This window comes from Stappia sp. ICDLI1TA098, from assembly GCF_054880955.1.
This window is the reverse complement of record NZ_JBTZBT010000003.1, coordinates 445,758-553,036: the sequence shown is the minus strand read 5'-3', so window position 1 is coordinate 553,036 and position 107,279 is coordinate 445,758. Positions and strand designations below refer to the sequence as shown.

Annotated in this window: 98 protein-coding genes (1 of these 98 only partly in view); 49 read left to right on the top strand and 49 right to left on the bottom strand. The window is 67.5% G+C overall.

Features of this window, described 5'->3' with window-relative positions; translation table 11 throughout:
• The first annotated feature begins 394 nt into the window (after positions 1–394).
• Complete coding sequence (locus ACSLUQ_RS17570; RefSeq protein ID WP_417771217.1) at positions 395–841, top strand: DUF2852 domain-containing protein; 447 nt, start codon at positions 395–397, stop codon at positions 839–841.
• 103 nt (positions 842–944) lie between these two features.
• On the opposite strand, the gene secB is transcribed toward ACSLUQ_RS17570, so the two are convergent.
• Complete coding sequence (gene secB / locus ACSLUQ_RS17565) at positions 945–1,430, bottom strand: protein-export chaperone SecB (RefSeq protein ID WP_417771218.1); 486 nt, start codon at positions 1,428–1,430, stop codon at positions 945–947.
• A 191-nt stretch (positions 1,431–1,621) separates the two neighbouring features.
• On the opposite strand from secB, the gene ACSLUQ_RS17560 reads away from it, so the two are divergent.
• Together ACSLUQ_RS17560 and ACSLUQ_RS17555 are read left to right on the top strand one after the other, a co-directional pair.
• Positions 1,622–2,998, top strand: coding sequence for an ActS/PrrB/RegB family redox-sensitive histidine kinase (locus tag ACSLUQ_RS17560; protein ID WP_417771219.1), 1,377 nt, complete (start codon positions 1,622–1,624; stop codon positions 2,996–2,998).
• A gap of 93 nt (positions 2,999–3,091) precedes the next feature.
• Positions 3,092–3,646, top strand: coding sequence for an ActR/PrrA/RegA family redox response regulator transcription factor (locus tag ACSLUQ_RS17555; protein WP_461809259.1), 555 nt, complete (start codon positions 3,092–3,094; stop codon positions 3,644–3,646).
• Between the two features lie 10 nt (positions 3,647–3,656).
• On the opposite strand, the gene ACSLUQ_RS17550 is transcribed toward ACSLUQ_RS17555, so the two are convergent.
• The 3 genes from ACSLUQ_RS17550 to trpS all read right to left on the bottom strand — a co-directional run bounded on the left by ACSLUQ_RS17550 (position 3,657) and on the right by trpS (position 6,384).
• Positions 3,657–4,586, bottom strand: coding sequence for a glycosyltransferase family 2 protein (locus ACSLUQ_RS17550; RefSeq protein WP_461809258.1), 930 nt, complete (start codon positions 4,584–4,586; stop codon positions 3,657–3,659).
• Positions 4,587–4,671: 85 nt separating this feature from the next.
• Complete coding sequence (locus ACSLUQ_RS17545; RefSeq protein WP_461809257.1) at positions 4,672–5,166, bottom strand: MmcB family DNA repair protein; 495 nt, start codon at positions 5,164–5,166, stop codon at positions 4,672–4,674.
• A 141-nt stretch (positions 5,167–5,307) separates the two neighbouring features.
• Positions 5,308–6,384 carry a tryptophan--tRNA ligase gene (gene trpS, locus ACSLUQ_RS17540; protein ID WP_417771223.1) on the bottom strand — a complete coding sequence of 359 codons (1,077 nt, stop codon included), beginning with the start codon at positions 6,382–6,384 and terminating at the stop codon, positions 5,308–5,310.
• 310 nt (positions 6,385–6,694) lie between these two features.
• On the opposite strand from trpS, the gene hemA reads away from it, so the two are divergent.
• The gene (hemA, locus tag ACSLUQ_RS17535) at positions 6,695–7,915 is read left to right on the top strand and encodes a 5-aminolevulinate synthase (protein WP_417771224.1); all 1,221 of its coding nucleotides are present in this window, start codon (positions 6,695–6,697) and stop codon (positions 7,913–7,915) included.
• 89 nt (positions 7,916–8,004) lie between these two features.
• On the opposite strand, the gene ACSLUQ_RS17530 is transcribed toward hemA, so the two are convergent.
• From ACSLUQ_RS17530 to ACSLUQ_RS17500, 7 genes are all read right to left on the bottom strand, one after another.
• Positions 8,005–8,424 (bottom strand): Rap1a/Tai family immunity protein, encoded by a 420-nt coding sequence (locus ACSLUQ_RS17530; RefSeq protein ID WP_417771225.1) that lies wholly within the window; start codon positions 8,422–8,424, stop codon positions 8,005–8,007.
• An 83-nt stretch (positions 8,425–8,507) separates the two neighbouring features.
• Positions 8,508–8,789 carry a DUF2160 domain-containing protein gene (locus tag ACSLUQ_RS17525; protein WP_417771226.1) on the bottom strand — a complete coding sequence of 94 codons (282 nt, stop codon included), beginning with the start codon at positions 8,787–8,789 and terminating at the stop codon, positions 8,508–8,510.
• Positions 8,790–8,817: 28 nt separating this feature from the next.
• Positions 8,818–9,618, bottom strand: a complete 801-nt coding sequence (locus tag ACSLUQ_RS17520) for a carbohydrate ABC transporter permease (RefSeq protein WP_417771227.1) — start codon at positions 9,616–9,618, stop codon at positions 8,818–8,820.
• Positions 9,619–9,631: 13 nt separating this feature from the next.
• The gene (locus ACSLUQ_RS17515; protein ID WP_461809256.1) at positions 9,632–10,495 is read right to left on the bottom strand and encodes a carbohydrate ABC transporter permease; all 864 of its coding nucleotides are present in this window, start codon (positions 10,493–10,495) and stop codon (positions 9,632–9,634) included.
• Positions 10,496–10,509: 14 nt separating this feature from the next.
• A complete protein-coding gene (locus tag ACSLUQ_RS17510; RefSeq protein WP_461809255.1) occupies positions 10,510–11,592 on the bottom strand; it encodes an ABC transporter ATP-binding protein in 1,083 nt (360 codons plus the stop codon).
• Complete coding sequence (locus tag ACSLUQ_RS17505; RefSeq protein ID WP_417771230.1) at positions 11,570–12,670, bottom strand: ABC transporter ATP-binding protein; 1,101 nt, start codon at positions 12,668–12,670, stop codon at positions 11,570–11,572. Before ACSLUQ_RS17505 ends, ACSLUQ_RS17510 begins: the two co-directional genes overlap by 23 nt.
• A 134-nt stretch (positions 12,671–12,804) precedes the next feature.
• Entirely contained in the window at positions 12,805–14,541 is a 1,737-nt protein-coding gene (locus tag ACSLUQ_RS17500) for an ABC transporter substrate-binding protein (RefSeq protein ID WP_417771231.1), read from the bottom strand.
• Positions 14,542–14,743: 202 nt separating this feature from the next.
• Here ACSLUQ_RS17500 and ACSLUQ_RS17495 point away from each other — a divergent pair, with 202 nt between their 5' ends.
• Complete coding sequence (locus ACSLUQ_RS17495; RefSeq protein ID WP_417771232.1) at positions 14,744–15,562, top strand: DeoR/GlpR family DNA-binding transcription regulator; 819 nt, start codon at positions 14,744–14,746, stop codon at positions 15,560–15,562.
• Positions 15,559–17,085, top strand: coding sequence for a glycerol-3-phosphate dehydrogenase (glpD, locus tag ACSLUQ_RS17490; RefSeq protein ID WP_461809254.1), 1,527 nt, complete (start codon positions 15,559–15,561; stop codon positions 17,083–17,085). The genes ACSLUQ_RS17495 and glpD overlap by 4 nt, the downstream gene beginning before the upstream one ends.
• 95 nt (positions 17,086–17,180) lie before the next feature.
• Here the strand turns inward: glpD and ACSLUQ_RS17485 are convergent, their stop codons facing one another.
• The 10 genes from ACSLUQ_RS17485 to ACSLUQ_RS17440 form a co-directional block, all read right to left on the bottom strand.
• Positions 17,181–19,304 carry a methyl-accepting chemotaxis protein gene (locus tag ACSLUQ_RS17485; RefSeq protein ID WP_461809253.1) on the bottom strand — a complete coding sequence of 708 codons (2,124 nt, stop codon included), beginning with the start codon at positions 19,302–19,304 and terminating at the stop codon, positions 17,181–17,183.
• Between the two features lie 203 nt (positions 19,305–19,507).
• Entirely contained in the window at positions 19,508–20,485 is a 978-nt protein-coding gene (locus ACSLUQ_RS17480; protein WP_417771235.1) for an ABC transporter substrate-binding protein, read from the bottom strand.
• Between the two features lie 34 nt (positions 20,486–20,519).
• Complete coding sequence (locus ACSLUQ_RS17475) at positions 20,520–21,656, bottom strand: ABC transporter permease (protein ID WP_417771236.1); 1,137 nt, start codon at positions 21,654–21,656, stop codon at positions 20,520–20,522.
• On the bottom strand, positions 21,653–22,522 hold the full coding sequence (locus tag ACSLUQ_RS17470; protein WP_417771698.1) for an ABC transporter permease: 870 nt from the start codon (positions 22,520–22,522) through the stop codon (positions 21,653–21,655). The genes ACSLUQ_RS17475 and ACSLUQ_RS17470 overlap by 4 nt, the downstream gene beginning before the upstream one ends.
• Before the next feature lie 87 nt (positions 22,523–22,609).
• The gene (locus tag ACSLUQ_RS17465) at positions 22,610–23,401 is read right to left on the bottom strand and encodes an ABC transporter ATP-binding protein (RefSeq protein ID WP_417771699.1); all 792 of its coding nucleotides are present in this window, start codon (positions 23,399–23,401) and stop codon (positions 22,610–22,612) included.
• A gap of 138 nt (positions 23,402–23,539) precedes the next feature.
• Positions 23,540–23,866, bottom strand: a complete 327-nt coding sequence (locus ACSLUQ_RS17460; RefSeq protein WP_461809252.1) for a hypothetical protein — start codon at positions 23,864–23,866, stop codon at positions 23,540–23,542.
• A gap of 8 nt (positions 23,867–23,874) precedes the next feature.
• Positions 23,875–25,332: a dihydropyrimidinase gene (hydA, locus tag ACSLUQ_RS17455; RefSeq protein WP_417771238.1), complete on the bottom strand. Its 1,458-nt coding sequence runs from the start codon at positions 25,330–25,332 to the stop codon at positions 23,875–23,877.
• A gap of 157 nt (positions 25,333–25,489) precedes the next feature.
• Positions 25,490–26,749, bottom strand: a complete 1,260-nt coding sequence (locus ACSLUQ_RS17450) for a Zn-dependent hydrolase (protein WP_461809251.1) — start codon at positions 26,747–26,749, stop codon at positions 25,490–25,492.
• A gap of 11 nt (positions 26,750–26,760) precedes the next feature.
• Positions 26,761–27,048, bottom strand: a complete 288-nt coding sequence (locus ACSLUQ_RS17445; protein ID WP_417771240.1) for a cupin domain-containing protein — start codon at positions 27,046–27,048, stop codon at positions 26,761–26,763.
• Positions 27,049–27,052: 4 nt separating this feature from the next.
• Positions 27,053–28,549: a CoA-acylating methylmalonate-semialdehyde dehydrogenase gene (locus ACSLUQ_RS17440; RefSeq protein ID WP_461809250.1), complete on the bottom strand. Its 1,497-nt coding sequence runs from the start codon at positions 28,547–28,549 to the stop codon at positions 27,053–27,055.
• A gap of 663 nt (positions 28,550–29,212) precedes the next feature.
• On the opposite strand from ACSLUQ_RS17440, the gene ACSLUQ_RS17435 reads away from it, so the two are divergent.
• The 3 genes from ACSLUQ_RS17435 (at position 29,213) to ACSLUQ_RS17425 (ending at position 31,462) form a co-directional block, all read left to right on the top strand.
• Positions 29,213–29,881, top strand: a complete 669-nt coding sequence (locus ACSLUQ_RS17435; protein ID WP_417771242.1) for a TetR/AcrR family transcriptional regulator — start codon at positions 29,213–29,215, stop codon at positions 29,879–29,881.
• 2 nt (positions 29,882–29,883) lie between these two features.
• Complete coding sequence (rutR, locus tag ACSLUQ_RS17430; protein WP_461809249.1) at positions 29,884–30,546, top strand: HTH-type transcriptional regulator RutR; 663 nt, start codon at positions 29,884–29,886, stop codon at positions 30,544–30,546.
• Positions 30,547–30,646: 100 nt separating this feature from the next.
• Positions 30,647–31,462 carry a lytic murein transglycosylase gene (locus tag ACSLUQ_RS17425; protein ID WP_461809248.1) on the top strand — a complete coding sequence of 272 codons (816 nt, stop codon included), beginning with the start codon at positions 30,647–30,649 and terminating at the stop codon, positions 31,460–31,462.
• Here the strand turns inward: ACSLUQ_RS17425 and ACSLUQ_RS17420 are convergent.
• The 3 genes from ACSLUQ_RS17420 to ACSLUQ_RS17410 form a co-directional block, all read right to left on the bottom strand.
• Positions 31,456–32,430: a DMT family transporter gene (locus ACSLUQ_RS17420; RefSeq protein ID WP_461809247.1), complete on the bottom strand. Its 975-nt coding sequence runs from the start codon at positions 32,428–32,430 to the stop codon at positions 31,456–31,458. The genes ACSLUQ_RS17425 and ACSLUQ_RS17420 overlap by 7 nt on opposite strands.
• Positions 32,427–33,737, bottom strand: a complete 1,311-nt coding sequence (gene preA / locus ACSLUQ_RS17415; protein ID WP_461809246.1) for an NAD-dependent dihydropyrimidine dehydrogenase subunit PreA — start codon at positions 33,735–33,737, stop codon at positions 32,427–32,429. The genes ACSLUQ_RS17420 and preA overlap by 4 nt, the downstream gene beginning before the upstream one ends.
• Positions 33,738–33,836: 99 nt before the next feature.
• On the bottom strand, positions 33,837–35,189 hold the full coding sequence (locus ACSLUQ_RS17410; RefSeq protein WP_417771247.1) for an NAD(P)-dependent oxidoreductase: 1,353 nt from the start codon (positions 35,187–35,189) through the stop codon (positions 33,837–33,839).
• Positions 35,190–35,545: 356 nt separating this feature from the next.
• Here ACSLUQ_RS17410 and maiA point away from each other — a divergent pair, with 356 nt between their 5' ends.
• The 3 genes from maiA (at position 35,546) to ACSLUQ_RS17395 (ending at position 38,254) form a co-directional block, all read left to right on the top strand.
• The gene (gene maiA, locus ACSLUQ_RS17405) at positions 35,546–36,190 is read left to right on the top strand and encodes a maleylacetoacetate isomerase (protein ID WP_417771248.1); all 645 of its coding nucleotides are present in this window, start codon (positions 35,546–35,548) and stop codon (positions 36,188–36,190) included.
• Positions 36,191–36,242: 52 nt separating this feature from the next.
• Entirely contained in the window at positions 36,243–37,835 is a 1,593-nt protein-coding gene (locus ACSLUQ_RS17400) for a fused MFS/spermidine synthase (protein WP_461809245.1), read from the top strand.
• Positions 37,836–37,933: 98 nt separating this feature from the next.
• Positions 37,934–38,254 carry a heavy metal-binding domain-containing protein gene (locus tag ACSLUQ_RS17395; RefSeq protein ID WP_461809244.1) on the top strand — a complete coding sequence of 107 codons (321 nt, stop codon included), beginning with the start codon at positions 37,934–37,936 and terminating at the stop codon, positions 38,252–38,254.
• Between the two features lie 77 nt (positions 38,255–38,331).
• On the opposite strand, the gene cysK is transcribed toward ACSLUQ_RS17395, so the two are convergent.
• The 4 genes from cysK to ACSLUQ_RS17375 form a co-directional block, all read right to left on the bottom strand.
• On the bottom strand, positions 38,332–39,294 hold the full coding sequence (gene cysK, locus ACSLUQ_RS17390; RefSeq protein ID WP_417771251.1) for a cysteine synthase A: 963 nt from the start codon (positions 39,292–39,294) through the stop codon (positions 38,332–38,334).
• 239 nt (positions 39,295–39,533) lie between these two features.
• On the bottom strand, positions 39,534–39,983 hold the full coding sequence (gene dut / locus ACSLUQ_RS17385; protein ID WP_417771252.1) for a dUTP diphosphatase: 450 nt from the start codon (positions 39,981–39,983) through the stop codon (positions 39,534–39,536).
• A 73-nt stretch (positions 39,984–40,056) separates the two neighbouring features.
• A complete protein-coding gene (coaBC, locus tag ACSLUQ_RS17380; protein WP_461809243.1) occupies positions 40,057–41,271 on the bottom strand; it encodes a bifunctional phosphopantothenoylcysteine decarboxylase/phosphopantothenate--cysteine ligase CoaBC in 1,215 nt (404 codons plus the stop codon).
• Positions 41,272–41,345: 74 nt separating this feature from the next.
• The gene (locus ACSLUQ_RS17375) at positions 41,346–42,581 is read right to left on the bottom strand and encodes a penicillin-binding protein activator (RefSeq protein ID WP_417771254.1); all 1,236 of its coding nucleotides are present in this window, start codon (positions 42,579–42,581) and stop codon (positions 41,346–41,348) included.
• Positions 42,582–42,795: 214 nt separating this feature from the next.
• On the opposite strand from ACSLUQ_RS17375, the gene rsmI reads away from it, so the two are divergent.
• The 8 genes from rsmI to olsB all read left to right on the top strand — a co-directional run bounded on the left by rsmI (position 42,796) and on the right by olsB (position 52,004).
• Positions 42,796–43,788, top strand: a complete 993-nt coding sequence (gene rsmI / locus ACSLUQ_RS17370) for a 16S rRNA (cytidine(1402)-2'-O)-methyltransferase (RefSeq protein ID WP_417771255.1) — start codon at positions 42,796–42,798, stop codon at positions 43,786–43,788.
• Positions 43,785–43,958, top strand: a complete 174-nt coding sequence (locus ACSLUQ_RS17365; RefSeq protein ID WP_417771256.1) for a hypothetical protein — start codon at positions 43,785–43,787, stop codon at positions 43,956–43,958. Before rsmI ends, ACSLUQ_RS17365 begins: the two co-directional genes overlap by 4 nt.
• A 9-nt stretch (positions 43,959–43,967) precedes the next feature.
• Positions 43,968–44,372 carry a YraN family protein gene (locus tag ACSLUQ_RS17360; protein WP_461809242.1) on the top strand — a complete coding sequence of 135 codons (405 nt, stop codon included), beginning with the start codon at positions 43,968–43,970 and terminating at the stop codon, positions 44,370–44,372.
• A 132-nt stretch (positions 44,373–44,504) separates the two neighbouring features.
• A complete protein-coding gene (gshB, locus tag ACSLUQ_RS17355; RefSeq protein ID WP_417771700.1) occupies positions 44,505–45,461 on the top strand; it encodes a glutathione synthase in 957 nt (318 codons plus the stop codon).
• A gap of 122 nt (positions 45,462–45,583) precedes the next feature.
• On the top strand, positions 45,584–47,110 hold the full coding sequence (locus ACSLUQ_RS17350; protein ID WP_461809241.1) for a YifB family Mg chelatase-like AAA ATPase: 1,527 nt from the start codon (positions 45,584–45,586) through the stop codon (positions 47,108–47,110).
• Positions 47,111–47,176: 66 nt separating this feature from the next.
• Complete coding sequence (locus ACSLUQ_RS17345) at positions 47,177–48,196, top strand: LLM class flavin-dependent oxidoreductase (protein WP_461809240.1); 1,020 nt, start codon at positions 47,177–47,179, stop codon at positions 48,194–48,196.
• A 203-nt stretch (positions 48,197–48,399) separates the two neighbouring features.
• Complete coding sequence (locus tag ACSLUQ_RS17340) at positions 48,400–50,772, top strand: ATP-binding protein (protein ID WP_461809239.1); 2,373 nt, start codon at positions 48,400–48,402, stop codon at positions 50,770–50,772.
• Between the two features lie 266 nt (positions 50,773–51,038).
• Positions 51,039–52,004 carry a l-ornithine N(alpha)-acyltransferase gene (gene olsB, locus ACSLUQ_RS17335; protein ID WP_417771261.1) on the top strand — a complete coding sequence of 322 codons (966 nt, stop codon included), beginning with the start codon at positions 51,039–51,041 and terminating at the stop codon, positions 52,002–52,004.
• Positions 52,005–52,091: 87 nt separating this feature from the next.
• Here the strand turns inward: olsB and ACSLUQ_RS17330 are convergent, their stop codons facing one another.
• Positions 52,092–52,403 (bottom strand): DUF1330 domain-containing protein, encoded by a 312-nt coding sequence (locus tag ACSLUQ_RS17330; protein ID WP_461809238.1) that lies wholly within the window; start codon positions 52,401–52,403, stop codon positions 52,092–52,094.
• A 204-nt stretch (positions 52,404–52,607) separates the two neighbouring features.
• Here ACSLUQ_RS17330 and ACSLUQ_RS17325 point away from each other — a divergent pair, with 204 nt between their 5' ends.
• Positions 52,608–54,818 (top strand): transglycosylase domain-containing protein, encoded by a 2,211-nt coding sequence (locus ACSLUQ_RS17325; RefSeq protein WP_461809237.1) that lies wholly within the window; start codon positions 52,608–52,610, stop codon positions 54,816–54,818.
• 6 nt (positions 54,819–54,824) lie between these two features.
• On the opposite strand, the gene ACSLUQ_RS17320 is transcribed toward ACSLUQ_RS17325, so the two are convergent.
• The 4 genes from ACSLUQ_RS17320 to hrcA form a co-directional block, all read right to left on the bottom strand.
• Positions 54,825–56,012 carry a multidrug effflux MFS transporter gene (locus ACSLUQ_RS17320; RefSeq protein ID WP_417771264.1) on the bottom strand — a complete coding sequence of 396 codons (1,188 nt, stop codon included), beginning with the start codon at positions 56,010–56,012 and terminating at the stop codon, positions 54,825–54,827.
• A 78-nt stretch (positions 56,013–56,090) separates the two neighbouring features.
• Positions 56,091–56,831, bottom strand: a complete 741-nt coding sequence (locus ACSLUQ_RS17315; protein WP_461809236.1) for a M48 family metallopeptidase — start codon at positions 56,829–56,831, stop codon at positions 56,091–56,093.
• Between the two features lie 8 nt (positions 56,832–56,839).
• The gene (moeB, locus tag ACSLUQ_RS17310) at positions 56,840–57,679 is read right to left on the bottom strand and encodes a molybdopterin-synthase adenylyltransferase MoeB (protein WP_417771266.1); all 840 of its coding nucleotides are present in this window, start codon (positions 57,677–57,679) and stop codon (positions 56,840–56,842) included.
• A gap of 49 nt (positions 57,680–57,728) precedes the next feature.
• On the bottom strand, positions 57,729–58,796 hold the full coding sequence (hrcA, locus tag ACSLUQ_RS17305; protein ID WP_417771267.1) for a heat-inducible transcriptional repressor HrcA: 1,068 nt from the start codon (positions 58,794–58,796) through the stop codon (positions 57,729–57,731).
• 326 nt (positions 58,797–59,122) lie between these two features.
• On the opposite strand from hrcA, the gene rph reads away from it, so the two are divergent.
• The 4 genes from rph (at position 59,123) to phaZ (ending at position 63,595) form a co-directional block, all read left to right on the top strand.
• A complete protein-coding gene (gene rph / locus ACSLUQ_RS17300) occupies positions 59,123–59,836 on the top strand; it encodes a ribonuclease PH (RefSeq protein ID WP_417771268.1) in 714 nt (237 codons plus the stop codon).
• Positions 59,837–59,846: 10 nt separating this feature from the next.
• Complete coding sequence (gene rdgB, locus ACSLUQ_RS17295; RefSeq protein ID WP_417771269.1) at positions 59,847–60,500, top strand: RdgB/HAM1 family non-canonical purine NTP pyrophosphatase; 654 nt, start codon at positions 59,847–59,849, stop codon at positions 60,498–60,500.
• Positions 60,497–61,732, top strand: a complete 1,236-nt coding sequence (gene hemW, locus ACSLUQ_RS17290; RefSeq protein WP_461809235.1) for a radical SAM family heme chaperone HemW — start codon at positions 60,497–60,499, stop codon at positions 61,730–61,732. Before rdgB ends, hemW begins: the two co-directional genes overlap by 4 nt.
• Positions 61,733–61,981: 249 nt before the next feature.
• Positions 61,982–63,595, top strand: a complete 1,614-nt coding sequence (gene phaZ, locus ACSLUQ_RS17285) for a polyhydroxyalkanoate depolymerase (RefSeq protein WP_461809234.1) — start codon at positions 61,982–61,984, stop codon at positions 63,593–63,595.
• Between the two features lie 160 nt (positions 63,596–63,755).
• Here the strand turns inward: phaZ and ACSLUQ_RS17280 are convergent, their stop codons facing one another.
• On the bottom strand, positions 63,756–65,489 hold the full coding sequence (locus tag ACSLUQ_RS17280) for a sulfatase-like hydrolase/transferase (protein ID WP_461809266.1): 1,734 nt from the start codon (positions 65,487–65,489) through the stop codon (positions 63,756–63,758).
• A gap of 225 nt (positions 65,490–65,714) precedes the next feature.
• On the opposite strand from ACSLUQ_RS17280, the gene ACSLUQ_RS17275 reads away from it, so the two are divergent.
• From ACSLUQ_RS17275 to ACSLUQ_RS17265, 3 genes are read left to right on the top strand one after another with little or no spacing between them, the layout of a single operon-like run.
• A complete protein-coding gene (locus tag ACSLUQ_RS17275) occupies positions 65,715–66,761 on the top strand; it encodes a TRAP transporter substrate-binding protein (protein ID WP_461809233.1) in 1,047 nt (348 codons plus the stop codon).
• Positions 66,762–66,815: 54 nt separating this feature from the next.
• Positions 66,816–67,358, top strand: a complete 543-nt coding sequence (locus ACSLUQ_RS17270; RefSeq protein WP_461809232.1) for a TRAP transporter small permease — start codon at positions 66,816–66,818, stop codon at positions 67,356–67,358.
• Entirely contained in the window at positions 67,355–68,677 is a 1,323-nt protein-coding gene (locus ACSLUQ_RS17265; RefSeq protein WP_461809231.1) for a TRAP transporter large permease, read from the top strand. The genes ACSLUQ_RS17270 and ACSLUQ_RS17265 overlap by 4 nt, the downstream gene beginning before the upstream one ends.
• Here ACSLUQ_RS17265 and ACSLUQ_RS17260 read toward each other — a convergent pair.
• From ACSLUQ_RS17260 to ACSLUQ_RS17250, 3 genes are read right to left on the bottom strand one after another with little or no spacing between them, the layout of a single operon-like run.
• Complete coding sequence (locus ACSLUQ_RS17260; protein ID WP_461809230.1) at positions 68,671–69,636, bottom strand: lysophospholipid acyltransferase family protein; 966 nt, start codon at positions 69,634–69,636, stop codon at positions 68,671–68,673. The genes ACSLUQ_RS17265 and ACSLUQ_RS17260 overlap by 7 nt on opposite strands.
• Positions 69,633–71,063, bottom strand: coding sequence for a cytochrome P450 (locus ACSLUQ_RS17255; protein ID WP_461809229.1), 1,431 nt, complete (start codon positions 71,061–71,063; stop codon positions 69,633–69,635). The genes ACSLUQ_RS17260 and ACSLUQ_RS17255 overlap by 4 nt, the downstream gene beginning before the upstream one ends.
• 51 nt (positions 71,064–71,114) lie before the next feature.
• Positions 71,115–72,419 carry an amidohydrolase family protein gene (locus ACSLUQ_RS17250; protein ID WP_461809228.1) on the bottom strand — a complete coding sequence of 435 codons (1,305 nt, stop codon included), beginning with the start codon at positions 72,417–72,419 and terminating at the stop codon, positions 71,115–71,117.
• A 197-nt stretch (positions 72,420–72,616) separates the two neighbouring features.
• Here ACSLUQ_RS17250 and ACSLUQ_RS17245 point away from each other — a divergent pair, with 197 nt between their 5' ends.
• The gene (locus tag ACSLUQ_RS17245; protein WP_461809227.1) at positions 72,617–73,156 is read left to right on the top strand and encodes an MAPEG family protein; all 540 of its coding nucleotides are present in this window, start codon (positions 72,617–72,619) and stop codon (positions 73,154–73,156) included.
• On the opposite strand, the gene pobA is transcribed toward ACSLUQ_RS17245, so the two are convergent.
• Complete coding sequence (pobA, locus tag ACSLUQ_RS17240) at positions 73,150–74,370, bottom strand: 4-hydroxybenzoate 3-monooxygenase (protein ID WP_461809226.1); 1,221 nt, start codon at positions 74,368–74,370, stop codon at positions 73,150–73,152. The two genes, ACSLUQ_RS17245 and pobA, sit on opposite strands and share 7 nt — an antisense overlap.
• 131 nt (positions 74,371–74,501) lie before the next feature.
• Here pobA and ACSLUQ_RS17235 point away from each other — a divergent pair, with 131 nt between their 5' ends.
• The gene (locus ACSLUQ_RS17235; protein WP_461809225.1) at positions 74,502–75,416 is read left to right on the top strand and encodes a helix-turn-helix domain-containing protein; all 915 of its coding nucleotides are present in this window, start codon (positions 74,502–74,504) and stop codon (positions 75,414–75,416) included.
• A gap of 71 nt (positions 75,417–75,487) precedes the next feature.
• Positions 75,488–76,687 (top strand): APC family permease, encoded by a 1,200-nt coding sequence (locus tag ACSLUQ_RS17230; protein ID WP_461809224.1) that lies wholly within the window; start codon positions 75,488–75,490, stop codon positions 76,685–76,687.
• Positions 76,688–76,701: 14 nt separating this feature from the next.
• On the opposite strand, the gene pap is transcribed toward ACSLUQ_RS17230, so the two are convergent.
• Positions 76,702–78,171 (bottom strand): polyphosphate:AMP phosphotransferase, encoded by a 1,470-nt coding sequence (gene pap / locus ACSLUQ_RS17225; RefSeq protein WP_461809223.1) that lies wholly within the window; start codon positions 78,169–78,171, stop codon positions 76,702–76,704.
• A gap of 237 nt (positions 78,172–78,408) precedes the next feature.
• On the opposite strand from pap, the gene ACSLUQ_RS17220 reads away from it, so the two are divergent.
• A complete protein-coding gene (locus ACSLUQ_RS17220) occupies positions 78,409–80,559 on the top strand; it encodes a VTT domain-containing protein (RefSeq protein WP_461809222.1) in 2,151 nt (716 codons plus the stop codon).
• Here ACSLUQ_RS17220 and ACSLUQ_RS17215 read toward each other — a convergent pair.
• On the bottom strand, positions 80,490–80,840 hold the full coding sequence (locus ACSLUQ_RS17215) for an ArsR/SmtB family transcription factor (protein WP_417771283.1): 351 nt from the start codon (positions 80,838–80,840) through the stop codon (positions 80,490–80,492). The genes ACSLUQ_RS17220 and ACSLUQ_RS17215 overlap by 70 nt on opposite strands.
• A gap of 102 nt (positions 80,841–80,942) precedes the next feature.
• Here ACSLUQ_RS17215 and ACSLUQ_RS17210 point away from each other — a divergent pair, with 102 nt between their 5' ends.
• The 6 genes from ACSLUQ_RS17210 (at position 80,943) to ACSLUQ_RS17185 (ending at position 86,219) form a co-directional block, all read left to right on the top strand.
• Complete coding sequence (locus tag ACSLUQ_RS17210) at positions 80,943–81,374, top strand: YeeE/YedE family protein (RefSeq protein ID WP_417771284.1); 432 nt, start codon at positions 80,943–80,945, stop codon at positions 81,372–81,374.
• 4 nt (positions 81,375–81,378) lie between these two features.
• Positions 81,379–81,834, top strand: coding sequence for a DUF6691 family protein (locus ACSLUQ_RS17205; protein WP_461809221.1), 456 nt, complete (start codon positions 81,379–81,381; stop codon positions 81,832–81,834).
• A gap of 79 nt (positions 81,835–81,913) precedes the next feature.
• Complete coding sequence (locus tag ACSLUQ_RS17200) at positions 81,914–82,810, top strand: MBL fold metallo-hydrolase (RefSeq protein ID WP_417771286.1); 897 nt, start codon at positions 81,914–81,916, stop codon at positions 82,808–82,810.
• Between the two features lie 10 nt (positions 82,811–82,820).
• Positions 82,821–83,249, top strand: coding sequence for a protein tyrosine phosphatase family protein (locus ACSLUQ_RS17195; RefSeq protein ID WP_417771287.1), 429 nt, complete (start codon positions 82,821–82,823; stop codon positions 83,247–83,249).
• Positions 83,250–83,364: 115 nt separating this feature from the next.
• Positions 83,365–85,149 (top strand): SulP family inorganic anion transporter, encoded by a 1,785-nt coding sequence (locus tag ACSLUQ_RS17190; RefSeq protein ID WP_461809220.1) that lies wholly within the window; start codon positions 83,365–83,367, stop codon positions 85,147–85,149.
• An 11-nt stretch (positions 85,150–85,160) separates the two neighbouring features.
• On the top strand, positions 85,161–86,219 hold the full coding sequence (locus tag ACSLUQ_RS17185; protein WP_461809219.1) for a hypothetical protein: 1,059 nt from the start codon (positions 85,161–85,163) through the stop codon (positions 86,217–86,219).
• Here the strand turns inward: ACSLUQ_RS17185 and ACSLUQ_RS17180 are convergent.
• The gene (locus ACSLUQ_RS17180; RefSeq protein WP_461809218.1) at positions 86,216–88,273 is read right to left on the bottom strand and encodes an EAL domain-containing protein; all 2,058 of its coding nucleotides are present in this window, start codon (positions 88,271–88,273) and stop codon (positions 86,216–86,218) included. The genes ACSLUQ_RS17185 and ACSLUQ_RS17180 overlap by 4 nt on opposite strands.
• 199 nt (positions 88,274–88,472) lie before the next feature.
• Here ACSLUQ_RS17180 and ACSLUQ_RS17175 point away from each other — a divergent pair, with 199 nt between their 5' ends.
• Positions 88,473–88,805: a septal ring lytic transglycosylase RlpA family protein gene (locus ACSLUQ_RS17175; protein WP_461809265.1), complete on the top strand. Its 333-nt coding sequence runs from the start codon at positions 88,473–88,475 to the stop codon at positions 88,803–88,805.
• A gap of 251 nt (positions 88,806–89,056) precedes the next feature.
• On the opposite strand, the gene ACSLUQ_RS17170 is transcribed toward ACSLUQ_RS17175, so the two are convergent.
• Complete coding sequence (locus ACSLUQ_RS17170) at positions 89,057–89,956, bottom strand: LysR substrate-binding domain-containing protein (protein WP_461809217.1); 900 nt, start codon at positions 89,954–89,956, stop codon at positions 89,057–89,059.
• Between the two features lie 157 nt (positions 89,957–90,113).
• Between ACSLUQ_RS17170 and ACSLUQ_RS17165 the strand changes: the two genes are divergently transcribed.
• The 3 genes from ACSLUQ_RS17165 (at position 90,114) to ACSLUQ_RS17155 (ending at position 93,944) form a co-directional block, all read left to right on the top strand.
• Complete coding sequence (locus ACSLUQ_RS17165) at positions 90,114–91,334, top strand: acyl-CoA dehydrogenase (protein WP_417771292.1); 1,221 nt, start codon at positions 90,114–90,116, stop codon at positions 91,332–91,334.
• A 104-nt stretch (positions 91,335–91,438) separates the two neighbouring features.
• Positions 91,439–92,635, top strand: coding sequence for an NAD(P)/FAD-dependent oxidoreductase (locus ACSLUQ_RS17160; protein ID WP_461809216.1), 1,197 nt, complete (start codon positions 91,439–91,441; stop codon positions 92,633–92,635).
• Positions 92,636–92,753: 118 nt separating this feature from the next.
• The gene (locus ACSLUQ_RS17155; protein WP_461809215.1) at positions 92,754–93,944 is read left to right on the top strand and encodes a pyridoxal-phosphate-dependent aminotransferase family protein; all 1,191 of its coding nucleotides are present in this window, start codon (positions 92,754–92,756) and stop codon (positions 93,942–93,944) included.
• Positions 93,945–94,046: 102 nt separating this feature from the next.
• On the opposite strand, the gene pyrF is transcribed toward ACSLUQ_RS17155, so the two are convergent.
• The gene (gene pyrF / locus ACSLUQ_RS17150; RefSeq protein ID WP_417771295.1) at positions 94,047–94,811 is read right to left on the bottom strand and encodes an orotidine-5'-phosphate decarboxylase; all 765 of its coding nucleotides are present in this window, start codon (positions 94,809–94,811) and stop codon (positions 94,047–94,049) included.
• A 216-nt stretch (positions 94,812–95,027) separates the two neighbouring features.
• Between pyrF and hisB the strand changes: the two genes are divergently transcribed.
• From hisB to coaA, 7 genes are all read left to right on the top strand, one after another.
• Positions 95,028–95,621 (top strand): imidazoleglycerol-phosphate dehydratase HisB, encoded by a 594-nt coding sequence (gene hisB / locus ACSLUQ_RS17145; protein WP_461809214.1) that lies wholly within the window; start codon positions 95,028–95,030, stop codon positions 95,619–95,621.
• A gap of 111 nt (positions 95,622–95,732) precedes the next feature.
• On the top strand, positions 95,733–96,254 hold the full coding sequence (locus ACSLUQ_RS17140) for a DUF2628 domain-containing protein (RefSeq protein ID WP_417771297.1): 522 nt from the start codon (positions 95,733–95,735) through the stop codon (positions 96,252–96,254).
• 49 nt (positions 96,255–96,303) lie between these two features.
• Positions 96,304–96,957: an imidazole glycerol phosphate synthase subunit HisH gene (gene hisH / locus ACSLUQ_RS17135; protein ID WP_461809213.1), complete on the top strand. Its 654-nt coding sequence runs from the start codon at positions 96,304–96,306 to the stop codon at positions 96,955–96,957.
• Between the two features lie 35 nt (positions 96,958–96,992).
• Positions 96,993–97,724, top strand: a complete 732-nt coding sequence (gene hisA / locus ACSLUQ_RS17130) for a 1-(5-phosphoribosyl)-5-[(5-phosphoribosylamino)methylideneamino]imidazole-4-carboxamide isomerase (RefSeq protein ID WP_417771299.1) — start codon at positions 96,993–96,995, stop codon at positions 97,722–97,724.
• 120 nt (positions 97,725–97,844) lie between these two features.
• Positions 97,845–98,621: an imidazole glycerol phosphate synthase subunit HisF gene (gene hisF / locus ACSLUQ_RS17125; protein WP_417771300.1), complete on the top strand. Its 777-nt coding sequence runs from the start codon at positions 97,845–97,847 to the stop codon at positions 98,619–98,621.
• A gap of 28 nt (positions 98,622–98,649) precedes the next feature.
• Entirely contained in the window at positions 98,650–98,979 is a 330-nt protein-coding gene (locus ACSLUQ_RS17120; protein WP_417771301.1) for a phosphoribosyl-ATP diphosphatase, read from the top strand.
• A gap of 119 nt (positions 98,980–99,098) precedes the next feature.
• Positions 99,099–100,064, top strand: coding sequence for a type I pantothenate kinase (gene coaA, locus ACSLUQ_RS17115; RefSeq protein WP_417771302.1), 966 nt, complete (start codon positions 99,099–99,101; stop codon positions 100,062–100,064).
• Positions 100,065–100,117: 53 nt separating this feature from the next.
• Here the strand turns inward: coaA and ACSLUQ_RS17110 are convergent, their stop codons facing one another.
• The 6 genes from ACSLUQ_RS17110 to ACSLUQ_RS17085 all read right to left on the bottom strand — a co-directional run.
• Positions 100,118–101,425, bottom strand: coding sequence for a bifunctional folylpolyglutamate synthase/dihydrofolate synthase (locus tag ACSLUQ_RS17110; protein WP_461809212.1), 1,308 nt, complete (start codon positions 101,423–101,425; stop codon positions 100,118–100,120).
• 190 nt (positions 101,426–101,615) lie between these two features.
• Entirely contained in the window at positions 101,616–102,560 is a 945-nt protein-coding gene (gene accD / locus ACSLUQ_RS17105) for an acetyl-CoA carboxylase, carboxyltransferase subunit beta (RefSeq protein ID WP_417771304.1), read from the bottom strand.
• A gap of 67 nt (positions 102,561–102,627) precedes the next feature.
• Positions 102,628–103,473: a tryptophan synthase subunit alpha gene (gene trpA, locus ACSLUQ_RS17100; protein ID WP_417771305.1), complete on the bottom strand. Its 846-nt coding sequence runs from the start codon at positions 103,471–103,473 to the stop codon at positions 102,628–102,630.
• A gap of 206 nt (positions 103,474–103,679) precedes the next feature.
• Complete coding sequence (locus ACSLUQ_RS17095) at positions 103,680–104,843, bottom strand: iron-containing alcohol dehydrogenase (RefSeq protein ID WP_461809211.1); 1,164 nt, start codon at positions 104,841–104,843, stop codon at positions 103,680–103,682.
• A gap of 88 nt (positions 104,844–104,931) precedes the next feature.
• Positions 104,932–106,320, bottom strand: a complete 1,389-nt coding sequence (locus ACSLUQ_RS17090) for an aldehyde dehydrogenase family protein (RefSeq protein ID WP_417771307.1) — start codon at positions 106,318–106,320, stop codon at positions 104,932–104,934.
• Between the two features lie 89 nt (positions 106,321–106,409).
• Positions 106,410–107,279: the 3' portion of a glutamine synthetase family protein gene (locus tag ACSLUQ_RS17085; protein ID WP_461809210.1), read on the bottom strand. The gene runs 498 nt beyond the window's last position; the window shows 870 of its 1,368 coding nt (coding positions 499–1,368); its start codon lies off the right edge, out of view; it ends in the stop codon at positions 106,410–106,412.

Below are 107,279 nucleotides of genomic sequence, written 5' to 3'. Positions count from 1 at the left end.
GCGCAAAACCAAAATCCCTCCAACAAAACAAGCCCGATAGCCCCACCCCCAAAATCACTCAAACACAAACCCCAAAACGTCATCCAAGCGTCAAAGCCAAAACCTAAAGTCTCAACCCCACTTCAAGACAAACAACAAAAACCCTGCCCGGACACCCTCCTCAAACGCGCGCGCTCCTTTCACGTCCTCCCTTCAAGCTCTGGCGAGCGCCATGCCCACGATCCTTGCCCGCCGGAGGCTGACCGGCGTGTCCATCCACTCCATCCGCGAGGGACCGTCCGCGTGCTCGGCCACACGTGCCTGCGCACGCCCCCCCCCCCGGCCGCGGGTCTTCTTGAAACCTCCGCGCCACGCGACCACATGTTTCTCGTACCCAACACCTGCGAGGAACACGATGAGCTACACCTCCACCATGAATTCGCAGAGCGAGGCCGGCCAACGCCGCTCCTGTGCGATCCGCCCCGGATGGTCACCGCTTACGATCGGCCTGATGGTTCTCGGCTTCATCTTCGCCTGGCCGATCGGCCTTGCCATGCTCGCCTATATTCTATGGGGCGACCGCCTGCGCGGGGCATTCGACGACGCACGCCACCAGTTCCGAACCTCCCCGGTCGGGCGAGGCATGTCCTCGGGCCTGCGTGGCGACACCGGCAACTCCGCCTTCGACGCCTATCGCGACCGCGAGCTGCGCCGTCTCGAGGAAGAGCGGGCCCGCATCGAGACGATGCGCGCGGAGTTCGATGACTTCCTGCGCGAGCTGCGCCGCAAGAAGGACCACGAGGAGTTCGACCGGTTCATGGCAGATCGCGGCCACGCACCGGCCCCGCGCACCGGCGACTGAGGCGCCCGGAAAGCACCTCGCGCCGCAAGGCCGCACACATGAAAAAAGCCGCGGACAGGGTCCGCGGCTTTTTCGTTTCACAATGCAAAAGGCTGCCCTGCCCTCAGTTCGGGCGCGCGTCCCCGCCACCCTGCTCCATGTTCTGGCGATAGAGCTGGGCGAAATCGATCGGGTCGAGCATGAGCGGCGGGAAGCCGCCGTTGCGCGAGGCCTCGGCCAGAATGTTGCGCGCGAAGGGGAACAGCATGCGCGGGCACTCGATCAGCACGAAAGGATGCAGGTGCTCTTCCGGCACGCCGGCGATGCGGAAGATGCCGGCATAGACGAGTTCGATGGCGAAGACCGTCATCTCGGGCGTCTTGGCGCTCGCGGTCAGGGTCAGCACGACCTCGAACTGGTTCTCGCCCATCGGCTGGGCGCCGACGTTGACGTTGATGTCGAGCTTCGGCTGCTCCTTGGGCTGCAGCGATGCAGGAGCATTCGGGTTCTCGAACGACAGGTCCTTGATGTACTGGGCAATGATGCTCATGCCCGGCGCGCCGCCGGCCTGGTTCACCTGGCCATCGGCCGCGTCATTGGTATCGCTCATGCTGGAGTATCCTGTCCTGACCTTCGTCCAATCCCGCCGGTACGGCGACGCGCCGCGCCCGACTTTGTCCGGCTGGCTAGCATGGGCACGGCGGAAAGCACAAGGTTTGATTGACGCGCCGGGACCATGGCTACACATAGTCGGGAACGGGCGAACGGGATGCCCGACGCTGAGACGGATGCGGCAGGGGCATGACGAATACGGAAATCGTGGAACTGGGATCACCGCACCGGCGGCTGAAACTCGACACTCTCGTCCGGCTGCGCTGGATGGCGGTCGCCGGTCAGACGGCGACGCTTCTTCTCGTGCGCTTCGGACTGGACTACCCGCTGCCCTTCGCCGCCTGCATAGGCCTCGTGGCGGCCTCGGCCTGGGTCAACATCCTGCTGAAGATCCGCTCGCCGCAGTCGCAACGCCTCTCCCAGCGCTCCGCGACACTACAGCTCGCCTACGATCTGGCGCAGATGGGTGGGCTTCTTTATCTCACCGGCGGTCTCGGCAATCCCTTTGCCTTCCTGTTGCTCGCCCCCGTGATGGTGTCGGCGACCGGACTATCGGCGCGCAAGACGCTCTACCTCGGTCTCCTCGCGGCGGTCATCGCCACCCTGGTCGCCTATGACCACCTGCCGCTGCCCTGGCCGGAGGGGCGAACCTTCAGCCTGCCCAGCATCTATGCGCTCGGCGTCTGGATCTCGCTGGTCTGCTCGCTCGCTTTCATGGGCGTCTATGCCTACCGTGTCGCGGAGGAGGCCCGGCAGCTCTCCGACGCCCTTGCCGCCAGCGAGCTGGTGCTGGCCCGCGAACAGCACCTGCATGCGCTCGACGGCCTGGCGGCGGCGGCGGCTCATGAACTCGGCACGCCGATGGCGACCGTCTATCTCACCTCCAAGGAGCTGGCGCGCGACCTCGCCGACATTGCCCCCGAACAAGCCGACGCGCTGCCGGAAGGGCTGCGCGAGGACGTCGAGCTCATTCTCTCCCAGGCGCAACGTTGCCGCGAGATCCTGTCGAAGCTCTCGTCGCTTTCCGACGACCGGGACCAGCATTTCCACGGCGAGCCGCTTTCGCACCTGATCGAGCAGGTCGTCGAGCCCTGCCGTGCCTTCGGGATAGAGATCCTCGTCGACATCCGCGGCGACGGAGCCGAGCCGATCGGCATCCGCAATCCGGCGATCCACTACGGACTGGGCAATATTCTCGAAAATGCCATCGACTTCGCCGCGAGCGAGGTGAAGATCGCCGCACGCTGGACGCCCGCCAGCGTCACAATCGAGGTCTCCGACGACGGACGTGGCTTCGCCCCGGACGTGATCACGCGGCTGGGAGAGCCCTATGTCACGAAACGCGGCTACCGGGAGACGCGCGAAGGCCGCCCCGGCCAGGGCGAACGCGGCGGCGGGCTCGGTCTCGGCTTCTTCATCGCCAAGACGCTTCTGGAGCGCACCGGAGCGGACCTGCGCCTGCGAAACCGCACCCCGCCGGCGCGCGGTGCTGTGGTCCGCGTCAGCTGGCCTCGCGGCGGCGACGAGCGCAATGTGACCTGGAGGGCGGAAGACGCTTCCGCCTGACAGGACGGACTGCCGCACCCGGGCGAAGACATTTGCCCCGGGGAAAAACCCCCATATAAGGGGGTGAAACAATCAAGGGACGTGGAAACGGGCATGGACGAACGCCTGGAATGCGACACAGCAATGCAGAAGAGCCTGCTTATCGTCGATGACGACAGGCCGTTCCAGCAGCGCCTCGCGCGCGCCATGGAGAAGCGTGGCTTTGAAACGACAACCGCCGACAGTGTCCGCGAGGCGCTCGAGAAGGTTCGCATCAAGGCGCCGGACTTCGCCGTTGTCGACATGCGCCTGGAAGACGGCAGCGGCCTCGACGTGGTTGAGGCAATCCGTGCCCGTCGGCCGGAGGCGCGGGTTGTGATCCTGACCGGCTACGGCAACATCGCGACGGCGGTGACGGCGGTGAAACTCGGCGCGGTCGACTACCTCGCCAAGCCGGCGGACGCCGACGACGTGCTGGCGGCGCTGACCAGTTCGAGCGAAGAGCGGGCCGCACCGCCGGAGAACCCGATGTCGGCCGACCGCGTGCGGTGGGAACACATCCAGCGGATCTACGAATTGTGCGACCGAAATGTTTCGGAGACCGCCCGGCGGCTCAACATGCACCGCCGCACGCTGCAGCGCATTCTGGCGAAGCGCGCGCCGCGCTGAACGGGCGCGCTCATTCCCCCCTGGCGGCGTGTCCGTAGAAGCGCAGCTTGATCCCGCACAGACCGATGACGACGCCGACGGCCGACGCAAGGTCGACGCCGGCGCGTCGCGCCCGCCACCCCGCCAGCGGCGACCAGAACAGATGGTTGATCGCATAGCCGAGCTTGGCGCAAAGCTTGCCGACGCAGACGAGACCGGCCTGGGCGAAGCTCGCATGCGTCTTGCGCGCCCAGGTCCCGAAATAGACCCCGTCGCGCAATCCCCGACGCAACATGAAGCGCAAGGTCAAGCGGTCGGCGGGCACCACGTCGCGGACGCGCGCGCCGGCGGCACTCCCATAGCGCGCGCCCTGACTGCACAGCCGGGTGATGAGCTCATAGTCCTCGCCACCCGTCGCGGCGTAATCCGGCTGGAACCAGTCGGCTTCGTCCTCGGGCAGGCACGAAAGGCGCAGCAGCAGATTTGCTGTCGTCGGCGACTCGCAGTCCTCGACGAAGAACCCTCCGCTCACGATCCAGCCGGGCGGAGGCGCCAGGTAAACCGGCGCAATGGGGCCGATCTGGATATCCGCTCCGGTCCTGTCGGCCGCCTCGAGATGCGCCTCGAGCCAGTCGTCGTCGGCGCGCTCGTCATCGTCGAGACATGCCACGAACTCCGCGCCGCTTTCCAGGGCAAGACGCAGAGAGCGGTTACGCACCGCCGTCAGGCCCGGTTCGCTCACCCGGTCGTAGACGAGATCGAAGACATCGGAGAATTCCGCCGCCACCCGCCGCGCCGACACGCGACCATTGTCGACGACGATGACGCGCAGGCCCGTGCCGACGCTCTGGCGCGCGAGGGAATGCAGCGCCTGGCGCAACGGCTCGTGCCGGTCGCATGTGCAAATGGCAACGCAAACCCGATCTCCCGCACGGGCTGACCCAACGTCTGCCGACGACACGTCCATGCGCCTCCCTGGCTGCGATGCTGCTGGCGGTTTAGTCGCAAAGGACCGGCGGGATTGCAACGGGAAAGGCGCGAACGCCTCAGCCCATTCCGCCGACGGACGCACGAAGGTCGGGATCGAGCGCGTCGTGCAGGCGATTGGCCGCGGCCTGGGCGAAGCGAAGCAGCACCGCCTTGCGCGTCGCCGCCGACAGCCTGTGCTCGGGAGCAGGACGCAGGATCTCCGCGAAGTAGCCGTCGGACAGGATCAACCCCGCGTCCTGCGGAAACACCTCCGCCGGGACGCCGGCATGGCTTGCGAAGAACAGCCGGTCGCAATGGGCGCGGTAATCGGGCCATTTGGCGTCGGCACGGAAATCGGCGAGAGAGGACTTCACCTCCACGATCCAGACATCCCCCTTCGGCCCGACGGCAGCAAGATCGGCGCGCCGCCCAGAGGCAAGCGTCAGTTCGCCGACACAGGCAAAGCCCGCCGCCCGCAGCATCCGCGCCGCACCGCGCCAGACCCGCGTGGCGGCTTCAGACTGGCGTCCATCGCAGAGCGGATCGTCGAGCAGGATGCGATTGGTGGTCATGCCGTCTGGTTCCGTTCGCGGATATGTTCCATCTTTGTTCCACCGAAGACTAGCCTCCCGCCCCCGGAATTGGCAAGGGCCGCGCCGGAAAACCGGCGCGGCCCTGATGGTCGCTCACTGTCGTGGATGGCGATCCGCCGATCAGCGGCCCTCGAGGAAGCCCATGATCCGGCGGGCATCGCGCAGCACCGGTCCGGCGATCTCCGATGCCCGGCCGGCACCCTCGCGCAGAACGGCATCGATATGGCCCGGATCGTCAAGCAGGCGGTTCATCTCTCCGGTCATCGGCGCGAGTTTCTCGACGGCGAGATCGGCAAGGGCCGGCTTGAAGATGGAGAACGGCTGACCGCCGAACTCGGCGAGCACCTCTTCCCTGGTGCGGCCGGAGAGCGCGGCATAGATGCCGACGAGATTGGCCGCCTCGGGGCGCTCGGAAAGGCCTTCCATCTCACCCGAAAGCGGCTCGGGATCGGTCTTCGCCTTGCGGATCTTCTTGGCGATGTCGTCGGCGGAATCGCGCAGGTTGATGCGCGACAGGTCCGAGGGATCGGACTTGGACATCTTCTTGGTGCCGTCGCGCAAGCTCATGATGCGCGTGGCCGGACCGGCGATCATCGGCTCCGTCATCGGGAAGAAAAGCTCATCCGGCAGTTCAGGGCTCGGCGTCGGGTTGGGAATGCCCAGCCCCATCTCCTTGATGCGATCGGCGAAGTCGTTGTTGAACTTCTGCGCGATGTCGCGGGTCAGCTCCAGATGCTGCTTCTGGTCGTCGCCGACCGGCACATGCGTTGCCCGGTAGGCGAGGATGTCGGCCGCCATGAGGGTCGGATAGGCGAAGAGCCCGACCGAAGCGTTTTCCCGGTTCTTGCCGGCCTTCTCCTTGAACTGCGTCATGCGGTTGAGCCAGCCGATGCGCGCAATGCAATTGAAGATCCAGGCAAGCTCCGCGTGTTCGCGAACCTGGCTCTGGTTGAAGATGATCGCCTTCTGCGGATCGATGCCCGCGGCGAGATAGGCGGCAGTCACTTCCCGGGTGGTCTGGGCAAGCACGTTCGGGTCGTGCTTGATCGTGATCGCATGCAGGTCGACGACGCAGTAGATCGTCGGCATCTCGTCCTGCAGCGGCACGAAGCGCGAGATCGCGCCGAGATAATTGCCGAGATGAAGATTGCCGGTGGGCTGAACGCCCGAGAATACGCGCGGCTGGAACTGGCTCAACGTTCCATCTCCCGATTTGACCAAGGGTTGGAGAAAGAGACCCTGCCGGTCCCTTCCCGCGGACTTATGGACAAGGGGAAGTTCCAACGCAAGGAAGATCACGGAAGAAGCCGGTGCAGGGCGAGGTTCGCAACAGGCTTTCATGCCGGCGCGCTGCGTCGAAATGACCCCTCAGGCATATTCCCAATTCACTTACTGTTTTGCATTGGTCTATAACTTGGAATGACACTAATTTGCGGATATGCGAAATTTCATCGCTGGCGCCCGCCTGGCGGCGACAGCATGACGAACTGACATGCCGGAGGCCGGAATGGATTACGAGAGCTTCTTTCGAAGCAAGATCGACGGTTTGCACAAGGAAGGCCGCTACCGGGTTTTCGCAGATCTCGAACGTAAGGCGGGCCAGTTCCCCCGCGCCACGCGCCACACGCCGGACGGAGAACAGGACGTCGCGGTCTGGTGTTCCAACGACTATCTCGGCATGGGCCAGCATCCGGTCGTGACCGGTGCCATGCACGAGGCGCTCGAGCGCTGTGGTGCCGGGGCCGGTGGAACGCGCAACATCTCGGGCACCAACCACTACCACGTGCTGCTTGAGCAGGAACTCGCCGATCTCCACGGCAAGTCCTCCGCCCTGCTGTTCACGTCCGGCTATGTTTCCAACTGGGCGGCGCTCGGCACACTTGCCGCGCACCTTCCGGGCTGCGTCGTGCTGTCCGACGCGCTGAACCACGCCTCCATGATCGAGGGCATTCGCTACTCGCGTGCCGAAAAGCGGATCTGGAAGCACAATGACATCGCCGATCTGGAGCGCCAGCTCGCCGAGATCGAGCCGGGTCGTCCGAAGCTCGTGGCCTTCGAGTCCGTCTATTCGATGGACGGCGACATCGCGCCGATCAAGGAGATCTGCGACATCGCCGACAAATACGGCGCGATGACCTATCTCGACGAGGTGCACGCGGTCGGCCTCTACGGTCCGCGCGGCGGCGGCGTCGCCGAGCGCGAGGGCCTGATGGACCGCCTGACGGTGATCGAGGGCACGCTCGGCAAGTCCTTCGGCGTCATGGGTGGCTATATCGCCGCCTCGGACGCGCTTTGCGACTTTGTGCGTTCCTATGCGTCCGGCTTCATCTTCACCACGTCGCTACCGCCGGCGCTGGCCGCCGGCGCCCAGGCCTCGATCGCGTATCTCAAGTCGACTGAGGGCGCACGGCTGCGCCTGCGTCACGCCAACCGGGTCGCCGCGGTCCGCAAGCGGCTCGATGCCGCTGGCATTCCGCACCTCGATAACCCGAGCCACATCGTCCCGGTGATGGTCAAGGATCCGGTGAAGTGCAAGATGATCTCCGACATCCTGCTCGACAGCTACGGGATCTACATCCAGCCGATCAACTATCCGACCGTGCCCAAGGGGCAGGAGCGCCTGCGCATCACGCCGTCGCCGCTGCATTCGGACGGGGACATCGAGCACCTGGTGCGCTCGATCGAGTCGCTGTGGAAGCAGTGCGCGCTCGCGCGGGCCGTCGCCTGACGACAGCCCCAAACAGGCTTCAGACCGCAATCAGACGCGCCGGATCCGAGAGGGTCCGGCGCGTTTTGCTTTTGTGCGAGCAAACGGGATCAGCGGGCCATGGCCGGCATGTTGGAGCAGGCCGGCCAGGTGGCGCGGAAGGCGTCATAGACAAGCAGCGGGCCGCTGGTCCTCCGGCCCTCCGGGTGTTTCTTCAGATGATCAAGCAGCGCCTGCCGCAGTCCGTTGGCGTCCACGCCAGGCGGAATGCAGTTGGCACGGCCGAGCAGGAAAGCGTCGAGCGCACCCTGCAGGTAGCCAAGGCAGAAGGTGACGGCGACAGGATTTCCTTGCGGCTCGGCCGTGCAGAGCGTCTCGATCTGTCCACCCGACTGCCACCCTTCCGAGGCCCCTGCCGAACCGCCGGCGAGCGCCAGCGCGACGGCGAACACGACCAGGCCGCTCCGGCGCGCCGTCTTGCCGCCCGCACCTGAGAGGCCATGGTCGAACGATCTTCTGGGTGACGTCATCTCTTGCGCCCGCGCGTTGAACCTTTACCGGATCCTTCCGCGAGTCGCCCGTGCGAACAAGCCTCGCCCGGATCAGCCGGCGCTCAGACCCAGCGGAAGACGCAGATTGCGTAGACGATCGCGAGTGCGAGCGGGATCCACAGCACCGGCCCGACAAGGCCGAGCCAGCCGAGAAAGATGAAGGCGCTGCCCAGCAGCGAGATGAAAAGCCGGTCGCCGCGTGTCGTGTCGAGACCCAGGGCGCCATGACGCGGACCACCGCCCGGCGACACATATTCCCACACGGACATGACCGCGAAGCAGCCGGCGATAAAGACGAAGAAGGCGGCTGTCGGTCCGGTCCAGGCCATCCAGCTCAATCCCATGACGGTCTCTCCCCTTGGTTTGCGCGTGTCACACGCGCCCGAGCGCGAAGCCCTTGGCGATGTAATTGCGTACGAAGTAGATGACGAAGGCGCCGGGAATGATGGTGAGCGTGCCCGCCGCCGCGAGCAGGCCCAGCTCGTAGCCGGACGTGCTCGCCGTGCGGGTCATCACCGCGGCGATGGGCTTGGCGTCGACGGAGGTCAGCGTCTTCGCCAGCAGCAGCTCCACCCACGAAAACATGAAGCAGAAGAAGGCGGCGACACCGATGCCGGCGGCGATCGTCGGCACGAAGATCTTCAGGAAGAACGACCAGAAGGAATGACCGTCCACATAGGCGGTCTCGTCGAGTTCCTTCGGCACGCCCGACATGAAGCCTTCCAGGATCCACACCGCCAGCGGAATGTTGAACAGCGTATGAGCCAGCGCCACGGCAATCGGCGTATCGAACAGCCCAACCGCCGAATAGAGCTGGAAGAAGGGCAGGGCAAAGACCGCCGGCGGCGCCATGCGGTTGGTCAGCAGCCAGAAGAACAGGTGCTTGTCGCCGAGGAACCGGTAGCGCGAGAAGGCATAGGCGGCCGGCAGGGCCACCAGCACCGAGATCACCGTGTTGAGCAGCACATAGGTCAGCGAGTTGACATACCCCATGTACCAGGTCGGATCGGTGAAGATCTTGACGTAGTTCTCGGTCGTGAACTCCCTCGGGAACAGCGTGAAGGATCCCAGGATCTCATTGGTCGTCTTGAACGACATGTTGACCAGCCAATAGATCGGCAGCAACAGAAAGGCGATGTAGAGAACGGGAACGAAACGGCTGATACGGGTCATGGCGGACCTTTCGTCACGACTGCTCGTTGCGCATCATCAAGGTGTAGAACACCCAGCTCAGCAACAAGATGATGAGGAAGTAGATCAGCGACATGGCGGCCGCCGGCCCGAGATCGAACTGCCCCAGCGCGATCTTGACCAGATCGATGGACAGCAATGTCGTCGAATTGCCCGGCCCGCCGCCGGTCAGCACCGAAAGCTCGGTGTAGATCATGAAGCTGTCCATGAAGCGCAACAGCACGGCGATGGTCAGCACCCGCTTCATCTTCGGAAGCTGGATGTAGCGGAAGATCGCCAGCGACCCGGCGCCATCGATGCGCGCCGCCTGGTAATAGGCGTCGGGAATGGACACAAGCCCGGCATAGGCGAGCAGCACGACGAGCGACGTCCAGTGCCAGACATCCATCAGGATCAGCGTGAACCACGCATCTCCCGGCTGGCGGGTAAAGTTGTAGTCGAAACCGAGCGCGTTGAGACCACGCCCGAGCAGGCCGATGTCGGGCAGGGCAAAGATATTCCACATCGCCCCGACGACGTTCCAGGGGATCAGCAGCGGCAGCGCCATCAGCACCAGGCAGACCGGAACCCACGGCCCCTTGCGCGGCATCGTCAGCGCGATGGCGATGCCGAGCGGGATCTCGATCACCAGGATCGTTCCGGTAAAGACGAGCTGGCGAAACAGCGCGTCGTGGAAACGCTCCGAACGCAGCACCTGTTCGAACCAGGTGACGCCCGCCCAGAAGAAGACGTTGTCACCGAAGGTTTCCTGCACCGAGTAGTTCACCACCGTCATCAGCGGGATGACGGCGTTGAAGGCGACGAGAGCCACCACCGGCAGGACGAAGAGCCAGGCGCGATTGTCGTGTGTCTTGTTCATCCGATCCTCCCGCCTCAGGCGACGATCCAGCCGTCGCGGTAGACGGCCGTGTGTGCGGGGTCGAGGGAGAGCCAGGCGGCCTCCCCGGGAATGTCGACGCCCTCGGCGACAAGCAGCTTGATCGCGTTGCCGGAGGCATCGGCCTCGACGATGCGGAAGCGCCCCGCGTCGGCCACCTTGACGACCCGGGCGGGAAGCCGTCCCTCGCCCGCACCGTCCGCGAAGCTGACGAATTCCGGGCGAACGCCGACCTCGATGCGGCCGGCGCCGGGTGCGGGCGCGGCGGAAGCGCTTGTCGCCACCGGCGTACCGGCGATGCTGACGCGACCGCCCTCGTCAAGCGCGCAAGGCAGAACATTCATGCCGGGCGACCCGATGAAATGGCCTACGAACGTGTGCCTCGGTCGTTCGAACAGCTCCACGGGCGTGCCGATCTGCACCACCTCGCCCTGGTTCATCACCACCACCTTGTCGGCGAAGGTCAGTGCCTCGGTCTGGTCGTGGGTGACATAGATCATCGTGGTGCGCACCCGCTGGTGCAGCTCCTTCAGCTTTGAGCGCAATTGCCACTTCAGGTGCGGGTCGATGACTGTCAGCGGTTCGTCGAACATGATCGCGTTGACATCGTCGCGCACCAGCCCGCGACCGAGCGAAATCTTCTGCTTGCCGTCCGCGGTCAGGCCGGCCGCGCGCTGCTTGAGCATGTGCGTCAGGTCGATCATCTCGGCGATCTCGCGCACCCGGGCGTCGACGCGGGCCTCATTGACGCTGCGGTTGCGCAGCGGGAAGGCGAGATTGTCGTAGACGGTCATCGTGTCGTAGACGACCGGGAACTGAAACACCTGGGCGATGTGGCGTCGGTCGGGCGGCAGATCCGTCACATCCTCGCCGTCGAAGAGAACGCGGCCGCCGGTTGGCCTCAGCAGGCCGGAAATGATCGACAGAAGCGTGGTCTTGCCGCAGCCGGAGGGGCCAAGCAACGCATAGGCGCCGCCGTCCTCCCATTCCAGGTCGAGCCGCTTCAGGGCCCAGTCGGCGTCGTCGACCGGATCGGGCCGGTAGGCGTGCCGCAGCTCATCGAGCAGGATTCTGGCCATTCTGCCCTCCCTTGGCCGGAATGCGTCGACCGTCGGGCGCGAACACCATCGCCTGCGACATGTCGGCATAAAGACGCTGCGCCGTGCCCACCTCGAACGGATGGATGCCGTGAGACTGGGAAACCCAGGTCTCCCCGTGCAACGTGAAATGGATGATGCTTTCCGACCCCGAGAGCTCCGTGACGAGCACCCGCCCATCGACCGGTACCGGCATCTCGCCTTGCGGAACAGGCGAGACATGGTGCGGGCGGATGCCGAGCGTATAGGCGCCGTCGGCGAGAGAGCCCATGCCAGGCGGGGCCTCGACCGCCTCCCCCGCGGGCAGGGTGAACCGGTTGCCCGTCTTGCGGGCGGCGACCACGTTGATCGGCGGATCGGCGAAGACCTGGGCGCTCGTCAGGTCAACGGGGTTGCGATAGACCGTGCCCGTGGGGCCGAACTGAGTGACCTGCCCTTCGAAAAGGCAGGCGGTGTTGCCACCAAAAAGCAACGCCTCGACCGGCTCGGTGGTCGCGTAGACGACGATGCAGTCGCGGTCGGCGAAAAGGCGGGGAAGCTCGTCGCGCAACTCCTCGCGCAGCTTGAAGTCGAGATTGGCGAGCGGTTCGTCGAGCAGGACGAGGTCGGCGTCCTTGACCAGCGCGCGCGCCATCGCGGTGCGTTGCTGCTGTCCGCCCGAAAGCTCCGCCGGCCGGCGCTCGAGCATGGCGTCGAGCTTCAGGAGTTCCGCCATCCGGCCGACGCGGTTGCGGATTTCCGCCTCCTCCATCCGCGCAACGCGGAGCGGCGAGGCGATGTTCTCGTAGATCGTCATGTTGGGGTAGTTGATGAACTGCTGGTAGACCATCGACACGTTGCGATGGCGCACGGAGACGCCGGTGACGTCGTGCCCGCCGAAGCGCACCTGGCCGGACGTCGGGCGCTCCAGCCCCGCCATCAGCTTCATCAGGGTCGTCTTGCCGGCCAGCGTCGTGCCGAGAAGAATGTTGAAGCTGCCAGGCTCGAAGACGAGATCCGTCGGGTGGATGAGCGTCTCGGCACCGGCGCGCAAGGCCACCTGCCTCAATTCAAGGGACATGGGTCGCTGCCCTGTTGGTCGTGCGTAGGGGATCGGAAACATCGCCGGCCGGTCTCGGGACCGCGCCCGTGCAAGCCGGCGACCGGGACGGTCGGGGAACGCACACGTCCCCCGACCGCCATCACCCGGGCTGATCAGTTCTCGGCCCAGCGCTGGACGAGATCGTCGTAGTTGACCGTCTCGCCCTTCGGCTTCTCGTTGTCGAGCTTGGCCTTGGCGCCGCCCTTGCCAAGCCACTCGGACGGATCCTTCGGCTCGTTGAGGCGCGGACCGCAGCCGCCGTAGGTGTTGTTGGCCTCGTCGGCGCGCTGCATGCGACCCATGATCGTGTCCATCTCGCCGGCGAGACGGTCCATGGCTTCCTGCGGCGTGAAGGTGCCCGAGTTCACGTCGCCGATCTGCTGCCACCAGAGCTGCGCGAGCTTGGGATAGTCCGGCACGTTGATGCCGGTCGGCGACCAGCGCACCCGGTCGGGCGAGCGGTAGAACTCGACCACGCCGCCGAGTTTTGGTGCGCGCTCGGAGAAGCTCTCGTGGCGCACGGTGCTGTCGCGGATGAAGGTGAGACCGACATGGCTCTTCTTCACGTCGACCGTCTTGGAGGTCACGAACTGGGCGTAGAGCCAGGCGGCCTTGGCGCGATCCGTCGGCGTCGACTTCAGGATCGTCCAGGAGCCCACGTCCTGATAGCCGACCTTCTGGCCTTCTTCCCAGTAGGGGCCGTGCGGGCTGGGCGCCGCACGCCACAGCGGCATGCCGTTGTCGTCGACGGTGTTGTTGCCCTCCGACTTCGGCTTGACCATGTCCGCCAGGAACGCGGTGTACCAGAAGATCTGCTGGGCGACGTTGCCCTGGCTGAGCGCCGGCAGCGACTGGTAGAAGTCGTAGTCGGCCGCCCCGGGAGGCGCGTATTTGCGCAGCCACTCGTCCCACTTGCGAATGGCGTAGACCGCCGCCGGGCCGTTGGTCGCGCCACCACGGGCCACCGAGGCGCCCGACGGGTTGCACGAGCCCTCGTCCATGCGGATGCCCCATTCGTCGATGGGCCGCCCGTTCGGCTCGCCCTTCGAGCCGGTGCCGGCCATGGAAAGCCACGCATCGGTCATGCGCCAGCCAAGATCGGGCGCGCGCTTGCCATAGTCCATATGGCCATAGACGCGCACGCCGTCGACTTCCTTGACGTCCTCGGTGAAGAACTCGGCGATGTCCTCATAGGCGGACCAATTCACCGGCACGCCAAGTTCGTAGCCGTATTTCTCCTTGAACTTCGCCTTCAGGTCCGCGCGATCGAACCAGTCCTTGCGGAACCAGTAGAGATTGGCGAACTGCTGGTCGGGCATCTGGTAGAGATCGCCGTCGGGCCCGGTGGTGAAGGAAATGCCCATGAAGTCGTCGAGATCGAGCGTCGGCGACGTCACGTCCTTGGCCTCACCGGCCATCCAGTCGGTCAGGTTCACCGCCTGCTGCAGGCGCGAGTGCGTGCCGATCAGATCGGAGTCATTGACATAGGCGTCGTAGAGATTGCGGTTTGTCTGCATCTGCGTCTGCACCGCCTGGACGACCTCGCCCTCGCCCAGGATCTGGTGATTCACCTTGATGCCGGTAATCTCCTCGAACGCCTTGGTCAGCGTCTTCGATTCATACTCGTGGGTCGGAATCCCCTCCGACAGAACGTTGATCTCCATCCCCTTGAAGGGCTCCGCCGCCTTGATGAACCACTCCATCTCGGCGAGCTGTCCCTCCTTGGACAGCGAGGACGGCTGGAATTCGCTGTCGATCCACTTTTTCGCTTCTTCCGTTCCGGCAAATGCCGAAGGGGAAGCTGCTATAAGCGCAACAGCCGCTACGGCCGCTCGAATATCTCTGCGCATGAAATCTCCTCCCTGAAGTAAGCTTTCAAGCAAACTTGCGGATAAACTATCAAACGAAAAAAAATGAACGTCAACCCGAAAATCGCCTTGCCATTCGTTGCGCGAAAAGTGCAAAATCCAGTGAAAACGCCCTTCATGCTGCACATGCGAGCAGCGCGAAGACATGAAAAGATAAAATCGAAAAAAAACGAAAGGCCGTCAGATGGACCCGGTGTCCCCTCGGCAGGCTGATATCCTTGACCGTGCACGCAGGTCTGGTCGCGTCGACGTCGAGGCTCTGGCCATCGACTTCGACGTCACCCCACAGACGATCCGCAAGGATCTGAACGAACTTTGCGAGCGCGGCCTGCTGCAGCGCGTGCACGGCGGCGCCGTTTTGCCGTCAGGTATTGCAAATTATGCTTATGACGCCCGACGCCAGCTCGCCGCCGAGGGCAAACGGCAGATCGGGCTGAGGGCCGCGGCGCTCATTCCCGACAATGCCTCGATCATGCTCAACATCGGCACCACCACCGAGCAGGTGGCCCGCGCCCTGCGCCAGCACGACGGCATCATGGCGATCACCAACAACATCAATGTCGCCAACATCCTGCGAACCGCGCCGGATGTCGAGGTGATCATCGCGGGCGGCCAGGTGCGCGCCTCCGACGGCGGCATCGTCGGCGAGGCCACCGTCGACTTCATCCGCCAGTTCAAGGTCGACTACGCCGTGATCGGCGCCTCGGCGATCGATGCCGACGGCACGATCTTCGACTACGACTTCCGCGAGGTTCGCGTCTCCCGCGAGATCCTGTCGCACGCGCGCCAGGTGCTTCTCGTGGCCGACGCCATGAAATTCGAGCGCAGCGCGCCCGTACGCATCGGTCACCTTGCCGAGATCGACACCTTCATCACAGACCGGGCACCGCCGGCCTCCGTTCTGGAGATCTGCCGGGACAGCGGCGTCCGGGTTGAAATAGCGGAGGCCGGCGGGGAGGAGGCCGGCCATCCTGACGAGACGACGGGAGACATCGCGCTATGACCGCGCAGAAAGAAAACGCGCCGTTCGACATCCTCATCATCGGTGGCGGCATCAACGGCTGCGGCATCGCCCGCGACGCCGTCGGCCGGGGCTATTCGGTCTGCCTTGCCGAGATGAACGACCTCGCCAGCGGCACGTCCTCCTGGTCGACCAAGCTCATCCACGGCGGCCTGAGGTATCTCGAATACTACGAGTTCCGGCTGGTGCGCGAGGCGCTCGGCGAACGCGAGCTGCTGTGGTCGATCGCACCGCACATCATCCATCCGCTGCGCTTCGTCCTGCCGCACCAAAAGGGGCTTCGCCCACGCTGGATGCTGCGCCTTGGACTGTTCCTCTACGACCATCTCGGCGGGCGCAAGCTCCTGCCGGCGACGAAGACGCTGGATCTGCGCGACGATGCGGCCGGCAAGCCTCTGAAGCCCGGCTTCTCCACCGCCTTCGAATATTCCGACTGCTGGGTGAACGATGCCCGCCTCGTGGCGCTCAACGCGCGCGATGCGGCCGATCGGGGCGCCGAGATCAATACCCGTACCAAGGTTGTCTCAGCCGAGCGGACCGGCGATCTCTGGCGCGTCCGGCTTCAGGACACGGTCAGCGGCGACATCCGCGAGGTCTCCGCGCGGCTTCTCGTCAACGCCGCCGGCCCCTGGGTCGACCGGGTTCTGCATGGCGCCATGCAGCGCAGCGATGCCAATCACGTCCGCCTCGTGCAGGGCAGCCACATCGTTGTGCGCAAGCTCTTCGACCACGACCGCGCCTATATCTTCCAGAACGGGGACGGTCGGATCGTCTTCGCCATTCCCTACGAGGGCGAACACACGCTGATCGGCACGACCGACCGCGACTTCACGGGAGATCCCGCCGATGTCTCCGCCAGCGAGGAGGAGATCGCCTATCTGATCTCGGCGGCGGGCGAGTATTTCAAGCAGCCGATTACCCGCGACGATGTGGTCTGGACCTACTCCGGCGTGCGCCCGCTCTTCGACGACGGCGCCTCCAAGGCACAGGAGGCAACGCGCGACTACGTCCTGAAGCTCGAGCGGGGCACGGGTGCTGAGCCGGCGCTCGTCAACATATTCGGCGGCAAGATCACCACCTACCGGCGGCTGGCACTGTCAGTCATGGACCTTGTCGAGAAGGCAATCGGGGCCAAGGGCAAAAGCTGGACTGCGACGCCGCCGCTGCCCGGCGGCGATTTCGCCGCGACCGGCTTCGAGGACCTCGTCACCGGACTTGCGGCCGACTGGCCGGATCTCGACCGGGCGCTGCTGCGTCGCCTGGCCCGCGCCTACGGCACGAAGACGCGGGTTCTGCTTGCCGGAGTCAAGACGCCGCAGGATCTCGGCCTCGACTTCGGCGCAGGCTTGAGCGAGCGCGAGGTCGCCTACATGATGGACCACGAATGGGCGCGTACGGCCGAGGACGTGCTGTGGCGGCGCTCAAAGCTCGGGCTTGCCGTTGACGAGGCCGGGGCCGCACAGCTTGGACGTTTCATCGCCGAACGTCTGGAAAAGGTAGCCTGAGGCACACTTCACCTCGATGTGCGAACGCGAAAAGGGGCACGTTCGAAGGAACGTGCCCCTTGTTCGTTCGTCCCCACATTGCGTGGACTACGATCTCAACTTGCCTGGCGAATGTCGCTCAGGAAGCTCTCCACGCTCTTTCGCAGGCGCTCTTCCTCGCTTTGCAGCGCCTCGGCGTCGGAGCGAATCCGCACCGCGACGTTGCCGGTAAGCTGGGCGGCTCGGGAAACGCCGGCGATGTTTCGTGACACATCCTGCGTTCCTGTCGTTGCCTCTTGCACATTCATGGCGATCTCGTTGGTCGCAGCCCCCTGCTGCTCGACGCTGGCGGCGATGTCGCCGGAGATCTTGTTGATCTCCTCGATGGTATGCGAGATTTCGCGAATTGCCTCCACCGCACCGTCGGTTTCACCCTGGACCTGCTGGATCTGGGCGACAATCTCCTCCGTGGCCTTGGAGGTTTGCGTCGCAAGCTCCTTCACTTCCGCCGCCACGACAGCGAAGCCCTTGCCCGCCTCACCGGCGCGCGCCGCCTCGATTGTGGCATTCAACGCCAGGAGATTGGTCTGCTCCGCAATATCGTTGATCAGCTTGACGACCTGGCCGATCCGGCTTGCAGCACTCGAAAGGCCCTCGATCCTGGCATTCGTCTGCTGGGCCTGTGTCACAGCGCTTTCCGCGATATCGGCCGAAGACCGCACCTGACGGGAGATTTCAGACACCGACGCCGAAAGCTCCTCGGCGGCGGCCGCGACCGTGCCCACGTTTGAGGATGCCTCCTCCGACGCCGCGGCCACGGCCGTGCTCTGATGGCTGGTGTCTTCCGCCGCGCCCGTCAATTCCCCCGCAGCCGCGTTGAGATTGACGACCGAATGGGAGACCGACTGAAGAAGCTGAGCCACGGAGGCATCGAAGTCGGCGGTCAATCTGGCCACCGTTTCCGCTCGCGCAATGCGACGGTGCTGCTCCTTTTCCTGCTCGGCCGAAAGCTCCTCGGCACGCGCGGCCTGATCACGGAAGACCTCCAAAGCCTTTCCGATACGCCCGATCTCGTCGGCGCGGCGGGCCGTGTCGATCTCCACCGAGTAGTGTCCGTCGATAAGCGACTGGATGTGACCAAGGGTCAGCTCCACAGGACGACGAATAACACGCTGACCGACGATGTAGAGCGCCGCGGCCACGGTAACCAGCAAGACAAGACCAACGCCAACGATCCAGGCCACGATCGTGTTGGAGGCGACCAGGAGGCTCGACAAGGGAACGGTCACGAGCACCGACCAGGTTTGGCCGGTCTCGCCGATCTTGACCGGAATGATCATCCTCTGCACGCCTTCGCCAAGCGCCTCGGACCAGCCGGCATAGTCGATCGCTCTCCCCTCGCGCACAGCTTTCTGACCGCTATCGAGTCCGGTTTCACGGGCCGCATCGAAGGCATCCGCGAAGGGCTTGCCGATCAGGTCGGTATCGGGATGGGCCACCCAGGTTCCCTGCTGGGATACGAGAGAAACCTGCCCCGTTCCAAGTGGGCGGATGGTGGCAAGCTGCTCGGAAAATCCGGTGGCGAACACATCGATACCGGCCACGCCCAGGACCTTGCCATCATTCATGATGGGCGCGGACATGGAGACACCAATCGCCATCGCATCGCCAACCGGCCAGGTGTAGGGCTCGGTGGCGAACACCTTGCCGGTCCGGTAGGTGCGCGAGAACCACTCCTTGTCTGCGGCGTCGCTCACCTTGCCCGAGGAGTCGGTGACCTCTCCCGTCGGCCTCTCGCCAAAGCTTCCGTCGGGATTGCGAAACACATAGGGACGCCATTGGCCCGTGGCGTCATGCATGTTGTCGGCGCTGGCAAACTCCGCATTGCGTCCGTCCAAGTCATCGGTGACGACAACACCCCAGGCTCCCGAAAGGTTCTTTTCGCCCTTCATCGTCTCGCGAATGATGGCGGTCCATGCGTTCCGGTCCACGTCTCCGGACGCCTTGAGCGCGCTCATGCTCGCGGCCATGCCCTTCGTGATCGTCAGACCGGCCTCGAGTTGCCGGCGGATCGACTGGGCCTCGCGCTCGCCAACTGCCCGCGCTTCGCCGACCGCAATATCACGTGCGATCCGGGCTGACTGCCAGGCGATAACCGAGATGCCGCAAAAGAGAGTCACGATCAGAACAATACTGCTCGTGATTACAAGTTTCACCGTGATAGATGCGTTCTTCAGCATGGGCACCACCAACTTTACATGCACACGCAACCGACTGCTTGCGCGCCTTGTAAAAATTGATAGGGCAAAACCTATAACGCTGGGTAAATAAAGAATATTATGAATATTTCCCCAGCGTCTCAGGTTGTCATTAAATTATTACTCAACTATCGAGATGCAAAATACGAGAGCCGGCAGGTGTGCCGCCGGCTCTCGCGCTCACGTCACATCTTGTCAGTGACCACCGTCGTCGTTGCGCCTTCCGGCTGCCGGGTGATCACCGGGTCGGAGCCGCCGCTCAACAGCGTCTCGACGGTGCGGGTGTAGTCGGCCATGTCGAGCGTGCCGTCGCTGCCCTCGGTCAGCTTGTTGATCTCGCGAACCATGCGCTTCTGGTGCTTCTCGGTCTGGGCGCCGGTGGCGTCGTTCTCCAGAACGATGTCGGCCGCCTCGTCCGGGTTCTCGCGGGCATACTCCCAGCCCTTCATCGACGCGCGCACGAAGCGGGCCATCTTGTCGACGAAGGCCGGGTCGGACAGATTCTCCTCGAGGACATACAGGCCGTCCTCAAGCGTCGCCACGCCCTGGTCTTCATACTTGAAGACGATCAGCTCGCTCTCCGGAATGCCGGCATCGATCACCTGCCAGTACTCGTTGTAGGTCATGGTGGAGATGCAGTCGGCCTGCTTCTGCAGCAGCGGGTCGACGTTGAAGCCCTGCTTGAGCACCGTCACGCCCTTCTCGCCACCCTCGGTCGGGATGCCAAGCTTGCTCATCCAGGCGAGGAACGGATACTCGTTGCCGAAGAACCAGACGCCGAGCGTGCGGCCGGGGAAGTCGTCCGGCGACTTGACGCCCGTCTCCTTCAGGCAGGTCAGCATCATGCCCGACTTCTTGAACGGCTGGGCAATGTTGACGATCGGCACGCCGCGCTCGCGACTTGCCAGCGCCGAGGGCATCCAATCGACGATGACGTCGGCGCCGCCGCCGACAATCACCTGCGGCGGAGCGATGTCCGGGCCGCCCGGCTTGATGGTGACGTCAAGGTTCTCCTCGTCATAGAAGCCCTTGTCCTTGGCCACATAGTAGCCGGCGAACTGCCCTTGCGTGACCCATTTGAGCTGCAGTGTCACCTCGTCGGCGGCATGCGCCTGGGAGAGACCGAAGGCGAATGCCGCGGCCGCAAGCAATGTCTTTCTCATATCAAGCTCCCTCTGGTTTCGGCCCCGTCGCCCGTTATCCCCGGACTGACGGATGCCAGAACGTGACGACCCTCTCGAGAAGGGCCACCAAGCCGTAGAACAGCGATCCTGCGACCGCGGCGACCGCGATCGAAGCCCACACCATATCGACATTCATCCGCCCCACCTCGGTGGAGATGCGAAAGCCCATGCCGACGGTGGGCGTGCCGAAGAACTCGGCGACGATCGCGCCGATCAGCGCCAGCGTCGAGTTGATTTTCAAGGCATTGAAGACGAAGGGCATGGCCATCGGCAACCGCATCTTGACGAGCGACTGGACGTGGTTTGCCGCATAGGTGTGCATGAGATCGTGCTGAATGCGGTCGGCCGCGGCCAGCCCGGTCACCGTGTTCACCAGCATCGGGAAAAAGGTCATGATGACGACGACGGCCGCCTTCGACGGCCAGTCGAAACCGAACCACATGACCATGATCGGCGCGACACCGATGATCGGCAGCGCGGAAACGAGGTTGCCGACAGGCAGCAGCCCGCGCCGCAGGAAGGGAACGCGGTCAACGACAAGCGCCACGAGGAAGCCGGATCCGCAGCCCAGCACATAGCCGACGATGACGCCCTTGAGAAAAGTCTGGCGGAAATCGGCCCACAGGATCGACGGCGAGGCGACCGCCCTCGCCCAGATGTCCGACGGCGGCGGCAGCAGCACCTTCGGCACCGCGAAGCCGGTGACCAGAAGTTGCCAGAGGACCAGCAGCCAGACGCCGAAGGACAGCGGGATCAGCAGCGCCACGATCCGGCGCAGCGCCGCCGAGCGCGGTGAAAGGCCGGCCATTTCCTCAACCGAGACCCAGGCTGTTGCCCAGGCAGCGATGGTGAGGGCCCAGAACCCCACACCGGCCTCGCCCGGATGCTGGCCGATCAGGCTGACCAGCGTCGCGGCGAGGAAACCGGATGCGGCGACCAGAACCACCCAGGCGGAACGGCCGAAAAGCTCGCCGAAACGGTAGATGCCAAGCACGACAATGGCGGTGACGCCGGCAAGGGCGACGAACGGCGCCTCCAGGAACCCGTGCGAGCCATTGTCGGTGACAATCAACGGCAGCATCGTCGCGATCACCGCCAGCAACAGACCGAGAAGCGACAGGAAACGGGCGACGGGGCTCATCCGGGTCATGACGCCATCCCCATGCGCTTGAGCACGATGCGCTCGGCGAGTCCGATCAGCGCCACCAACCCCGCGGCCAGCGCGGCGGCAAGGATCAGCGCCGACCATATCTGCACCGTCTGGCCATAGTAGGACCCGGCGAGAAGCCGCGCGCCGAGGCCGGCAACGGCGCCGGTCGGCAACTCGCCGACGATGGCCCCGACAAGGCTGGCGGCGACGCCGACCTTCATCGAGGTGAAGAGATAGGGCATCGCCGAGGGCAGGCGCAGCTTCCACAGCGTCTGCGCCGCCGAGGCATAATAGGTCTTCATCAAATCGAGCTGGATGGTCTCGGGCGAGCGCAGGCCCTTCACCATTCCCACGGTCACCGGGAAGAAGGAAAGATAGGTGGAGATGAATGCCTTGGGCAGCAGGCCCGAGATGCCGACCGCGTTCAGGACGACGATGATCATCGGTGCGATGGCGAGGATGGGGATTGTCTGGGACGAGATCACCCAGGGCATCAGGCTCTTGTCGAGCACCCGGCTGTGCACCACGCCGATCGCGAGCACGATGCCGAGCGTCGTGCCGAACAGGAAGCCGAGCAGGGTCGAGGAGAGCGTGATCGAACTGTGGTAGATAAGGCTGCGCTTGGAGGTGACGTTCTTCTCGACCGTCGTGTTCCAGATCTCGACCGCCACCTGGTGCGGAGCCGGCAGGACGGGACGCTCCTGCGCCAGCGTATCGGCGACAAGCCGGGCCAGCGGTACGTCTTCCAGTCCGCCGCGCTTGTAGGTGTCGCGCTGGAATGGCGTGTTGAGCAGCACGGCGGAGAGATACCATACGGCGATGATCGCGACGACGATGACCAGCACCGGCCCGGCCGTGCCCGACATCAGCCGCGCAAAGGGCGAACGGCTCGGCGCATGCAACGTTGCCGCGGTCATGTCGCCGTTCCCGTTTCGCGACGGGTCGTCTCGGCCTCAGTCCTCATAGCTGTGTCCCGCCCGCAGGCCTTCGCGAACGCGATGGGCGACCTCGAGGAATTCCGGCGTCTCGCGAATGTCGAGCGTGCGCTGGCGCGGCAGCGGACTGTCGATCACATCGTAGACCCGCCCCGGACGCGGGCAGAGCACGACGATCTTGGTCGACAGGAACACGGCCTCCGGGATCGAGTGTGTGACGAAGACCACGGTCTTGTTCGTCTTTGCCCAGAGTTTGAGCAATTGCTCGTTGAGGTGATCGCGCACGATCTCGTCAAGCGCGCCGAAGGGCTCGTCCATCAGCAGCAGGTCGGGGTCGAAGGAAAGCGCGCGGGCGATGGAGGCGCGCTGCTGCATGCCGCCCGAAAGCTGCCAGGGATACTTGCGCTCGAAGCCGGAAAGATTGACCAGCTCCATGTTGCGCCGGATGCGCTCTTCCCGCTCGGCTTTCGGAAAGCCCATGATCTCCAGCGGCAGGGCGATGTTGTCGGCAATCGTGCGCCAGGGATAGAGGGCGGCGGCCTGGAAGACATAGCCGTAGGCGCGGGCGAGCCGCGCCTCGTGCGGGGTCATGCCGTTGACCGAGATCGTCCCGCCGGTCGGCTGCTCCAGATCGGCGATCACCCGCAAAAGCGTGGTCTTGCCGCATCCCGACGGACCGATGAAGGAGACGAAGTCCCCCGGCGCAACCTCCAGGTCGATGTCGGACAGCGCGTGAACCGGCCCGTCCCCGGTCTCGAAGGTCAGCGACAGATTGTCGATGTCGATGACGGGCGCGATTGCCTGTTCCATGTGTGCGGCCCCCGTTTGAGAGGTTGTCATGTCGATACGGAACTCCTCACGGCACCCCTCAACGGGAGGCTCTCAAGCCTGCACGGTGACGACACACTGGTGTTTCGCGCAGATGCATCTGCTCGCGCGCCGCCGATTTCACTCTAGCAAGATCCGACTAGCAAGATCCGAGCCAGCGTCCGGCCAGCCCGCAATCCTTGTCATGCATTCCTTGTGGGCGACGACACGGTCGAAAAATCCGACCCTGTCGCCCGACAGCAGGCTGTGACCGCGGGCTGGCACCGTCACCCAGTCCTCGTGCGGCACATGCGACTTGCGGGTCTTGTTCGGCTTCGCCAGGCACGCCGCGCGGCGTAGAAAGACCTTTGTGCCTGAGAGCAGCCAGTCGTGAACTTCGCTGGACGCGAAGACCGCTTGCGCCAACGGCTCAGGATACTGCGGCGCTTTCTCCGAATAGCCTGGCATATCCCGCCTCACACGCCGCTTTGCGGAATGCCCGTGCGCTCGACCTTGCGCGGCGCGGTGAGTTCCTTCCAGGTCGACAGCGCCTTGTTGACCGCCTGGAACGGCTCGCGGGCGACGAACTGGCCGTGCCCCTGTTGCGTCTTCACGGTTCCGTCCTCGATGGCGAGCTGGCCACGGGTGAGCGTGAACCGCGGCAGGCCCTTTACCTTCTGTCCCTCGAAGACATTGTAGTCGATCGACGACTGCTGGTTCGCCGCGGAGATGGTCTTCTCCTTCGCCGGGTCCCAAACCACGATGTCGGCATCCGCGCCAACGAGGATCGCGCCCTTCCTGGGGTAAAGGTTGAGGATCTTGGCGATGTTGGTCGAGGTGACGGCCACGAACTCGTTCATGGTGAGCCGGCCGGTCGCCACGCCATGGGTCCACAGCATGGGCAGCCGGTCCTCCAGCCCGCCGGTGCCGTTCGGGATCTTGGTGAAATCGCCGATACCGGTGCGCTTCTGCTCCGTGGAGAAGGCGCAATGATCGGTGGCAACGCAGGACAACGACCCTGACTGCAATCCGGCCCAGAGGCTTGCCTGATGCTGCTTGTTGCGGAACGGCGGCGACATCACCCGACGTGCCGCGTGATCCCAGTCCTTGTCGAAATACTCGCTCTCGTCGAGCGTCAGATGCTGGATCAGCGGCTCGCCGTAGACGCGCTTTCCCTGCTGGCGGGCACGGCGGATCGCTTCATGGCTTTCCTCGCAGGAGGTGTGCACGACATAGAGCGGAACGCCGGCCATGTCGGCGATCATGATCGCCCGGTTGGTCGCCTCGCCCTCGACCTGCGGCGGGCGGGAGTAGGCATGGGCCTCGGGGCCGTTGTTTCCTTCCGCGAGAAGACGGGCGGAGAGATCGGCGACCACGTCGCCGTTCTCGGCGTGAACCAGCGGCATCGCACCCAGCTCGGCGCAGCGCTGGAACGAGGCATACATCTCGTCGTCCTGCACCATCAGCGCGCCCTTGTAGGCCATGAAGTGCTTGAAGGTGTTGATGCCCCTCTCGCGGACGACTGTCTCCATCTCGTTGAAGACCTGCTCCCCCCACCAGGTGACCGCCATGTGGAAGGAGTAGTCGCAATTGGCGCGGGTGGACTTGTTGTCCCACATGGTCAGCGCCTCGAGCAGGGACTGGCCCGGCGCCGGCAGGCAGAAGTCGACCACCATCGTCGTGCCGCCGGCAAGGCCGGCCCGCGTGCCGCTCTCGAAGTCGTCGGAGGAATAGGTGCCCATGAAGGGCATTTCCAGATGGACATGCGGGTCGATGCCGCCCGGCATGACGTAGCAGCCGGTCGCGTCCAGCACCTCGTCGCCGGCAAGGTCGGGTCCGATCTCGACGATCACGCTGCCGTCGATCTTCACGTCGGCCTTGTAGGTGAGATCGGCCGTCACGACCGTTCCGCCCTTGATCACCTTCGTTGCCATTGCCGTTCCCCTCTCTGGTCTGTTTGCGGACCTTCAGGCCCTCATGTTCCGGCCCTTGCGCCCTCCTCGGTGGCGCGTCGTCACGCCTCACCCCCTCTTCGGCTCTCCGGGACGGGATGGGCTCAGGCGGCGCCCGGCCCGCCGGGCCCTTGTTGGCTCACTCCACGATCTCCGCCGCCTCCAGCACCGCGTGCAGCAGCACGTCAGCACCGGCCTTGGCCCAGTCCCTAGTGATTTCCTCCGCCTCATTGTGCGACAGGCCGTCGACGCAGGGGCACATGATCATCGCCGTCGGCGCGACCTTGTTGACCCAGCAGGCGTCGTGGCCGGCGCCCGAGATGATGTCCATGTGGCTGTAGCCGAGCCTCTCGGCAGCACCGCGCACGGCCTTGACGCAGGTCTCGTCGAAGGTCACCGGGTCGAAATGGCCTACCGCCTCGATCTCGACGCCAAGACCGAGATCCTCGGCGATCTTCGGCGCCTTCTCCTCGAACTCCGCCTTCATGGCATCAAGCGTCGCCTGGTCGGGAGAGCGGAAATCGATGGTGAAGACCACCTTGCCCGGAATGACGTTGCGCGAGTTCGGATAGACATCGCAATGGCCGATCGCACCCACGGCGCGCGGCTGGTGCTTCATGGCGATCTCGTGGACCAGCTCGGTCATGCGCGCCATGCCGAGGCCGGCGTTCTTGCGCATCGGCATCGGCGTCGAGCCGGTGTGGCTGTCCTTGCCGGTGACCGTCACCTCAAGCCACCACAGCCCCTGGCCATGGGTAACGACGCCGATGTCCCGGCCTTCGGCTTCGAGGATGGGCCCTTGCTCGATGTGCAACTCGAACATCGCGTGGATTGCATCCTTGCGCGCGCCGACGGGCTCGTCGCCGACCCAGCCGATGCGCTTGAGTTCGTCGCCGAAGCGCTTGCCCTCCGCGTCCTTGCGGTCGTAGGCCCACGCCTCCTCATGGGTGCCGGCGAAAACGCCGGAGGCCAGCATGGCGGGGGCGAAACGGGTGCCTTCCTCGTTGGTCCAGTTGGTGACGACGATGGGCCGCCTGGTCCTGATGCCGAGGTCGTTCAGCGTGCGCACCAGCTCCAGCCCGCCGAGAACACCGAGCACGCCGTCATATTTGCCGCCCGTCGGCTGGGTATCGAGATGCGAGCCGACATAGACGGGCTTGGCGTCGGGGTCGGCCCCCTCGCGGGTCATGAACATGTTGCCCATGGTGTCGACGCCCATGGAAAGATCGGCATCCGCGCACCACTTGCGGAAAAGCTCGCGCCCTTCCTTGTCCGCGTCGGTCAGCGTCTGGCGGTTGTTGCCGCCGGCAACGCCGGGTCCGATCTTCGCCATCTCCATGAGGCTGTTCCAAAGCCGCTCGGCATCGATGCGGATGTTCTTGCCCGGTGCTGCTGCCATGACGCGCGCTCCTATTTCAGTTCGGTTTCGATAAAGGACATCGTCGCCGTGCCCTCGTTGACAACATTGTGCTCGACACCCTCGTCGCGGCGGTAGACCGTGCCGGCGGGCATGGTGACCGACCGGCTCGCGCCTCCAGGCTCCTCGAGCAGCATGTTGCATTCGCTCAGTGTCGTGATGACATAGTCCATGGCATGACGGTGCCATCCGGTCTCCGCGCCCGGTGCGAAGTCAAAGCGGGTAACGCGGACTTTCGCATCGTCGATCAGCGTCGTGGCCTGCACCTGCGGTCGACTCATGACCTCACTCCATGTTCGGGAAAGTGTAGACGGCACCGTCCTTTATGCCTGCCGGCCAGCGCGTCGTCACGGTCTTCAGGCGCGTGTTGAAGCGCACTCCCTCCTCGCCGTAGATCGAATGGTCGCCGAACAGCGAGCGCTTCCAGCCGCCGAACGAGAAATAGGCGACAGGCACCGGGATCGGCACGTTGATGCCGACCATACCCACCTCGATGCGGTCGGCGAAGGCGCGCGCGGCATCGCCGTCGCGGGTGAAGATCGCGGTGCCGTTGCCGTATTCGTGCTCGTTGATAAGATCGAGCGCTTCCTCATAGTCCTTGGCGCGCACCACCGAGAGCACGGGGCCGAAGATCTCTTCCTTGTAGATCGTCATGTCCTTCGCCACGCGGTCGAACAAGGTTCCACCGACGAAATAGCCGTTCTCGTAGCCCTGCAGGGAGAAGCCGCGCCCGTCGACGAGAAGCTCGGCGCCCTCCTTCTCGCCCTGGTCGATATAGGACAGCACCTTGCGCATGTGTGCCTCGGTGACGACGGGACCCATCTCGGCGTCCTTGTCGGTCGCGGGACCGATCTTCAGCGCCTGCACGCGGGGAACCAGCTTCTCGACCAGCGCGTCAGCGGTCTTCTCGCCGATGGGAACGGCAACCGAGATCGCCATGCAGCGCTCGCCGGCAGAGCCGTAGCCCGCGCCCATCAGCGCGTCCGCCGCCTGGTCCATGTCGGCGTCCGGCATCACGATCATGTGGTTCTTGGCACCACCCAGCGCCTGCACCCGCTTTCCGTTCGCCGTGCCGGTCGTATAGACATATTCGGCGATCGGCGTGGAGCCGACGAAGGAGACGGCCTTGACGTCGCGGTGGGTCAGCAGCACATCGACGGCTTCCTTGTCGCCGTGAACGACATTGAGAACACCTTCGGGAAAGCCAGCCTCTCGGAACAGGTCATAGACTGCCATGACAGCGGAGGGATCGCGCTCCGACGGCTTCAGGACGAACGTGTTCCCGCAGGCGACCGAGATCGGATACATCCACAAGGGCACCATCGCCGGGAAGTTAAACGGCGTGATGCCGGCGACGACACCAAGCGGCTGGCGGTCGGAATAGCTGTCGATGGCCGGCCCGACATTGCGGGCAAACTCGCCCTTCAGCAGATGCGGAATGCCGCAGGCGAATTCCACCACCTCGATGCCGCGCGCGATCTCGCCAAGCGCGTCGTCATGGGTCTTGCCGTGCTCCGCCGAGATTGCCCTGGCGATGTCGTCGGCATGGGCGGTGAGCAATTCCTTGAAGCGGAACATGCAGCGCGCGCGCTTCAGCGGCGGCGTGTCGCGCCAGGCCGGAAAGGCCGCGCTGGCGGCGGCGATCGCCTCCGCGACCTCATCGGCGGTGGAAAGCGGCAGCGTCGCCGTGCGCTCACCGGTCGCCGGGTTGAACACCCCTTGCGTACGGATCGAGCGGGAGACGACGCGCCGGCCGCCGATGGCGTTTTCGATGGTTGTCATGAATTCAGGTCCAGGCTTGCCGGCCCGCACCGGTCACCGGCGGTCCCGCGGGCCCCGCCGCGTGCGCCGGCGGCGAACCGCGATGTCTTCTTGATTGGAGTGCGTGCCGCGAACGGCGGCCCGAAGGCGTCGGACTTGCTGCTGGCGGATGCCGGCTGCGACATGAACCCTCCCTCGGACAGGCCTGCCACGCGGCAGGCGTCCCGTTGTCACGGGGCGACGGATCGACAGGACAGCTCCACGCCGGGGCAGGTTGCCCCCCGGGCCAGCCATGCGTCAGCAATCCCGCGCGAAGTCGACCTTCGCAGCGAAGCCTGACACGACCGTACGGACAATGCCGAAAGGTCGCTCCGTTCCCCTTCATCGCCGCGCGCGACAAGCAATTCCGCCTGCAGGCGCGGCCCAGCCCTCGCAAGATGCTTTGCGAAGACGGTGATCTGGAAGATGCGGCCCCGATCTTTTGTGCCAGTCTACTCTGGCCGCCGGTGGTCCGCAGCGTCTTGACCATTGCGCCAGGGTGAAAAACCTGACCAAATGGTCAAATCGAGCGTAGAAAGGCCTGACCATCCGGTCAAGATCAATTTTTCAGCCTGCCTGCAAATTTGGCGGTCACCGCGTCCTCCGGACCGGCAGGGCAGGCGCAAGGCGACGGCGCGAGGCGCGATGCAGGACACGCAGCGGACACACAAGAGCGCGATCAGGGAAGAAAACGAGCGCGCCATCCTGAAGGCGGCGGAGGAGGTCTTCGCCGAAAGCGGGTTCCGGGGCGCAACGACGGGCATGATCGCCGACCGCGCCGGCATTCCCAAAGCCAACCTGCACTATTATTTCCCGACGAAGGAGACGCTCTACCGCCGGGTGGTGGAGCGCATCTTCAACATCTGGCTCGAGGCGGCGAACTCCTTCGACGAAAACGACGACCCTGTCGAGGCGCTGACCTCCTACATCGCCAAGAAGATGGACATCTCGCGCGCCCACCCGATGGGCTCCAAGGTCTGGGCCAACGAGATCCTGCACAAGGCACCGGTGATTCAGGACTATCTGGAGACGACCCTGCGCGACTGGACCGCCTCGCGCGTCGCGGTGATCGAGCGCTGGATCGCGCAAGGGCGCCTCGCGCCGGTCGATCCGCGCTATCTTCTCTACATGATCTGGTCGACAACGCAGCATTATGCGGACTTCAATCACCAGATCGACACGCTCAACGGCGGCCAACCGCTCTCCGACGCGCAGTTCGAGGCGGCGAAGCGCACGGTGACCGGCATCATCCTGACCGGCATCGGCGCAACGACGGCGGTCCCGGCACGGTGTCAGGCAGTCAAGGAAAGCTGAGAATGGACGGCCCCCTCATCCCCGAAGACGCGCGGACCGCGCAAGACGAGGCGCCGCGCACCCGCATCCAGGAGCGCAACCGGGCGAAGATCCTCGACGCCGCCCTCGGCACGTTTTCGCGCTTCGGCTATCGCGGCGCCCGAGTCGACCAGATCGCCGAGGATGCCGGCATGTCGAAGTCGAACCTGCTCTATTATTTCGGCTCCAAGTCGGCGATCTACAAGGCGGTGCTGGCCGATCTGCTCGACCGCTGGCTGGCGCCCTTGCGCACCCTCGACCCGGACGGCGATCCGCGCCGCGAGCTGACCTCCTACATCGAGGCGAAGCTCCGCTTTTCCGCCGAATATCCGGAGGCCTCGCGCCTCTTCGCCAATGAGGTGATGCAGGGCGCGCCGATGATCCGCGACGTGCTGGAGGGGCCGCTGAAGGCGCTGGTCGACGAGAAATCCGAGGTTCTGCGCCACTGGGCCGAAAAGGGGCTGATCCGCGACGTCGATCCTCCGCATCTCATCTTCCTGATCTGGGCGACGACCCAGCATTATGCCGATTTCGCCACCCAGATCGCCGCCGTCACCGGAACCGGGATCGATGATGCCGCCTTCCGCCGCTCGGCGCTCGACACGCTGACCGGCCTGATCTTCGAAGGTCTCGCCCCGCGCGCGTGACGCCGCGTCGCGCCGCTTGATCTTGCACCGCTGGCCGGTATCCTCTGCCTCATCGCCAAAGCCGGACGGATCTCCCGCCGGCTCCGAAACGGGAGCGCCCATGCGCAAGGTCCTGATTGCCGCCGGCCTGGTCTGCAGTCTTCTCAGTCTTTCCAGCGGCGTAGCCATGGCCGCACGCTGCGGCAACAATGCCGCCGGCTTTCCCCGCTGGCTCGAGGACTTCAAGCGCGAGGCGGTCGCCGCCGGCATCTCGAAGCGGACCGTCAGCTCCGCGCTCGATGGCATGGCCTACAACAGCAAGGTCATCCGGCTCGACCGCAACCAGAAATCCTTCAAGCTCTCCTTCGAGAAGTTCCTGGCCCGACGCGCCCCGCCCTCGACCATCGCCATCGGCAAGCGCCGGCTGAAGCAGCACTGGAACACGCTCGACCGCGTGGAGCGCAAATACGGCGTGCCGAAGGAGGTGATCGTCTCCATCTGGGGGCTGGAATCCGGCTTCGGCGGCTTCATGGGCAACATTCCGGTGTTCTCGTCGCTGTCGTCGCTCGCCTATGACTGCCGTCGGTCGAAGTTCTTCACCAACGAGCTGATGAGCGCCCTGCAGATCGCCGATCGCGGCTACATGCGCATCCCGGAGATGAAGGGGGCCTGGGCCGGTGAAATCGGCCAGACCCAGTTCCTTGCCTCGAGCTACCTGCGTTTTGCGGTCGACTTCGACGGCGACGGACGGCCGAACCTGATCCGCAGCCCCGCCGATGTCTTCGCCTCGACGGCTAACTTCCTGCGCCAGCACGGCTGGCAGAAGGGCGGCGACTGGTCGCCCGGCAGCCACAACTACGGGGTGCTGAAGGACTGGAACCGGGCGGAGGTCTACCGCAAGACCATCGCCTATTTCGCCAGTCAGTTGCGTCAGTAGCGGCGCAGCGCGGAGGCGCGCTGGAGAACGAGCGTCGCCAGCCCGGTGACCAGGACGCCGACGAGCGTCCAGCCCCCGGGCCAGTCCGCCCCGAAGACCAGCGCGGATTCCAGCAACACGAAGCTCGGCAGGAGATAGGTGTAGGCCATCACCGGCCCGGCCGGCAGCCGCAAGCTGGCGTAGGTCGCGAGAAAGAAGCTTGCCGCGGTCGGGAACACCGCGAGGTAGACGATGCCGAGATAGACCCCGGCAGGCACCATGCTCCACTCGGTTTCGCCAAGCGAGCGCCCTCCGTAGGCAAAGAGCAGCACCGCGCCGGTGACGATGATGCGGAAATTGAAGAGCGTCAGCGGCTCGCCTCGGTTCAGCAGCCGCATCAAGGGGGCGTAGAAGGCGTAGGCGGCGACGCCGACCACGAAGATCGCCTCCCCCTTGCCCAGTTCCAGGTGTCCCAGCCGCGAGAGATCCTCGCCGAAGAGCACGAGGAGCGCGCCGACCGCGCCCAGCGCCAGGCAGAAGAGCTGGCGGCGCGAAACCTTCTGGCGCAGCATGACGAAGCCGGCGAGCGTGGTGAAGGCGGGCAGCAGCGTGAACACCGCGCCGGCATTGAGCGCGCTGGTGGTGCGCAACGCCTCGAACATGGTCACGAAGAAGATATCGAGCGACAGGGCGATGACCAGATAGACCGGGATGCGCCGGATCTGCAGCGGCCGCCATTCGCCGCGCAGCGTCACAAGAACGGCGAAGACGACGGCAGCGAGAGAGAAGCGAAGACCCGTCAGCACCGCCGGATCGAGACTTGCCGTGATTGCGTGACCGACCGGAAACGAGGTCGAGACGAGAAAGGCGAAGCCCAGCATGGCGAGATGGGCAAGGCCGGCCTCGCCGTCCGCGCCGGAGACAGTCCCCGGAGTGGCGGCGCCAGGAGCGCCGCCACCGGCTTGCCGGGGGAAGGCCCCCCGTCTCACTCGGCCGCTTCCATCACCCGGTTGGGGTTGTTCGGGTGGGTCGTCCAGTTGGCATAGTCCGGGTCGATGGCCTTGCCGGTGCGCGGATCCGTTCCATCGACCAGCTGCTCCATGGTGATGCAATCCTCGACCGGGCACACCGAGACGCAAAGATTGCAGCCGACGCATTCCTCATCGATCACCTCGAAGTGCCGCAGGCCGTCCTTCGTCGCGGTGATCGCCTGATGGGATGTGTCCTCGCAGGCGATGTGACAGCGGCCGCACTGGATGCAGGCGTCCTGGTCGATGCGCGCCTTGACCACATAGTTGAGGTTGAGCTGCTGCCAGTCCGAGACATTGGGCACCGCCTTGCCGACGAAATCGTCGATGCAGCCATAGCCCTTCTCGTCCATCCAGTCGGAAAGACCGTCGATCATGTCCTCGACGATGCGGAAGCCATAGGTCATGGCGGCGGTGCAGACCTGCACCGTGCCCGCGCCAAGCGCCATGAATTCGGCAGCATCGCGCCAGTTGGTGACGCCGCCGATGCCGGAGATCGGCATGCCACGGGTCGCGGGATCGCGGGCGATCTCGGCCACCATGTTGAGCGCGATGGGTTTCACCGCCGGGCCGCAGTAGCCCCCGTGGGCACCGCGTCCGTCGATCACCGGCGAAGGCGACATCTGGTCGAGGTCGACCGCGACGATGGAGTTGATGGTGTTGATCAGCGACACGGCGTCCGCCCCGCCGGCATGCGCGGCCCGCGCCGGTCCGCGGATGTCGGTGATGTTGGGCGTCAGCTTGACGATCACCGGCATCCGGGTGTGCTGCTTGCACCAGCGCGCCACCATCTCGATGTATTCGGGCACCTGCCCGACGGCCGATCCCATGCCGCGCTCCGACATGCCGTGCGGGCAGCCGAAGTTGAGCTCGACGCCATCGGCCTCGGTTTCCTCGACGCGTCTGAGGATGTCGATCCAGTTCTGCTCCTCGCACGGCACCATCAGCGACACCACCATCGCCCGGTCGGGCCAGTCGCGCTTGACGCGCTTGATCTCGCGCAGGTTCACCTCGAGCGGACGGTCGGTGATGAGCTCGATATTGTTGAACCCAACGAGGTTGCGGTCGCGCCCGTGGATTGCGCCGTAGCGCGGGCCGTTGACGTTGACCACCGGCGGATCCTCGCCCAGCGTCTTCCAGACGACGCCGCCCCAGCCGGCCTTGAAGGCCCGCACGACGTTGTATTCCTTGTCCGTCGGCGGCGCCGAGGCCAGCCAGAAGGGGTTCGGCGACTTGATGCCGAGGAAATTGCTCCGAAGATCAGCCATTGTCTTGTCTCCCCACGTCTTGTTCGGGGGTGAAAAGGGATGGCGGCAGGCGCTCGTGCCAAGGGACGGGCCCGCCGCGAAAGCGGTCGCGCGGCTCCCTCAGGCGGAGAGGCTCGCATGGATGGCCTGCGCGGCGATCTTGCCGTCCTCGACGGCCGCGACCGTCAGGTCGTCGCCGCCTGCGATGCAGTCGCCACCCGCCCACACGTTCGCAAGCGAGGTGCGGCGGTCTTCGTCGACCATGATGCGCCCGTCCTCGAGCGCCGGTGCGTCGGCGGCGAGCGGATCGGCGACAAAACTCTGGCCGATCGCCTTGAACACCTGGTCAGCTTCCAGCGTGACGGTCTCGCCCGTGCCGGCGAGCCGGCCTGAGGCATCGACGGCGGTACGCTCGAGCGCGATGGCGCGGACATGGCCGCCGGCTCCGATCAGCCGGGCCGGACGCAGCCATTCGCGAATGATGACGCCGTTGGTCAGCGCCACTTCCTGCTCGTAGGGGCTGGCCTTCATGGCCTCGCGGTCGCGGCGATAGGCGATGGTGACCTCCTCCGCGCCGAGCCGCTTCGCCTGCACGGCGATGTCGATGGCGGTCATGCCGCCGCCGATCACCACCACCTTGCGACCGATGGGAAGGCTGGCGAGATCCGCCGTCTGGCGCAGGCCGGCGATGTAGTCGACCGCGTCGAGAACACCCGAAAGCGTCTCGCCCTCGACCTTGAGCGCATTGACGCCGGCAAGACCCATGCCGAGGAACACGGCATCGAAATCCTGCCTCAGCCCGGCAAGCGTCAGATCGCGGCCGAGCGCCTTGCCACAGTCGATGCCGATGCCGCCGATGGCGGCGACGAAGGCAACCTCCCTCTGCGCGAAATCATCGGTCGTCTTGTAGGCGGCGATGCCGTACTCGCTGAGCCCGCCCGGCTTCTCGCGTGCCTCGAACACCGTCACCTCATGACCGTGGCGCGCCAGCGCATGGGCACAGGAGAGCCCCGCCGGTCCCGCGCCGACGACGGCGACACGCCTGCCGGTCGCGGCGGCGCGCTCGAACGGGTGGCGGTCCGGGTCGGAGAGATAGATGTCGGTCGCATGGCGCTGAAGCAGGCCGATCTGCACCGGCCGGTCCTCCGCAAGATTGCGGACACAGGCCTCCTCGCACAGTGTCTCCGTCGGACAGACGCGGGCGCACATGCCACCCAGGATATTCTCCGCGAAGATCGTCTTCGCCGATCCCACCGGATTTCCGGTCGAGATCTGGCGAATGAACTTGGGGATGTCGATCGAGGTCGGACAGGCGATGGTGCAGGGCGCATCGTAGCAGAAATAGCAGCGATCCGCCTCGACACGCGCCTCGTGGACGCCCAGCGGCGGGTGCAGGTCGTCGAAATTGTCGAGATAATCGTCGGCCGTCAGGCGCCCGGAGCGGACGTCAGGGGCCGTGAGTACGTCAGCCATGGCTGCACCTCCACGATGGCCGGCTGACCGCGCGTCGCGCGCGGGCGGGCGGCACATGGTTCTCCTCTGGGGCGCGGGGACGAGGGAAGGATGCTCCGCCGCGCCGACTTCTGCGGCATCCGCGACACGGGCGGATGCCTGCTCTGGCGATTGCAGACGGCGCTTCCTCATTGATCGGGAAATCGTCCGCCTTTCAGCATTGGGCCGAGTTTTGACCAAATAGTCAAATTTTTTGTCGCCCCCTTCACGCAGCGGCAGGAGCAAGAGCACACTTGGCCCGGCCCGCCGGCCCGTGTAGTTCCCACCGGGAGCGCGCGTCGCACGACGCGCAAGATCCCGCGAGCGGAAGGAAAGACATGAGCACTCCCGTCCTCCACGACTACTGGCGTTCCTCGGCGAGCTACCGGGTGCGGATTGCGCTCAACCTGCTTGGCATCGCCTATGACGCCGCGCCCGTGAACCTGCTGACCGGCGCTCATCGCGCCGCCCCGCATCTGGCGCGCAATCCGCAGGGCCTTGTGCCCGCCCTCGACATCGACGGACGGACGATGACCCAGTCGCTGGCGATCATCGAATATCTGCACGAGACCCGCGACGGCAGCAGCCTGCTTCCCGCCGACGCCCTCGGCCGCCAACGGGTGCGGGCGCTGTCCCATGTCATTGCCATGGAGATCCATCCGGTCTGCAACCTGTCCGTTGCCTCCCGCGTCAAGGAGCTGGCCGGAGGCGCCGACGAGGTGCGCGTCGACTGGATGAAGGAACACATCGGCAGCGGGCTCACTGCCCTCGAGACGATGCTCCAGGACGGTGGTTCGGGACGGTTCTGCCACGGCGACACGCCGACGCTGGCCGACCTTTGCCTGGTGCCTCAGGTCTACAACGCGCGCCGCTGGGGCGTCGATCTGACGGCCATGCCGGCAATCGTGGCGATCGACGCCGCCTGCGCCGAGCTGGAGGCTTTCGCCGCCGCCCATCCGGACCGGATCGGCGCTCCGGCCTGATCACGCGCAAAGCCGCTTCCCGGCCCGCTCGGGCCGGGATAGGCTTGCCGCCATGATGCGTAATCCAGACATCGAGGCGGCCGGGCCGCGCGCCTCCGCCCCTCCCGTCGCGACCCCGACGACCGGCCCGCGAATTTCGTTCGCCTTCCTGCTTCTGGCGCAATTCGTCGTCGCGGCGGCAGGGCTCGTCGTCGAGATCGTCGCCGGGCGCATGCTTGCCCCTTATGTCGGCATGTCGCTCTACACCTGGACCGCGGTGATCGCGGTGGTGCTCGCCGGCTTTTCCGCCGGCCACTGGGCCGGGGGGCTCGTCGCCGACAGGCCGGCGCGCTCCGGCTTGCTGTGGCTCTCGGCTTCCGCCGCCTTCGGCGCGATCGCCACGGCCGCGGCGCTGCCGCTTCTCGTTCTGGTCTCGGGCCCGCTGCTCTCGCGGATCGACGATCCGGTCGGCGGCATCGTCGCGCTGAGCGCGGCGCTCTTCTTCCTGCCCTCGTTTGCCGCCGGCATTCCCTCGCCGATCCTCGCCCGCCTCGCCATCGAGGACAGGGCGCGCAGCGGTCGCGCGCTCGGGGCCTTGCACGCGGTCTCCGCCATCGGCGCCATCGCCGGAACGCTCGCCGCCGGCTATCTCTTCATCTCGTGGCTCGGCACCGCGCGAACACTGATCGCGGTCGCCGTCATCTATGCGCTTCTGGCTATTCTCACGCTCGCGGTGGCGCGGCGCGCAGGCCCCGGACCCTCCACGGCCCCCGCGGTGGCGCTGTCGCTCATCGCCCTTGCCATCGCCGCCGTCGCTCCGGCGACCGCGACCCGCGCCTGTGACGTGGAAAGCCGCTATTACTGCATCCGCGCCCTCGACATCTCCGACCAGTTCAACGCGCCGACAAAGGTGATGGTGATCGACCATCTCGGCCATGGCATCAACGTCATCGGCGAGCCGCGCCGTCTCGAGATGCCCTATGCGGCGATCATCGATGCCGTTGCGCGCCGGCGTCTCGGTGACACGCCCACGTCAGCCTATTTCGTCGGCGGTGGAGCGCTGACGCTGCCGCGTGCCTGGACCACCGAGGGTGCGCGCAAGGGGCTCGTCGTCGCCGAGATCGACCCGGAGGTGACCCGCGTGGCCGCGGCAGGCTTCGACGTCGATCCCGCCCGCTTCACCGTGCGCCACGGCGACGCCCGCCGCCTGCTGCGCGCGGAGGGCGGCTTCCAGATCATCGTCGGCGACGCCTTCACCGACATCGCGGTGCCCGCCCATCTGGTGACGCGGGAGTTCTATGCCGAGATCGCCGACCATCTCGGAGCGGACGGCTTCTACGCCATGAACCTCATCGACCACATGGACAGGCTGCAGGCGCTGGCGGCCACCGTGCGCACGCTGCGTGCCGTCTTTCCCGTCGTAGAGGTCTGGGTGGAGGCAGAGGATTTCACCGCCGGCGGGCGCACCACCTTCGTACTGGTCGCCGGCCGCTCGGCGACCGAAACCGGCCGCATGGCGCTGCCGCCAACCGCAGCGGGGACCTCGCCACGGATCATCGGACGGATGCCTGAGGAGAGGATCGACCGTCTGGTCGCGCGCCTCGACCCACCGGTCCTCACCGACGATTACGTGCCCATCGACCGACTGATGGGCCCGGGGAGCTGACGACGCATCGCGCGCCGTCTTGACCGGGCCGACCGGCAACGCCATCTCAACCGGGCCGGATACACGATGCAATCCGGCGCACCGCAAGAGGAGACGACATGCTGGTCACCACAACCAATACGCTTCAGGGCCGCGAGATCGCCGACTACAAGGGCATCGTCACGGGCGAGGCCATCCTCGGCGCCAACATCTTCAAGGATCTCTTCGCCGGCATCCGCGACATCGTCGGCGGCCGCTCCGCCGCCTATGAGGAAGAACTGGGCAAGGCCCGCGAGATCGCGCTGCATGAACTGCAGCAGCGGGCGGCGCATCTTGGCGCCAATGCGGTGATCGGCGTCGATCTCGATTATGAGACGGTTGGCCAGAACGGCTCCATGCTGATGGTCAGCGCCACGGGAACCGCCGTCGTCGTTCGCTAGTCCCGCCTGCGGAAACGACAGCGGCGGGGCCGTTTCCGACCCCGCCGCCGCATGTCCGGCAATGCCGTCCGACCGGCTTACTCCAGTCCGTCGAACAGCGCCGTCGAGAGATAACGCTCGGCGAAGGACGGGATGATCACGACGATGCGCTTGCCCTTCATGTCGGGACGGGCGCCGACCTTGAGCGCGGCCGCGAGCGCCGCGCCGGAGGAAATGCCGACCGGCAGGCCCTCGACCCGCGCCACCTTGCGGGCCATCTCGAAGGACTCGTCATTCCCGATCTTGACCACCTCGTCATAGACCTTGGTGTTGAGAACGCCCGGCACGAAGCCGGCGCCGATGCCCTGGATCTTGTGCGGGCCGGGGTTGCCGCCGGACAGGACAGGGCTGTCCTCGGGCTCGACCGCGACCACATGCAGGTCCGGGTTCTTCTCCTTCAGCACCTCGCTGACGCCGGTGATGGTGCCGCCGGTGCCAATGCCGGACACGAAGACGTCGACATTGCCGCCAGTGTCGTTCCAGATCTCGAGCGCGGTGGTGCGGCGGTGGATCGCCGGATTGGCCGGGTTCTCGAACTGCTGCGGCATCACCGCGCCCTCGATCTCCGCAACCATCTCCGCGGCGCGCGCGATGGCGCCCTTCATGCCCTTCGGCCCCTCGGTCAGTTCAAGCTCGGCGCCGAGCAGCTTCAGCATCTTGCGGCGCTCGATCGACATGGTCTCCGGCATCACCAGAATCAGCCGGTAACCGCGCGCGGCTGCAACAAAAGCAAGCGCGATGCCGGTGTTGCCCGAGGTCGGCTCGACGAGCGTGGTCTTGCCGGGCACGATCTTGCCCTCGGCTTCCAGCGCGTCGATCATCGACACGCCGATACGGTCCTTGACGCTGGAGATCGGATTGAAGAACTCGAGCTTGGCCAGGATCTCGGCCTCGACGCCTGCGTCCTTCGCCAGCCTGTCGAGCCGCACGAGCGGCGTATCGCCGATGGTGTCGGTGATCGAGGCATAGATCCGGCCACGGCCGGGGGTACGATCGCTCATGTCAGGCTCCCTTCCGGCGCGCAGGCGCTGCACGCTCGCACGCGCGCTCCGCGCGTTTCATGTTCGCACAATGTAGGGCGCGCGCGCCGGCCTGACGAGACCTGACAACAGTCCGCTTGCGCAACGCGACGCAATCACGTTCCACAAATCACGGAAAAACCAGAACAGGTTTGCTGAAATACCGGAAACTCGACGGCCCGGCGGCGCAGGCGTTGCGCCGCCGGGCCGTGGCGGAAACCTCAGCGGTGACCGGTGGAGCCGAACCCGCCGGTGCCGCGCGCTGTATCGTCCAGCGCCTCGACCTCGGTCAGTTCGGCCCGCGAAACCGGAGCGACGATCATCTGGGCAATGCGGTCGCCGCGTTCGACGACGAAGGTCTCATGGCCCAGATTGATCAGGATCACCTTGATCTCGCCGCGGTAGTCCGGGTCGATCGTGCCGGGCGTATTGAGCACGGTGACGCCGTTGCGGCTGGCGAGCCCCGAGCGCGGGCGCACCTGCGCCTCCGTGCGCGGCGGCAGGGCGATGGCAATGCCCGTCGGCACCAGCGCGCGCGCGCCGGGCACGATCTTCACCGGTGCGTCGACGGCGGCGAGCAGGTCCATCCCCGCCGCCTCGTCGCTCTGGTAGGAGGGCAGCGGCAGGTCGGCGCCATGGGGCAGGCGACGCACTTGGACAGGCACGGTCATCGGCGGAAAATCCTCGTTGAAGGCGCCGGCACGCGGCGCGGCGAAAGATGTGGAGAGGGCGACGGCTGGAGGCTCAGAGCGTCCGAAGCCTTGCTGCGATTTCCTCGACGAGACGGCGGGCGACCTCGTCCTTGGGCAAGGTCGGCCAGTCGACCACCCCGTCGCGGGAAACGAGACGGACAGTGTTGGCGTCACCGCCCATGACCCCGGTTTCCGGCGAAACATCGTTGGCGACGATCATGTCGGCACGCTTGCGGTCGAGCTTGGCCATGGCGTTCTCGATCACCGTGTCCGTCTCGGCGGCAAAGCCGACGACCAGGCGCGGGCGCAGGGTGGCGTGGTGGCCGATGGTGGCGAGGATGTCCGGATTCTCGGCAAGCGGCAGCGTCGGAACCGCGCCGCTTCCATCCTTCTTGATCTTGCGGCCGCTCTCGCTCTCCACCCGCCAATCGGCAACGGCGGCGGCCATCACGGCGACGTCGGCGGGAAGCGCCGCATCGACCGCCGCCAGCATCTGGCGGGCGGTCTCGACCCGCACCACCGTCACGCCCGGCGGATCTGGCAGGGCGACTGGGCCGGAAACCAGCGTGACGCGCGCCCCCGCACGCGCCATCCAGCCGGCGATGGCATGCCCCTGCTTGCCGGAGGAGCGATTGGCGAGGTAGCGCACCGGATCGATCGGTTCATGGGTCGGGCCGGAGGTGATCAGCACATGGCGGCCGGCCAGCCCCTCGACCGGCGGGGCGAGCAGCGCCTCGAGCGCGGCCGTGATTTCCAGCGGCTCGGCCATGCGGCCGGTTCCCGCCTCGCCCGTTTCCGCCATCTCGCCCGCATTGGGGCCGACAAGGCGCGCGCCGTCGGCGACGAGTTGCATCACGTTGCGCCGGGTCGCCGGGTGGGACCACATGGCGGGGTTCATGGCGGGCGCCAGCAGCAACGGCAGCTTGGAGGCAAGCAGCACGGCACCGGCGAGATCGCCGGCAAGGCCGCTCGCCATCTTCGCCATCATGTCGGCGGTCGCCGGCGCGACCACGATCGCATCCGCCTCGCGGGCAAGGCGGATGTGGCCGACATCATGTTCGGCGTCCCGGTCGAAGAGCTCGGTGAAGACCTTGTCACCGGTCAGCGCGCCCACCGATAGCGGCGTGACAAAGCGGCAGGCGCCCTCGGTCATGATGCAGCGCACCCTCGCGCCGCGCTCGCGCAGCCGGCGGATCAGATCGAGGCTCTTGTAGGCGGCGATGCCGCCACCGATCACGAGCAGGATACGGGTATCGGCAAGGCTCACCGCGCGTTCTCCATTGCTTTCAGGCACGCAGGCTGCCGCCCGAGCACGGGCGACACGGACAGAAGGTGGGCGGCCTAGTTGCCGAAGCTGCGCGGCGCCGGCGAGACGATGCGCGAGCCCTTGCCCGTCACTTCGTAGATCGCGAGGCCCCGCTGGTTGGTTCCGTCGCGCTCGAAGCGGAAGACGCCGTCGATGCCGAGGAAGCCGTCGCGGTTGGTCAACACCCGCTCCGAGAAGCGCGCCTGCCCGGCGGAGCGCACGAGGCCCGCGGCAAGGATCGTGCCGTCATAGGCGAGCGAGGAATTGCGCGGCGGGCGGCTGCCGTAGCGGGCCGCATAGCGCTGAGCGAAGGCATCGAAGCCGGCCGCATCGGGCCCTGGATACCATGCGCCGGCCAGCGGCGCGGCATTGAGCACCTGCTGGTTGTCCCACTGGCCGCTGCCGAGCAGCTTGGTCGTGCCGAGGTTGACGCCGCCGGTCGACAGGCTTTGCGCGACGAAGGGCGCGACATTGCCCGCCGGCACGAAGATCGCGTCGATCTGCGACGCGTTGGCGGCCACCTTGCCGACCTTCTCGGCAAGGTCGGTGGTGTCCGATCCGTTCAGCTTGTAGCGCTCGATGGCGACGATGCGCGCGCCGGCGCGTCCCACTTCCTGGCGAAAAGCGGCCTCGACCACGGCGCCATAGGTGTCGTCCGGCAGGATGGCGGCGAAGGAGCGCCGACCCTCGCGCGCGGCGTGGGAAATGACGCGCGACACGTCGCCACGCGGCAGGAAGCTCAGCAGGTAGACGCCGCGCGAGGCGACCGATTCATCGGAGGAAAAGGCGATGACCGGAACACCCGCAGCACGGGCAACGCTGGCGGCGCCGCCGACAGCCGGTGCGAAGACCGGGCCGAGCAGCATTTCAGCGCCCTCGTTGATCGCCGCCTGGGCCGCGGCGCGCGCGCCCTCGGCGGTGCCGCCGGTGTCCTTGACCAGGATCTGCACGTCCGCGCCCTGGAAATCGGACAGCGCCAGTTCCGCGGTGTTGCGGAAGACGGTGGCGATGGAGGAGGCGCTGCCGCCGCCGGTCATCGGCAGCAGCATGGCGACGCGCACGGAGCCCGCGCCGATCGTCTGGCCGCTTGCCACCGGCTGGCCCGGCGTCGAGGGATAGCCCGGATATTCGCCGAGCGTGGAGCCCGTGCAGCTTGCCAGCGCCAGGCCGGCGCCGAGCACCAGACCCGCGCGCGCGGAACCCGCGAAGCGCGCCGCACCCGTGCCCGAACGGGTCACGCCCGAAAGGGCCCTGCCAATGATACCTAGCACCGCGCCAGTTCTCCTGATTGCGAATTGCCCCCGACCGAAGAACTCCGGCCCTCGGGGATGATTACCAGTCCGCCCCGCCCGCTGCAAATCCTTGCAGTGGCGGCCGGGGTCCCGCGCTTGGCCTTGGGCGTGTTTCCTGTCACAACAGGCGCGTCGCGGCGGCCGCGCCGCCGCCGTGCCCGAGACCCGCCACGAACCAGGACCACCGCCGCCGATGTCCAGACCCGACGTTCCCGATCCGCAGACGAGCCTGCCCGCGGACGATCATCCGCAACACGCTCCCGAAGACGGAAAGCGGACGGCCGAACCGAAGGGGCGGGACGATTTCTTCATCGGCGCCCAGCGCTTCGAGGCGCCGCGCCAGGAGCCGGGCCTCTATATCGTCTCGACCCCGATCGGCAATCTCGGCGATATCACCGTGCGCGGGCTCGAGACACTGGCCGGCGCCGACCTGGTCGCCTGCGAGGACACGCGGGTGACGGCGACGCTGATGCGCCGCTTCGGCCTGAAGACGCCGCTCACCGCCTACCACGAGCACAATGCCGAACGCGCCCGCCCCAAGCTGCTTGGCGTTCTCGCCGCCGGGGGCAAGGTGGCGCTCGTCTCCGACGCCGGTACGCCGCTCGTCTCCGATCCCGGATACCGGCTGGTGAAGGCCGTGCTCGCCGAGGGGCACAAGGTCATTCCGATCCCCGGCGCCAGCGCGCCGCTTGCCGCCCTCGTCGGCGCGGGTCTTCCTTCCGACACGGTCTGCTTTGCCGGCTTTCTTCCGGTGAAGTCGGGGCAAAGGACATCACGGCTCGCCGAGCTGTCGCGGGTGCCGGCGACGCTGGTCTTCTTCGAGAGCCCGCGCCGGGTCGCGGCATCGCTTGCCGACATGGCCGGCGTCTTCGGCAAGACCCGGGAAGCCGTCGTCGCCCGCGAGCTCACCAAGACCTTCGAGACCTTCGAGCGTGGCACGCTGTCGGAGCTTGCCCGACGTTTCGACGGCGAGACGGTGCGCGGCGAGATCGTCGTCGTCGTCGCGCCGCCCGAACCGAGGCCTGAGGCCGACCCGGCCGATGCCGACCGGCTGCTCGCCGAGGCGCTCGCGACGATGAAGCCCGCGGCTGCCGCCAAGCAGGTCTCCCAGCTCACCGGCGTCGAGCGCAAGGACCTCTACGCCCGCGCACTCACGCTGAAGTCCGGCGAGGGGGACGCGTCATGAGCAAGATCCTGATGCTGATGTTCGTGTTGATCGCCGCGATCCAGGTGATCAAGCCGCTCGGCTGGCCAGGCCTGAAGCACAGGCGCGACGCATGGAAGCTTGCCGTCGGCGGTTTTCTCGTCACCTTCATGGCCATCGTGCTCGCGGCCCTGTTCCAGCCGGCGGGCTGAGGTGCACCGATGGCGAAGGACCGCGAGGCCGGGACGAGGGGAGGGGAAAGGCGGCGCAGCCGGCCCGCCGCCTACCGGCTCGGCCTGCACGGCGAAACCCTCGCCGCCTTCTTTCTCCGCCTCAAGGGCTGGCGGATACTCGCAAGGCGCTATCGGGCAGGGTCCGGCGAGATCGACATCGTCGCGCGACGCGGCAAGACCGTCGCCTTCGTCGAGGTGAAGGCGCGGGCGAGCCGCGAGGCCGCGCTCCTGGCGATCACGCCGCAGGGCCGGCGCCGCATCGCTGCCGCGGCGCGAAGCTGGCAGGCCGGCCGGGAGGATCTTGCCGACACCACGCTGCGCTTCGACGCGGTCCTGATCGTGCCCTTCCGCCTGCCCGAGCATGTCGAGAATGCCTTCGAGGGAACAGGCTGAGGGGCAGCCCCGCGCGCCACGCATCTGGACAATTGCCGCCCGCGCCCGCATATCCTCAACCAACCCGGCGGCCATGCGACCGCCTCTCTTTCCGCCTCCGTTCCGGAGAACGCCATGTCCGCTTCAGACAAGATGTCCGCCCGCCCGCTCAAGGTCGCGGTGCAGATGGACCATATTTCCTCCATCAACATTGCCGGCGACAGCGCCTTCGCGCTGATGCTCGAGGCCCAGGCGCGCGGCCACGCGCTGTACCACTACACCCCGGATCGGCTGGCCATGACCGGCAACACGGTCACCGCAGGCCTCGAGCCGGTCGCGGTGCGCGACGAGGTTGGCAATCACTTCACGCTCGGCGAGAAGGTGCTGACGGACATGTCCGAGGTCGATGTGGTGCTGATGCGCCAGGACCCGCCCTTCGACATGGCCTATGTCGCGGCCACCCACATGCTGGAGAAGATTCACCCCGCAACGCTGGTGGTGAACGATCCGGCCTCGGTGCGCAACGCACCCGAGAAGCTCTTCGTCACCGAATTCCCGGACCTGATGCCGGAGACGCTGATCACCCGCGACCGCGAAGCCATCGACGCGTTCCGTGCCAAGCATGGCGACATCGTCATGAAGCCGCTCTTTGGCCATGGCGGCGCGGCTGTGTTCCGCATCACGGCCGACGACCTCAACTACGGCTCGCTCTACGACTTCTTCGCCGCGACCTTCCGCGAGCCCTGGGTGATCCAGCGCTTCCTGCCCAATGTGTCCAAGGGCGACAAGCGTATCCTGCTCGTCGACGGCGAATTCGCCGGCGCGGTCAACCGGGTGCCCCAGGCGGGCGACCTGCGCTCCAACATGGTGCGCGGAGGCGCGGCACGCGAGGCCGACCTGTCCGAACGCGAGCGCGAGATCTGCGCCCGGCTCGGCCCGGCGCTGCGCGAGAAAGGCCTCATCCTCGTCGGTATCGACGTGATCGACGGCTTCCTCACCGAGATCAACGTCACCGCTCCGACGGGCATTCGAGCCGTCGCACGGCTCGGCGGGCCGGACATCGCGGCCAGGGTCTGGGACACGGTCGAGGCCAAGCGCGCCGCGCGCTGAGCGCGGCGGAAGCGCAACACAACCCGTCCACCACCTTCGGTTGCTCGCACGCAACGCTTGCGCTAGGTTGCAATCCTTGCAACCGCAGTCATTTCGCGAAACGGGCGGCCGGAGGGTGGGGGATGGTGTCACGGGTGACGACGGTCGCCTTCCAGGGCATTGAGGCCAAGCCTGTCGACGTGCAGGTGCAGATAGGCCCCGGTCAGGTTGCCTTCACCATCGTCGGACTGCCGGACAAGGCGGTCGGCGAAAGCCGCGAGCGGGTGCGCGCCGCGCTTCTCGCCTCCGGCCTGTCGCTGCCGGCAAAGCGTGTCACTGTCAATCTCGCCCCCGCCGACCTGCCCAAGGAAGGCTCCCATTTCGACCTGCCCATCGCGCTGGCGCTGATGGCGGCGATGGGCGCGCTGCCCGCGGCCGATCTCGAAGGCTATGTCGTCCTCGGCGAACTGGCTCTCGACGGCACGATCTCACCCGTCGCCGGCGTGCTGCCGGCGGCAATCGGGGCCAACGGCCTCGGCAAGGGGCTGATCTGCCCGGCCGCCTGCGGCGCCGAGGCCGCCTGGGCCGACCGCGACATGGCGCTTCTCGCGCCACACTCCCTGATCCAGCTCGCCAACCACTTCAAGGGCACGCAGATTCTCGCCCGCCCGGCCCCGAAGCTCGGCGCTGCGGCCGGCGGCCTGCCGGACCTGTCGGAAGTGCGCGGCCAGGAAAGCGCCAAGCGGGCGCTGGAGATCACCGCCGCCGGCGGCCACAACCTGCTGATGATCGGCCCGCCGGGTGCCGGCAAGTCGATGCTGGCAAGCCGCCTCCCCTCGATCCTGCCGCCGCTGGAGCCGCGCGAGCTGCTCGAGGTGTCGATGATCGCCTCGATCGCCGGCGAGCTCGCCGACGGGCGACTGAGCGAGCGCCGCCCGTTCCGCGCGCCGCATCATTCCGCCTCCATGGCGGCTCTTGTCGGCGGCGGCGTCAAGGCGCGGCCGGGCGAGGTGTCGCTCGCCCACAACGGAATCCTGTTCCTCGACGAGCTGCCCGAGTTCAACCCGCAGGTGCTCGACAGTCTGCGCCAGCCGCTGGAAGCGGGCCAGACGGTGATCGTGCGCGCCAACCACCGCACCAGCTACCCCTCGCGGGTGCAGCTCATTGCCGCCATGAACCCCTGCCGCTGCGGCCATGCGGGCGAGCCGGGGCATACGTGCCGGCGGGGCGAGCGCTGCGCCTCGGAATATCAGGCGAGGCTTTCCGGACCGCTGCTCGACCGCATCGACCTGCGCATCGAGGTGCCGGCCGTCTCCGCCGTCGACCTGATGGGCGGCGGCGCGGTGGAGAGCTCGGCCGACGTGGCGCTCCGGGTCGCCGCCGCGCGGCGCATCCAGTCGCAGCGCTACGCCGCGCTCGGCGCGCCGGCACGCACCAACGCCCAGACCGGAGCCCGCCTCATCGAGGAGGTCGCCCGTCCCGACGCGAGCGGCCTGATGCTGTTGCAGGAAGCGGCGGAGAGCCTGCATCTGTCGGCACGCGGCTATCACCGCGTGCTCAAGGTCGCGCGAACCCTTGCCGATCTCGACGCATCGCCCGACGTCCGGCGCATCCATCTTGCCGAGGCGCTGAGCTATCGCGGGGCCGCGCTCGAGCGTCGCGCCGCCTGAACCCGTCGGGTCCGCCCTTGGCTACCAGGCCTTTGTTTCCTAAATGAGGACCCAACGGAGATCCTCATGCAACATTATTCCCTTCTCGATCTGTCCCCCGTGCCGGAAGGCAAGACGGCGGGCGATGCTCTCGCCAACACCATAGATCTGGCGCGCAAGGCGGAAGTGGCGGGCTACCACCGCTACTGGCTTGCCGAGCATCACAACATGCCTGGCATCGCCAGCGCGGCGACGTCCGTCGTCATCGGCCAGGTGGCGGCGGCGACACGCAGCATGCGCGTCGGCGCGGGCGGCATCATGCTGCCCAACCACTCGCCACTCGTCATCGCCGAACAGTTCGGCACCCTTGCAACGCTGTTTCCCGGGCGAATCGACCTCGGCCTCGGCCGTGCGCCCGGAACCGACATGGCAACGGCCCGGGCCCTGCGCCGACATCTTTCCGGCGAGGACAATTTCCCGCAGGACGTCGTCGACCTGATCGCCTATCTGGATGACCCGTCCGAAGGCGGGCCGGTGCGTGCCATTCCAGGAGAGGGCACCCATGTGCCGGTGTGGATCCTGGGCTCGAGCCTCTATGGCGCCCAGCTTGCCGCCGCCCTTGGCCTGCCCTACGCCTTCGCCTCCCATTTCGCCCCCACGATGCTGGAGGAGGCGCTCGACGTCTATCGCCGGACCTTCCGCCCGTCGGCCGAACTCGCGGCTCCCTATGCGATGGTCGCCGCCGGCGTCTTCGTCGCCGATACGGACGCGGAAGCCCGGTATCTGCGGTCCTCGCAGGTGCTCTCCTTCGCCAGGCTGCGCACCGGACGCCCCGGCAAGCTGCCGTATCCGGTCGACAACGTGGCGGACGAGATCCCGCCGCCAGTGCTTGCCCAGGTGAACCATGCCCTGTCGGTTTCGGCGACAGGCTCGCCAGAGACCGTCCGGCGCGAACTCGGGGCCATCGTCGAGCGCTACCAACCCGACGAACTGATCGTCACCGGAATGATCCACGATCACGGCGCCCGGGTCAGGTCCTTCCAACTCGCCGCCGAGGTGCTGGGCGATCTGGTCGACGGCACCCGGCCGCTGGCTCGCGAAGCATAACTCCTCGCACTCCGATCCAGGCGTCAGCGGCTCCCCGGGGCTGCTGACGCCAACCGGGCCGGCGTCAACGGCCCGATGCGCCACGGCAGGGCCAAAACTCCCGCCCAAGGCCTTTTGCCGCAACGGTTTCTCAATCTCTCCCGCAGAGACTGCCCTGGTCCGCGCGCCTCTTGCGCGAACTTGCCGAGGGACGAGGAGAGCAGGTGGCCGCCCCCGAACGCCATGACCGCACGACGCATCGCGAGGCCGGAAAGGCCGAGCCAGAGCGCTTCCAGGCCGGCTACAGCGAAGCCGAACGGCCGGCCGTCGAGACGCCGGACCGCACCGGTCGTGATCCGGTGCCTGCCACGCCTCGCACGTTTGCCAGCATCCTCGGCAGCCTTGCCCTTTTCGCCGTCTCCTTTGCCGCCTTCATCGGCGGCGCGGCCGGCCTCGTCGCCCTTGTTCCACCGCCGGCCCGCCTTGCGGTCGCCGGCTGCGTGCTCATAATCGCCGGCGTCTCGCTGGCTCTGTCCAACGCCGCGCGCGCGGAAACCTCGGCGCGTGCCCGGGTGCGCGGGCAGATGGCGGAGCGTGAGGCGGAGATCGCATCGCTGTACGCCGAGCGTGAAGCCCTGCAGGACGAGGCCTGGCGCCTGCGCGAAAGCGACGAGCGCCACCGCGACGTGCTCGACAAGCTCGGCGACGTGGTGACCCGATGGCGCGAGGGCGGCGAGACCGTCTATGCCAACGACACGGCGCGGGCGCTGTTTCCCGACGGACGCATCGACGGGTTGCACGGCCGCCGTCAGGGTGAGCCGGCAGACGATCCCGAGGGCGCGCGCGAGGACATCCGGGTCGCCACGGCGCAGGGGCCGCGCTGGTTTGCCCGGCGCGACGTCGCCGTACGCGACGTGACCACGGGCGAGCCACTGATCCAGACCATCCTGCGCGATGTCACCGACCGACGCCGCATCGAGGACGCGCTGGTCGCCGCGCGCAACCAGGCCGAGACGGCGAACGCGTCCAAGAGCCGGTTTCTCGCCACCGTCAGCCACGAGATCCGCACGCCGCTGAACGGCATTCTCGGCATGGCCGGCCTGCTCGCCGACACTCGGCTGACGCCGGAACAGCGCACCTATGCGGATGCGGTGAAAAGCTCGGGCGAAATCCTGCTGCTGCTGATCTCCGAGGTGCTCGACATGTCGCGCATCGAAGCGGGCCGGCTGGAACTGATGCCCGGCCCCGCCGACATCGCCGGCCTTGCGGAAGGCGTCGCCGAGCTGCTGAGCCCGCGCGCGCTCGCCAAGGGCCTTGAGATCGGCTGCTACGTCGATCCGCAGCTTCCACGCCGCATCGTCGTCGACGAGACACGGCTGCGCCAGATCCTCTACAACCTCGCCGGCAACGGCCTGAAGTTCACCGAAACCGGCGGTGTCGAGATCCGCATCGAGCGGCTGGGGGATCCGGGTTCGACGCCGGATGCGGGCGCGCGGCTGGCGATCACCGTGCGTGACACCGGCATCGGCTTCGATCCAGGCGACGCCGAGCGGCTTTTCGAGGAGTTCGAGCAGGTCGACCACGGACCGGCTCGCCGCTTCGACGGCGCTGGCCTCGGCCTTGCCATCTCGCGCCGGCTGGCACGGCTGATGGGCGGCGAGATCACCGCCACCGCGGCACAGGACGCGGGGGCCTGCTTCCGCGTCGTGCTGCCGCTCGTCGCAGCCGAAAGTGGGGGCGAGAACACCGCGAAAGCCTCGCGGCCCGACAGCTTTCTTGCCGGCAAACAGGTTTGCATCATCAGCGAGAGCCGCATCGAGGCGCCGCTCGCCGCCCGCGCTGTCACATGCGCCGGGGCGCAAGCAACACTGGTCTCGCCCTGCCGTCAGGAGGACGAGGAGAGGCTCGACGCCGCCATGCACGAGGCGGATCTCATCTTTCTCGATCTGGCGGCGGTGCGCGATGCGGGAGCATGGCTCGCCGGGGCGCGCGCCACCGGCGTCACCGCGCCGGCCATCGCCATCCTGACGCCAACCGACCGCGCCTGCCTGCCCCGGCTGAAAGCCGCCGGCTTCGGCGCCTACCTCATTCGCCCGATCCGCTCCGCCTCACTGCGCCAGGTCACGACCTCGGTTCTGGAGCACGGCGAGGCGGCGGTGGGTTGGGAAAGCGCCATCGACACCCGCATCACCGATGCGGAGCGACCCGAACCCCAGACACCGAGCCGCCCGCTCAAGGTACTCGTTGCCGACGACAACGATATCAACCGGCTGCTGAGTGAGGCGCTGGTGCGCAAGTTCGGGCATGAGGCGGTGGTCGCAGCCGACGGCGCGGAGGCGCTCGAAGCTGTCGCCGACGGCAGTTTCGACATGTTGCTGATGGACCTGCACATGCCCGGCATCGACGGAGTGACCGCCATTCGCCGCTTCCGCGAGATGGAACGGGAGCACGGCTGGACGCGGGTTCCGGTGATCGCGGTAACCGCCGACGTGACGGCGGAGGCCGAGGACGCGGCCCTGGAAGCGGGTGCCGACACGGTGCTCACCAAGCCGATAGACCCCGACCTGATGCGGCAGAAATTCGCCGCCGTTGCCTGAGCCGATCGGCCGCCGACAACTATTTCCCCTCCCTTGTCATCGCTTCCAATTGTCATGGAAGTGTTGGAAACTTATGTTTTAGGTGACGGCTAAGCACCCGGCCGGCCTCTGGTTCCACGCCGCGCGCGGGACGGGAGCGTCGAAGTCCCGGACAAACGACCGCAGGCCGATGCCGTTATCGGGTGTATCAAGGCCAGCGTCGGGGCGATATAACGAGCCTGGGTGCGTCGGCACCCGACGGGGAAACGAAGAAGGGCGTCGGGATCATGTCGAGACTTGACGAAAGCACGGGACGCGCACGTGGAGGGCTTCTTTCGCCGCGCAACCTCGTCCGCAAGTTTGTGCCTGCGAGCGCTGCCGCGCTGCGCCCTGCCTGGCTGCCCCTCCCCGGAGCGCTGCCGGCCGGCCGCCACACGCCGAGCCTCGGCCGCATCGGGCCGCTGGAGGTGCGCCTCGCCCGTACGCCCAAGGAAGTGCGCAAGGCGCAGGAACTGCGCTACCACGTCTTCTACGAGGAAATGTCGGCCATCGCCGATGCGCAGACGATGGCGACGAAGCGCGACATCGATGCCTATGACGCGATCTGCGACCATCTTCTGGTGCTCGACCACGAGACCCCGCAGCGCAACGCGCTCGGTCGCCGCAAGCCGCGCATCGTCGGCACCTATCGCCTGCTGCGCCAGGATGTGGCGGAGCGCAACGGCGGCTTCTACACGGGCAGCGAATTCGAGATCCAGTCGCTCGTCGACGCGCATCCGCGCCTGCAGTTCCTCGAGCTCGGCCGCTCCTGCGTGCTCAAGCCCTACCGCACCAAGCGCAGCGTCGAGCTGCTGTGGCACGGCATCTGGGCCTATGTTCTGATGCACCGCATCGACGTCATGGTCGGCTGCGCCTCGATCGAGGGAACCGATCCCGACCGCATCGCCTCGCAGCTTTCCTTCCTGCATCACAACGCCCGGGCGCCGGAGAACTGGCGCGTTCCGGCGATCCGCGAGCGCTATATCGACATGAACCGGATGCCGCGCGCCGAGGTGAACGAGCGTCAGGTCCTGCGCGAGCTGCCGCCGCTGATCAAGGGCTATCTGCGGCTCGGCGCCTATATCGGCGACGGCGCGGTCGTCGACCATCAGTTCGGCACGACCGACGTTCTCATCGTCATGCCGGTCGAAGCGCTCAACAGCCGCTACGTGAACCATTACGGTGCCGACGCGGGACGCTACTCCAATCAGTAGGCCCGTTGCGCGCTCCCGATAACAAGAACGCCCGGCCCGCGGATCGCGCGGCCGGGCGTTTTCGTTCGTGCGCGGGCCGAGCCTGCCTCAGGTGTCGCCGGGCTGCGGTCCGTCGTAGCCCTGGATGACGACAAGATCGGAGACCGAGGCCTTTTCGCGCAGGGACTTGGCGTACGCGTAGCCTTCGCTCCGATAGCAGGCCAGCGCCTGATCGTAGCTGTCAAACTCGATCACCACATTGCGGGCACGCGCCGCGCCTTCCATGCACTCGAATTCACCGCCACGCACCAGGAAGCGCGCGCCATAGGCCCGGAAGGGCTCGGCGTTGGCCGCAACATAGTCCTTGTATGCCTCGAGGTCGGTCACGTCGACGCGCCCGATCCAGTATCCCTTCGCCATCTGCGCTTCCCCTGTCGCTGTTCGCCACCGCGGCGACAGCCTCTTTTCCACCAAGGGTTAGCGCGCCGGAGACGGATGTGTAAAGCGCCGGGGACTTCGCCGGGGGATGCTTAACCACCCCTTAAATCGCCTCATTTAGGCTCCAAGGCGGGGAACGAAAGGGGGACACGGGTCCCCCCGCACCAACTTTTGAAGAACGGATCTATGGCTCGAGGATCGTCCAGCGACGGCCGGCGCGAACCGCGCATGGGACCAGGCAACGGCGGCATGCTCGACATGCGGCTGACCCCCGACGACAGGCCGAGCGATCCGGGGCGCGGCAAGCCCGCGCCCAAGCGCAAGCGACCGGCGAAATCCGGCAACGGCAATGGCAAGGGCAAGGGATCCGGCTCCGGATCTGGCGGCAACGACCGTCGGCCGCGTGGCGGCAAGCGCAAGACCGCCCGCAAGACGCGGGCCCGCGGCGGACTGGCGCGCGGGCTTCGCCGGCTGGTCTACTGGGGCTTCGTCCTTTGCCTGTGGGGCGGCATCGGTCTTGCCGGCGTGCTCGTCTACTACGCCGCCTATCTGCCGCCGACCTCCGAATGGAAGGTGCCCAAGCGCCCGCCCAACGTGCGCATCGTCGCCGCCGACGGAACGCTGATGGCCAACCGCGGCGACACCGGCGGCGAGGCGGTCCGCCTCGAACAGCTTCCGCCCTATCTTCCCGAAGCGGTGATCGCCATCGAGGACCGGCGCTTCAAGAGCCACTTCGGCCTCGATCCGCTCGGCCTCGGCCGCGCCGTCATCACCAACCTGACCCGAGGCCGCCTTGTCCAGGGCGGCTCGACGCTGACCCAGCAGCTCGCCAAGAACCTCTTTCTCGAGCCCGACCGCACCCTGCGCCGGAAGGTGCAGGAAGCCGTGCTCGCGCTGTGGCTGGAGGCCGAATACACCAAGGACGAGATCCTCGAGATCTATCTCAACCGTGTCTATCTGGGTGCCGGCGCCTATGGCATCGACGCGGCCTCGCGCCGCTACTTCGGCAAGCCGGCGCGCATGCTGACGCTGGCCGAGGCGGCGACCATCGCCGGGCTCTTGAAGGCGCCCTCGCGCTATGCGCCGACCAGCAATCCCGAGCTTGCAACGGAGCGCGCCAAGCTCGTGCTCGGGGCCATGGTCGAGGAAGGCTTCATCACGCAGGGGCAGGCACTTGCAGCCTTTGCCGAGCCGCTCAAGGTGGTCACCCATCACACGTCCGCCAGTGAGAACTACGTCGCCGACTGGGTGATGGAGCTCCTGCCGAGCTATGTCGGGGCAATCGATCAGGACATCATCGTCGACACCACCGTCGACCTCGGCATGCAGATCGTCGCCGAGGATGCGCTGCGCCGCGCGCTCGACACCGAAGGCGGCAAGCGCGGCGTCTCGCAGGGCGCGGTGGTGACGCTCGACACCGCGGGCGCCGTCAAGGCGCTGGTCGGCGGGCGCGACTACGGCAAGAGCCAGTTCAACCGGGCGGTGAACGCCCATCGCCAGCCGGGCTCCGCGTTCAAGCCCTTCGTCTATCTCGCCGCGCTGGAAAAGGGGCTGACGCCCAATCTCGTGCTGGTCGACGAGCCGGTGAAATTCGGCAAGTGGTCGCCGAAGAACTATTCCAAGTCGTACCGCGGTGCGGTGACGATGACCCAGGCGCTGTCGCTGTCGCTCAACACGATTGCCGCCAAGCTCGCCAACGAGGTCGGGCCGAAGGCGATCATCCGCACGGCGCGCAAGCTCGGCATCACCTCGCCGATCCAGCCCAACCTGTCCATCGCGCTCGGCACCTCCGAGGTCACGCCGCTGGAGATCACGGCCGCCTTCGTGCCCTTCTCCAACGGCGGCTATGCGGTGGTGCCGCATGTGATCCGCCAGATCCGCACCGCCGACGGCACCGTGCTCTACGCCCGCAAGGGCGACGGAGCAGGCAAGGTCATCGACTTCGCAACGCTTGCCGACATGAACATGATGATGGCCGAGACCCTGTCGACGGGCACCGGCAAGGCCGCGAACCTGAAGGGCCGGCCGGCCGGCGGCAAGACCGGCACCAGCCAGGATTTCCGCGACGGCTGGTTCATCGGCTACACCGGCACGCTGACGACCGCCGTGTGGCTCGGCAATGACGACAATTCGCCGACCAAGCGGGCGACCGGCGGGTCGCTGCCGGCCAAGATCTGGAAGGACGTGATGGAGGCCGACCACCAGGGCCTGCCGGTGGCAAGCCTTCCCGGCGTCTCCGACCGTCCGGTTCAGGTGGCCGAGCCGGACGCGCCCGAGGACATGCCGATGCGCGACATCCCCGCCGAGGGCGACCCGGCGGGACGGCTGCCGCCGATGCGCGACACGACCGGCGGCGGCGGTCCGCTGGACCTCATCAACCGGATCTTCGGCGGCTAGGACGCCTCACATGTCGCGGCGCGCCTCGCGGCTGGCGCGGAAGACCAGCGTCGCGGCCAGCCCGAGGGCTGCGATGATGGCGGCAAGCGCGAAACCGGTGCCGCCGAGCGTGGCGCTGACGCCGATGCCGACGGCCGCCGCCGTTCCCATCTGGGCGATGCCCATGAGCGAGGAGGCCGTGCCGGCGCGCTCCGGAAAGGGCATCATCGCGGCGGCCTGCGCCTGCGGCAGGGTGAGGCCGACGCCGATCATGTAGATCATCATCGGCAGGATCACGGACAGCGCCGAGGGCGCGAGTTCGAGCGCTCCCATCATGACGATGCCGCCGGCCGCCAGCAGCCCGGTGCCGAGCGTGATCGTCGTCTCCGCGCCGAACCGGGGCGCCACCCGCTGGCCGATCAGCGTTCCCACAACATAGGCACCGGCGCAGACACCGAAGGCGATGCCGTAAACGGTCGGCGTCAGGCCGTAGATGTCCTGCAGCACGAAGGACGAGCCGGAAATGAAGGCGAACAGGCCGCAATAGGTGCAGGTGACGACGAGCATATAGGCCAGAAACACCGGATGACGCAGCAGCCGGGAGAAGTCGCGCAGCAGGGCGGCGAGCGAGAAGGGCGCGGTCTCGCGCGCCTTCAGCGTTTCCGGCAGGCCGCGCCAGACGCCAACGATGATGGCGATCACGGCGGCGAAGGAGACGAGGAAGACGAAGCGCCAGCCGCCGGTGGCCGAGATCAGGCCGCCGAAGAAGGGCGCGACGGCCGGTGCCAGACCCATGATCGATCCCATGCGGGCCAGCTCCTGGCCGGCGCGCGGTCCCTCGTAGAGATCGCGCACCACGGCGCGCGCCAGCACGATCGGACCGGCCGCGCCGAAGGCCTGGCAGAAGCGGGCGACGATCAGCAGGTCCACCGTCGGCGCGAGCGTGCAGGCAAGGCTCGCGACCGCATAGATGCCGAGCCCGGCAAGCAGCACCGGCTTGCGGCCGAGCCTGTCGGCGAGCGGACCGTAGAAGATCTGGCCGGCGGCGAAGCCGACCAGAAACATCGACAGGGTCAGCTGCACCACCGCGTGGTCGGTGCCAAGCTCGCGCATGATGCCGGGCAGTGCCGGCAGGTACATGTCGGTCGAGATCGGCCCCAGCGCGGTCAGCGAGGCAAGCAGGATCGTCAGGGCCCAGGTGTCGGGCTTGAGCATGGCACGGGCCTTGATCGGTGCGCCGGACGGCGCGACAGGACAGGATGGGAGGGCACGGACGGAAAGCCGCCGAGGTCCCTACCCATAGAGATGCAGCCGCCCGCCCTCGCGCCGAAGCCAGTCGCGCGCCTCGTCGGTCTGCGGCGCCAGCCGGCGGCAGTGCGCCCAGAAGCGCGGACCGTGGTTCATTTCGGCCAGATGGGCAACCTCATGGGCTGCGACGTAATCGAGGATCGTCGGCGGCGCAAGCACGAGCCGCCAGGAAAAGGAGAGCTGGCCGCTGGCGCTGCACGACCCCCAGCGGCTTCTGGTATCACGCAGGGCGATGCCGGCGGGGGACCGGCCGAGCGCCCCGGCGTGCCGGGCAACCGCCGCCTCGAGATCGGCGCGGGCTTCGCGACGCAGCCAGTCGGTGAGACGGCGGGCAAGGTGATCCGGCCCGCCTGGAACGGCCAGGATCGGCTCGTCCCCGTCCTCACGGCGCGAGACCAGGCCGCGCAGCCGGCCCGTGGCTTCGATCCGGTGCTCGACGCCGCGCACGGGAACGACCCCGCCGGCGGCGAAGGCGACCGGATCGGGCCGCGCGGTCAGGTGTTTTTCAAGCCAGCCCCTGTGGCTCTCGGCGAAGCGCAGGGCCGTTTCCAGCGTGCCCTTGGCGGGAACCGTCATCACCGGATCGCCGCCGCCGCTTGGAACCCGCAGGATATATCGCTGTGCCCGGGCGTTGCGACGCAGGACAACCCGCTGGCACCCGCCCCCGACCTCGATGCTCACCGCCTCGGGAAGCGGTGCCGGGGCACCGGACACGATGCGTTTCAACAGTGCCTTCACCGGTCCTCGCCATGACTTTCGTCGTGAACCTCGGCGCCGCCGATCATCTCTTCGACGCGCCTCGGTGCGCTCCCGTTCAGCGGGTTCTTCTGCGACCAGCGATAGCGGATGGTCTCGAAACGCATGTTGCGCGCGTCGATCAGCAGCAGCCGGCCGAGCAGCCCCTCGCCAAAGCCCGCAATCTCCTTGATGACCTCCATCGCCTGCATGGTGCCAACCATGCCGGTGAGCGCGCCGAGCACGCCGGCCTCGGCGCAGGTCGGAAGCAGCCCCGCCGGCGGCTTTTCGGGAAAGATGCAACGGTAGGTCGGATTGGGCGTCCCGTCCTCGCCCTTCTCATGCGGCTTGAGCAGCGTCAGCGATCCGTCGAGCCGGCCGACCGCGCCGCTCACCAGCGGCTTGCCGGCATAGAAGCAGGCGTCGGAGACCAGATAGCGCGTGTCGAAATTGTCGGACCCGTCGACCACGAGATCATAGGCGGAGACGAGCGCCAGGGCGTTCATCGGCTGCAACCGCACGGGATGCGGCTCGACCTTCACATGGGGATTGAGCCGGGCGATCGCCTCCGCCGCGCTCGCCACCTTGGGCTCGCCGAGCTGGTCGGTGTCGTGGATCACCTGGCGCTGGAGGTTGGAGAGCGACACCGTGTCGTCGTCGACGATGCCGAGCGTGCCGACGCCGGCGGCGGCCAGATACTGCAGCACCGGCGCGCCGAGCCCGCCCGCGCCGATGACGAGCACGCGCGCCGCCTTCAGTTTCTGCTGCCCCGGTCCGCCCACGTCCTGGAGCACGATGTGGCGGGCATAGCGTTCGAGTTCGGCAGGGCTCAGGGTCATGTCGGTCCTTGAAGATTTCATGTCTTGCGCCAGGCGCGGTCCGGCGGCCTCAGCCGAGCAGCCGGCCGACCAGCCGGGCGGTGTAGTCGACCATCGGAATGATGCGCGCGTAGTTGAGCCGCGTCGGCCCGATCACGCCGAGCACGCCGATGATGCGCTCGTCCTGATCACGGAAGGGCGAAACGATGATCGAGGAGCCGGAGAGCGAGAACAGCTTGTTTTCCGAGCCGATGAAGATCCGGACCCCGTCGCCGCCCTCGGCGGCGGCGAGAAGCTGGATCAGGTCCCGCTTGCTCTCCAGGTCGTCGAAGAGCAGGCGGATGCGCTCCAGATCGCGCTCCGCCTCGAGCTGCGACAGAAGGTTGGAGCGGCCGCGCACGATCAGCGAGCCGGACTGGCCGACGTCGCCGGCGCGCGTGGCAATGCCGGTCTCGACCAGCTTGGCGGTGAGCTCGTCGAGCTCTTTCTGATGGCGATCGCGCTGCGTCTCCAGCTCCGTGCGCGCCTGCGCGAGCGTGCGCCCGCGAATGAGGTTGGTGAGATAGTTCGACGCCTCCACCAGCGCCGACTGCGGCAGGCCGGCGGGCAGGTCGATCACCCGGTTCTCCACCGAGCCGTCGTCGCCGACAAGCACCACCAGCGCCTTGAGCGGCTCGATGCGCACGAACTCGACGTGGCGCAGGCGGGCATCGGTCTTGTGGGTGAAGACGACGCCGGCGCCGCGCGACAGACCGGACAGCATCTGGCTCGCCTCGGTGAGAAGCTGCTCGCTGGTGCGTTCGCTGCGCGCGGCCTTCACCTGCACCTCGATGCGGTCCCGCTCCTCGCGTGTGAGATCGCCGACCTCGAGCAGCGCGTCGACGAAGAAGCGCAAGCCGCCCTCCGTCGGCAGTCGGCCGGCGGACGTATGCGGCGCATAGAGCAGACCGGCATGTTCCAGGTCGGCCATGATGTTGCGGACGGAGGCGGGCGAGAGCTGGATCGACGGCAGGCGCGAGAGATTGCGCGACCCCACCGGCTCGCCCGTGTCGAGATAGGTCTCCACGATGGAGCGGAAGATCTCGCGCGAGCGCTGGTCGAGATCGCGCAGGCTGACGGAAGGAACGCCCAGGGTCACTTTGCCATCCTCGAATTGCTGGCGCGTCGTGCGACCGCGGGCTTGCGGACGCTCGAACAGGCGAAAGCCGCGACGCACCCCGCCCCGGCACCGCCAGCGGCGGTCGCCAAGAACCCTATATAATGCTCCGGCGCCGGCATGTCACAACCCAAGCGGCGGGCGGCGCGAGGAGCATGCCTTGCCTTTTCCGTCCACAGGCGATTTCCTCGCGCTCCGTCCTGGTTTAAGACGGTGCCGAATGAACGGTGCCGGCACGAAGCCGCGCCATGGTCGGCCGGCCCGCGGGGGGCCTTTGTCGACTGCCGAAGCCACGAGAGGGAGACAACATGCGGCCATCCAAACGCGCAGCCGACGAATTGCGCGCCGTCACGCTGGAGCGCGGTGTTTCGAAGCACGCGGAAGGCTCCTGCCTGGTCAAGTTCGGCGATACGCACGTCCTGTGCACGGCCAGCCTCGAGGAGCGCATTCCGCCCTGGCTGCGTGGCCAGGGGCGCGGCTGGGTGACGGCCGAATACGGCATGCTGCCGCGCGCCACGGGCGAGCGCATGCGCCGCGAGGCCTCCGCCGGCAAGCAGTCGGGCCGCACCCAGGAAATCCAGCGCCTGATCGGCCGCAGCCTGCGCGCCGTCGTCGATCTGCCGGCGCTCGGCGAGCGGCAGATTTCCGTCGACTGCGACGTCATCCAGGCCGATGGCGGCACCCGCACGGCGGCGATCACCGGCGCCTGGGTCGCACTCAACGACTGCATCAACTGGATGCGCACCCGCGACATGGTGACGAAGCCGGTGCTGAAGGACCACATCGCGGCGATTTCCTGCGGCATCTATGGCGGAACGCCGGTGCTCGACCTCGACTATGCCGAGGATTCCGAAGCCGATACGGACGCCAATTTCGTCATGACCGGCTCCGGCGGCATCGTCGAGATCCAGGGAACGGCCGAGGGCGCGCCCTTCTCCGAGGAGGAGTTCGCAGCGCTGATGGGGCTCGCCAAGACCGGTATCGCCCGGCTCGTCGATTTCCAGAAAATGGCGATCCTGTGAGGTCCAGCCGATGAGCGAGACGCAAGTCCGCCGCAGGCTCGGCCCGGGCCGGCTGGTGATGGCGAGCCACAACAAGGGCAAACTGCGCGAGTTCTCCGAGCTGATGGCCCCCTTTGGTCTCGAGGTGGTCTCGGCCGGCGAGCTCGGCCTGCCCGAGCCGGAGGAGACCGGCACCACCTTCGAGGCGAACGCCGAGCTGAAGGCGCGGGCGGCGACCGAGGCCACGGGCCTGCCGGCGCTGGCCGACGACAGCGGCTTCTGCGTGGCAGCGCTCGGCGGCGACCCCGGCATCTACTCGGCCCGCTGGGCCGGGCCGGAGAAGGACTTCGCCATGGCCATGCGCACCATCGAGGAGAAGCTGCAGGCGGCGGGCGCCCTGACACCGGAGGCGCGCCGCGCCTCCTTCGTCGCCGTGCTCTGCCTTGCCTGGCCGGACGGCCATGTGGAGCTGATCCGGGGTGAGGTCGAGGGCACCGCCGTGTGGCCGCCGCGCGGCAGCGGCGGCTTCGGCTACGATCCGATCTTCCAGCCAGACGGCCATGAGACCACCTTCGGCGAGATGTCGTCGGAGGAAAAGCACGGCTGGTCTCGGCCGGACGAGGCTCTGTCGCATCGCGCGCGCGCCTTTCTGGCGCTCGCTCGGGAGTGTCTGGAGGCACAATGACCGGTAGGGACAGGCAGGAGCGCAGGGTGGACAGCTTCGCGGCGATCGCGGACCGGAAGGACGGTGGCCCGATCGCGCCCGTCGCCGTCGAGGGCGGCTTCGGCATCTACGTGCACTGGCCGTTCTGCGAGTCCAAATGTCCCTATTGCGACTTCAACAGCCATGTCCGCCACACCCGGATCGACCAGTCGCGCTTTGCCGCCGCCTTCGAGACGGAGCTTGCGACCATGGCCGGGCGCACCCGGGGGCGGGTGGTCGATTCCGTCTTTCTCGGCGGCGGCACCCCGTCGCTGATGCTGCCGCAGACGGTCGAGCGGGTTCTCGACGCGGTCGCGAAGCACTGGTCGCTCGCGCCCGGCGTCGAGGTGTCCATGGAGGCGAACCCCTCGTCCGTCGAGGCCGAACGGTTTCGCGGCTACCGATCGGCCGGCGTCAACCGCCTGTCGCTCGGCGTGCAGGCGATGAACGACGCCGACCTCAAGCGCCTCGGCCGGCTGCATGACACGGCGCAGGCGCGACGCGCCATTGAGACGGCGCGGGCAACCTTCGAGCGGATCTCCTTCGACCTTATCTATGCCCGCCCGGACCAGTCGGCCGCCGACTGGAAAGCCGAGCTGGAACAGGCGCTTGCACTGGCGGCCGACCATCTGTCGCTCTATCAGCTCACCATCGAGCCCGGCACGCCGTTCTTCGAGCTCTACCGCCGGGGCGCGCTCGTGGTGCCGGATGCCGACCATGGCGCCGACCTCTACGAGCTGACCCAGGAGATCTGCAACGCCAACGGCATGCCGGCCTACGAGGTCTCGAACCACGCAAGACCCGGCGCGGAATGCCGGCACAACCTGGTCTACTGGCGCTATGGCGACTATGTCGGCGTCGGGCCGGGCGCCCATGGCCGGCTTTCGGGCGGCAACGGCAAGTTCGCCACCGCGACCGAGCGCCACCCCGAGACCTGGCTGGCGGCGGTCGAGACGCGCGGCGACGGGCTCGTCGAGGATCTGTCGCTGACCGCGGAGGAACAGGGCGACGAGTTCCTGCTGATGGGCCTTCGGCTCGTCGAGGGCGTCGACCTCGCCCGCTACGAGGCGATCTCGGGGCGGCGGATCAACCCGCGCCGCATCGCCGACCTGGTCGAGCATGACATGGTGGAACGACTCGACGGCGACCGCGTTCGGGCGACTCCTGGCGGTTTTCTTGTTCTCGACGCCGTCGTGGCCGATCTCGCCGCCTGAACTTTCGGACAAGGCAAACAAATTTACCGGCTACTTGCGTCTTTTGCGAAGTTTCTGGAACGGCTCCCGATTCGGAGCTGATTCGCCCTCGCCAGAGCGATCCGGCGGGCATCCCGCCCGCCGGATGCAAGGCTTGCCGTCGTCTGACAGTTGAACGACGCAGTGTTTTACGCATATTCTTTTTGCAATGCGAAAAATGCCGGTGACGCCGCCAGTCGCGCGACGCCCGTCGGACTGCGAGGTCGGTCAGTGTTCTATCAATTCTACGAGTTCAATCATGCGGCAATGAGCCCTGTCCGGGCGGCCGCTGACATGACGCGTCTATACTTCCAGAACCCATTGAATCCACTCACACATACGCCAGTTGGGCGGCAGGTTGCCGCCGGCTGCGAGTTGGTCGAGAGGCTGACCCGGCGCTATGGCAAGCCGGAGTTCGGGCTGCCCGAGACGACGGTCGGCGGCGTCAAGGTGCAGGTGCGAGAAGAGGTCGTCTGGAGCAAGCCGTTCTGCAATCTTCTGCATTTCGACCGCAAGGTCGGCCAGCGCAAGCACAAGGATCCGACGATCCTGGTGGTCGCGCCGATGTCCGGTCACTACGCGACGCTGCTGCGCGGCACGGTCGAGACACTTCTCCCGAAGGCCGACATCTACATCACGGACTGGGTCGACGCGCGCATGGTGCCGCTCGCGGAGGGCCAGTTCGACCTCGACGACTACGTCGACTATCTCATTGAGATGCTTCATCATCTTGGGCCGGACACGCATGTCGTCGCGGTCTGTCAGCCCTCGGTTCCGGCCCTCGTCGCGACGGCGGTGATGGAACAGCACGGCGACCCCTGCGCGCCCGCCAGCCTGACGCTGATGGGCGGGCCGATCGACACGCGGATCAATCCGACGGCGGTCAACGACCTCGCAGAGCACAAGCCGATCGAATGGTTCGAGCGCAACGTCATCATGAAGGTTCCGTTCCCGCAACCGGGCTTCATGCGCGACGTCTACCCCGGCTTCCTGCAGCTTTCGGGCTTCATGAGCATGAATCTCGACCGGCATGTCAGCGCGCACAACGACTACTTCCAGCATCTGGTGGCCGGAGATGGTGACAGCGCCGAGAAGCATCGCGATTTCTACGACGAATATCTTGCGGTGATGGATCTGACGGCGGAGTTCTACCTGCAAACAGTCGACACGGTGTTCATCAAGCATTCCCTGGCCAAGGGCGAGCATCACCACCGCGGCGAGCTGGTGGATTGCGGCGCGATCCGCCGCACGGCGCTGCTGACGGTCGAGGGCGAGAAGGACGACATCACCGGGCGCGGCCAGACCAAGGCGGCGCATGACCTGTGCACCAGCCTCGCCGCCGACATGCAGGCTCACTACATGCAGCCAAATGTCGGGCACTACGGCGTTTTCAACGGCTCGCGGTTCCGCGCCGAGATCGCCCCGCGCATTCTCGACTTCATCCGCTCGCATCCCTCCCGGCCTGAGCAGGCGCCGGCGGTGCCGAGCAGGCGCACGCCGGTCGCCGAGGCGGAAAAGGCCGGGGATACCGCCCCCGCCGTCGCACCTGCCCCTGCACCTGCCCCGGCCAAGGCGAAGCCGGCGGCGACCCGCGATCCGCTGGGCGAGATCCTGCTTGCCGAGCCGCGCGGCGTTGCCGACGACCTGACGGCGATCACCGGCATCGGGCCCAAGCTGCAGACCGCGCTCAACGGCGCCGGCATCTTCCATTTCTGGCAGATCGCGGCGCTGAACGAAGCGCAGATCGAGGCTCTGGACGGGAAGCTGGACTTCCGCGGCCGCATCGCCCGTGACGGCTGGATCGAGCAGGCGCGCAAGTTCGCCGAGCAGCCGGCGGCAAGCTGAAGCGACGGCATTTCCGGCCGATAATTGTGCATTTCGGACAATTTCGGCGCAGACTTTCGAAAATGAAGCGCGGCGAAACGCGATTTCGCCGCGCTTTTTCGTAGGCCGCCACCGCGCTGGCGGATTGGCCCGGCGCGCGGACTTGTCCCCGCCGGCTGCCTCAGCCCTTCGGGTCGACGCGTCCTTGATAGAAGGCAAGCGCCTCGGCCGCGACATCGCTCTCGTCATAGGCGCCGATGAGAACGCCGGTGCGCCCGCCCGCGCCGGAACGACGGGCAAGGATCTCGGCATCGGAGACGGTGGTGCGCTGGCTGAGCCGCCGCCCCCAGAGGCCGAGCCGGTCGGTCAGCCGCGCGACCTCGCCGGCGAAGGCCGGATCGCGTCCCAGGTCGGAGAATTCATCCGGGTCGCTCTGCAGGTCGAAGAGCATCGGCGGCAGGCCGCCTTCGGCGTGGACAAGCTTGAAGCGCCCGTCGAAGACCATGAACAGGCGGGCGTCCTCGACCGACACGCCGAGCCGGTCGGCCATGGGCGTGCAGGAATAGTCGTACTCGCTGATGACGACGTCGCGCCAGTCACGGCGGCGGGCCTCCCAGGCCGCGCCGTCGCGCAGGAAGGGAACGAGCGAGCGGCCCTCGAGAATGTGACCGGGAACGGCGGCGGCGGGATCGGGCGCGCCGCGCCCTTCCTCGGCAAGCTCGACGAAGGTGGGGGCAAGGTCGATGGCCTCGACCAGCGCGTCGCAGATGGTGCCGCGCGTGGCGTCGGCGGCCGCGGACGGATCGACCACGATCAGCGGCACCTTCACCGAGGGCTCGTGGAAGAGATCCTTCTCGCCCATCCAGTGATCGCCGAGGTAGTCGCCATGGTCCGAGGTGACGACGATAATCGTGTCGTCGAGCCGGCCCGTCGCTTCAAGGTGGTCGAGCAGCCGGCCGATCTCGTCGTCGCATTGGCGCACCAGGCCCATGTAGGCGGGAATGGCGGCGAGCCGGACCTCCTCGCGCGAAAAGCTCTTCGAAGCGCGCGAGGCCATGAAGGCGGCGTAAACCGGGTTCGGATCGCGCCGCTCGCGCTCGTCGCGCCGCGCCGGCACGACGTCGCCGGGCCCGTAGAGCGCATGATAGGGCGCCGGCACCACATAGGGCCAATGCGGCTTGATGTAGGAGAGGTGGCAAAGGAAGGGCACCGTGCGCCGCTGCCGCGCGCGCTTGTCGAGAAAGCCGATGGCCTCGTCTGTGAGCCAGGCTGTCTCGCTGTCCTTCGCCGCGACATTGGCCGGCTTCGGCGCGTTGCGCATGAGCCAGCCGCTCTCGATGTCGCCGCGCCCCTGTGCGTCGCGCGCGTCCGACAGGGCGGAATTGGCGTGGTCGTGCCAGGGGTTGCGGCCACCATAGCCGCGGGCGCGCAGGAAGGCGTTGTAGGGCGAGGGCCTTGCATCATAGGGACCGTCCGGGCCTTCCGCCCAGAGCCCGTCGTCGCGCACCTCGGCATCGAAGCCGCATTCGGCAAGGCGCGCGCCGATGATGCCCCCGCGCGAGATGCCAAGCCGGTCGAGGCCGGCGTCATCCACCTTCATGTGCGTCTTGCCGATCAGCACCGCATCCATGCCGCGCGCCCGCAGATGGTCGCCAAGGGTCATCTCGCCGACCTTGAGCGGGTAGTTGTTCCAGGCCGCGCCATGCGACTGGACGTAGCGGCCGGTGTAGAAGCTCATGCGCGAGGCACCGCAGATCGGCGACTGCACATAGGCGTTGGTGAACCGCACGCCGCGCGCCGCCAGCCGGTCGAGATTGGGTGTCTCCAGACGCGGATGACCGGCGCAGGACAGATAGTCGAAGCGCAACTGGTCGAACATGATGAAGAGGATGTCGCGCGCACGTTTCGTCACGATGGCCTGTCCTTCTCGCGGGACGGCGGGGCAGGAGGCGCGCCGCTTGCGGCAGTTGACACGAACCCTGTCCGTTTTCGCAAGAGGGGCGTTTCAGCCTCTGGCGCGAAAGGTTATACAAACTGCGGCAAAACTCATTTTACATTACCAATTGCGCGGAACACCCTGCGCCGGCCGCAAGCTTGTGGAGGAAGGGTGCGGGCGCGGCGCGAGCGGGAGGATGTCGGAATGATCGGACGGTTGCTGGGAACGGCGGCCCTTGTCGCGACGATGACGGCCGGGACCTTCGGCCTCGCGGGCGCGGCATTGGCGCAGGACGTGACCCTCAGGATCCATCAGTTCCTGCCCCTGCAGGCGGCGGTTCCCGCGCGGGCCATCGCCCCCTGGATCGAGAAGGTCGAGGCGGAATCGAACGGTCGCATCAAGATCGAGCATTATCCCTCGATGCAGCTCGGCGGCGCGCCTCCGGCGCTCTATGATCAGGTTCGCGACGGCGTCGTCGACATCGTCTGGACCCTGCCCGGCTACACTCCCGGCCGCTTTCCGAAGACGGAAGCCTTCGAGCTGCCGTTCATGGCCGGCGACGCGGAAACCACCTCGCGCGCCTTCCAGCTTTACGTCGAGGAGAACGCGCTCGACGAGTTCGCCGGCGTCAAGCTGATCGCCGCGCATGTTCACGGGCCGGGCCTGATCCACGTGCGCGGCGAGGGCGTCCACGCGCTTGAGGACATGACCGGCAAGAAGCTGCGCGGCCCGACCCGCATCGTCACCCGGCTGATCGAGACACTGGGCGCAACGGCCATCGGCATGCCGGTGCCGGCGGTGCCGGAGGCACTCTCCAAGGGGGTGATCGACGGCGCGGTGGTGCCCTGGGAAGTGACGGTGCCGCTGAAACTCGCCGAACTGGTCGACACGCACACGCGCTTCGACGATCCGCACGCGCTCTATACCGCGACATTCATCTTCGCCATGAACCAGGCCAGATACGACAGCCTGCCGGACGACCTGAAGAAGGTGATCGACGACAACTCCGGCGTGGAGGTGGCCGCGCTGTTCGGCCGGGCCGACGACGAGGTCGACATCATCGGCGAGGAGAAAGCGGTCGCCGCTGGCAACACCATCGTCACGCTGGACAAGGCGGAGACCGCACGCTGGAAGGCGGCGGCCGAGCCGGTGGTCGCCGAATGGATCGCCGAGATGGATGCAAGGGGCCTCGACGGGGCGGCGCTGGTCGCGCGCGCCCGGGCGCTGATCGACAGCCAGGCCGGAAAGTGACGGACGCTCGCCGCGCCGGAAGGCGGCGGGGCGGGCGAAGGAGGGGGGAGAGCCGTGCTGCGGCAAACCGAGAAGACGCTTGAGCGCATCTGCGCGGGACTGGCCATCGCCGGAGGGGCGGTGCTTGTCCTGCTGACGGCGACGACGATGGTCTCGATCACCGGCCGCGCGCTCATCGGCATCGGGCTGAGGCCCGTCCCCGGCGACTACGAGCTGGTCGAAGCGGGCACGGCCTTCGCCATCTTCGCCTTCCTGCCCTGGTGCCAGATGAAGCGCGGCCACGTCACGGTCGACCTGTTCCTCGCCCGCTTCGGCGCACGCGTCAACGCCGCCGTCGACACGCTCGCCAACGTCCTGATGACCGCCGCCAGCGCCCTGATCGCCTGGCGGCTGTGGCTCGGCCTGCTCGACAAGAAAGCCTATGGCGAAACCACCTTCATCCTGCAGTTTCCGCTGTGGTGGGGGTATGCGGCGGCGATGATCGGCGCGATCGTCTTCGTCATCGCCTGCGCCTTCACCGTCTGGCGGAGCCTCGCCGAGGCGCTGGCCGGGCGACGTCCCGCCGATCCCGGCGACCTGCGGGAGGATGCCGCGTGACATCGCTTGAATACGGCCTCTGGTCGCTCCCGATCCTGCTCGTCCTCATCTTCCTGCGGATGCCCATCGGACTTGCCATGTTCCTCGTCGGCGTGGCCGGCACGACGCTGGTCACCGGAACCTTCGCGCCAGTGCTCGGCCAGCTCAAGTCGCAGGTCTACAGCACCTTCTCGAACTACTCGCTGTCGATCGTGCCGTTGTTCCTGCTGATGGGCCAGTTCGCCACGCGCGGCGGCATGTCCCGCGCGCTTTTCAAGGCGGCGGAGACCATGGTCGGCCACCGTCGCGGCGGCGTCGCCATGGCGGCGGTGGCGGCCTGCGGCGGCTTCGGCGCGATCTGCGGGTCGTCCCTGGCCACGGCCGCGACCATGGGTCAGGTGGCGCTGCCGGAGATGCGGCGCTTCGGCTATTCCGGCGCGCTGTCCACCGCCTGTCTTGCCGCCGGCGGCACGCTCGGCATTCTCATCCCGCCCTCGGTCGTGCTGGTCATCTACGCGATCCTGACCGAGCAGAACATTGCCAAGCTCTTCGTCGCCGCCTTCGTGCCGGGACTTCTGGCCGCTGTCGGCTACATGCTCACGGTCTCGCTCTACGTCTGGTTCAACCCGGCGAGCGCGGGCAGCCGGGAGCGGGCGGGCTGGGCGGAGCGCGGGGCAGCCCTCATCGCCGTTTGGCCGGTGCTGCTGATCTTCATCGCCGTGATCGGCGGCATCTATTCGGGCTTCTTCACGCCGACCGAGGGTGCGGCGGTGGGTGCGGCCGGCACCGGCATCGTCGCGCTGCTCAACGGCGGGCTGACGCGGGCCAGCCTTGTCGAGGCCTTCCTGGCAACGGCGAGCGCCACCGGCATGATCTTCTTCATCGTGCTCGGCGCCAACATCTTCAACAGCTTCCTGGCGTTCTCGCAGCTTCCGCAACAGTCGGCCGCCTATGTCGTCGGCCTCGGGCTCGACCCGTGGGTGGTGCTGGTGCTGATCCTGCTGTGCTACCTCGTCTTCGGCTGCATCATGGATTCGCTCTCCATGATCCTGCTGACGATCCCGATCTTCTTCCCCATCGTCTCGGCGCTCGACTTCGGCCTCGCGCCGGAGGATTTCGCCCTGTGGTTCGGCATCATCGTGCTGATCGTGGTCGAGGTCGGGCTGATCACCCCGCCAGTGGGCATGAACCTCTTCGTCATCAACTCGATGGCGCCCGACGTGCCGCTGTCGCAGACGTTCCGCGGCGTGGTGCCCTTCATCGCCAGCGACATCCTGCGCGTGGCGCTGCTCGTCGTCTTCCCCGGACTGACGCTTTTCATGGTGCACTGGCTCTATTGAGCCGGTGCGCCGGGAAAGGCCGCGAAGCCGGGAAGGCGCAGCTCGGGCAGCATGTACCATTGCGCCAGATTGGCGCGCACCAGCGGTTCGATGGCCGCGTCAATGGCCGCAACGCCCGCCGTCAGCGCCGGTCCGCCGCCGCCCGAGCGGTCAAAGGACAGCGGCGCGCCGGTGACGAAGCGATAGCGCCCTCCCCCTTGCCTGAGCACATGAACCGGCACGATCGACGCCCCCGTCCTCAGCGCCAGCTTCACCGCCAGGACCGCGTTGCCGCGCTCCGGCAGAGGCCGTCCGAAGGCGGGCAGATGCACCTGCCGGTCACGCACCTCGTCGACAAAAAGAATCGCGTCGAACCCCTGCCCGACCACGCAGCGATGCAGGTGGCGGGCGGAGCGCTGGCCGGGCGGGAAGGCAAAAAGCCCGTAGCGCACGCGCAGCCGCGAGACGATGCGGTTGGACAGGACCGAGGGCTCCGGCTGCCAGGTGCCGACCGCCGAGCGACCGAGACCGTTGAGGACCATGTCGAAAGCCAGTTCGAACGGCCCGAGATGGACAGCGACGAAGATCACCTGGCCCAACGGTGGCAACGGTCCCTCGCAGGTGACGCGACCCGCGTCGCGAAAACGCTCCAGAACCGCGTATTCGGCGCGCATTGCCCCTGCCCCACGCCACCACAGGCGCTCGCCGGCCAACGCCTGCGCGTCCGACAGCGGCGCCTGCGGATGAAGGCAGGCAAGGTTCCAGGCGAGGCGGCGGGCGAAGATACGGCGGCGGTTGAGCCATTGCGCCAGCGGCGCCACCGCACTGCCGAAGGCCGGAGCGAAGCCGACGGGAAGCCGACGAAGCAGTGCGTAAACGCCAGCCTTGAGCAGGTCGAACAGGCCCGCTCGATAGCCGTCCGGTTCCGCCGCCAGGGTTTCGGAAAACGGCAGATCCGGCTGGCGGCGCGGCGGGGTCATCGACCCGCGCGCGGGATCAGCCGCATGGGCAGCCTCTCGCCCGGACGCAGGGTAAGCCGGCAGACCGGCTCGACCGACACGCCCTCGCCAAGCTCGAGGCGGAAGTCGCGGGCGAGCATGGCAAGCGACAGGATCGTCTCGGTCATGCCGAAGGCAAGACCGGCGCAGATGCGCGGGCCGATGGCAAACGGCACATAGGCGAATTTCGACTGGCCGCCGCGCGCCTGGCCAAGGAAGCGCTCCGGCTCGAAATGATCGGCGCGCGGCCAGAGCTCGGGGTTGCGGTGCAGCAGCCAGGGCACGACCATCACCAGCGAGCCCTTCGGCGTGGCGATGCCGCCCACGGTCTCGTCGGCGCGCGCCTCGCGGGCGAGGATCGGCACCGGCGGATAGAGCCGCAGGGTTTCCTCGACAACGGCGCGGGTGAAGGGCAGTTCCGACATCTCGGAGAACCGCGGATCATGGTCGCCGAGCACGCTGTCGAGCTCCGCCTCGAGGCGGTCGCGGACGCCGGGCGCCTGCGACAGCAGATACCAGGCCCAGGCCAGCGTGTTGGCCGTCGTCTCGTGGCCAGCCATGAAAATCACCGCGGCCTCGTTGCGGATCGCCTCGCGCGAGAGCGGGCGGCCGTCCTCGTCGCGGGCGTCGAGCAGGCCGCCGATGACGGAGGTCTCTCCCGCCCGCCGCCGCTCCTCGAAGCGCGAAATGACTTCTTCCAGCACCTTGTCGATGCGCGCCACCGCCCGGCGGATGGCGCGGCCGCGCCGGCGCGGCAGCCAGTCCGGCAGGCCAAGCAGCGAGGCGAGGTCGATCTGGTCGATGTGGCGCTGGTAGTCGGTGAAGGCCTCGACCACCTCGGCGGCGTAGTCGCGGCCGAGCGCGCTGCCAAAGATGGTGCGGCAGATGATCTCCGCCGTCAGATGCGCCATCTCCTGAAGCGCGTCGACCTGCGCCCCGGCGCCCAGCGCGCGCCAGGCGGAGCGCCGCTCGGCAACCGTCTCGGCCATCACGGGGAAGAAGTCGCGCACCCGCGAGGCATGGATGATGGGCGCGACCACCTGCCGGCGCCGGCGCCAGGTCTCGCCGTCGGAGATGAACAGGCCGTCGCCGAGTAGCGGCTCCAGCGCGTGGCGCATCTGCGCGCTCTTGCGCTCGAAGTTCGCGTGCTTGCGCACGAAGGCCTCCTGCACGGTCTCCGGGCTGTTGCAGACGAAGATCTGCTTGCGCAGGATGGCGATCCGCAACCAGGGCCGGGAGAAGGCGGGGGCCGGCCAGATGTTGAGAAAGCTGCGCCGGGCTAGGCCGAGAAGCTTCCACACAGGTGGCGCGCCGGCCGGGCGGAAGGGATAGGGCGGCACGAAGGGCGCCTCGGTGGCGGCCGCTTGCGCGGTCTCGCGCCCGTCCCCGACGCCCGTATTCTCGGCCATGCCGTCTCCCTTGCCCGTCTTGGTGCCATATGCCGCCCGCGCGGCGGGTGTTCAGCCTTGCGCGCGGCCTGCGGCGGGCGCATAGGCGGCCGGGTCGACCAGCTCGGGGCGCCCCTCCAGCGACAGGCGCGAGACCGCCGGCGCGCTTTCGGCGATCACCCTGCCCCGGCGCACGACGGCGAGCCGGCGCGCGCGCAGGCGAATCGCCTCGATCCGGTCGGCCGCCTGCAGCAGCACGAAATCGGCGTTGCAGCCCGGCGCGAGCCCGTAGCCCTCAAGCCCGAGGATCCGCGCCGGGTGGGCGGTCACGCAATCGAAGGCATAGCGCATGTCGTCGCGGCTCATCATCTGCGCCACATGGGTGCCCATGGAGGCAACCTCCAGCATGTCGCCCGAGCCCATCGAATACCAGGGATCCATGACGCAGTCGTGGCCAAAGGCGACGGTGACGCCGTGGGCGCGCAGCTCCGGCACCCGCGTCTGCCCGCGACGCTTGGGATAGGTGTCGTGGCGCCCCTGGATGGTGATGTTGATGAGCGGGTTGGCGATGGCCGAAACGCCGGCCTCGGCGATCAGCGGCAGCAGCTTGGAAACGTAATAATTGTCCATGGAGTGCATGGAGGTGAGATGCGAGCCGGTCGCCCGGCCCTGAAGCCCGAGGCGTTGCGCCTCGTAGGCCAGCGTCTCGATGTGGCGCGACATCGGATCGTCGCTCTCGTCGCAATGCAGGTCGACCATCAGGCCGCGTTCCGCAGCGATCTCGCACAGCCGGCGCACCGAGCGGGCGCCATCGTCCATGGTGCGTTCGAAATGCGGAATGCCGCCGACCACATCGACGCCCATGTCGAGTGCGCGCAGCAGGTTCCGCTCGGCCGTAGGCGAGCGGAACAGCCCGTCCTGGGGGAAGGCGACAAGCTGCAGGTCGAGATAGGGCGCGACCTTGCGCTTGACCTCCAGCAGCGCCTCGACGCCGGTCAGCCTGTCATCGCAGACATCCACATGCGAGCGGATCGCAAGCAGGCCCTGCGACACGGCGAGGTCGCAATAGGCAAGCGCCCGTTCGACCACCGCCTCGACGGTCAGGAGCGGCTTCAGCTCGCCCCACAGCGCGATGCCCTCGAGCAGCGTGCCGCTCTCGTTCATGCGCGGCAGGCCCAGCGACAGGGTCGCGTCCATGTGGAAATGGCTGTCGACGAAGGGCGGCGAGACCAGATGCCCGCCCGCCTCGACGACACGACCCGCCTCCGCCTCGATGCCCGGCTCGACGGCAACGATCCGCCCGTCGCGGCAGGCGATGTCGATGCGCGTGCGCCCGTCGGGCAGGGTCGCGTTCTTGACGAGAAGGTCGAGGGACATGAGGTCGGGCTCTGGGCTATGGTGATGATGGCGACGCAGGCAGGTGCCAGACGCGCGGATGCGCAGCAGCGGCGGCGATCCGCGCCGAGTTTCGGCAAATTCCGCGGGAACCTCAAGCCCGGGGCGGGCATGTCTCCACGCATTGCTGCACCGATGGCGGGAAGATGCGCGCGCCCGAGACGACGGAGACAGGCAAGATGACCTCCCAGGATCCCTTTCGCGCCGAACAACGCGGCGTTGCCTTCGGCATGGCACGGGCGGCGGGGCTTGCGCTGCTGGTCCTCGCGGCGGCGGCCTACCTTGGCCTGAAGGCCCCCACGCCGTCGCTGGCGGAGCGCGTGGCCGCCACGCTGCGGGTCGACCTTCTCGTCGTTTTCTGGCTCGCGGCGGCGATCGCCAATGTGGCTCAACTGCGGTTCTTCTCGCCCGTCGACATCGCCGGCAGCAGCGGGGCGCAGGAGAGCGAGGCCGTACGCCGCGGCCGCGCGGTCCTGCAGAACACGCTGGAGCAGGCGGCGCTGGCACTGCCGGTCCATCTGGCGCTCGCCGTGCTGCTGGAAAGCGCCGTGCCCGTCGTCACCGCGCTGGCGCTGCTGTTCTGCCTCGGTCGGGCGGCTTTCTGGCGCGGCTACGCCAAAGGTGCTCCGGCCCGCGCCTTCGGCTTCGCGCTGACCTTCTATCCAAGCCTGATCGGCCTCGTCGCGGCCATGGCGGCCGCGCTCACCACGCTTCAGTAGGCCAGGCCGACGTAGTTCTCCGCGAGCGCCGCCCGCGCCGCCCGCGAGGCCTTCAGATAGTCGAATTCCGCCTGCTGCAGGCGCCGGCCGAAGGCGCCGCGCTCGGGCAGATCGTGGAGCAGCGTCGTCATCCACCAGGAAAAGCGCTCGGCCTTCCAGACACGCGCCAGCGCGCGCTGCGGATAGGCGACAAGGGCCGCCTCTTCGCCACCGCCCCGGCCCTCCCGGCCATACCAGCCGATCAGCGCCTGCGAGAGGTAATGGATGTCGGAGGCGGCGAGGTTGAGCCCCTTGGCCCCCGTCGGCGGCACGATGTGGGCGGCATCGCCGGCAAGGAACAACCGTCCGTGACGCATGGTCTCGCAGACATAGGAGCGCAGCGGCGCGACGCTCTTCTCGATGGCGGGACCGGTCTCGAGACCGGCGGCGACATCCGCCGGCAGGTGATCCGCCAGCGCCTCCCAGAAGCGGTCGTCGGACCAGTTGGAGACCTCTTCGTCGCTGGCGCACTGGATATAGTAGCGGCTGCGGGTGGGCGAGCGCATGGAGCAGAGCGCGAAGCCACGCGGGCCGCTGGCATAGATGAGCTCGTCGGAGACCGGCGGCACGTCGGCAAGCATCCCGAGCCAGCCGAAGGGATAGACCAGCTCGAACCCGGCAAGACGATCCGCCGGGATCGAGCGGCGCGAAACGCCGTGGAACCCGTCGCAACCGGCGATGAAATCGCAGTCGATGCGGTGTGTCAGCCCGTCACGGCGGAAGGTCGCATGGGGGGCCTCGCCCTCGAGACCGAAGAGCGCCACATCCTCGGCCTGGTCGATCACCACCCCGGCGCGCGCGTCGCGGGCGGCGTAAAGATCGGCCGTCACCTCGGTCTGCCCGTAGACCATCACCGTGCTGCCGCCGGTCAGGCCGGCGAGATCGATGCGCAGGCGCTCCTCGCCAAAGGCGATTTCGACGCCGTCATGAACAAGACCCTCCTTGTCCATGCGCCCGCCTGCCCCGGCGCGGCGCAGCAGATCGGCGGTGCCCTGCTCGAGCACCCCGGCGCGGATGCGCGAGAGAACGTGGGCGCGCGACCGGCGCTCGAGCACCACCGTTTCGATGCCGGCGAGATCGAGCAATTGCGACAGCAGCAGGCCGGACGGGCCACCGCCGATGATGAGAACCTGCGTGCGCGTGCGCGCGCCGCCGGGTGCTGAAATCCCGCCCATGCCTTCCTCCCCTGACCGGCCGGCGCCTTCCCTCCCCGGAAGGTTCCATCCCCGCCGCCTGGCCGACTTCTTCCGCCGATGATGCGCACAAGCGCTTGCGCCGGGAAGGCCGATACCGTTCCAATAGATGGATGAATCGAACAAGACAGCGCGCGCCGGACTACGGACTTTACGGGGAACCGGCCGGGCCGGCCTTTCCGGATACGCTGCATATCGAACGCATCTCGGCGCGCAGCGGCCCACATCGCTGGCGCATCGCGCAGCACCGCCATCCGGCGCTGCACCAGATCTTCTGGATCGCGCGGGGCGGCGGTACGCTCCTTCTTGAGGACGAGGACATCGCGCTCGGCGGTGCAACGGCGCTCAACCTTCCCGCCGGCAGCGTGCACGGCTTCCGCTTTCGCGAAAACACCGAGGGCAGCGTCGTGACGCTTCCGGCAACCGTCTTCGAGCCGCTGCGCGCCAGGCTCGATCCCGGCCGGCGGCTCGACAGGGCGATGGCGCTTGCCGGAACCGGCGACGCTCCGGACATGCTGGAGGCGCTTCACCGCGAGCACGCCGCCTCCGCGCCCGGACGGGCGGAGGCGATGACGGCGCTCGCCACGTTGCTCTGCATCTGGCTGGTCCGGCGGGCAGGCGCCGGCGCGCCGGCAGAACAGGCGGCGGCGGGCGATGCGGCGGGTCGTCTCTTCGCCCGCTTCGCGGCGCTGCTCGACCGGTGCATCGGCCTCGGCGCGCCGGGACGCGCGGGCGCGGAGCGGCAGGACGTGCCGATGACCGTGACCGGCTTCGCCGGCGCGCTGTCCGTCAGCCCGCCACACCTGAGCCGCGTCTGCCGCGAACAGACCGGAAAGCCCGCCTCGGCACTGATCCGCGAACGGCAGATGCTGGAGGCCCGCCGGCTGCTTGCCTACACCCAGCAGGATGTGGCCGGCATTGCCTACCGGTTGGGGTTTGCCGACCCGAGCTATTTCTCGAGGCAGTTCTCGGCGCAGACCGGCACCTCGCCGCGCGCCTTTCGCCGGGGCTTCACGCGGCCGAAGTGACGCGCCCGCATCGGGCCGGTGCCGCAGCTTCCGCTTGACCGGATCGAAAGGGCGGCGGACAAGATTGGGGAATGCGCCTCGACATCGTCATCCTGGCGGCCACCCTGCTGTGCGCCGCCCTTCTCGCCCGCCCCGCGCTTGCCCGGCTGCCGCTCTGGCGGGCGACGGTGACGCCGCTGGCGTCGATCATCGGCAGCGGCTTCCTGGTGCTGGGGCCGGTGCTGGGCACCTCCTACGGAGCCTATGCGCCGCTCGCCATGGCGCTGTTGTGCCTGGGCGCGTGGCTCATCGGGTCGGCCGTGCGTTTCAACATCACCCGGCTGGAGACGACCGCCGGCAGGCGCACGGCAACGGAGGAGCGGCTCGACATGGCCGCTTCCTGGGCGCTGTCCTTCGCCTATGTGATTTCCGTCACCTACTACCTCAACCTGTTCGGCTCCTTCGGCGTCAGCCTGACGCCGCTGCACGAAAGCCTGCACGCGCGGCTTCTGACGAGCGCAGTCCTGTGCGTCATCCTCGTCGTCGGCTGGACCTGGGGCTTTCGGGCGCTGGAGGGACTGGAGCAGGTGTCGGTGACCGTGAAGCTCGCCGTCATCGCCGGGCTGCTGGCCGGCCTTGTCCTGCATTTCGGCGACACCGCGGCAACGGGCGGACTGAAGTTCGATCCGGCGAAGGTGACCGGCTGGAGCGCCGTGACCCTCGGCTTCGGCCTCATCGTCACCGTGCAGGGCTTCGAGACCTCGCGCTATCTCGGCGCGACCTATGACGCAAGGACGCGCATCCGCTCGATGGCCCTGGCGCAGATCATCGCAACGGTGATCTACCTCGCCTATATCGGCCTCGTTTCCTACGACCTGGTCATGCCGTCGGGAAAGCTGACGGAAACCGCCATCATCGGCATGATGGCCCAGATCGCGCCGGTCCTGCCGGTCCTGCTGGTGGTCGCCGCTCTGAGCGCCCAGTTCAGCGCCGCCATCGCCGACACCAGCGGCTGCGGCGGCCTTGTCGAGGAGGAGACGCGCCGGCGCATTCCCGAGCGCCACGCCTATGTGCTGCTGGTCGCAATCGGCCTGCTGCTGACGTGGAGTTCCGGCGTCTTCGAGATCATCTCCTACGCCTCGCGCGCCTTCGCGCTCTACTACGCGCTGCAGGCGATGGTCGCGGCGGTGGGCGCCCGGGCGCAAGGCAGGACGGGCAAGGCCGCGGGCTTCGCGCTGATGGCGCTCGCCGCCGCCGCCGTCACCCTCTTTGGAACGCCGGCGGAAGGCTGAGCACGGCGTGAGCGCTAGAGGGCGTCCTTGAGACGCTCGACCAGATGGCGCACGACGGCGACGCGGGCATGGCGCTTGTCCTCCGCCGCGATCAGCGCCCAGGGCGCATCGGGGGTCGAGGTGCGGTCGATCATGTCGCCGGCGGCCTCGGCGTAGGCGTCCCACTTGAGCCGGTTGCGCCAGTCATCATCGGTGATCTTGAACTGCTTGTAGGGGGTCTCCTCGCGCGCCTTGAAGCGGGCGAGCTGTTCCTGCTTGCTGATCGCCAGCCAGAACTTGACGACCAGCGTGTCGGCGGCGGCCAGCTCCGCCTCGAACTCGTTGATCTCGTTGTAGGCGCGCATCCAGTCGGCTTCCGCGCAGAAGCCCTCGACCCGCTCGACGAGCACCCGCCCGTACCAGGACCGGTCGAAGACCGCCGCATGCCCCTGGCGCGGCAACCGCGTCCAGAAGCGCCAGAGATAGGGATGCGCCTTCTCCTCGCGCGAGGGCGCGGAGATGCGGTGCACCCGGTAGCGACGCGGATCGAGCGGCCGGATCAGCCGGCGGATGGCGCCGCCCTTGCCGGCCGCGTCATTGCCCTCGAAGGCGACGACGAGGCCGAGGTCGCGAAAGGCCTTCTTGTCGACGAGCCGGGCAAGCTCCGCCTGCCAGTGCTCGAGCTCGGCCGAATAGCGCGCCTTGGGCAGCCGCTGCGACAGGTCGATGGCGTCGACGGCGCTGATCCGCTTGACGCGGGCGACCACCGTCGGCACCGCCAGCGGATCGGCGGGCGCGGCCGCCAGCCGGCGGCGCATCGCCATCTCGATGCAGCGGCCGAGCGCGATGTCGCGCGACTGCGGGTCGCCGGAGGGAATGACGATCCAGGGCGCGGCGGCGGTCGAGGTGGTCAGCGCCGCCTTCTCGAAGGCGTCCTGGGCGTCGGAGGCATGGGCGATGTCGGTCCATTCGGCAAGGATGCGCCGGGCGCGGGCCTTCTTCTTCAAGGCCTTCAGCCGCTCCTTCTGCACCTTCGGCTGCAGCGAGAACCAGAACTTGAGCACCAGCACGTTCTCGCGGGCGAGGAGCTCCTCGAAACGGTTGATGCGGGCAAGCGCGCGCTCGAATCCGTCCTCGTCGAGGTCGCCGAGAACGAAGCGGCGCAGCGGCGTGTTGTACCAGGAGCCGACGACGACGGAGGTCTCGCCGCGGGCCGGCAGGTCGCGCCAGTAGCGCCAGAGCTGCGGACGCTCGCGCTCGCCTTCCGTCTCCTTCTCCTCATAGGCGTTGCAGGTGAGGTAGCGCACGTCCATCCATTCGTGCAGCCGCGCGATGGCGTCGTTCTTGCCCGCGCCGTCGACGCCGGCGATGAGGATCATCACCGAGAAGGGCTTTCGGTCGACGACCTGCTGCTGGGCGGCGAGCAAGGCCGTGCGAAGGGCCGGTTCGAGCCGTTCGTACTCGGATTTCGACAGGGCGACAGGCAGGCTCGCGGACTGGAACAAGGTCTCGGGTCTTTCTCGGCGGGTCGCCGGCTCATGCGGTTTTCGCGGGCAGCTTTTCAAGCCGCGCGGGCAAGTGCAAGGCGGCTCATGCCGCGCAAGCTGTTTTCCCCATCGTGCACAATCGCTTCGCGCGAAACAAACCGCACCGTCAAGCATTGGCGATCCGGGCTCCAGCGCGTACATGTAGCGGGCCCGACGGGCAGGCCAACCCGGCGCAGCGATTTCGAGCATGGACCCGTGACCGATCTACTCAATCAGCTCGTGAACCTCATCGGCGAACACCCCACGCTCGCCAACGCCGTCGTCTTTCTGATCGCCATGGGAGAAGCGCTGTTTCTCATCGGCATGGTCGTGCCCTCCACCGTGGTGCTGGTGGGCGCCGGCACTCTGGTGGGCCTCGGCAAGCTCGATCCCTGGCCGATCTTCATCTGGACCGTGCTCGGCGCGACGGCGGGTGACGCCATATCCTACTGGATCGGCCACATCTACAAGGACCGGATCAAGAAGGTCTGGCCGTTCTCACGCTATACGACGCTGGTGGAACGGGGCGAGGCCTATTTCCGCCGTCACGGCGGCAAGAGCGTCTTCATCGGCCGTTTCGTGCCCGGCGTGAAGGCGATCGTGCCCGGGATCGCCGGCATGGTCGGCATGCCGGCCGGCCGCTTCACGGTGATCAATGTCACCTCGGCGATCGCCTGGACCATCGTTCACCTGGGCCCCGGCGTCATCGCCGGCACCGCCTTCGGCGCGCTCGGCAAGATCAGCGGCCGCCTGGCGACGATGCTCGGCGTCTTCCTGGTGCTGCTGTTCCTGGCCGTGATGCTGGCGCGCTGGCTGATCCTGATCGTGCTGCCGCTCTATGCCGGCAGCCGCGTGCGCTTCGTCGCCTGGCTGGCGGCGCGGCAAAACCGGGTGGCGCGCTGGCTGGCGCGGATGTTCGACCCGGCGCATCCGCGTTCGGCCGGGATGCTGGTCTCGGCCCTGCTGCTGCTCGTCACCGTGCCACTGTTCGTGGCCCTGGCCGCCGCGATCTCGCCGGACGCCGGGCTGCAGCGGGCCGACACGGCGATCCGCAACCTGTTCCAGGACCTGCGCACGCCGGTCGGCGACCAGATCATGGTGTCGATCACCATGCTCGGCGACGGCCTCGTCACCTCGATCGTCGCCATCGTCGCCGTCGCCTATCTGTTCGTCCGCCGTGCCTGGCGCAGGGCGACAGGCTTCCTCATCGCCATCGCCAGCACCGCGGTCTTCGTGCCCCTGTTCAAGCTGCTGATGAACCGCGAACGGCCGATCGACATCTATTCCGGCGCCGACGCCTTCTCCTTTCCGAGCGGCCACGCGACGATCAACACCGTGCTCTACGGGCTGATCGCCGTGCTCGTCGCCCATGACCGCTCGCCGCTGACCAAGGCCGGGGTCTTCTCCGTCGCCGTCTCGCTGATCGGCGCCATCGGCTTCTCGCGCGTCTATCTTGGCGCCCACTGGGCCAGCGACGTCGCCGGCGGGCTCGCCTTCGGCACGGCGATGGTGGCTGCCTTCGCCTTCATCTTCGGCTCCGTGCACAACGAGAAGGTCGGTCGCTGGGCGCTGGCGGCGCTGGTCACCGTGACGCTTGCCGGCGTCGGCGGGGCGCATGTCATGCGCAACTTCAACAATGCGGTCGAGCTCTACCGCCCGGTGTCGCCGATCGTGGCAATGACCCGGGACGAATGGCTGTCCGGCGGATGGAAGACCCTGCCCGGGCACCGGATCGAACTCAACGGCGAGCAGGAGGAGCCCCTCGTCGTGCAATGGGCGGGCGACCCGGCGGCTCTCGCCGAGGCGCTGAAGCCGCATGGCTACGTGCGCGCGCCGCAATGGTCCGTCGCCACATTCGCCGGCTTCCTGGCAGGCCAGACGCTGCCGGAAGACCTGCCGGCGCTGCCGCGCATCCAGAACGGACGCGGCGCGGAACTGGTGCTGGTGCGTCAGGACGCGAATATCGCACCGAGCGCCACCGGGGAGGACCCCTCATCGGGCGGGCGGTGGGTGCTGCGGCTGTGGCCGACGCGCTTCGACCTCGACACCGAGGCGGGCGGCAGCGTGCCGATCCATGTCGGCTCGCTCATTCACGAACGCATCCTGCGTCCGCTCAACGAACTGTCGGCGCCGCGCAAGGACCGCGACCTGCCCAACACCTGGGAGAACCCGGTTCTGCTGCTGCCGGGGGTGACGCGGCGCACCCGCGCGGACGGATCGGAAGTGGCTCTCGGCATCGCCAGCGGGGTCATGGCACGGGAGACGATGGCGCCGCAGACGCCGGCGACAGCTGCCGGTCAGGTCTCCGACAACCCAGCAGGGACGGGCACGGACTCCGGGGCAGAGGCGCCTTCCGGCGTGCAATAGATGCCGTAGAGCGCGGCGAGCACCGCCTTCACCTCATCGCCGGCAAGGCTGTAGAAGACCGCCTGACCGGCCCGGCGCGCCTCGACCAGCCCCTGCGCGCGCATGCGCGCCAGATGCTGGGACAACGCCGACTGGCTGAGGCCGACGGCGGCGGCCAGATCCCCGACCTTGCGCGGCCCCTCAAGCAGATGGCACAGCACCATCAGGCGCCGGGCATTGGCCATCGAGGTCAGCAGCGAGGCTGCCCGGTCCGCATTGTGTTCCAGATCTTGAATATTCATACTTGCTAATTTAGCAAAGCATAATATATTCGCAATCAGGAAATTCACACAAGCTGGCAATCCGCACCACGCACTGGCCAGCCCCTCGACTCCGGATCACGCATGACCGAATTCACACCCATACTTTCCGCCCTTGGTGGCGCGCTGATCGGCCTTGCCGCCGTTCTGCTGATGGTGCTCAACGGCCGCATCGCCGGCATCAGCGGCATGATCGGCGGCCTGTTGCCCCCCACCGCCGCCGCCGGCGAACGCGGCTGGCGGGCAGCCTTCCTGCTCGGCATGATTGCCGCGCCGACCGCTCTGCTGTTCCTCACCGGCTGGACGCCTCAGATCGAGGTGCCCTCCTCGCCGGCGCTGCTTGTGATCGGCGGCGTTATCGTCGGCATCGGCGTTTCGCTCGCCAGCGGCTGCACCTCCGGCCACGGCGTCTGCGGCATGGCGCGGCTTTCGACCCGCTCCATCGTCGCGACCCTCACCTTCATGGCGACGACGGCCGCGACCGTTTTCGTCCTTCGCCACCTGATCGGAGCCTGACGCCATGACCCGCATCGTCTCCGCCTTCGTCATCGGCCTGCTGTTCGGCACGGGCATTCTCGTCGCCGGCATGGCCAATCCGGCCAAGGTTCTCAATTTCTTCGACATTGCCGCCATCGGCAGCGGCGGCTGGGACCCGAGCCTCGCCTTCGTGATGGGCGCGGCCCTGATCGTCACCGCCATCGGCTACCGGCTCGCCTTCCAGGCGGACCACCCGCTGCTGGCCGATGCCTTCTCGCTGCCGGCGATCAAGTCCGTCGACGGTCGGCTCGTCGCCGGGGCGGCGATCTTCGGCATCGGCTGGGGCATGGCCGGTTTCTGCCCGGGCGGCGCCGTGCCGGCCCTCGGCCTCGGCCGGAGCGAACCGGTGATCTTCGTCGGCGCGCTGATTGCAGGTATGCTTGCGACACGTCTGGTCCAGCAGGCCCGCGCCCGGCGCACGCAGGCGACAGCCACCTGACCGGCGCAAACCGGTCCCCTTACAGTTCCGACCGGCGGCACCCGCCGGTCCGCCGCCCCATCCGCAAAGGAGCTTTTTCATGACCGACAGCAAGGCCCTTCCCGTCGACGGCTCCGTGAAGCCGCAGGTGACGTCCTTCTTCGACCCGCAGACGAACACCATCTCCTATGTGGTCAAGGATCCGGGCTCGAACGCCTGCGCCATCGTCGACAGCGTGATGGACATCGACTATGCGGCCGGCCGCATCTCCTTTGAATCCGCCGACCGGATCATCGACTTCGTCCGCGCCAACGGGCTCAAGCCCGAATGGCTGATCGAAACCCACGTGCATGCCGACCACCTGTCGGCCGCTCCCTATATCCAGGACAAGATCGGCGGCAAGATCGGCATCGGCGAGAACATCCGCATCGTGCAGGACACGTTCGGCAAGATCTTCAACGAAGGCACCGAGTTCCAGCGCGACGGCTCGCAGTTCGACCGCCTGTTCGCCGATGGCGACACCTATACGGTGGGCGCGATGAGCTGTTTCGCCATGCACACGCCCGGCCATACGCCGGCGTGCATGACCCATGTGATGGGCGACGCGGCCTTTGTCGGCGACACGCTGTTCATGCCGGACGGCGGCACGGCGCGCGCCGACTTCCCCGGCGGCGACGCGGGTGAGCTCTACCGCTCGATCCGCAAGGTGCTGTCGCTGCCCGCCGCCTTCCGCCTGTTCATGTGCCACGACTACGGCCCGAACGGGCGCGATATCCGCTGGGAAACGACCGTCGCGGAGGAACGGATGCACAACATCCATGCCCGTGACGGCATCACGGAGGAGGAGTTCGTGGCCATGCGCACCGCCCGCGACGCGACCCTCGACATGCCGAAATTGATCATTCCCTCCATACAGGTCAACATGCGCGCCGGACAGTTGCCGCCGAAGGACGAAAGCGGCACGACGTTCCTCAAAGTGCCGATCAATACCCTTTAAGGACATGCCAATGCTGAGCGCCAAGGTCGACGACACGATCACCGTCGCCCACCAGATCGACCCCGCCGATGTCGTCGCGATCCGCGACGCCGGCTTTGTCACGATCATCAACAACCGCCCGGAAGGCGAGGCTCCCGACCAGCCGGCCGGGGCCGAGATCCGCGCACAGGCGGAAGCCGCCGGCCTCGCCTACCTGGAACTGCCGGTCGGGCGCGACGGCATCGGGCCGGAGCTGATCGAGGGCTTCCGCGCGGCGATGGACGAGGCCGACGGCCCGGTCTTCGCCTTCTGCCGGACGGGCACGCGCTCGATCAACCTTTGGGCGCTGTCGCAGGCGCGCCAACGCGACGCCGGCGAACTCGCCAGCCTCGCCAGCGCCGCCGGCTACGATCTTTCCGGCCTCACGCCAACCCTGCGCCGGCTTTCCGAAGCCGGCTGACGACCGCGCAACAGGCCGCATTCGACAACACCAGACGACACCGCCCCCGGACGCCCACACCACGCGCCCGGGGCCGGCACCGCCGTGCCGACCGCCAAGCCCCGGAACCCGCAAGATGAAGACGCTCTCCACCTATCTGCCCATCCTCGACTGGGGACGGCGCTACAACCGCGCGCAGGCGACCGACGACCTGATCGCGGCGGTGATCGTGACAATCATGCTGATCCCGCAGTCGCTTGCCTATGCGCTGCTCGCCGGCCTGCCGCCGGAGATCGGCCTCTATGCCTCGATCCTGCCGCTGGTCGCCTATGCGCTGTTCGGCACCAGCCGGGCGCTCGCGGTCGGGCCCGTCGCCGTCGTCTCGCTGATGACCGCCTCCGCCGTCGGCGAGCTGGCGACGCAGGGGACACCCGAATATCTGGGCGCGGCGATCCTCCTCGCCTTCCTCTCCGGCCTGATCCTGATCGCCATGGGCCTGTTCCGGCTCGGCTTTCTCGCCAATCTCCTCAGTCATCCGGTGGTCTCGGGCTTCATCACCGCAAGCGGCCTGCTGATCGCGGCCAGCCAGCTCAAGCACATCCTCGGCGTCTCCGCCTCGGGTCACACGCTGATCGAGATCCTGGCCAGCCTCGTCGAGCGGATCGGCACGGCAAACGTCTATGCGATGGCCGTCGGCGTGCCGGCGACCGCCTTCCTGTTCTTCATGCGCGCCAGGGCAAAACCGCTGCTGCGCCGGGCCGGCCTCGGGCCGCGCGCCGCCGACATCCTGGTCAAGGCCGGACCCGTGGCGGCGGTCGCGCTGACGACGCTCGCCGCCCATCAGTTCGCCCTCGGCGACAAGGGCGTGAAGCTCGTCGGCCACATTCCCTCCGGCCTGCCGACGCCGACGCTGCCGAGCTTCGACCCGGCGCTGCTGCGCGACCTGCTGGTGCCGGCGCTGCTGATCTCGGTGATCGGCTTCGTGGAATCGGTCTCCGTCGCCCAGACGCTGGCCGCCAAGAAACGCCAGCGGATCGCGCCGGACCAGGAGCTGATCGGCCTCGGCGCGGCCAATATCGCCTCCTCCATCTCCGGCGGCTATCCGGTGACCGGCGGCTTCGCCCGCTCGGTGGTCAATTTCGACGCGGGCGCCGAGACGCCGGCGGCCGGTGCCTATACCGCCATCGGCATCGCACTGGCCACCTTGTTTCTGACCCCGCTCATCGCCGACCTGCCGCAGGCAACGCTCGCCGCCACGATCATCGTCGCGGTGCTCTCGCTCGTCGATCTCAAGGCGCTGACCCGGGTCTGGGCCTATTCGAAGAGCGACTTCGCGGCGATGGCCGGCACCATCCTTGTCACGCTCGGCTTCGGCGTCGAGCCAGGCGTCCTCGCCGGCGTCGGCGTATCGCTGGCGCTGCATCTCTACCGCAGCGCCCGCCCGCACATGGCCGTCGTCGGCATCGTTCCCGGCACGGAGCACTTCCGCAACATCAACCGGCACGACGTGGTCACCGGCGACAAGGTGCTGTCGGTGCGCGTCGACGAGAGCCTGTTCTTCGCCAACAGCCGCTATCTGGAAGACCGGCTGCTGGAGCTTGTCGCCGAGCGCCCGGCGATCGAGCACATGGTGCTCGTGTGCACGGCGGTGAACGAGATCGACGCCTCGGCGCTGGAAAGCCTGGAGGAAATCAACCGCAGGCTTGGCGACGGCGGCGTCACCTTCCACCTTTCCGAGGTCAAGGGACCGGTGGCCGACAGGCTGAAGGGCACGGAATTCCTTGCCCATCTCACCGGATCCGTGTTCCTGACGCAATATGAGGCCTTCGCCGCGCTCGACCCGGAAACGGCGCATATCGCCGAGGCGCGACGGCCGCGAAAGGCAACGCCGGGGCCGTTCTGGATCGGCCCGCAGATCTGAAACGGGAACGCATGGCGGCACAAGACGCGACGCTGGACGGCCATGATGCCGGCACCGGGCTTACCTGGCGCTACCGGCCGGGCCGGGGCAGCGACACGCTCGTCGTCGTCCAGTCCCAGGCGCGGGTTCCCCAGGGCCGGTTCGGGCTTGAGCGGCTGTTCGCCAAGACCCGCCATGCCTGCCTCTTTCTCAACGGCCCGGACGAGAGCTGGTATCTCGGCTGCGAGGCGGCGAGCGACGCCGCCATCGATGCGGCCGTCGCGGCGGCGCGGCCGGAGCGAATCATCCACTACGGCGCCTCCAAGGGAGCCTATGGCGCCCTGCTGACGGCGCTGCGCCGTGGCGACGGGCCGGCATTCGCCTTCGGACCCGAGCTTGAGCTCGGCGTGCCGGGCAGCCAGAGCGCGCTCTCCCGCGTGCGCGGACAACAGGGCGAGCCGGACCTCGCGGGCGCGCTCCTGGCACCGACGACGCCGCATCCGCTGACGCTGGTCTTCGGGCTGCACGATCCGGTCGATGCGGCAGGCTTTGCACGGCTGGCCGCACAGTCGCGTCCCGAGCACCTGCGGCTCCTCGCCTTGCGCTCCCCGCACGCCAGCCACGACCATCTCTACACGCTCAACATCATCCGCAAGCTGATCGTCCGCTTCGACCGGGACCTTGGCGGACTTTGCGCCGAGCGGGGGCTGATCGCACCCGAGGCCGCGCATGGCCTTGCGTCTGCTTTCGGCGTGGCGGGAGAGCGTTTCGCCAATGGTGACGGCCTGTCGGGCGCGGCGCTTGCCGAAGAGCTGGACACGACCGGCAACCCCGGTCACGCGCTGCTCGCCGCGCAGGCATTCCTGCGCGAGGGCAGCCCGAACGCGGCGCTGGCGCTGCTCGAGACGGCGATCGCTCTGAACGAGGCGGACCCGGCGCTTGCCGCCCAGCCCAAGCGCTGGCGCAAGACGTTCTGGCATCAGGCGCTGGCGGCGGCGCGCGCTGGCGGCGACGCACCGCGGGCGGCGGCCATCGCCGCGCGGGCGCGGGCGCGCTTTCCCGAGGACGCCGGCTTTTGCGACGCGCCCTAGCCGATGGCCGGCCAGGGCACGGGACGGGCGATGCCATGGCCCTGGACAAAGCGCACTCCGAGATCGCGCAGCACCGGTACAAGCGCCGGGCCGTCGACATATTCCGCCACCGTCGGCAGGCCCAGCGCATTGGCAAGGGCGACGGCGCCGATCACGGCGGCGCGCTTCACCGGCTCGTCGGCCAGATCGGCGACAAGCATCCGGTCGATCTTGACCATATCGAACATCCCGTCGCGGATCTGCGTGATCGCCCCGAACCCGCCGCCGAAATTGTCAAGCGCGACCCTGACACCCAGGCGGCGCAGGCGTTTCAACAGGATCCATGCGGCGGCGTCGAGCCGGGCGACCTGGGTTTCCGAGATCTCGAGCATCAGGAGCAGGGCGAGGTCGGGGGTGGCCTCGAGACGGGTCTGCAGCGAGCGGGCGAACTCATCGTGGCACAGGACCTCGGCGGAGAGGTTGAGCGACACCGGCAGGCCGTCGCCGCCGGCGCCCAGCCGATCGAGCACCTGGTTCGCGGCCCAGGCATCAACCTCGCGCAGAAGCCCGTGCCGCGCCGCCGTTGCCTGGATCATGGTCGGCCCGTGCAACGAGCCGTCCGGCAGGGCGACGCGCAGCAACACCTCGTGAAACCGCGGCACATTGCTCTCGATATCGACGATCGCCATGCGCTCCAGCTGGAAAGTCTGGCGTTCCAGGGCATCGCCGATCACCGCGAGATGCCGGAGTTCGGCACGCTGGGCGGCGGCGAGCGTGTCGCACCCGTCATGCTCCACCACCTGACGCCCACCGGCCGCCTTCGCATCCATGCAGGCATGATCCGCCCATTGCAGGACACGGCTCACGTCGAGCCCGCCGCCGCGCTCGCAATTGGTCTCGATGATGGCAAAGCCGATGCTGACGCCACCGCGAAACGTCATGCCTTCCCAGGAGAAATGATAGCTGTTGAGGCTTGCAAGAACCCGCTCGCACAGGACCCGCATCGCCACCGCATCATCCGTATCGACGACCAGGCCGAATTCATCGCCACCGATGCGCGCAACATGCACCGTCTTTCCCGCGAAACCGGCGAGCCGGCAGGCGATCTCTGCAAGGAAGCGGTCCCCGCCACCATGGCCGATCGTGTCGTTGACCAGCTTGAAGCCATCGAGGTCGAGGAAGGCGACGGCAAAGCCGGTCGACATATCGTGCGCCTCAATGCGCTCGCGGATCCAGTCCTCGAAGGCGCGACGGTTGGATATGCCCGTCAGGTCGTCAATGAGAGCGAGGCGCTCGAGCCCGGCCGAAAGCCGGTACGTCTCGGTCACGTCGCGCATGGTCGTAATGGCGGCCAGAACCTCCCCCTCGGCACCCCGGAAAGGCTCGGCCCGCACCGAGAACACCACCTCGCGGCCGTCCGGCGCTGTCTGGGGGAGGACATATTCGTAGGTCTGGCCAGAGAAACAATGCTCAAGCGACGGTCGGACCTCGTGCTCGAGACGTTCGGGGCCGACAAAATCGACCACCGGCCGGCCGACGATCTCCTCGACCGTGCACCCGTACCAACGCGCGTTGCTCTCGTTGGTGTGGAGAAACCGATAGTTCCGGTCGACGACGGAGATGCGGTCGGACATCTGCATGATGATCGAACCGTAGAGCCGCAGCGCGTCGTCGGCCTCCTTGAGATCGGTAATGTCGCGGCCGAAGGTGGCAATGCCGAGCAGATCGCCCGCCCGGTCAAAGACCGGCTGGTACTTCACATCGTAGAAACGCTGGCCGAGGTAGGAGGTGGAGATCCAGCCCTGAAAAGTCCCCATTTCGCCCGACAGGGCGCGTTTCAGGTGCTCCTCGCGGTCCACATAAACAGCGGCGCCAACCACATCGCCGACCGTGCGTCCGATCACGTCCTTGCGCCGGACGCCCGTGATCTGCGCGTAGGCCTCGTTCGCCTCGCAGATGACAAAGTCGGGCGTGCAGAAGTAGATCGGATCACTGCAGGCCGCGATAATCGCGGAGTGAAGATGGCTATCGCCGGGGCGCCCCCATGCGTGCCCGTCGTGCTCAGCCTTTGTCATGCATGTATCCATTTAAGGCGTCCATTCCGCCTTGCCCCCCGGCGTGCCCCCAAAAAATAAAAGGCAATTCGCCCGCACAGCCAAAATCATGAGACACTGGCTGGCTGCCCTGTGTCCCTTGTGCCGCGCCCACGAAAACGATTATGGACCGCAACAGATGATTCGCAAGCCTCGTCCATACGCAATCGCCGCAGCGTTCGTGGCGGTTTTTTGCGCAGGTTCGCCAGTCGCGGCAGAGTGCGGCAAGGCCTCCTGGTACCAATTGACCAGCAGAACGGCCAGCGGCGTGATGGCGGATCCGGAGAAGATGACGGCCGCGCATCGCACCCTGCCCTTCGGCACCAAGGTCGTGGTCGAGAACCTCGCCAACGGCCGCAAGGTCGTGCTGACGGTGATCGACCGGGGGCCGTTCGTGCGCGGGCGGGTCATCGACGTGTCGCGGCGCGCGGCGCGCGAACTCCGGTTCCTGCGCCGCGGCGTGACCCGCGTCCGGGTTCATGTTCCCGGGCAGGCCGTTCCCAAGTGCCGCTAGGAAGACGATCGCGGCGCCCTGTCGGCCAAAAGAAGAAAGGGCCTTCCAGACGGAAGACCCCAAGTTTTCATTTTACCGACCAGAAGGTTACCGACCAGAAGGAAAAATGGTCCTGACCGCGAGGAGGGAGGGGGGAGCCTCACGATCAGGACCGCCGCATCTCCATGACTGAAGACAAGATTGATACCAACAGGATTCGCGGAACCTGCAAACCCCAAAAACATACGTGGAACTTCAATCGTTGAAATCGACTACAGCGTCTCCGCCGCGACCTCGTGCTTCAGCCAACGGCGAAACCGCTCCGCCACCGGACGCAGCGTCCGGTTCTCCGGATAGACGAGATGATAGGCCGACGGCAGCCGCAGCACCGTGTCGAAAAGCTGCACCAGACGCCCCTCGTCGAGCTCGCTCTTGACGAAGAAGCGAGGCACCAGCGCCACGCCGAGACCGCTGGCGGCGGCTTCCGCCATCATCACGAACTGCTCGAAACGCGGCCCCTGAAAGGCGAGGTCGGTCTCGACGCCAGCGCATTCGAACCACTGCCGCCAGGCCAGCGGGCGCGTCGACTGGTGCAGCCGCAGCAGCGGCGCGAGATCGGCGGGGGTCTCGATCCGGTGACGCTCGCGAAAACCCGGGGAGGCGACGGCGATCACATCCTCGCGAAACAGCGGCTCGGCGACCGCGCCGGCCCAGACCGGATCGCCGTAGTGGATCGCCATGTCGAACGGCTCCTTGGCGAAATCGAACGGCCGCAGGCGGACGGCGACGCTGAAGCTCGCCGTCGGACAGTCCTCGATGAAACGCGAGAGCCGTGGCGCCAGCCAGCGGGTGCCGAAGGAGGGCAGCGTTGCGAGATTCAGCACATCCTCGTTGCCGGCGAAGGACATGACCTGGCGGGTGGCGGAGATCAGGCTCTCCAGCGCACCGCGCACGTCCTGAAGATAAAGCCGGCCGGCGTCGGTCAGCACGATGCGCTGGCGTACCCGCTTGAACAGCTCGACACCAAGGCGGGTCTCGAGATGGCGCACCTGTTTGGACACCGCGCCCTGTGTCAGGTGCAGCTCCTCCGCCGCGCGGGTGAAGCTGCCGTGACGCGCCGCGCATTCGAAGGCGATCAGACTGTCGGCATGGGGGACGAAACCGCGTTTCAAAACCTATTCCATTCGCTCATGAACCCGCGACAACATATCACTTTGCGCGGGCCTGCACAGACCGGACACTCCCGCCGGTTTCAAGATACGAGCGGACGTGCCTGGCGACCGCGACCCATCGCGCGCGACAGCCGTCCGGCCACCTGGAGGAATGAACATGACCGCCACATCCGCCCACACCAAGTCCGATCCGACCGGTGGCGGCCGCTTTGCCTGGGACGATCCGTTCCTGCTGCGCGACCAGCTCACCGAGGACGAGATCCTGATCATGGAAACGGCGCGCGCCTATGCGCAGGAAAAACTCCAGCCGCGCGTGCTCGAGGCCTATGCCCACGAGAAGACCGACCGCGAGATCTTCAACGAGATGGGCGAACTCGGCCTGATCGGCGTGACGCTGCCGGAGGAGTACGGCTGTGCCGGCGCCTCCTACGTGGCCTACGGTCTCGTCGCCCGAGAGATCGAGCGGGTCGATAGCGGCTACCGCTCGATGAACTCGGTGCAGTCCTCGCTGGTGATGTACCCGATCTACGCCTATGGCACCGAGGAGCAGCGCAAGAAGTACCTGCCCAAGCTCGCGAGCGGCGAATGGGTCGGCTGTTTCGGCCTGACCGAGCCGGACGCCGGGTCCGATCCCGCCGGCATGCGCACCCGCGCCGAGAAGATCGACGGCGGCTACCGCCTCAAGGGCTCCAAGATGTGGATCTCCAACTCGCCGATCGCCGACGTTTTCGTCGTCTGGGCGAAGTCGGAGGCCCATGACGGCGCGATCCGCGGCTTCGTTCTGGAAAAAGGCATGAAGGGCCTCTCCGCCCCGAAGATCGGCGGCAAGCTCAGCTTGCGCGCCTCGATCACCGGCGAGATCGTCATGGACAATGTGGAAGTCGGCGAAGACGCGCTGCTGCCCGACGTCTCCGGCCTGAAGGGGCCGTTCGGCTGTCTCAACCGCGCCCGCTACGGCATCTCCTGGGGTGCGCTGGGCGCCGCCGAGGACTGCTGGCACCGCGCCCGCCAGTACGGCCTCGACCGCAAGCAGTTCGGCAAGCCGCTGGCCCAGACGCAGCTCTTCCAGAAGAAGCTCGCCGACATGCAGACCGAGATCTCGCTCGGCCTGCAGGGGTCCCTGCGCGTCGGCCGGCTGCTCGACGAGAACCGCGCGGCGCCGGAGATGATCTCCATCGTCAAGCGCAACAATTGCGGCAAGGCGCTGGACATCGCCCGCCAGGCCCGCGACATGCACGGCGGCAACGGCATTCAGGAAGAATACCACGTGATGCGCCACGCGCAGAACCTGGAGACCGTGAACACCTACGAGGGCACGCATGACGTCCATGCGCTGATCCTCGGCCGCGCCCAGACCGGCCTGCAGGCGTTCTTCTGATATCGACATGAAAAGCGGCCGGCGCGGCTCTCGCGCCGGCCTTGGGGTCGGGGATTGCCCGGCCCCGACGTACGGGAGACACGAACGGCGGAGCAGGGGACGCGATGAGCGGGACGGGCAAGAGCGTGCGGCATGTCGACATCGCCATCGTCGGCGGCGCGGTGACGGGATCGTCCATCGCCTGCCACCTGGCAATGGATCCCCGCTGGACCGGCTCCCATCTCGTCATCGAGAAGGATCCCTCCTACCAGTTCTGCGCCTCGGCGCTGTCGGCCGCCTCGATCCGCCAGCAATTCTCCACCGCCATCAACATCGAGATCTCGCTCTACGGGATCGCTTTCCTGCGTGACATCGGCGCGCGCCTCGCCGTTGGCGACGAGCGACCTGCGATCGACCTGCACGAGGGCGGCTATCTCTTCCTCGCCACGCCGGAAAAGCGGGCGATCCTGGAGGCGAACCACGCGCTGCAGACGAAACTCGGCGCCGACATCCTGTTTCTCGAGCCGGAGGCGCTTGCCGCGCGCTTCCCCTGGCTCAGCACCGATGGCATTGCCGCCGGCTGCTGGGGGCGGAGCGGAGAAGGCTGGTTCGACGGCTACGGGCTGATGCAGGCGTTTCGCAAGCGCGCCCGCGCGCATGGCGTTCCCTATCTCGCGGCCGAGGTGCTGCGCGCAGAGCGCGACGGCGCCGGCTTCCGCCTGACCCTGTCCGACGGCAGCGCCGTCACCTGCGAACGGCTGGTCAACGCGGCCGGCGCCAGCGGCGCCCGGCGGATCTGCCGGGACCTGGGCGTCGAGCTGCCCATCGAGAGCCGCAAGCGGATGATCTTCACCTTCGACTGCCGCGAGCCGGTCGCCGACTGCCCGCTGATGATCGACCCGAACGGCACCTATGTGCGCCCGGAGGGCACGGGCTTCCTGTGCGGCTCCGCGCCGGAGGAGGCGGCCGACCCGGAGACCGGCGACTTCGACGTCGAGCACGGCTTCTTCGACGACCATCTGTGGCCGACGCTCGCCGCCCGCGTGCCCGCCTTCGAGGCGATCAAGCCTGGCCGGGCATGGGCCGGGCACTACGACATGAACCTGTTCGACCACAATGCCTTTGTCGGACCGGTCGCCGCCGTGCCCGGGCTCCATGTCGCGGCCGGCTTCTCCGGTCACGGGCTGCAGCAGGCGCCCGCGGTGGGCCGCGGGCTTGCCGAACTGCTGGTTCACGGACGCTACACGACGCTCGATCTTTCGCCGCTTGCCTTCGACAGACTTGCGGAAGGGCGCAAGCTGTCTGAAAATAACGTGGTCTGACATTCCTTTCAGGGCGACCGCGACGCCGCCGCCCATCCCCCCACATGGACCGGCCCGCATGGGCCTGGCCCGGAGCCGGCAGGCCCGCCGCCGCGCTCCTTTCCCGCAGAGGTGCACCATGCTCGCCAAAGGCCGCGAGATCCTGATGATTCCGGGTCCCACCAATGTTCCCGATGAGGTGCTGCGCGCCATGCACCGGCCGGCGATCGACATTCGCCAGGGGCCGCTGGTCGAACTCACCGACCGCTGCCTCGCCGACCTGAAGGCGATCTTCCGCACCGAGACGGCCAAGACCTTCATCTACGCGGCGAACGGGCACGGCACCTGGGAGGCGGCGCTTTCCAACACCCTGTCGCCCGGCGACAAGGTGTTGGTGCTGGACTGCGGCCGCTTCGCCCGCGGCTGGGGGGAGATCGCCAGCGCGCTCGGCGTCGACGTCGAGGTGCTGCCGGGAAGCTGGCGCAGCGCGGTCGATCCGGATGCCCTGCGGGCGCGGCTGGCGGCCGACACGCGCGGCACGATCAAGGCGGTGATGACGGTGCAGGTGGACACCGCCTCGGGCGTGCTCAACGACATACCGGCGCTGCGCCGGGCCATCGACACGGCCGGCCATCCGGCGCTCTTCATGGTCGACACCATCGCCTCGCTCGGCACCGCCCCCTTCGAGATGGACGCCTGGGGCGTCGACCTTGCCATCAGTGCCGCCCAGAAGGGACTGATGACCCCGCCCGGCCTCGGCTTCATCGCCGCCGGCCCGCGTGCCTTCGAGGCCCATGCGAGCGCCAAGCTGCGCACCGCCTATTGGGACTGGACCCGGCGGCTCGGCGACGAGCACTACATGAAATACTGCGGCACGCCGCCGGAGCACCTGCTCTTTGGCTTCCGCCAGGCGCTCGACCTGCTGCTCGACGAGGGGCTGGAAGCCGCCTTCCGCCGCCATGCGGCGCTCTCCGGCGCGGTCAAGGCAGCCATCGCCGTGTGGGCCGAGGGCGGGGCGATCGAGTTCAACATCCTGGAGCCGGCGGAGCGCTCGGCCTCCGTCTCCGTGTTCCTGACACCGGGCTTCGATCCGGCCGGACTGCGGCGCTTCTGCGAGGAGGTCTGCGGCGTCACCATCGGCGGCACCATCGGCGAGATCGCCGGCCAGGGCATCCGCATCGGCCACATGGGCCATGTCAACGCACCGATGATCCTGGGCACGCTGGGCGCCATCGAGATGGGCCTGCAGGCGCTTGCGATTCCGCACGGATCGGGTGGCGTGCAGGCAGCCGTCACCCATCTGGCCGATGCGGTGGCACGCGCGCGCTGACAAAGCGCCGATGCGGGTGGGCGGCCAAACCCCGACGCGAACACGAAAAGGCCCGGCGGATGGCAGTCCGCCGGGCCTTTTCGCGTCAGATACGGGAAGCCGTCAGAGAGCCGCCTCGATATCGGCGACAATGCCGTCCGCCGCGGCACGACGGTCGGTGGCGCCAAGGATCGGACGGGCGACGACCAGATAGTCGGCGCCGGCGCGGATCGCATCGCCCGGCGTCATGATGCGCTTCTGGTCGCCGGCGGCCGCGCCCGACGGGCGAATGCCCGGGGTGACGGCGACGAGCCCGGGGCCAAGCACATCGCGCAGGGCGCCGACTTCCTGCGGCGAGCAGACGATGCCGCCCATGCCGGCGGCCCGAGCCGCCGCGGCGCGCGCCACCACCAGATCTTCGACCGAACCGGCATAGCCGGCGTCATGCAGATCGTCCTCGTCCATCGAGGTGAGCACGGTGACGCCGAGCAGGCAAACCTTGCCACCGCCGGCCGCAAGCCCCTCGACGGCAGCGCGCATCGCCTTGGGATAGGCGTGGATGGTGACGAAGCGCATGCCCATTCGGGCAATGTTCTCCACCGCCTTCATCACCGTGTTGTCGATGTCGAGAAGCTTGACGTCGAGAAAGATGCCGTGCCCCTCGCGGGCAAGCTCCTCGGCAAGCGCGAGACCGCCGGCGAACTGGAGCTGCATGCCGATCTTGTAGGTGCCGACCGACCCGGCCGTCTCGCGCACGATCTCGCGTGCCTCCTCCACCGTCGGCACGTCGAGGCCAAGGATCAGGCGGTCTCGGGCGCTGGCGGGGCGGAAGGCGGACATAGGGGAAGGCTCGGGATCGGCGGCAACGGCGAGAGTGTCGGACGGCATTTTTCGGGTCTCCGGATGGTCGGTGCGCCGCGCCCGGGCCGCCTCTGGCCGGGGGCCGGCGGGCGCGGTTCCCTCCGTCTTAGCCAAGCCGGCCCGAATTGACCAGAGCAGCGCGATCCGCGCGGGTATTTCATTGCGGCGGTGCACCTGTTACAAGCCACCTATCATCTTGGCGGGGCCGCGCACATTCGCGGCCGACAGAGGATCCTTTCGCCCATGCGCACAGCGTCGATCTCGCGCAAGACCAAGGAAACCGACATCGCCGTGACCGTCGCGCTCGACGGCACCGGCACGTTCCAGATCGAGACCGGCGTCGGCTTTCTCGACCATATGCTCGAGCAGCTTTCCCGCCATTCACTGATCGACATGACGGTCGCCGCCAAAGGCGATATCCATATCGACTTCCACCACACGGCGGAGGACGTGGGCATCGCGCTCGGGCAGGCATTGCGCCAGGCTCTCGGCGACATGACCGGCATCACCCGCTATGCCGACTGTCACCTCGCCATGGACGAGGCGCTGACGCGCTGCGCGCTTGACGTGTCGGGCCGCCCCTTCCTCGTCTGGGACGTGACCTTCCCGCGCGACAAGATCGGCGATTTCGACACGGAGCTCTTCGAGGAGTTCTTCCGCGCCTTCGCCATGAACGCCGGCATCACACTGCATATCGCCAATCTCCACGGCTCCAACTGCCACCACATCGCCGAGACCTGCTTCAAGGCGGTCGCGCGGGCGTTGCGGCAGGCAATCGAGCCGGACCCGCGTCAGGCTGGCCGGGTGCCTTCCACCAAGGGCCAGCTCGGCGGCTGAGCGACGCCCCGGCCGCGCGCGCAAGCCGCCCGGCCGCATCGTTTTCCGCACGGTCCGTGCGGGCCCGGCACGGGCCCGCAACCAGGCCGGCGCAGACAGGGAGAGGCTGGAATGGCGATCCACATGGTGATGCTGCCGCCCGACATGAAAGGCAGCCCGGCGACCGCCTCCAAGGCCGAGCTGGAGCGGATCGTCTTCATCAAGGACGGGTTCTGCTGGCCGGCGCTGTTCCTCCCCTTGCCGTGGCTGCTCGTCCGGCGGCTGTGGCTCGTCCTCATCGTCTGTCTGCTCTTCGTCGTCGCCACGGAAGTCGCCTCCAGGCTGATCGGCGGCCCGGCACCCGGCGTGGTGACGCTGCTGGCAACGACGCTCTTCGCCTTCGAGGCGAACGGCTTGCGCCGCTGGACGTTGGAGCAGCGCGGCTGGCGCTTTGCCGCCGTCGTCGAGGCGGGCAACCGGGACGATGCCGAACGGCGCTTCTTCACTGCCGCGCTCGCCCCCGCCGCCGGCCCGCCGGCCGCATCCCCTCCCGGCAATCCGGCCGGCGATGCGGATTTCCACCGCCACGGCCCGACGCCGCAGCTGGGTGGCGGGCATGTCGTCGGCCTGAGCCTCGCCCGCCCGCGCCCCTGAACTTCCCTTCACTTTTTCCCGAATGCACCTCCCCGAACGGACACATCCCATGCTGATCGCCATCATCGACTATGGATCCGGCAACCTGCGCTCCGCCGAGAAATCCTTCGAGCGGGCGGCGCACGGGCACGCCCGGAGCCCGAAGGTGCGGGTGACCGCCGATCCGGACGTGGTGGCGCGGGCCGACCGCATCGTGCTGCCCGGCGTCGGCGCCTTCGCCGACTGCCGGCGCGGCCTGCGCGCGGTCGACGGCATGGAGGAGGCGCTGGTCCACGCGGTGGAGGCGAAGGGCCGCCCCTTTTTCGGCATTTGCGTCGGCATGCAGTTGATGGCGAGCCGCGGCCTTGAGTTCGAGACGGCCGAGGGGTTCGGCTGGATCCCCGGCGACGTCACCGCGATCACCCCCGACGACCCGGCGCTGAAGATCCCGCACATGGGCTGGAACACGATTTCGCTGCGCGACGCGACCCACCCGCTGTTTTCCGGCATCGACACCGGCCCGGACGGCTTGCACGCCTATTTCGTCCACTCCTTCCACCTGAAGGCGGAACGGCAGCAGGACGTGCTCGCCACCGCGGACTACGGCGGAACGATCACCGCCGTCGTTTCGCGCGACACGATGGTGGGCACCCAGTTCCACCCGGAAAAGAGCCAGCGCCTCGGCCTCGCGCTGATCGCCAATTTCATCGACTGGGCGCCCTGAGCCGGCCGCCCGACGCAAGAAGACACGGACATCCCATGCCCATTCTCTACCCCGCCATCGACCTCAAGGGCGGCCAGTGCGTGCGCCTCAAGCTCGGCGACATGGACCAGGCGACGGTTTTCAACGACGATCCCGGCGCGCAGGCGCTGAGCTTCGAGGAACAGGGCTTCAACTGGCTGCACGTGGTCGACCTCGACGGCGCCTTCGCCGGCGAGAGCCGCAATGGCGCGGCCGTCGACGCGATTCTCGCCGCGACCCGCAACCCGGTGCAGCTCGGCGGCGGCATCCGCAGCCTCGCCCATGTGGAGGCCTGGCTTGAGAAGGGCATCGCGCGGGTCATCCTCGGCACGGTGGCAGTGCGCGACCCGGAGCTGGTGCGCCAGGCGTGCGCTGCCTTTGCGGGGCGGATCGCGGTCGGCATCGACGCACGCGGCGGCAAGGTCGCCGTCGAGGGCTGGGCGGAAACCTCTGAGCTCTCGGTGGTGGATCTGGCACGCCGCTTCGAGGACGCCGGCGTCGCAGCGATCATCTATACCGACATCGACCGCGACGGGGTGCTCGCCGGCATCAACTGGAGCTCGACGCTGGAACTGGCCGACGCGACCTCGATCCCGGTGATCGCCTCCGGCGGCCTTGCCTCCATCGACGACGTCCGCCGCCTCGCCTCGCCGGAATGCGCCAGACTTGACGGCGCGATCTCGGGCCGCGCGCTCTACGACGGCCGCCTCGACCCGGCCGAAGCGCTGGCGGTGCTTTCCGGCAGCTGAGATCCCGCAAGCCCCGGTTCCGCGCGGCGCGGGCGGGGTCCTTCCCCCTTTTCCTGGCTTTGCACCGGAGGGCAGGGGCTGTATGCTGCGACCGCGAAATACGCTGGATAACCGCCTAAGATGTTGAAAGCTCGAGTTATTCCCTGCCTGGACGTGAAGGACGGCCGCGTCGTCAAGGGCGTCAACTTCGTCAACCTCGTCGACGCCGGCGACCCCGTGGAGGCCGCCAAGGCCTATGACGCGGCGGGCGCGGACGAGCTTTGCTTCCTCGACATCACCGCAAGTCACGAGGACCGGGCGACGATCTTCGACGTGGTGCGGCGCACCGCCGAGGCCTGTTTCATGCCGCTGACGGTGGGCGGCGGCGTGCGCACGGTCGAGGACATCCGCAAGCTCTTGATCTCCGGCGCCGACAAGGTGTCGATCAACACCGCGGCGGTGAAGAACCCGGAGTTCATCCGCGAGGCGGCGGAGAAGTTCGGCGCGCAGTGCATTGTCGTCTCCATCGACGCCAAGCAGGTCAACGCGCCCGGCGAGCCGGAGCGCTTCGAGATCTTCACCCACGGCGGACGCACGGCGACCGGCATCGACGCGGTGGAGTTCGCCAGGAAAGCCGTGGACCTCGGCGCCGGCGAGCTGCTCGTGACTTCGATGGACCGGGACGGTACGCGCACCGGCTTCAACCTCGCGCTGACACGCGCCATCGCCGACGCGGTGAGCGTTCCCGTGATTGCCTCCGGCGGCGTCGGCACGCTCGATCATCTGGTCGAGGGCGTGCGCGACGGCCATGCCACGGCGGTTCTCGCCGCCTCGATCTTCCATTTCGGCACGCATACGATCCGCGAGGCCAAGACCCACATGGCCAAGGCCGGTATCGCCATGCGGCTGGACCCGTGACGTACGGCCAAGCGAAGGCGCCAAACCCATGACGGAAACGACCTTCACTCTCGGCGAACTCGATGCCATCGTGCGCAAGCGGGCGCAAAGCGACGACCCGTCGTCCTACACAGCCCGGCTGATGACGAAGGGCGTTTCCAAGATCGCCCAGAAGGTCGGCGAGGAAGCGGTGGAAGCCGCCATCGCCGCCGTCGAGGGCGACCGCGACGGGCTGCGGGGCGAGGCCGCCGATCTGCTCTATCATCTTCTCGTGCTGCTCCACGCCCGCGACCTGCCGCTCGACGAGGTCATGGCGGAACTGGCACGCAGGACCGGCCAGACGGGACTTGAGGAAAAGGCGTCACGCCGCGAAGCGTGACGGCATCGGCTCCGGTCGCGAGGTGCGGCCCGGGCGCGAAAGGATCGAGGCCAGCCGCGCGACCGGGAAACACCGCGTCGAGGGGAGGGCCGCAGCGTGGGTGGCAACAGACCGTCGCCATGGAACAGAGCCTCGACAAATACCGGGAGGATGAACTTTCTCCCTACCGGGTCTTCACAGAGGCGGAGTGGGCGCGCCTGCGCGCCGACACGCCGATGACGCTCACCGCGGCCGAGGTGAGCCGGCTGCAAAGCCTCAACGACCCGGTTTCCATCGGCCAGGTGGAATCGATCCTGCTGCCGCTCTCGCGGCTGCTCGCCTATTATGTGGAAGCTGCCCAGCAGCTGCACCGGGCGACCACCGGCTTCCTGGGCAGCAACGAGATGAAGAACCCCTTCATCATCGGCATCGCCGGTTCCGTTGCCGTCGGCAAGTCGACGACGGCGCGCCTGCTGCAGGCGCTGCTCGCCCGCTGGCCGGCAAGCCCGAAGGTCGACCTGGTGACGACCGACGGCTTTCTCCACCCCAACGCGGTGCTGGAGGCGGAAGGCCTGATGCGGCGCAAGGGCTTCCCGGAGAGCTATGACCGGCCGACGCTGCTCAAGTTCCTCTCCGACCTGAAGGCCGGGCGCCGGCATGTGCGCGCGCCGGTCTATTCCCACTTCTACTATGACGTGATGCCGGGCCAGTTCGTCACCGTCGACCGGCCGGACATCCTCATCCTCGAGGGTCTGAACGTGCTCCAGACCTCGAACCTGCCGCGCGACGGCAAGGAAGTGCCCTTCGTCTCCGATTTCTTCGACTTCTCGATCTATATCGACGCCGAGGAGGACGTGCTGCACGACTGGTACGTGTCGCGCTTCATGCGGCTGCGCGAGACCGCTTTCCGCGACCCCGGGTCCTATTTCAACAAGTACGCGCTGACCCGCGACGAGGACGCCCTGGAAATCGCGGAGGACCTGTGGCGGGAAATCAACCTGCTGAACCTGCAGGACAACATCCTGCCGACACGCCCGCGCGCCGACCTGATCCTGCACAAGGCCAGAAACCACACCATCGACGAGGTTCGCCTGCGCAAGCTGTGAGCCCCCCCCGGCGGGCAGGCGGCTCGCCCCTCCCGACGGACCTGGAACCGGCGTCAGACCGGCTTCAGGCCGTTGAGCGCGAGCACCTCGCCGGCGAGATAGAGCGAGCCGCAGACGAGGACGCGCGGCGCGGTTCCAGGGGCAAGCCCCTCGCCGACGGCAGCGAGCGCGGCAGCGAGCGAAGGGCTTTGCGTCGCCGAAAGACCGGCGGCCCGCGCGGCGACGACGAGTTCGGCCGGATCGCGTCCGCTTTGCGTCGACGTCAGCGGCACGCAGGCGACGTGCGAGGCCAGCCCCTCGAAGGGACGGAAGAACCCGACAGGATCCTTGGTCTTCAGCATGCCGGTGACAAGGCGCAACGGACGCGGATCCGCCTCCTCGCGCTCGGCCATGACCGCGGAGATGGCAACGCCCGCGCCGGGATTGTGGCCACCGTCGAGCCAGAGCTCGGTGCCCGGCGGGCAGAGATCGAACAGGGGGCCGTGGCTGAGCGGCTGCATGCGCCCCGGCCAGTCGACCGCGCGCAGCCCGCGCTCGATGGCGGTCACGGCGGGCAGCAGGCCGGCCAGACGCAGGCTGGCGACCGCCATGCCGGCGTTGACGAACTGGTGACGGCCGTAAAGGCGCGGGGCGGGAAGGTCGAGAAGCCCGGCCTCGTCCTGATAGACGAGCCGGCCCGCCTCTTCCCAGGCCATGAAATCCTCACCGAAGACGGAAAGCGGCGCGCCAAGCTCGCGGGCGCGCGCGCGCATGACCTCAAGGGCCTCCTCGCCCTGCGGCGCGATGACCGCGGGCCGGCCGCGCTTGAGAATGCCGGCCTTCTCGCCGGCGATCTCGGCCAGGGTCTCGCCCAGGTAGCGCTCGTGATCCATGGAGACCGGCGTAATCGTCGCGGCAAGCGGCGCGTCGATGACATTGGTGGCGTCGAGCCGCCCGCCAAGCCCCACTTCGAGCAGCAGAACGTCGGCGGGTTCCTCGGCGAACAGCAGGAAGGCGGCGGCGGTCGTCACCTCAAAGAAGGTGATCTCGTTGCCGGCGTTGGCCTGCTCGCAGATATCGAGGGCGGCGATGAGACGGGCATCGTCGACGATGCGTCCGGCAAGGCGGATGCGCTCGTTGAAGCTGACGAGATGGGGCGAGGTGTAGACATGAACCCGGCTGCCCGACGCCTCGAGAATGGCGCGCATGAAGGCCGTGGTCGAGCCCTTGCCGTTGGTGCCGGCGATCTGGATCACCGGCGGCAGGCGGTCCTGAGGACGCCCCAGCGCCTCGAGAAGCCGTTCCATGCGCCCGAGCGACAGGTCGATCTCGCGCGGATGCAGCGCCAGAAGCCTGTCGAGAATTGCGGTGACCTGATCCATGTCGCTGCCCGTTGCGGCTATGGTCCGGCGCGCCGGAAGCCGCTGCCTCCGCACACCGCGAGACGCGCGCTCGCCCAGTCTGGTTAGGATATCGCCGCCGCCGCCCGCAAGCCCGTTTCAGGCGCGGTGTCGGACGGGCGACAGGCCTCGCCGGTTTTCCGGCATGACCGATCCTGCCCGGACGCTCTCCTCAGGTCGCGCCCTGATCGGTCGCGGCCGCTTCGCCCTGCACCGGCGCGGCGTCTTCCGCCGGCGCCTCGAGCTCGGCCATCTCCGGCACGGATACCTCGGTCTTGGTCAGGATGCGGCAGATGCGGGCGATGGTCTCCGGCAGGTGGTGACGGTGCACCACCATGTCGACCATGCCGTGATCGAGCAGATACTCGGAGCGCTGGAAGCCTTCCGGCAGCTTCTCGCGGATGGTCTGCTCAATGACGCGCGGACCGGCGAAGCCGATCAGCGCGCCCGGCTCCGCCAGATGCACGTCGCCGAGCATCGCATAGGAAGCGGTGACGCCGCCGGTCGTCGGATTGGTGAAGACGACGATGAAGGGCAGCCCGGCCTCGCGCATCATCTGCACACCGATGGTGGTGCGCGGCATCTGCATCAGCGACAGGATGCCCTCCTGCATGCGCGCGCCGCCCGAAGCGGCGAAGAGCACGAACGGCGTGCCGCGCTCGACGGCCGTCTCCAGCCCGGTAAGCACCGCCTCGCCGGCCGCCATGCCGAGCGATCCGCCCATGAAGGCGAAATCCTGCACCGCCGCCGTCATCGGCATTCCGCGCAGGGTGCCGGTCGCCACCGTCACCGCGTCGTCCGTACCGGTCTTGGTGCGGGCATCGCGGATGCGGTCGGTATAGCGCTTTCCATCACGGAACTTGAGCGGGTCGGCCACCACCTCGGGCGTCTTGACCTTCTCGTAGGCGCCGTCGTCGAAAAACAGCTCCAGCCGCTTCGCACCCGAGACGCGCATGTGGTGGCCGGAGTTCGGCACCACGAACTGGTTGGCCTCGAGATCGCGATGGAAGACCATCTCGCCGGTCTCCGGACACTTGATCCAGAGGTTCTCCGGCACCTCCCGCTTCTGCAGGAAGCCGCGGATCTTCGGGCGAACGACGTTGTTGATCCAGTTCAAGGCAGTTACCGTCCGTTGTGTTGGTTCGGCGCGCGGCGAGCGCTCTCGGCCCCCGCGCGAAAATTCGTCAGTTGACCCCTTCGGCCGCCCGGGAACGGGCGACCCCGCCGGCAAGTTCGCGCACCAGCGCGGAGACCGCCTCCACCGTCGCGCCGGTGGCGCGTCCCTCGGCATCGAGGCTGTTGCGCACCGCCTCGACCAGCACCGAGCCGACAACGACGCCATCCGCATCGCGGCCGATAACCTCGGCATCCTCGGCGGTCTTGACGCCGAAGCCGACGCCAACCGGCAGATCCGTGTGGCGCTTGATGCGACGCACCGCCTCGGCGACATTGGCGCGGCTCGAGATGGTCGCGCCGGTGATGCCGGTCACAGAGACGTAATAAACGAAACCGGAGGTGTTGGCGAGCACGGCAGGAAGGCGGCGGTCGTCGGTCGTCGGCGTCGTCAGGCGGATGAAGTTCAGCCCCGCGGCCAGCGCGGGAAGGCAGAGCTCGTCGTCGGCCTCGGGCGGAATGTCGACGACGATCAGCCCGTCGACGCCAGCCTCCTTCGCCTCGGCGACGAAGGCCTCCGGGTCGCGCACATAGATCGGATTGTAGTAGCCCATCAGCACGATCGGCGTGTCGTCGTCATGCTTGCGGAAGGCGCGCACCATGTCGAGCGTGCGGGCCATGGTCTGGCCACCGGCCAGCGCGCGCTGGGTGGCAAGCTGGATCGGAATGCCCTCGGCCATCGGGTCGGAGAAAGGCATCCCCAGCTCGATCACATCCGCGCCGGCGCCGGGAAGCGCGTCGAGAATGGCCTGCGAGGTCGCAAGGTCCGGGTCGCCGGCGGTCACGAAGGTCACCAGCGCCGGCCGGTTCTCGGCCCGGCATGCCGCAAAGCGGCGGTCGATCCGCGTCTCAGTCATCTGCCCGTCCTGTGCCCGTCGTCTCTTTGCCCCGGAACCCGGCGTCGGCGTCCGGAAATCGCAAAGGGGCATGTAGGGGGGGAAGCCCGCCGCTGTCAATCGACGGCGCGACGACGCGCGCGCCAAGTGCGGCAAAAAGCGCGCGGGCCGATCCCGCCCGCGCGCCGTCTCGTTGCCTCCTTCCGGCGCACCGGAAGGGGCGGGGATCAGAGCTTTCCGGCAAGCGCCGCGTCGAAGATGGCGCGGGCGCCGTCAACGGTAAGCTCGACCGGATTGCCGCCGGCGGTCGGATCGACCACGGCCATGTCGGCGATCTTCGCCGCCTGGGCGCCGTCGATCTTCAACCCGGCCAGCGTCTGCGGCACATCGAGATCGGCACGCAGCGCCAGGATCTCCTTCATGAAGCCGTCGAAACCGCCGGACATGCCGAGATAGCCGGCCAGACGCACGATCTTCTCCTCGATGGCGTCGCGGTTGAAGGCGAGCACATAGGGCATGAAGACGGCGTTGGTCATGCCGTGGTGGGTGTCGTAGAGCGCGCCGACCGGATGGGAGAGCGCATGGATGGCGCCGAGCCCCTTCTGGAAGGCGACCGCGCCCATGGCGGCGGCAGACATCATGTGACCGCGGGCGAGAAGATCGTCCGGCGTGTCGGCGACGCGGCGCAGGTTCTCGAAGACGAGGCGAATGCCCTCCACCGCGATGCCGTCGCCCATCGGATGGTAGAAGGTCGAGGAATAGGCCTCAAGGCAATGCGCGAGCGCGTCCATGCCGGTGCCGACGGTGAAATAGCGCGGCATGCCCACGGTCAGCGCCGGATCGCAAATGACGATGCCGGGCAGCATCTTGGGATGGAAGATGACCTTCTTGGTGTGGGTCTCCTCGTTGGTGATGACGCCGGCGCGGCCGACCTCGGAGCCGGTGCCGGCGGTGGTCGGCACGGCGAGGATCGGGGCGATGCCGTCCGGATCGGCGCGCGTCCACCAGTCGCCGATGTCCTCGAAGTCCCACATCGGCCGCGTCTGGCCGGACATGAAGGCAATGACCTTGCCCGCATCCAGTCCCGAGCCGCCGCCGAAGGCAATGACGCCATCGTGGCCGCCGGCGCGGTAGGCGGCAACGCCGGCCTCGACATTGGCGCCGGTCGGGTTCGGCTTGACCTCGCTGAAGAGGCCGGGCTCGAGGCCCGCGGCCTTCAGGATTTCGAGCGCCTCGCCGACCATCGGCAGGCGCGCAAGGCCCGGATCGGTGACGAGGAGCGGGCGTGACATGCCCAGGCGCTTTGCCGCGGAGCCAAGCTCCTGGATGCGCCCGGCGCCGAAACGCACGGAAGTCGGATAGGACCAGTTGACGGAAGGCGTGGAGCTCATGAGCGTTCGACCTTGAGAGCGAGGGAGAAACGAGCCGTCCCCGGAGCGGAGAACGCGCCGGGAACGGGGAACCGGTTGGGGACGCGCCTCAGAGCGAGGTGCGCAGGTGGTAGGACTTCGGCCGGGTGAGCGACATGTAGCCGAACTCGGACAGGGCCGCGCCCCGGCCGGTCTCCTTGACGCCGGTCCACACCAGGGCCGGGTCGAGATAGTCGCAGCGGTTCATGAAGACGGTGCCCGTCTCGATGCGGTCGCCGACCGAAATCGCCGCCGCCTCGTCCGCGGTCCAGATCGAGGCGGTGAGCCCGTAGGGGCTGTCGTTCATCAGCGAGACCGCCTCTTCGTCGTCGCGCACCTTCATGACACCGACCACCGGGCCGAAGCTCTCCTCGCGCATCACCGACATCTGGTGATCGACGTCGACGAGAACCTGCGGCATCAGATAGGGCGTGCCCTCCTCATTGGCCGGGAAGAGCTTCGGGTCGACGAGCGCCCGCGCGCCCTTGCGCAGGGCCTCGGCGGTCTGCTCGCGCACATGGGCGGCGAAGCGCGCCTGGGCCATCGGCCCGAGCGTCGTCGCCTCCTCGAGCGGATTGCCGAGCTTGTAGCTGGAGGCGAAATTCACCAGCCCCTCGACCACCGTGTCGAAGTGGCTCTCGTGCACATAGATGCGCTCAATGCCGCAGCAGCACTGGCCGGAGTTGAAGAACGCCCCGTCGGCGATGCCGTCGATCGCCGCCGCCACATCCGCGTCGGCGCGGATATAGGCGGGATCCTTGCCGCCGAGCTCGAGACCGAGCGAGGCGAAGGTGCCGGCCGCCGCCTTCTCGATGGCGCGCCCGCCGGCAACGGAGCCGGTGAAGTTGATGTGATCGATGCGTCCCGAGCCGAGCAGAGCCTCGGTCTGGCCGTGATTGAGCACGATGTTGCGGAAGACGCCCTTCGGCAGGCCGGCGGCGCGGAAGGCCTTGTCCAGCCGCTCACCGACAAGCAGGGTCTGGGCGGCGTGCTTGAGGATCACCGTGTTGCCGGCGATCAGCGCCGGGACGATGGTGTTGATCGCCGTCATGAAGGGATAGTTCCAGGGCGCGATGACCATGACGACGCCGAGCGGCTCGGGTCTGACATAGCGGGTGAAGCCCGGGCGGTCGGTGTGACGGCGGGGCTTCAGCGCCTCTTCGGCGATCTTCACCATGTAATCGGTGCGCTCGCGCGTGCCGCCCTGTTCGCCGCCGTAGCGGATCGGCCGGCCCATCTGCCAGGCGAGCTCCGGGACGATCTCGTCGTTCATCGCCTCGAGCGCCGCAACCGCGGCAAGCACCGCATCGCAGCGCTCGGACAGCGGCGTCGCCGCCCAGGAAACCTGCGCGGCGCGCGCCTCGGCCACCGCCTGGTCGATCTCCGCTCCCGTGGCCACGGGACGCTCGGCATAGACCGAGCCGTCAACCGGGGAAATCAGCTTGATCGTGTCGGACATTCAGCACCCAATCGTCATCCGGCCGCGCCATGCGGCCGCAACAGAAACGCCGCGCCAACCGCGCGGCAGGCAAACGGCGGCCGCGGACCCTATGCCCGCTCGAAGCCGCGCGCGATCTCATAGTCGGTGACCACGCGGTCGAACTCTTCCTGCTCCCACTCGGCGGCGCGCACATAGTGGTCGATCACCGCGTCGCCAAAGGCCTCGCGCAGCATCTTCGACTTGCGCAGGGTCTCGGACGCCGCCCTCAGCGAGCGGGGAACGTCCTTCAGCCGGCGCGCCTGATAGATGTCGCCGGTCACCGGATCGTCGAGCTCGAGCTTCTCCTCCATGCCGCGGATGCCGGCCGCAAGCTGCGCGGCAAGCGCCAGATAGGGGTTGAGATCCGAGCCGCCGATGCGGCATTCGACGCGCACCGCCTTCGAGCCCTCGCCACAGAGCCGGAAGCCGGCGGTGCGGTTGTCGATCGACCAGGCTGTCTTGGTCGGCGCGAAGGTTCCCTTCTGGAAACGCTTGTAGCTGTTGATATAGGGCGCCAGGAAGCAGGTGTAGTCCGGCGCATAGCGGATGAGGCCGGCCATATAGTGGCGCATCGTCTGCGACATGCCGTGCGGAGCGTCCTTGTCGAAGAAGACCGGCGCGCCCGACTTCGTCCACAGCGACTGGTGCACATGGGCGGAGGAGCCGACCTTCGCATGGTGCCACTTGGGCATGTAGGTGACCGCATGGCCGTGCTGCCAGGCGATCTCCTTGGTCGCATGCTTGGCGATGGCATGGTGGTCGGCGCAGGCCAGCGCCTCCGCGTAGCGGATGTTGAGTTCCTCCTGTCCTGCCTCGGCCTCGCCTTTCGAGTTCTCGACCGGAACGCCGGCGGCGACCAGATGGTTGCGCACCGGCCGCATCACGGCCTCCTCGCGGCTGGTCAGCAGGATCGAGTAGTCCTCATTGTAGGCCGACAG

Bases quoted from the DNA above. Each gene is read 5' to 3' on its own strand.
- ACSLUQ_RS17570 (WP_417771217.1), top strand. From the start codon at position 395: ATGAGCTACACCTCCACCATGAATTCGCAGAGCGAGGCCGGCCAACGC.
- secB (WP_417771218.1), bottom strand. From the start codon at position 1,430: ATGAGCGATACCAATGACGCGGCCGATGGCCAGGTGAACCAGGCCGGC.
- ACSLUQ_RS17560 (WP_417771219.1), top strand. From the start codon at position 1,622: ATGACGAATACGGAAATCGTGGAACTGGGATCACCGCACCGGCGGCTG.
- ACSLUQ_RS17555 (WP_461809259.1), top strand. From the start codon at position 3,092: ATGGACGAACGCCTGGAATGCGACACAGCAATGCAGAAGAGCCTGCTT.
- ACSLUQ_RS17545 (WP_461809257.1), bottom strand. From the start codon at position 5,166: ATGACCACCAATCGCATCCTGCTCGACGATCCGCTCTGCGATGGACGC.
- hemA (WP_417771224.1), top strand. From the start codon at position 6,695: ATGGATTACGAGAGCTTCTTTCGAAGCAAGATCGACGGTTTGCACAAG.
- ACSLUQ_RS17530 (WP_417771225.1), bottom strand. From the start codon at position 8,424: ATGACGTCACCCAGAAGATCGTTCGACCATGGCCTCTCAGGTGCGGGC.
- ACSLUQ_RS17525 (WP_417771226.1), bottom strand. From the start codon at position 8,789: ATGGGATTGAGCTGGATGGCCTGGACCGGACCGACAGCCGCCTTCTTC.
- ACSLUQ_RS17520 (WP_417771227.1), bottom strand. From the start codon at position 9,618: ATGACCCGTATCAGCCGTTTCGTTCCCGTTCTCTACATCGCCTTTCTG.
- ACSLUQ_RS17515 (WP_461809256.1), bottom strand. From the start codon at position 10,495: ATGAACAAGACACACGACAATCGCGCCTGGCTCTTCGTCCTGCCGGTG.
- ACSLUQ_RS17510 (WP_461809255.1), bottom strand. From the start codon at position 11,592: ATGGCCAGAATCCTGCTCGATGAGCTGCGGCACGCCTACCGGCCCGAT.
- ACSLUQ_RS17505 (WP_417771230.1), bottom strand. From the start codon at position 12,670: ATGTCCCTTGAATTGAGGCAGGTGGCCTTGCGCGCCGGTGCCGAGACG.
- ACSLUQ_RS17500 (WP_417771231.1), bottom strand. From the start codon at position 14,541: ATGCGCAGAGATATTCGAGCGGCCGTAGCGGCTGTTGCGCTTATAGCA.
- ACSLUQ_RS17495 (WP_417771232.1), top strand. From the start codon at position 14,744: ATGGACCCGGTGTCCCCTCGGCAGGCTGATATCCTTGACCGTGCACGC.
- glpD (WP_461809254.1), top strand. From the start codon at position 15,559: ATGACCGCGCAGAAAGAAAACGCGCCGTTCGACATCCTCATCATCGGT.
- ACSLUQ_RS17485 (WP_461809253.1), bottom strand. From the start codon at position 19,304: ATGCTGAAGAACGCATCTATCACGGTGAAACTTGTAATCACGAGCAGT.
- ACSLUQ_RS17480 (WP_417771235.1), bottom strand. From the start codon at position 20,485: ATGAGAAAGACATTGCTTGCGGCCGCGGCATTCGCCTTCGGTCTCTCC.
- ACSLUQ_RS17475 (WP_417771236.1), bottom strand. From the start codon at position 21,656: ATGACCCGGATGAGCCCCGTCGCCCGTTTCCTGTCGCTTCTCGGTCTG.
- ACSLUQ_RS17470 (WP_417771698.1), bottom strand. From the start codon at position 22,522: ATGTCGGGCACGGCCGGGCCGGTGCTGGTCATCGTCGTCGCGATCATC.
- ACSLUQ_RS17465 (WP_417771699.1), bottom strand. From the start codon at position 23,401: ATGGAACAGGCAATCGCGCCCGTCATCGACATCGACAATCTGTCGCTG.
- ACSLUQ_RS17460 (WP_461809252.1), bottom strand. From the start codon at position 23,866: ATGCCAGGCTATTCGGAGAAAGCGCCGCAGTATCCTGAGCCGTTGGCG.
- hydA (WP_417771238.1), bottom strand. From the start codon at position 25,332: ATGGCAACGAAGGTGATCAAGGGCGGAACGGTCGTGACGGCCGATCTC.
- ACSLUQ_RS17450 (WP_461809251.1), bottom strand. From the start codon at position 26,749: ATGGCAGCAGCACCGGGCAAGAACATCCGCATCGATGCCGAGCGGCTT.
- ACSLUQ_RS17445 (WP_417771240.1), bottom strand. From the start codon at position 27,048: ATGAGTCGACCGCAGGTGCAGGCCACGACGCTGATCGACGATGCGAAA.
- ACSLUQ_RS17440 (WP_461809250.1), bottom strand. From the start codon at position 28,549: ATGACAACCATCGAAAACGCCATCGGCGGCCGGCGCGTCGTCTCCCGC.
- ACSLUQ_RS17435 (WP_417771242.1), top strand. From the start codon at position 29,213: ATGCAGGACACGCAGCGGACACACAAGAGCGCGATCAGGGAAGAAAAC.
- rutR (WP_461809249.1), top strand. From the start codon at position 29,884: ATGGACGGCCCCCTCATCCCCGAAGACGCGCGGACCGCGCAAGACGAG.
- ACSLUQ_RS17425 (WP_461809248.1), top strand. From the start codon at position 30,647: ATGCGCAAGGTCCTGATTGCCGCCGGCCTGGTCTGCAGTCTTCTCAGT.
- preA (WP_461809246.1), bottom strand. From the start codon at position 33,737: ATGGCTGATCTTCGGAGCAATTTCCTCGGCATCAAGTCGCCGAACCCC.
- ACSLUQ_RS17410 (WP_417771247.1), bottom strand. From the start codon at position 35,189: ATGGCTGACGTACTCACGGCCCCTGACGTCCGCTCCGGGCGCCTGACG.
- maiA (WP_417771248.1), top strand. From the start codon at position 35,546: ATGAGCACTCCCGTCCTCCACGACTACTGGCGTTCCTCGGCGAGCTAC.
- ACSLUQ_RS17400 (WP_461809245.1), top strand. From the start codon at position 36,243: ATGATGCGTAATCCAGACATCGAGGCGGCCGGGCCGCGCGCCTCCGCC.
- ACSLUQ_RS17395 (WP_461809244.1), top strand. From the start codon at position 37,934: ATGCTGGTCACCACAACCAATACGCTTCAGGGCCGCGAGATCGCCGAC.
- cysK (WP_417771251.1), bottom strand. From the start codon at position 39,294: ATGAGCGATCGTACCCCCGGCCGTGGCCGGATCTATGCCTCGATCACC.
- dut (WP_417771252.1), bottom strand. From the start codon at position 39,983: ATGACCGTGCCTGTCCAAGTGCGTCGCCTGCCCCATGGCGCCGACCTG.
- rsmI (WP_417771255.1), top strand. From the start codon at position 42,796: ATGTCCAGACCCGACGTTCCCGATCCGCAGACGAGCCTGCCCGCGGAC.
- ACSLUQ_RS17365 (WP_417771256.1), top strand. From the start codon at position 43,785: ATGAGCAAGATCCTGATGCTGATGTTCGTGTTGATCGCCGCGATCCAG.
- ACSLUQ_RS17360 (WP_461809242.1), top strand. From the start codon at position 43,968: ATGGCGAAGGACCGCGAGGCCGGGACGAGGGGAGGGGAAAGGCGGCGC.
- gshB (WP_417771700.1), top strand. From the start codon at position 44,505: ATGTCCGCCCGCCCGCTCAAGGTCGCGGTGCAGATGGACCATATTTCC.
- ACSLUQ_RS17350 (WP_461809241.1), top strand. From the start codon at position 45,584: ATGGTGTCACGGGTGACGACGGTCGCCTTCCAGGGCATTGAGGCCAAG.
- ACSLUQ_RS17345 (WP_461809240.1), top strand. From the start codon at position 47,177: ATGCAACATTATTCCCTTCTCGATCTGTCCCCCGTGCCGGAAGGCAAG.
- olsB (WP_417771261.1), top strand. From the start codon at position 51,039: ATGTCGAGACTTGACGAAAGCACGGGACGCGCACGTGGAGGGCTTCTT.
- ACSLUQ_RS17330 (WP_461809238.1), bottom strand. From the start codon at position 52,403: ATGGCGAAGGGATACTGGATCGGGCGCGTCGACGTGACCGACCTCGAG.
- ACSLUQ_RS17325 (WP_461809237.1), top strand. From the start codon at position 52,608: ATGGCTCGAGGATCGTCCAGCGACGGCCGGCGCGAACCGCGCATGGGA.
- ACSLUQ_RS17320 (WP_417771264.1), bottom strand. From the start codon at position 56,012: ATGCTCAAGCCCGACACCTGGGCCCTGACGATCCTGCTTGCCTCGCTG.
- moeB (WP_417771266.1), bottom strand. From the start codon at position 57,679: ATGACCCTGAGCCCTGCCGAACTCGAACGCTATGCCCGCCACATCGTG.
- rph (WP_417771268.1), top strand. From the start codon at position 59,123: ATGCGGCCATCCAAACGCGCAGCCGACGAATTGCGCGCCGTCACGCTG.
- rdgB (WP_417771269.1), top strand. From the start codon at position 59,847: ATGAGCGAGACGCAAGTCCGCCGCAGGCTCGGCCCGGGCCGGCTGGTG.
- hemW (WP_461809235.1), top strand. From the start codon at position 60,497: ATGACCGGTAGGGACAGGCAGGAGCGCAGGGTGGACAGCTTCGCGGCG.
- ACSLUQ_RS17275 (WP_461809233.1), top strand. From the start codon at position 65,715: ATGATCGGACGGTTGCTGGGAACGGCGGCCCTTGTCGCGACGATGACG.
- ACSLUQ_RS17260 (WP_461809230.1), bottom strand. From the start codon at position 69,636: ATGACCCCGCCGCGCCGCCAGCCGGATCTGCCGTTTTCCGAAACCCTG.
- ACSLUQ_RS17255 (WP_461809229.1), bottom strand. From the start codon at position 71,063: ATGGCCGAGAATACGGGCGTCGGGGACGGGCGCGAGACCGCGCAAGCG.
- ACSLUQ_RS17250 (WP_461809228.1), bottom strand. From the start codon at position 72,419: ATGTCCCTCGACCTTCTCGTCAAGAACGCGACCCTGCCCGACGGGCGC.
- ACSLUQ_RS17245 (WP_461809227.1), top strand. From the start codon at position 72,617: ATGACCTCCCAGGATCCCTTTCGCGCCGAACAACGCGGCGTTGCCTTC.
- pobA (WP_461809226.1), bottom strand. From the start codon at position 74,370: ATGGGCGGGATTTCAGCACCCGGCGGCGCGCGCACGCGCACGCAGGTT.
- ACSLUQ_RS17235 (WP_461809225.1), top strand. From the start codon at position 74,502: ATGAATCGAACAAGACAGCGCGCGCCGGACTACGGACTTTACGGGGAA.
- ACSLUQ_RS17230 (WP_461809224.1), top strand. From the start codon at position 75,488: ATGCGCCTCGACATCGTCATCCTGGCGGCCACCCTGCTGTGCGCCGCC.
- ACSLUQ_RS17215 (WP_417771283.1), bottom strand. From the start codon at position 80,840: ATGAATATTCAAGATCTGGAACACAATGCGGACCGGGCAGCCTCGCTG.
- ACSLUQ_RS17210 (WP_417771284.1), top strand. From the start codon at position 80,943: ATGACCGAATTCACACCCATACTTTCCGCCCTTGGTGGCGCGCTGATC.
- ACSLUQ_RS17205 (WP_461809221.1), top strand. From the start codon at position 81,379: ATGACCCGCATCGTCTCCGCCTTCGTCATCGGCCTGCTGTTCGGCACG.
- ACSLUQ_RS17200 (WP_417771286.1), top strand. From the start codon at position 81,914: ATGACCGACAGCAAGGCCCTTCCCGTCGACGGCTCCGTGAAGCCGCAG.
- ACSLUQ_RS17195 (WP_417771287.1), top strand. From the start codon at position 82,821: ATGCTGAGCGCCAAGGTCGACGACACGATCACCGTCGCCCACCAGATC.
- ACSLUQ_RS17190 (WP_461809220.1), top strand. From the start codon at position 83,365: ATGAAGACGCTCTCCACCTATCTGCCCATCCTCGACTGGGGACGGCGC.
- ACSLUQ_RS17185 (WP_461809219.1), top strand. From the start codon at position 85,161: ATGGCGGCACAAGACGCGACGCTGGACGGCCATGATGCCGGCACCGGG.
- ACSLUQ_RS17180 (WP_461809218.1), bottom strand. From the start codon at position 88,273: ATGACAAAGGCTGAGCACGACGGGCACGCATGGGGGCGCCCCGGCGAT.
- ACSLUQ_RS17165 (WP_417771292.1), top strand. From the start codon at position 90,114: ATGACCGCCACATCCGCCCACACCAAGTCCGATCCGACCGGTGGCGGC.
- ACSLUQ_RS17160 (WP_461809216.1), top strand. From the start codon at position 91,439: ATGAGCGGGACGGGCAAGAGCGTGCGGCATGTCGACATCGCCATCGTC.
- ACSLUQ_RS17155 (WP_461809215.1), top strand. From the start codon at position 92,754: ATGCTCGCCAAAGGCCGCGAGATCCTGATGATTCCGGGTCCCACCAAT.
- pyrF (WP_417771295.1), bottom strand. From the start codon at position 94,811: ATGCCGTCCGACACTCTCGCCGTTGCCGCCGATCCCGAGCCTTCCCCT.
- hisB (WP_461809214.1), top strand. From the start codon at position 95,028: ATGCGCACAGCGTCGATCTCGCGCAAGACCAAGGAAACCGACATCGCC.
- ACSLUQ_RS17140 (WP_417771297.1), top strand. From the start codon at position 95,733: ATGGCGATCCACATGGTGATGCTGCCGCCCGACATGAAAGGCAGCCCG.
- hisH (WP_461809213.1), top strand. From the start codon at position 96,304: ATGCTGATCGCCATCATCGACTATGGATCCGGCAACCTGCGCTCCGCC.
- hisA (WP_417771299.1), top strand. From the start codon at position 96,993: ATGCCCATTCTCTACCCCGCCATCGACCTCAAGGGCGGCCAGTGCGTG.
- hisF (WP_417771300.1), top strand. From the start codon at position 97,845: ATGTTGAAAGCTCGAGTTATTCCCTGCCTGGACGTGAAGGACGGCCGC.
- ACSLUQ_RS17120 (WP_417771301.1), top strand. From the start codon at position 98,650: ATGACGGAAACGACCTTCACTCTCGGCGAACTCGATGCCATCGTGCGC.
- coaA (WP_417771302.1), top strand. From the start codon at position 99,099: ATGGAACAGAGCCTCGACAAATACCGGGAGGATGAACTTTCTCCCTAC.
- ACSLUQ_RS17110 (WP_461809212.1), bottom strand. From the start codon at position 101,425: ATGGATCAGGTCACCGCAATTCTCGACAGGCTTCTGGCGCTGCATCCG.
- trpA (WP_417771305.1), bottom strand. From the start codon at position 103,473: ATGACTGAGACGCGGATCGACCGCCGCTTTGCGGCATGCCGGGCCGAG.
- ACSLUQ_RS17095 (WP_461809211.1), bottom strand. From the start codon at position 104,843: ATGAGCTCCACGCCTTCCGTCAACTGGTCCTATCCGACTTCCGTGCGT.
- ACSLUQ_RS17090 (WP_417771307.1), bottom strand. From the start codon at position 106,320: ATGTCCGACACGATCAAGCTGATTTCCCCGGTTGACGGCTCGGTCTAT.